Origin of the sequence: Bradyrhizobium sp. LTSP857 (genome assembly GCF_000938285.1) — a bacterium.
In the GTDB taxonomy this organism is placed as follows: domain Bacteria; phylum Pseudomonadota; class Alphaproteobacteria; order Rhizobiales; family Xanthobacteraceae; genus Bradyrhizobium.
The window spans coordinates 1-89,786 of sequence record NZ_JYMS01000008.1; the positions used below are offsets into that span (position 1 = coordinate 1).

General features: G+C 64.2%; 85 protein-coding genes and 1 tRNA gene. 37 read left to right on the forward strand and 49 right to left on the reverse strand.

The window, feature by feature from the left end; genetic code table 11:
• The first annotated feature begins 201 nt into the window (after positions 1 to 201).
• Positions 202 to 447 (forward strand): PilZ domain-containing protein, encoded by a 246-nt coding sequence (locus tag UP06_RS05315; protein WP_045001217.1) that lies wholly within the window; start codon positions 202 to 204, stop codon positions 445 to 447.
• A gap of 193 nt (positions 448 to 640) precedes the next feature.
• On the opposite strand, the gene UP06_RS05320 is transcribed toward UP06_RS05315, so the two are convergent.
• From UP06_RS05320 to cobS, 7 genes are all read right to left on the reverse strand, one after another.
• Positions 641 to 1,048 carry a hypothetical protein gene (locus UP06_RS05320; protein ID WP_045001218.1) on the reverse strand — a complete coding sequence of 136 codons (408 nt, stop codon included), beginning with the start codon at positions 1,046 to 1,048 and terminating at the stop codon, positions 641 to 643.
• Positions 1,049 to 1,330: 282 nt separating this feature from the next.
• Entirely contained in the window at positions 1,331 to 2,443 is a 1,113-nt protein-coding gene (locus UP06_RS05325; protein WP_045001219.1) for an NADH:flavin oxidoreductase/NADH oxidase, read from the reverse strand.
• Positions 2,444 to 2,740: 297 nt separating this feature from the next.
• Positions 2,741 to 3,436, reverse strand: a complete 696-nt coding sequence (locus UP06_RS05330) for a hypothetical protein (RefSeq protein WP_045001220.1) — start codon at positions 3,434 to 3,436, stop codon at positions 2,741 to 2,743.
• A 36-nt stretch (positions 3,437 to 3,472) separates the two neighbouring features.
• Positions 3,473 to 4,543 (reverse strand): esterase-like activity of phytase family protein, encoded by a 1,071-nt coding sequence (locus UP06_RS05335; RefSeq protein ID WP_045001221.1) that lies wholly within the window; start codon positions 4,541 to 4,543, stop codon positions 3,473 to 3,475.
• Entirely contained in the window at positions 4,540 to 6,444 is a 1,905-nt protein-coding gene (gene cobT / locus UP06_RS05340; RefSeq protein WP_045001222.1) for a cobaltochelatase subunit CobT, read from the reverse strand. The genes UP06_RS05335 and cobT overlap by 4 nt, the downstream gene beginning before the upstream one ends.
• Positions 6,441 to 6,851: a GNAT family N-acetyltransferase gene (locus UP06_RS05345; protein WP_045001223.1), complete on the reverse strand. Its 411-nt coding sequence runs from the start codon at positions 6,849 to 6,851 to the stop codon at positions 6,441 to 6,443. Before UP06_RS05345 ends, cobT begins: the two co-directional genes overlap by 4 nt.
• Before the next feature lie 4 nt (positions 6,852 to 6,855).
• The gene (cobS, locus tag UP06_RS05350) at positions 6,856 to 7,854 is read right to left on the reverse strand and encodes a cobaltochelatase subunit CobS (RefSeq protein WP_045001224.1); all 999 of its coding nucleotides are present in this window, start codon (positions 7,852 to 7,854) and stop codon (positions 6,856 to 6,858) included.
• Between the two features lie 298 nt (positions 7,855 to 8,152).
• On the opposite strand from cobS, the gene UP06_RS05355 reads away from it, so the two are divergent.
• Positions 8,153 to 8,812: a DedA family protein gene (locus UP06_RS05355; RefSeq protein ID WP_045001225.1), complete on the forward strand. Its 660-nt coding sequence runs from the start codon at positions 8,153 to 8,155 to the stop codon at positions 8,810 to 8,812.
• A 33-nt stretch (positions 8,813 to 8,845) separates the two neighbouring features.
• Here the strand turns inward: UP06_RS05355 and UP06_RS05360 are convergent, their stop codons facing one another.
• The 3 genes from UP06_RS05360 to UP06_RS05370 are packed head-to-tail and all read right to left on the reverse strand — an operon-like array spanning position 8,846 to position 13,973.
• The gene (locus UP06_RS05360; protein ID WP_050031556.1) at positions 8,846 to 9,247 is read right to left on the reverse strand and encodes a response regulator; all 402 of its coding nucleotides are present in this window, start codon (positions 9,245 to 9,247) and stop codon (positions 8,846 to 8,848) included.
• A gap of 28 nt (positions 9,248 to 9,275) precedes the next feature.
• Positions 9,276 to 12,680: an ATP-binding protein gene (locus UP06_RS05365; RefSeq protein WP_082081263.1), complete on the reverse strand. Its 3,405-nt coding sequence runs from the start codon at positions 12,678 to 12,680 to the stop codon at positions 9,276 to 9,278.
• 60 nt (positions 12,681 to 12,740) lie between these two features.
• Positions 12,741 to 13,973: a citrate synthase family protein gene (locus tag UP06_RS05370; protein WP_045001228.1), complete on the reverse strand. Its 1,233-nt coding sequence runs from the start codon at positions 13,971 to 13,973 to the stop codon at positions 12,741 to 12,743.
• A 75-nt stretch (positions 13,974 to 14,048) separates the two neighbouring features.
• Between UP06_RS05370 and UP06_RS05375 the strand changes: the two genes are divergently transcribed.
• The gene (locus tag UP06_RS05375) at positions 14,049 to 15,143 is read left to right on the forward strand and encodes a citrate synthase/methylcitrate synthase (protein ID WP_045001229.1); all 1,095 of its coding nucleotides are present in this window, start codon (positions 14,049 to 14,051) and stop codon (positions 15,141 to 15,143) included.
• A 106-nt stretch (positions 15,144 to 15,249) separates the two neighbouring features.
• On the opposite strand, the gene UP06_RS05380 is transcribed toward UP06_RS05375, so the two are convergent.
• Positions 15,250 to 15,888, reverse strand: a complete 639-nt coding sequence (locus UP06_RS05380; protein WP_045001230.1) for a J domain-containing protein — start codon at positions 15,886 to 15,888, stop codon at positions 15,250 to 15,252.
• 135 nt (positions 15,889 to 16,023) lie between these two features.
• Here UP06_RS05380 and UP06_RS39630 point away from each other — a divergent pair, with 135 nt between their 5' ends.
• Positions 16,024 to 16,293 (forward strand): BolA family protein, encoded by a 270-nt coding sequence (locus UP06_RS39630; protein WP_082081264.1) that lies wholly within the window; start codon positions 16,024 to 16,026, stop codon positions 16,291 to 16,293.
• A gap of 146 nt (positions 16,294 to 16,439) precedes the next feature.
• Here UP06_RS39630 and UP06_RS05390 read toward each other — a convergent pair whose 3' ends face one another.
• From UP06_RS05390 to UP06_RS05400, 3 genes are read right to left on the reverse strand one after another with little or no spacing between them, the layout of a single operon-like run.
• A complete protein-coding gene (locus UP06_RS05390) occupies positions 16,440 to 17,747 on the reverse strand; it encodes an HlyC/CorC family transporter (protein ID WP_045001232.1) in 1,308 nt (435 codons plus the stop codon).
• A gap of 54 nt (positions 17,748 to 17,801) precedes the next feature.
• Entirely contained in the window at positions 17,802 to 18,950 is a 1,149-nt protein-coding gene (gene aroB, locus UP06_RS05395) for a 3-dehydroquinate synthase (protein WP_045001233.1), read from the reverse strand.
• Positions 18,947 to 19,573, reverse strand: coding sequence for a shikimate kinase (locus tag UP06_RS05400; protein ID WP_045001234.1), 627 nt, complete (start codon positions 19,571 to 19,573; stop codon positions 18,947 to 18,949). Before UP06_RS05400 ends, aroB begins: the two co-directional genes overlap by 4 nt.
• Before the next feature lie 144 nt (positions 19,574 to 19,717).
• Here UP06_RS05400 and UP06_RS05405 point away from each other — a divergent pair, with 144 nt between their 5' ends.
• The 6 genes from UP06_RS05405 (at position 19,718) to UP06_RS05430 (ending at position 24,797) form a co-directional block, all read left to right on the forward strand.
• Complete coding sequence (locus UP06_RS05405; protein WP_008144572.1) at positions 19,718 to 19,864, forward strand: hypothetical protein; 147 nt, start codon at positions 19,718 to 19,720, stop codon at positions 19,862 to 19,864.
• A gap of 17 nt (positions 19,865 to 19,881) precedes the next feature.
• Complete coding sequence (gene xerD / locus UP06_RS05410) at positions 19,882 to 20,868, forward strand: site-specific tyrosine recombinase XerD (RefSeq protein WP_156162784.1); 987 nt, start codon at positions 19,882 to 19,884, stop codon at positions 20,866 to 20,868.
• A 181-nt stretch (positions 20,869 to 21,049) separates the two neighbouring features.
• The gene (locus tag UP06_RS05415) at positions 21,050 to 22,012 is read left to right on the forward strand and encodes an acetyl-CoA carboxylase carboxyltransferase subunit alpha (protein WP_045001235.1); all 963 of its coding nucleotides are present in this window, start codon (positions 21,050 to 21,052) and stop codon (positions 22,010 to 22,012) included.
• A 445-nt stretch (positions 22,013 to 22,457) separates the two neighbouring features.
• Positions 22,458 to 23,951 carry a L,D-transpeptidase family protein gene (locus UP06_RS05420; RefSeq protein WP_045001292.1) on the forward strand — a complete coding sequence of 498 codons (1,494 nt, stop codon included), beginning with the start codon at positions 22,458 to 22,460 and terminating at the stop codon, positions 23,949 to 23,951.
• 199 nt (positions 23,952 to 24,150) lie between these two features.
• A complete protein-coding gene (locus UP06_RS05425; RefSeq protein ID WP_045001293.1) occupies positions 24,151 to 24,387 on the forward strand; it encodes an AbrB/MazE/SpoVT family DNA-binding domain-containing protein in 237 nt (78 codons plus the stop codon).
• Positions 24,384 to 24,797, forward strand: coding sequence for a PIN domain-containing protein (locus UP06_RS05430; protein WP_045001236.1), 414 nt, complete (start codon positions 24,384 to 24,386; stop codon positions 24,795 to 24,797). The genes UP06_RS05425 and UP06_RS05430 overlap by 4 nt, the downstream gene beginning before the upstream one ends.
• 169 nt (positions 24,798 to 24,966) lie before the next feature.
• On the opposite strand, the gene UP06_RS05435 is transcribed toward UP06_RS05430, so the two are convergent.
• The 7 genes from UP06_RS05435 to UP06_RS05465 all read right to left on the reverse strand — a co-directional run bounded on the left by UP06_RS05435 (position 24,967) and on the right by UP06_RS05465 (position 32,486).
• A complete protein-coding gene (locus UP06_RS05435; RefSeq protein WP_045001237.1) occupies positions 24,967 to 25,662 on the reverse strand; it encodes a branched-chain amino acid ABC transporter ATP-binding protein in 696 nt (231 codons plus the stop codon).
• Positions 25,655 to 26,389 (reverse strand): ABC transporter ATP-binding protein, encoded by a 735-nt coding sequence (locus UP06_RS05440; protein ID WP_045001238.1) that lies wholly within the window; start codon positions 26,387 to 26,389, stop codon positions 25,655 to 25,657. Before UP06_RS05440 ends, UP06_RS05435 begins: the two co-directional genes overlap by 8 nt.
• Complete coding sequence (locus UP06_RS05445; protein ID WP_045001239.1) at positions 26,376 to 27,470, reverse strand: branched-chain amino acid ABC transporter permease; 1,095 nt, start codon at positions 27,468 to 27,470, stop codon at positions 26,376 to 26,378. Before UP06_RS05445 ends, UP06_RS05440 begins: the two co-directional genes overlap by 14 nt.
• Positions 27,471 to 27,502: 32 nt before the next feature.
• Positions 27,503 to 28,723 (reverse strand): substrate-binding protein, encoded by a 1,221-nt coding sequence (locus UP06_RS05450; protein WP_045001240.1) that lies wholly within the window; start codon positions 28,721 to 28,723, stop codon positions 27,503 to 27,505.
• Between the two features lie 4 nt (positions 28,724 to 28,727).
• Positions 28,728 to 29,585: a branched-chain amino acid ABC transporter permease gene (locus UP06_RS05455; RefSeq protein ID WP_045001241.1), complete on the reverse strand. Its 858-nt coding sequence runs from the start codon at positions 29,583 to 29,585 to the stop codon at positions 28,728 to 28,730.
• 36 nt (positions 29,586 to 29,621) lie between these two features.
• A complete protein-coding gene (locus UP06_RS05460) occupies positions 29,622 to 31,136 on the reverse strand; it encodes an amidase (protein ID WP_045001294.1) in 1,515 nt (504 codons plus the stop codon).
• 168 nt (positions 31,137 to 31,304) lie between these two features.
• The gene (locus UP06_RS05465) at positions 31,305 to 32,486 is read right to left on the reverse strand and encodes a substrate-binding domain-containing protein (RefSeq protein WP_045001242.1); all 1,182 of its coding nucleotides are present in this window, start codon (positions 32,484 to 32,486) and stop codon (positions 31,305 to 31,307) included.
• A 179-nt stretch (positions 32,487 to 32,665) separates the two neighbouring features.
• On the opposite strand from UP06_RS05465, the gene UP06_RS05470 reads away from it, so the two are divergent.
• Positions 32,666 to 33,100 (forward strand): MarR family winged helix-turn-helix transcriptional regulator, encoded by a 435-nt coding sequence (locus UP06_RS05470; protein WP_045001243.1) that lies wholly within the window; start codon positions 32,666 to 32,668, stop codon positions 33,098 to 33,100.
• Positions 33,101 to 33,304: 204 nt separating this feature from the next.
• Here the strand turns inward: UP06_RS05470 and secA are convergent, their stop codons facing one another.
• Positions 33,305 to 36,145: a preprotein translocase subunit SecA gene (gene secA / locus UP06_RS05475; protein WP_045001244.1), complete on the reverse strand. Its 2,841-nt coding sequence runs from the start codon at positions 36,143 to 36,145 to the stop codon at positions 33,305 to 33,307.
• 354 nt (positions 36,146 to 36,499) lie between these two features.
• Here secA and UP06_RS05480 point away from each other — a divergent pair, with 354 nt between their 5' ends.
• The 3 genes from UP06_RS05480 to UP06_RS05490 all read left to right on the forward strand — a co-directional run bounded on the left by UP06_RS05480 (position 36,500) and on the right by UP06_RS05490 (position 39,206).
• Positions 36,500 to 37,417 carry a peptidylprolyl isomerase gene (locus tag UP06_RS05480; RefSeq protein ID WP_045001245.1) on the forward strand — a complete coding sequence of 306 codons (918 nt, stop codon included), beginning with the start codon at positions 36,500 to 36,502 and terminating at the stop codon, positions 37,415 to 37,417.
• Positions 37,418 to 37,548: 131 nt separating this feature from the next.
• The gene (gene argJ, locus UP06_RS05485; protein WP_045001246.1) at positions 37,549 to 38,790 is read left to right on the forward strand and encodes a bifunctional glutamate N-acetyltransferase/amino-acid acetyltransferase ArgJ; all 1,242 of its coding nucleotides are present in this window, start codon (positions 37,549 to 37,551) and stop codon (positions 38,788 to 38,790) included.
• A gap of 5 nt (positions 38,791 to 38,795) precedes the next feature.
• Positions 38,796 to 39,206, forward strand: a complete 411-nt coding sequence (locus tag UP06_RS05490) for a (deoxy)nucleoside triphosphate pyrophosphohydrolase (protein WP_045001247.1) — start codon at positions 38,796 to 38,798, stop codon at positions 39,204 to 39,206.
• 21 nt (positions 39,207 to 39,227) lie between these two features.
• Here the strand turns inward: UP06_RS05490 and UP06_RS05495 are convergent, their stop codons facing one another.
• The gene (locus UP06_RS05495) at positions 39,228 to 40,073 is read right to left on the reverse strand and encodes a methyltransferase domain-containing protein (protein ID WP_045001248.1); all 846 of its coding nucleotides are present in this window, start codon (positions 40,071 to 40,073) and stop codon (positions 39,228 to 39,230) included.
• 105 nt (positions 40,074 to 40,178) lie between these two features.
• Here UP06_RS05495 and UP06_RS05500 point away from each other — a divergent pair, with 105 nt between their 5' ends.
• From UP06_RS05500 to UP06_RS05520, 5 genes are all read left to right on the forward strand, one after another.
• Entirely contained in the window at positions 40,179 to 40,493 is a 315-nt protein-coding gene (locus UP06_RS05500) for an NIPSNAP family protein (protein ID WP_045001295.1), read from the forward strand.
• 65 nt (positions 40,494 to 40,558) lie between these two features.
• The gene (locus tag UP06_RS05505; RefSeq protein WP_045001249.1) at positions 40,559 to 41,356 is read left to right on the forward strand and encodes a ComF family protein; all 798 of its coding nucleotides are present in this window, start codon (positions 40,559 to 40,561) and stop codon (positions 41,354 to 41,356) included.
• A gap of 47 nt (positions 41,357 to 41,403) precedes the next feature.
• Complete coding sequence (grxC, locus tag UP06_RS05510) at positions 41,404 to 41,679, forward strand: glutaredoxin 3 (protein ID WP_045001250.1); 276 nt, start codon at positions 41,404 to 41,406, stop codon at positions 41,677 to 41,679.
• A complete protein-coding gene (locus UP06_RS05515; protein ID WP_045001251.1) occupies positions 41,676 to 42,554 on the forward strand; it encodes a carbon-nitrogen hydrolase family protein in 879 nt (292 codons plus the stop codon). The genes grxC and UP06_RS05515 overlap by 4 nt, the downstream gene beginning before the upstream one ends.
• Positions 42,551 to 43,042: a DUF1178 family protein gene (locus UP06_RS05520; protein ID WP_045001252.1), complete on the forward strand. Its 492-nt coding sequence runs from the start codon at positions 42,551 to 42,553 to the stop codon at positions 43,040 to 43,042. The genes UP06_RS05515 and UP06_RS05520 overlap by 4 nt, the downstream gene beginning before the upstream one ends.
• Here the strand turns inward: UP06_RS05520 and UP06_RS05525 are convergent.
• The 3 genes from UP06_RS05525 to UP06_RS05535 all read right to left on the reverse strand — a co-directional run bounded on the left by UP06_RS05525 (position 43,039) and on the right by UP06_RS05535 (position 45,467).
• A complete protein-coding gene (locus UP06_RS05525) occupies positions 43,039 to 43,938 on the reverse strand; it encodes an EamA family transporter (protein WP_045001253.1) in 900 nt (299 codons plus the stop codon). The genes UP06_RS05520 and UP06_RS05525 overlap by 4 nt on opposite strands.
• A gap of 273 nt (positions 43,939 to 44,211) precedes the next feature.
• Positions 44,212 to 44,985 carry a bifunctional 2-polyprenyl-6-hydroxyphenol methylase/3-demethylubiquinol 3-O-methyltransferase UbiG gene (gene ubiG, locus UP06_RS05530; RefSeq protein WP_045001254.1) on the reverse strand — a complete coding sequence of 258 codons (774 nt, stop codon included), beginning with the start codon at positions 44,983 to 44,985 and terminating at the stop codon, positions 44,212 to 44,214.
• Positions 44,986 to 44,999: 14 nt separating this feature from the next.
• Positions 45,000 to 45,467, reverse strand: coding sequence for a PH domain-containing protein (locus UP06_RS05535; protein WP_045001255.1), 468 nt, complete (start codon positions 45,465 to 45,467; stop codon positions 45,000 to 45,002).
• Between the two features lie 171 nt (positions 45,468 to 45,638).
• On the opposite strand from UP06_RS05535, the gene UP06_RS05540 reads away from it, so the two are divergent.
• The 5 genes from UP06_RS05540 to UP06_RS05560 all read left to right on the forward strand — a co-directional run bounded on the left by UP06_RS05540 (position 45,639) and on the right by UP06_RS05560 (position 52,732).
• Positions 45,639 to 46,895, forward strand: a complete 1,257-nt coding sequence (locus tag UP06_RS05540) for an aspartate kinase (RefSeq protein ID WP_045001256.1) — start codon at positions 45,639 to 45,641, stop codon at positions 46,893 to 46,895.
• Positions 46,896 to 47,173: 278 nt separating this feature from the next.
• Positions 47,174 to 49,441 carry a phosphoenolpyruvate--protein phosphotransferase gene (gene ptsP, locus UP06_RS05545; protein WP_045001257.1) on the forward strand — a complete coding sequence of 756 codons (2,268 nt, stop codon included), beginning with the start codon at positions 47,174 to 47,176 and terminating at the stop codon, positions 49,439 to 49,441.
• A 58-nt stretch (positions 49,442 to 49,499) separates the two neighbouring features.
• Positions 49,500 to 50,585 carry a peptide chain release factor 1 gene (gene prfA / locus UP06_RS05550; RefSeq protein WP_045001258.1) on the forward strand — a complete coding sequence of 362 codons (1,086 nt, stop codon included), beginning with the start codon at positions 49,500 to 49,502 and terminating at the stop codon, positions 50,583 to 50,585.
• Between the two features lie 7 nt (positions 50,586 to 50,592).
• A complete protein-coding gene (gene prmC, locus UP06_RS05555; RefSeq protein WP_045001259.1) occupies positions 50,593 to 51,474 on the forward strand; it encodes a peptide chain release factor N(5)-glutamine methyltransferase in 882 nt (293 codons plus the stop codon).
• A gap of 463 nt (positions 51,475 to 51,937) precedes the next feature.
• Positions 51,938 to 52,732, forward strand: a complete 795-nt coding sequence (locus UP06_RS05560) for a DUF4167 domain-containing protein (protein WP_045001260.1) — start codon at positions 51,938 to 51,940, stop codon at positions 52,730 to 52,732.
• Between the two features lie 63 nt (positions 52,733 to 52,795).
• Here the strand turns inward: UP06_RS05560 and UP06_RS05565 are convergent, their stop codons facing one another.
• Positions 52,796 to 53,536, reverse strand: a complete 741-nt coding sequence (locus UP06_RS05565; protein WP_045001261.1) for a class I SAM-dependent methyltransferase — start codon at positions 53,534 to 53,536, stop codon at positions 52,796 to 52,798.
• Positions 53,537 to 53,644: 108 nt separating this feature from the next.
• On the opposite strand from UP06_RS05565, the gene gloB reads away from it, so the two are divergent.
• Positions 53,645 to 54,412: a hydroxyacylglutathione hydrolase gene (gene gloB, locus UP06_RS05570; RefSeq protein ID WP_045001262.1), complete on the forward strand. Its 768-nt coding sequence runs from the start codon at positions 53,645 to 53,647 to the stop codon at positions 54,410 to 54,412.
• A 23-nt stretch (positions 54,413 to 54,435) separates the two neighbouring features.
• Positions 54,436 to 54,858, forward strand: coding sequence for a cupin domain-containing protein (locus tag UP06_RS05575; protein ID WP_045001263.1), 423 nt, complete (start codon positions 54,436 to 54,438; stop codon positions 54,856 to 54,858).
• A 133-nt stretch (positions 54,859 to 54,991) separates the two neighbouring features.
• On the opposite strand, the gene yddG is transcribed toward UP06_RS05575, so the two are convergent.
• From yddG to UP06_RS05590, 3 genes are all read right to left on the reverse strand, one after another.
• Complete coding sequence (gene yddG / locus UP06_RS05580; RefSeq protein WP_045001264.1) at positions 54,992 to 55,861, reverse strand: aromatic amino acid exporter YddG; 870 nt, start codon at positions 55,859 to 55,861, stop codon at positions 54,992 to 54,994.
• A gap of 101 nt (positions 55,862 to 55,962) precedes the next feature.
• Entirely contained in the window at positions 55,963 to 56,688 is a 726-nt protein-coding gene (gene phbB / locus UP06_RS05585) for an acetoacetyl-CoA reductase (protein ID WP_045001265.1), read from the reverse strand.
• Positions 56,689 to 56,939: 251 nt separating this feature from the next.
• Positions 56,940 to 58,118 (reverse strand): acetyl-CoA C-acetyltransferase, encoded by a 1,179-nt coding sequence (locus tag UP06_RS05590; protein ID WP_045001266.1) that lies wholly within the window; start codon positions 58,116 to 58,118, stop codon positions 56,940 to 56,942.
• A 303-nt stretch (positions 58,119 to 58,421) separates the two neighbouring features.
• Here UP06_RS05590 and phaR point away from each other — a divergent pair, with 303 nt between their 5' ends.
• Positions 58,422 to 59,018 (forward strand): polyhydroxyalkanoate synthesis repressor PhaR, encoded by a 597-nt coding sequence (gene phaR, locus UP06_RS05595; RefSeq protein ID WP_045001267.1) that lies wholly within the window; start codon positions 58,422 to 58,424, stop codon positions 59,016 to 59,018.
• A 58-nt stretch (positions 59,019 to 59,076) separates the two neighbouring features.
• On the opposite strand, the gene UP06_RS05600 is transcribed toward phaR, so the two are convergent.
• Positions 59,077 to 59,964, reverse strand: coding sequence for a branched-chain amino acid aminotransferase (locus UP06_RS05600; protein ID WP_045001296.1), 888 nt, complete (start codon positions 59,962 to 59,964; stop codon positions 59,077 to 59,079).
• A 158-nt stretch (positions 59,965 to 60,122) separates the two neighbouring features.
• Between UP06_RS05600 and UP06_RS05605 the strand changes: the two genes are divergently transcribed.
• A complete protein-coding gene (locus UP06_RS05605) occupies positions 60,123 to 61,058 on the forward strand; it encodes an alpha/beta hydrolase (protein ID WP_045001268.1) in 936 nt (311 codons plus the stop codon).
• A 44-nt stretch (positions 61,059 to 61,102) separates the two neighbouring features.
• On the opposite strand, the gene UP06_RS05610 is transcribed toward UP06_RS05605, so the two are convergent.
• Positions 61,103 to 61,351 (reverse strand): hypothetical protein, encoded by a 249-nt coding sequence (locus UP06_RS05610; RefSeq protein ID WP_045001269.1) that lies wholly within the window; start codon positions 61,349 to 61,351, stop codon positions 61,103 to 61,105.
• Positions 61,352 to 61,720: 369 nt separating this feature from the next.
• Here UP06_RS05610 and UP06_RS05615 point away from each other — a divergent pair, with 369 nt between their 5' ends.
• Positions 61,721 to 63,304 carry a sensor domain-containing diguanylate cyclase gene (locus UP06_RS05615; protein WP_045001270.1) on the forward strand — a complete coding sequence of 528 codons (1,584 nt, stop codon included), beginning with the start codon at positions 61,721 to 61,723 and terminating at the stop codon, positions 63,302 to 63,304.
• 15 nt (positions 63,305 to 63,319) lie between these two features.
• On the opposite strand, the gene UP06_RS05620 is transcribed toward UP06_RS05615, so the two are convergent.
• The 4 genes from UP06_RS05620 to UP06_RS05635 all read right to left on the reverse strand — a co-directional run bounded on the left by UP06_RS05620 (position 63,320) and on the right by UP06_RS05635 (position 66,219).
• Positions 63,320 to 63,880, reverse strand: a complete 561-nt coding sequence (locus tag UP06_RS05620) for a carboxymuconolactone decarboxylase family protein (RefSeq protein WP_045001271.1) — start codon at positions 63,878 to 63,880, stop codon at positions 63,320 to 63,322.
• Positions 63,881 to 63,989: 109 nt separating this feature from the next.
• Positions 63,990 to 64,577: a peroxidase-related enzyme gene (locus UP06_RS05625; RefSeq protein WP_045001272.1), complete on the reverse strand. Its 588-nt coding sequence runs from the start codon at positions 64,575 to 64,577 to the stop codon at positions 63,990 to 63,992.
• Entirely contained in the window at positions 64,574 to 65,065 is a 492-nt protein-coding gene (locus tag UP06_RS05630) for a CMD domain-containing protein (protein ID WP_045001273.1), read from the reverse strand. Before UP06_RS05630 ends, UP06_RS05625 begins: the two co-directional genes overlap by 4 nt.
• A complete protein-coding gene (locus UP06_RS05635) occupies positions 65,062 to 66,219 on the reverse strand; it encodes a PLP-dependent cysteine synthase family protein (RefSeq protein WP_045001297.1) in 1,158 nt (385 codons plus the stop codon). The genes UP06_RS05630 and UP06_RS05635 overlap by 4 nt, the downstream gene beginning before the upstream one ends.
• Positions 66,220 to 66,305: 86 nt before the next feature.
• Here UP06_RS05635 and UP06_RS05640 point away from each other — a divergent pair, with 86 nt between their 5' ends.
• The 3 genes from UP06_RS05640 to UP06_RS05650 are packed head-to-tail and all read left to right on the forward strand — an operon-like array spanning position 66,306 to position 70,073.
• Positions 66,306 to 67,286, forward strand: a complete 981-nt coding sequence (locus tag UP06_RS05640; protein WP_045001298.1) for a LysR family transcriptional regulator — start codon at positions 66,306 to 66,308, stop codon at positions 67,284 to 67,286.
• The gene (locus UP06_RS05645; protein WP_045001274.1) at positions 67,283 to 68,743 is read left to right on the forward strand and encodes an NAD(P)-binding domain-containing protein; all 1,461 of its coding nucleotides are present in this window, start codon (positions 67,283 to 67,285) and stop codon (positions 68,741 to 68,743) included. The genes UP06_RS05640 and UP06_RS05645 overlap by 4 nt, the downstream gene beginning before the upstream one ends.
• A gap of 25 nt (positions 68,744 to 68,768) precedes the next feature.
• On the forward strand, positions 68,769 to 70,073 hold the full coding sequence (locus tag UP06_RS05650) for a citrate-proton symporter (protein WP_045001275.1): 1,305 nt from the start codon (positions 68,769 to 68,771) through the stop codon (positions 70,071 to 70,073).
• A 6-nt stretch (positions 70,074 to 70,079) separates the two neighbouring features.
• Here UP06_RS05650 and UP06_RS05655 read toward each other — a convergent pair whose 3' ends face one another.
• Positions 70,080 to 70,544: an Lrp/AsnC family transcriptional regulator gene (locus tag UP06_RS05655; protein WP_045001276.1), complete on the reverse strand. Its 465-nt coding sequence runs from the start codon at positions 70,542 to 70,544 to the stop codon at positions 70,080 to 70,082.
• A gap of 163 nt (positions 70,545 to 70,707) precedes the next feature.
• On the opposite strand from UP06_RS05655, the gene UP06_RS05660 reads away from it, so the two are divergent.
• Positions 70,708 to 71,721 carry a 1-aminocyclopropane-1-carboxylate deaminase gene (locus tag UP06_RS05660; protein WP_045001299.1) on the forward strand — a complete coding sequence of 338 codons (1,014 nt, stop codon included), beginning with the start codon at positions 70,708 to 70,710 and terminating at the stop codon, positions 71,719 to 71,721.
• A gap of 137 nt (positions 71,722 to 71,858) precedes the next feature.
• Here UP06_RS05660 and recQ read toward each other — a convergent pair whose 3' ends face one another.
• The 7 genes from recQ to UP06_RS05695 all read right to left on the reverse strand — a co-directional run bounded on the left by recQ (position 71,859) and on the right by UP06_RS05695 (position 81,205).
• On the reverse strand, positions 71,859 to 73,724 hold the full coding sequence (gene recQ / locus UP06_RS05665; RefSeq protein ID WP_045001277.1) for a DNA helicase RecQ: 1,866 nt from the start codon (positions 73,722 to 73,724) through the stop codon (positions 71,859 to 71,861).
• 124 nt (positions 73,725 to 73,848) lie between these two features.
• A complete protein-coding gene (locus tag UP06_RS05670; protein ID WP_045001278.1) occupies positions 73,849 to 74,592 on the reverse strand; it encodes a polysaccharide deacetylase family protein in 744 nt (247 codons plus the stop codon).
• Positions 74,593 to 74,695: 103 nt separating this feature from the next.
• On the reverse strand, positions 74,696 to 75,697 hold the full coding sequence (gene metA, locus UP06_RS05675; RefSeq protein WP_045001279.1) for a homoserine O-succinyltransferase MetA: 1,002 nt from the start codon (positions 75,695 to 75,697) through the stop codon (positions 74,696 to 74,698).
• Between the two features lie 12 nt (positions 75,698 to 75,709).
• Entirely contained in the window at positions 75,710 to 77,011 is a 1,302-nt protein-coding gene (locus tag UP06_RS05680) for an O-acetylhomoserine aminocarboxypropyltransferase/cysteine synthase family protein (RefSeq protein ID WP_045001280.1), read from the reverse strand.
• A 274-nt stretch (positions 77,012 to 77,285) separates the two neighbouring features.
• Positions 77,286 to 78,860 (reverse strand): amidase family protein, encoded by a 1,575-nt coding sequence (locus UP06_RS05685; protein WP_045001281.1) that lies wholly within the window; start codon positions 78,858 to 78,860, stop codon positions 77,286 to 77,288.
• A 116-nt stretch (positions 78,861 to 78,976) separates the two neighbouring features.
• Entirely contained in the window at positions 78,977 to 80,011 is a 1,035-nt protein-coding gene (locus tag UP06_RS05690; RefSeq protein WP_045001282.1) for an aldo/keto reductase, read from the reverse strand.
• 12 nt (positions 80,012 to 80,023) lie between these two features.
• Positions 80,024 to 81,205, reverse strand: a complete 1,182-nt coding sequence (locus UP06_RS05695) for an MFS transporter (RefSeq protein WP_045001300.1) — start codon at positions 81,203 to 81,205, stop codon at positions 80,024 to 80,026.
• A 98-nt stretch (positions 81,206 to 81,303) separates the two neighbouring features.
• Here UP06_RS05695 and UP06_RS05700 point away from each other — a divergent pair, with 98 nt between their 5' ends.
• Both UP06_RS05700 and UP06_RS05705 read left to right on the forward strand, forming a co-directional pair.
• The gene (locus UP06_RS05700; RefSeq protein WP_045001283.1) at positions 81,304 to 82,257 is read left to right on the forward strand and encodes a LysR family transcriptional regulator; all 954 of its coding nucleotides are present in this window, start codon (positions 81,304 to 81,306) and stop codon (positions 82,255 to 82,257) included.
• 132 nt (positions 82,258 to 82,389) lie between these two features.
• Positions 82,390 to 83,424 (forward strand): SMI1/KNR4 family protein, encoded by a 1,035-nt coding sequence (locus UP06_RS05705; protein ID WP_045001284.1) that lies wholly within the window; start codon positions 82,390 to 82,392, stop codon positions 83,422 to 83,424.
• Between the two features lie 119 nt (positions 83,425 to 83,543).
• Here the strand turns inward: UP06_RS05705 and UP06_RS05710 are convergent.
• A tRNA-Ser gene (locus UP06_RS05710) sits at positions 83,544 to 83,633 on the reverse strand.
• 195 nt (positions 83,634 to 83,828) lie between these two features.
• Between UP06_RS05710 and UP06_RS05715 the strand changes: the two genes are divergently transcribed.
• A complete protein-coding gene (locus UP06_RS05715; RefSeq protein WP_045001285.1) occupies positions 83,829 to 84,170 on the forward strand; it encodes a hypothetical protein in 342 nt (113 codons plus the stop codon).
• A gap of 49 nt (positions 84,171 to 84,219) precedes the next feature.
• Here UP06_RS05715 and UP06_RS05720 read toward each other — a convergent pair whose 3' ends face one another.
• The 3 genes from UP06_RS05720 to UP06_RS05730 all read right to left on the reverse strand — a co-directional run bounded on the left by UP06_RS05720 (position 84,220) and on the right by UP06_RS05730 (position 88,226).
• Positions 84,220 to 85,683 carry a trehalose-6-phosphate synthase gene (locus UP06_RS05720; protein ID WP_045001286.1) on the reverse strand — a complete coding sequence of 488 codons (1,464 nt, stop codon included), beginning with the start codon at positions 85,681 to 85,683 and terminating at the stop codon, positions 84,220 to 84,222.
• A gap of 239 nt (positions 85,684 to 85,922) precedes the next feature.
• Positions 85,923 to 86,735, reverse strand: a complete 813-nt coding sequence (gene otsB / locus UP06_RS05725) for a trehalose-phosphatase (protein ID WP_045001287.1) — start codon at positions 86,733 to 86,735, stop codon at positions 85,923 to 85,925.
• Between the two features lie 3 nt (positions 86,736 to 86,738).
• Positions 86,739 to 88,226: an MFS transporter gene (locus UP06_RS05730; protein ID WP_045001301.1), complete on the reverse strand. Its 1,488-nt coding sequence runs from the start codon at positions 88,224 to 88,226 to the stop codon at positions 86,739 to 86,741.
• A gap of 181 nt (positions 88,227 to 88,407) precedes the next feature.
• On the opposite strand from UP06_RS05730, the gene UP06_RS39635 reads away from it, so the two are divergent.
• A complete protein-coding gene (locus UP06_RS39635; protein WP_082078561.1) occupies positions 88,408 to 88,800 on the forward strand; it encodes a DUF3175 domain-containing protein in 393 nt (130 codons plus the stop codon).
• A gap of 17 nt (positions 88,801 to 88,817) precedes the next feature.
• Here the strand turns inward: UP06_RS39635 and UP06_RS05745 are convergent.
• Positions 88,818 to 89,786 (reverse strand): methyl-accepting chemotaxis protein (locus UP06_RS05745; protein ID WP_045001290.1); only part of this gene is annotated, 969 nt, incomplete at its 5' end.

Sequence of the window (89,786 nt, forward strand, 5' to 3'; positions counted from 1 at the left end):
CACCCGTCTCGCCACTTCGTGGCGATCCACCCTCTCCCACAAGGGGAGAGGGGAAGACCCCCACCCCGCTACCGCCACTTTCCGCACTCCCCGCTACTTTTCATTAAAATTCTCCCGCCGACCTTAGCCGTATCGCATCAACTCCTGCGCATCATTGTCGTCCGAACCCGCCGCGACCTGCGGAATTGGAGGAGAGTGCCAATGCATCCGCGCCGACATGCCCGCGTCAAACCTGCAGGCCTCGTATCCCGCCAGGCCAAGATCATCACCGACCCGCGCGCGCCGGTGATCCCGTGCACGCTGATCGACTATTCCGCCGGTGGCGCCTGTGTCGATCTCGGCGGCCAGGTGAAGATCCCCGACAGGTTCGAGCTGCTGCACGTCAACACCAAGAAGCGCTGCCGTGTTGCGTGGAAGCGGGGGACGAAGGTGGGCGTGGTGTTTTGAGCGATCGCCTGCAGCCGTTGTAGCCGAAGGGACTGCCACACATTCCGTCGTCGTCCCGGCGAAGGCCGGGACCCATAACCACAGGGAATGGTTTGACGAAGATTCGGAGTTCGGTACGCCTACCCTCCGCAATCGATAGATCACGCAGTATGGGTCCCGGCCTTCGCCGGGACGACACCGAGATTTTGAAGCCCTACCCCCGCATCCTGGCCTTCGCCCCCGCAACGATCTGCATGGCGACGCCCGCGATCCAGCCGATCAGCACCAGCCAGGGCAACACGCTGTCCGCCTCGAGCCGCAGCACGATGACGGCGACGGACGCGAGCGCGGCGAAGGTGGCGCAGAGGGTGCCGGCGGAGCTCAGCAATTCCGCGGCGTCGATGTGGCTGTGCGCCTCGTCGAACGGCAGCTGCGGCGTGTCGATGCCGAGATAGAAGCCGACGACGCCGAGCAGCATCGTCAGCATCAGAAACCCCTGCGTGGTCAGCGGCGGGATCGCCGAGCCGACATAGGCGCCGACGAACAGCCCGCACGCGGCGCCCGCCATCGCAAGGCCAACACGCTCCAGCACATGGGCAGCCTTCCGGACACGAAATCGCATGGCGGGCCTCGCGAGGCGTTGGGTGCCGAGAGGTTAGGCCTGTTTTGCGGCGGGTGGAAGCTAAGGGGGGTTACGGATGCGTGAGGTGGGGGGGTGAGACGTGAGGTGCGCGAGCGTGCGCCTCATCCTCCGCTGTCGTCCCGGCGAAGGCCGGGACCCATAACCACAGGAAGTGGTTTGAGGAAGATTCGGAGTTCGGTACGCTTACCGTCTTCAATCGATAGATCACGCGGTATGGGTCCCGGCCTTCGCCGGGACGACACCGGTTGTCGTCGCGTACCTCTACCGCGCCCCGAACGTCGTCTTGCCGAACAGCTCCTTCTGCGTCGAGGGCTGCGAGCGCCAGTATTGTGGCGGGGCTTCGACCTGGCCGCCGACTTCGACCGCGGCGTGCCAGCCCCAGCGGGGGTCGTAGAGCATGCCGCGGGCGAGCGCGACCATGTCGGCCTTGCCGCTCGCGACGATCTCCTCAGCCTGCTTGCCTTCCGTGATCAGGCCGACGGCGATGGTCGGCAATCCCGTTTCGCGCTTGATGGCATCCGCAAACTGCACCTGATAGCCGGGGCCGAGCGTGATCTTCTGGAGCGGCGAGACGCCGCCGGAGGAGGCATCGATCCAGTCGACGCCGCGCGCCTTCAGCGCCTTGGCAAATTCAATCGTCTGCGCCAGATCCCAGCCGCCCTCAACCCAATCGGTCGACGACACCCGCATGCCGACCGGCTTGTCGTGCGGGAACACAGCGCGCACCGCATCGTAAATCTCCAACGGGAAGCGCATGCGGTTCTCGAGCGAACCGCCATACTCGTCGGTGCGCTTGTTGGAGATCGGCGAGAGAAACTGGTGCATGAGATAGCCGTGCGCGCCGTGCAGCTCGATCGCGTCGATGCCGATGCGGTTCGCGCGCTTGGCGCAATCGACGAAGGCCTCGCGGATGCGCTTCAGGCCCGCTGCATCGAGCGCCAGCGGCGCGGCTTCGCCCTCCTTGTGCGGCAGCGCCGACGGCGCCACCGTCTGCCAGCCGCCTGCGCTCAGCGGAATCAGCTGGCCGCCGTCCCAGGGCCGCGCGCTGCTCGCCTTGCGGCCGGCATGCGCGAGCTGCATCGCGATCGCGGTGGTGGAATGTTTTCGCACGGACGAGAGGATCTGCTTCAGCGCGGCCTCGCAGGCATCGCTGTAGAGCCCGAGGCAGCCCGGCGTGATGCGGCCGATCGCCTCCACATGGGTCGCCTCGATGCAGAACATCGACGCGCCCGACAGCGCCAGATTGTTGATGTGGGTGAAATGCCAGTCCGTGGCGACGCCGTCGTCGGCCGAATACTGGCACATCGGCGACACCACGACACGGTTCTTCAAATTCAGGCCGCGCAGCTTGATCGGGGAAAACAGGGCGCTCATGCGGGGGAGTTCCGGGGGTGGGAGGGATGAAAGCAATTGCATGAAGTTTAGTCGGTCGACGGCGAATTGCCAGTTGCGCAGGCGGCATGGCCGCTGGCGGGGCCATGCATTGCGAGGGTCATATGATCACGGGATCGCGACACACATTCCGCCGTCGTCCCGGCGAAGGCCGGGACCCATAACCTCAGGAAGTAGTTTGGCGACGACTGGTCGTTCGGGATTAACTCCATCCACAATCGATAGATCACCCGGTATGGGTCCCGGCCTTCGCCGGGACGACGGCGAAGAGCGAGGGGCCTAATCCACATCCTCGAACTTGCCCGGCTGGGGCTTGCCCATGCGCACGCGGTTGCCGGCGAGAATCTCGCCATCGGCCTCGGCGGAAAACTGGATCGTATTGCCGCCGCCGTCCCGCTTCGACGCCTTGCCGAGTGCGCCCAGTCTGTCGGCGAGCGCGGTGTCGTCTTCGACGAACACGCGGTAGTCCGTGAGGTGGAAGCGGCTCGGTGCCTGCCATGTCAGCGCCGGCACGGATGTGCGCATGTCGCCGTCGTTGACACGATCGACGGTGCGGCCGGTCGCGTCGCGGAACAGGTCCGGCGGATCGATGAGCCGCGCGCGGCCGCCTTCGATGGCGTAGAGGTTCAGCGTGACGATATGGCGCTCACTGCGGAAGGTGACTGCGACGTAGTGCGAGTCCGCCGACCAGGCGGCGTGGAAGGCGTCCGGCGCGGAGTCGAGGATGTTGTCGTCGTTGACGTTGTCGAGCGTCATCAGCCGGCGGTGGCCGGGCTCGGCCATCAGTGAGAGGCGGAATTTGTCGGAGCCGGACTCGCCCTCGCCATGCGCGGCAATCGAGAGTTTTCCGTTCGGCGCACGTCCGTCCAGGATGATCGCGTATTCGGCCTTGCCGTATTTGTGCTCGGCCGTGGCAAAGGCCGGCGACAGCGCGAAGGTGAGGAGAAGGGCGAGGACGGCGCGGCGGTGGGGCATGAGTATCTGTCGGAGCAGGGGGAGCCGACGTTCAAACTACTCCACCAGCGTGAACTGCAACAGCAGGGTGCGCTGGAGCAGGGAAAAATTGTCGTCCGAGATCATCGTCAGCACGGTCTCGCCCTCCGCCGTAACATGGGCGTCGATGCCTTCCATGTTGTCGACCTCGTGGCCGAGATCGGCGTTGAACAGCGTGGGCCCGTCGACCAGCGCGCCCGGCGCGATCGATTTCAGCGGGATCGAACGGATGCGGATGTCGATGCCGGTGAACCAGGAGAATTTGCGCTCGAGAATGAGCAGCTCGCCGGAAGCCAGCAGCACCGCATCGCTGATGTCGAACTTTTCGGTGCGGCGCACGCTGAATTGGCCGGGCGACGGGCCACCGATCAGGAAGGCGACCAGATTTTCGTTGGCGTCCAGCCCGCGCTCGGAGAACGCGATCAGCGTGCCCGCAAGCGGCTGTCCCTTCGGCACGAACACCAGCGCCTCGAGCCCCTTGTTGTAGGGCAATTTGCGCACGGCAGGCGGCGTCGGCAACACCTCGCCGCGGGCGCGCGTGCCGCCTTTCGAGAAATCGAAGCGCATGATCTGGTTGACGCGCTCGAGGCCGACATAGACGAGATTGCCATCGCGCGCGAGCGACTCGGTATCGTACCAGAGACGCTTCTCCGTGATCGGCCGCCCCTCGGCATTGAGCATCGGCGCGGCCTCGACATCGTCGAGCCCGACCATGGCGCGGCCGGAATAGCGGATGCTGCCGGTGAACCAGGTGCCCTGGTCGGAGAGCGCGAGGAAACGCTCGCCCTTCGCATCCACGCGGATGCCGGACAGTCCGCCAAAACCGCGATGCGGTGAGGTCAGCACCAGGCCGCTGCGATATTGCAACGACCCGAAGCGCGTGCGCGACCGGTCGCGCGGCTCGAAGGTGGGGATTGGCCGCGCGTTGACCTCGATGGCAACGGGCGCGGTGACGGCGTGCTCGATCTGCGCCGGCCGTGGTGCCGGCTCGGTCGCGGGCTGCGCCTGCGCCAATCGAGGGAGTGCGAGAGTGGAAAATCCCGCCGCCGCGTGGCCGATAAAGCTGCGGCGGGTGTGAGGCGTGCTCACGAATGCAGTTTGCGTCGCGGACGGTTGGCCGGTTGCGTCGGCGCGGTGTTGGTCTCGCTGAAGAGCTCGGCGAGCTTTTCGGTGATGGCGCCGCCGAGTTCCTCGGCGTCCACGATCGTCACCGCGCGGCGATAATAGCGCGTGACGTCATGGCCGATGCCGATCGCGATCAGCTCCACCGGGGAGCGGGTCTCGATCTCCTCGATGATGTGGCGCAGGTGCCGCTCGAGATAGTTGCCGGGATTGACCGACAGCGTGGAATCGTCGACCGGCGCACCGTCCGAGATCATCATCAGGATCTTGCGCTGCTCGGGCCGGCCGAGCAGGCGCTTGTGCGCCCAGTCGAGCGCCTCGCCGTCGATGTTCTCTTTCAGCAGCCCCTCGCGCATCATCAGGCCAAGATTTTTCCGCGCACGGCGCCACGGGGCGTCGGCGGACTTGTAGATGATGTGGCGGAGATCGTTGAGACGGCCGGGATTGGCCGGCTTGCCGGCGGCAAGCCACGCTTCACGCGACTGACCGCCCTTCCAGGCGCGCGTGGTGAAGCCCAAAATCTCGACCTTGACGCCGCAACGCTCCAGCGTCCGCGCCAGGATGTCGGCGCAGGTCGCGGCCACCGTAATCGGGCGTCCCCGCATCGAGCCGGAATTGTCGAGCAGCAGCGTCACCACGGTGTCGCGGAATGTCGCCTCCTTCTCGTGCATGAAGGACAGCGGGTGATAGGGATCGGTCACCACGCGCGACAGGCGCGCGGGATCCAGAATGCCCTCTTCGAGGTCGAACTCCCAGGCGCGGTTCTGCTGCGCCATCAGCCGGCGCTGCAACCGGTTGGCAAGACGCGCGACGATGCCCTGGAGATGCGCGAGCTGCTTGTCGAGATAGGCGCGCAGCCGCTCCAGCTCATCATGGTCGCAGAGATCTTCGGCCGCGATGACTTCGTCGAATTTCGGCGCGAAAGCGTGATATTCCGGCCCGCGCGGCTCGTTCTTGCCGTGCGAATTCGGACGCGTGGCCTCGCCCGGCGTCTCGTCGTCGCCGAGCTCGCCGTCGTCGAACGTATCCGAGGTCGAGGCCTGCGCGCTTTCCATCGCGCTCTCGCTCATCTCCTCGCTCGATGCCTGCGCCTGATCGGCGCTCATCTCCTGGGCGGCGTCGGAATCGGGCGAACCCTCGGCGCCGGACTGGTCGTTGTCGCCGTCGCGGTTCTCGTCGTTCTCGTCATTGTCCTCGCTGTCGGCGTTGCGCTCGTCGCCGAGCTCGAGCGCCGACAAGAGATCATGCACGGCGTCGCCAAAACGGGTCTGGTCCTCGACCAGGGTATCGAGCCGGTCGAGCCGCTTGCCGATCTTGTCTTCGAGAATCGGCCGCCAGAGATCGACCACCTTCTTGGCCGCCGTCGGCGGCGCCATGCCGGTCAGCCGTTCGCGCACCAGCATCGCCAGCGCGTCGGCCAGCGGCGCGTCGGCCCGGTCGGTGATCTCGTCGAACTTGCCGCGATGGAAGTGATCGTCGAGCATCGCGGTGAGATTTTTCGCAACGCCGGCCATGCGGCGCGCGCCGATCGCCTCGACCCGGGCCTGCTCGACCGCCTCGAACACACCGCGCGCCTGCGGATTGCCCGGCATCAGCTTGCGATGCAGCTTGGCATCGTGACAGGCGATCTTGAGCGCGATGGAATCGGCGTGGCCGCGCACGATCGCGGCATCGCGTTTTGTCATTTTTCGCGCCGGCTCGGGCAGCCGCGCCTTGCCCGGCGCAAGGCCGGGACGTTCAGCGGCGAAGCTGACGTCGAGCTCGGGCGACTTGGCGATCGCCTTGAGGCAGGACGCCACCGAGCGCTTGAACGGCTCGGTCGGGGCTTCCTTGGTGTTGCGGAATTTTGAGTTGGATGATGTGCTCATAGCGACTTCGTAAACGAGTGGCGCGTCACCCCGCCGGGGTAGCCCTTGAGGGTGCCGAATTCCTCGTACCCGCAGGAACGATAGAAGCCCGGCGCCTGAAAACTCATCGTGTCGACATGGGCCTGGATCGCGCCCTGCCGTCTTGCCTCGTCCTCGATCGCCGCGATCAGCTTCGTCCCGAAACCCTTGCCGCGCTGCTTCTGGTCGATCCAGAAATACTGGATGAACAGAACCGTGGCCCAGAGATGCCCGACGATGCCGCCGACAATCTTGCCGCGGTCTTTCAGCGAGACCGCGACGCTCTTGAACTTCTGCTTCCCGAAGTGCTCGTCGTTATAGGCGCCGAGCCCGGCGAGCACAGCCTTCTTGGTCGTCCCAATGGTGCGCTCGACGGTGATGGTAGCCATGGCGTCAGCTGAGCGCCACGTTCACCGATGATTCCGGCAGCTCCGCATTGAAGCAGCGCTGATAGAACTCGGCGACCAGCGGACGCTCGAGCTCGTCGCACTTGTTGAGGAAGGTGACCCGGAAGGCGAACCCGATATCGCTGAAGATGTCGGCGTTCTCCGCCCAGGTGATCACCGTGCGCGGGCTCATCACCGTCGACAGATCGCCGTTGGCGAAGGCGTTACGGGTGAGATCGGCCAGGCGCACCATCTTGTTGACGATGTCGCGACCTTCCTGGGTGCGATAGTGCTTGGCCTTGGCCAGCACGATCTCCACTTCCTCGTCATGGCCGAGGTAGTTGAGCGTGGTGACGATCGACCAGCGGTCCATCTGACCCTGGTTGATCTGCTGGGTGCCGTGATAGAGGCCCGACGTGTCGCCGAGGCCGACCGTGTTGGCGGTCGAAAACATGCGGAAGGCCGGGTGCGGCTTGATCACCTTGTTCTGGTCGAGCAGCGTCAGGCGGCCGGAGACTTCCAGCACGCGCTGGATCACGAACATCACGTCCGGGCGGCCGGCGTCATATTCGTCGAACACCAGCGCGATGTTGTGCTGGAGCGCCCAGGGCAGGATGCCGTCGCGGAATTCGGTGACCTGCTTGCCGTCGCGGACCACGATCGAGTCCTTGCCGACGAGGTCGATACGGCTGATGTGGCTGTCGAGGTTGACGCGCACGCAGGGCCAGTTCAGGCGCGCCGCGACCTGCTCGATATGGGTGGATTTGCCGGTGCCGTGATAGCCGGTCACCATGACGCGGCGGTTCCTGGAGAAACCGGCGAGAATGGCAAGCGTGGTGGCACGGTCGAAGCGGTAGTCGGCGTCAACTTCAGGCACGTGAGGATCGACTTCGGAATAGGCCGGCACTTCGAGATCGGTGTCGATCCCAAAGACCTGGCGCACCGACACCTTCATGTCGGGCAAACCGGAAACTTCCTCAACTTTGGACATCGCGGCGGTCGTCATCAATCCTCCGAGGCCTCGGGCAGTCCCGAGACCAGTTATTTGCACGTTGGCTGCGGCTGGGTGCACCTGCGAACCTATCAGAGACAACGTGCGGGCAGAAGCCCGCCCCCCAATCAAAGTTCCGTTGTCTTTTCATTTAGATAGGCAAGGAACGCGATTTTTGGAAGGCTGCTCTGCGAATCACGCTGGAATTTCGTGCTAGATGCGCGGCCCTACCCACGCGAATGGCACTTTTACCACCTCTACTTACTTATGTAAGGCTGTGAACCCGCATGGCCCCGCCCAACACAGAGACCACGTGACGTCATTCCTTGATCCCCTCATATCCTTCGTTTCGGCCCATGCGTGGCTGGCTTACCTGACCCTGTTCCTGGCAGCGCTTCTCGAAGCCGTTCCGGTGGTGGGGTCGGTGATCCCGGGCTCGACCATCATCCTGGCGCTCAGCGCCCTGGTTCCGGGCGGCGAGCTCAAGCTGCAATGGGTGCTGCTGGCGGCTGCGGTCGGCGCCATGCTGGGGGACGGCTCGGCCTATTGGCTCGGGCACCGGCAGCAGCGTGAGATCCTCAATACCTGGCCGCTGACCAATTATCCGCGCGTGGTCGAGGAGAGCGAAAACTTCTTTCATCGCTTCGGCACCTGGGCCGTGTTCTTCGCCCGCTTCGTGCCGCCGGTCCGCGCCTTCGTCCCGGTTACCGCCGGCGCGCTGGGGATGCCGCCCGGTCGCTTCTACGCCATCAACATCCCCGCGATCCTGGTCTGGGCGCCCGCGCATGTGCTGCCGGGCGTGCTGGCGGTGTCAGCCCTCCATGAATATGCCGGCCTGCCGCACCATGAGCATATCGGCAAGCACATCTGGATCTTCAGCGTGATCGGCGTGGCGCTCATTGTGGGATTGGCGATCTGGACCATCCGCCGACGGCACGGCAGCGGCATCGCAGCGGCGAAGCCGCGCGCATAGGGGGATGAGCCATAGGCCGACGCGCTCTGGCTCCTAGTTGATCCCGTCGTCGCCGGCGGCCGCGTTCGAACCTGCCAAAGCTTGCGCGAGTGCCGTTTCGAGATCTTTTGTCTGAAAGGGCTTCTGCAGAACCGGCTGGGCTCCGTATTCCTTGCGCAGACCTGTGGACCCGTACCCGGTCGCAAAGATGAAAGGCACCTTCTTCCGTTGTAGCGCGTCGGCGATGGCATAGGTGTCCTGACCATCCAAATTCAGGTCGAGGACCGCTACCTCTATCTGCTCCTTGCCAATCAGATCGAGCGCGCGTGGGACGCTCGTGGCCGGCCCGACCAGCTCGCACCCGAATTCGTCGAGCATATCCTCGATCAGCATCGCAATCATCATCTCGTCCTCGACGATGAGGACTTTGCGATTCGATAGGTCCCGCTTGCTCAAATCCCTTACCTCCGCGCCTCTCCGGACATTACGCAAGAATGGCCGGCACGTTTCCCGTAATGGCACTCAAGGGCGCCAATATCCTGCATACGACACCGGTTTCACGATAATCGATCACCGCTTCACCACCCAGTTGACCCGCCAAGCCCCGCTCGATGAGCCGCGAGCCAAAGCCCTTGCTGCGGGGGGCTGCGACACGAGGACCGCCCGTTTCGGTCCAGACGATCTGCAGATGCGAGGCATCATGCTCGACCACCGCCCAATTCACCGATATGCGGCCGGAACCGTTTGACAGCGCGCCGTACTTGGCCGCGTTCGTCGCGAGCTCATGCACCGCCATGGCGACAGCAAGCGCCGACTTCGGAAGCAGCCTGATGTCGGGACCATCGACGTCGAATTCCCGCTTGGACGCCTTGAAGGGCGACAGCGCCTTCTCCACGATGTTACGCAGATCGGCGCCCTCCCAATTCTGCTGGGTCAGCACATCATGGGCACCCGCCATCGAAAGCAGACGGGATTCGAGCGCACCTTTGACGGCGGTCGGGACGGTCGATCCTTTCAGCGTCTGCGCCGCGACCGATTGAACCGTTGCAAGCGTGTTCTTGACTCGATGGTTGAGTTCATTGATCAGCAGCTCGCGCTGCTGACGCGCTCGGACCTGGGCGGAAATGTCCCTGAAATAGCAAACCACTCCGTAGCGGCCCTCAGGGAGCGGAATGCGGTTAATCCTCCACTCGTAATATTCCGTCACCTTCCGGTCTCGTCGTTCTTCGATGTGTTCGGGGGTGATGTAAGGCTCCCCGGTTTCGAGCGTATGCCGGAACAGGCGTATGACTTCGTCGGCATAGTCCTTAGGCCACAGGATCCGAATGACCTCGTCGAGATCACGACCGACGAGGTCGGGAATATCTCCGAACACCGGCAATGCCGTGGGATTGACGGCCAGAATCTTGAAGTCGGCATCGACCAGGTACACGCCGAGCGGGGCTTCATTCAACAGCGTCTCGAATTGGGTGGTCCGTCGCCGCAAGACTTCTTCGCTTGCGCGAAGATCCCACGCCGCTTCGCTTCTGACGCGCGCGAGCGTCAGGTTTGCGTTGACCTGCGCAACCAGTTCGCGGGCGGAAAACGGTTTGGTCAGATAGTAATCGGCGCCGGCGTCCAGACCCTCGATGCGAGCTTCCTCGCCGGCCCGCGCGGACAGCATGATGACGGGCAAATCGCGCAGATCGGGATTCTTCCGGATCGCCTCCAGCAGACCGAAGCCGTCGAGCTGCGGCATCATTGCGTCGGTGACGATCAGATCGGGACGTTTTCGCCGGATCGCCTCGATCGCCGCATTTCCATCTTCTACAGTCTCGATGTCCCAATGGGCGCCAAGCAATCTTCCGATGTAGGCGCGCATGTCCGCATTGTCGTCGGCCACCAGGATGTGGCCCTGCATCTTGATTCCGCCCACCTCGGGAGTGGCGACGTCGCGCTTCGAGACAGGAAATCCCGTCGTGGTCTCGCTGGGCAACCAGCTTAGCGCTTCTTCGATATAGGCGTCGGCCCGATGAGCCGTCGGCACCCCTGTCGATCTGAGATCAAGGCTGCCAGCCGGAAGCTGGTCCGAAGCGAACGGGATGCTGACCCTGAACGACGATCCCTTGCCGACTTCACTTTCGGCGACCAGCGAACCGTGGTGCAGTTTGACGAGCTCCTGGACCAGGGCGAGACCAATGCCGGACCCCTCGAATGACCGGCTCTTCTGGTTTTCGACACGATGAAAACGTTCGAAAAGCCTCGGCAATTCGCGGGACGGTATGCCGACGCCGGTATCCCGCACCACAAGCTCGGCGGACCTGCCGTTGTCCGCAGCATGCATTCGAACGGATATGCTTCCTTCGAAAGTGAATTTGAAGGCGTTCGAGAGAAGGTTGAAGACGATCTTTTCCCACATGTCGTGATCGACCGGCACGCGTTGCGGCAGCGGCTCGCACCCGATTTCCAGCTTCAGTCCAGCCTTCTCCGTGGCGGAGTGAAAATTGGACGCAAGCTCGGTTGTGAAAGCCGGCAAGTCAGTCGGCTGAAAATGGGCATTCGCGCGTCCGGCTTCGATACGGGAAAAATCAAGCAGCGTATTCACCAGCTTGAGCAACCGCCGTGAATTGCGTTGAGCGACGTCAAGGCGCGTGCGTTGCACGGGATCGAGCGCGGCAGCAGAGGAGTCGTTCAGGGCGTCCTCGAGCGGACCAAGCATCAACGTCAGCGGCGTGCGGAATTCATGACTGACGTTGGAGAAGAACAGCGTCTTCGCCCGGTCGATCTCCGCCAAGGCATCGGCGCGGCGGCGCTCTTGCTCGAAAGCGCGCGCCGCGGCAAGGCTGGCGGAAACCTGGCCGGCCAGGAGTTCGATGAAGCTGGCGTAGCCTTCATCGTATTTCCGATGGGGATTGAGCGCGGAAATAATGCAGCCGAGGGGCTTTTCCTGTCCTTTGATGCCGATCGGAATAACGACGGCCTGGGTGGGTGTCTTGTCCCAGAACCCGTTGGGCAAACCGGCGTCCACGACGGCGGACAGATCGTTCACGATCAGGCTTCCTGAACTCGGGATATCGTGGGGCCACGGACCGCCCGGGAGGATCACTGCCGGCGCAGCGGGGTGACCGGTTTCGATGCCGGAGGCGCGAGCGAGCCGCAAGCTGCCCTGGTCGTTGTAAAGGTAGAGGAGAGCGAAAGGCAGATCCTTGTCCGCCGCATCCACGCCCTCCTTGATCGCGTCCAGAACTTCCGATTCAGCCCTGGCCGACGCCAGGCGGCCAGCAAGCTGGCTCAGGGTCGCGAGGCGTCGCTCGCCGACGACACGTTCGGTCTCTTCCGTAACGACGCATAACATCCCGCTTATCCGGCCATCCTCGTCGGCCAGGGGACTGTAAGAAAAGGTGTGATAAGTCTCTTCGCGAAAGCCAAGGCGCTCGAGAAACAAGAGCAGCCCTTCGTCCCACGTCGCCTCGCCGGTCTTCAACACCCGCTCGATGCGAGGCCCAATATCCGGCCAAATCTCCTCCCAGACCTTGTCTGATCTTGATCCGAGGACCCAGTCCCGCTTTATCCCAACCGTGGGGAGATAGGCGTCGTTGCAGAAAAATCTCAGGTTCGGGCCCCAAGCCATCCACATCGCAAAGCGGGAGGTCAATACGATCCGGACGACGGTCTTCAGGCTTTGAGGCCATAATTTGGGCGGACCAAGGTCGGTCGCGGCCCAGTCAAAATCCCGCATCATTGACGACATTTCGCCCGATCCGGCCAGGAAATCGGGTGCGTCGTTAATCTCGGCCGTCGCCTGCGGAGTTTCGAACATCCAAAATGTCGGCCTTGAAAGATCCCAGGAAATAAACTTGCCAAGTTCCAAACGCGATTCGTAACCCGCCTTCGCGGCTTTTGTTCCCATTTCCTCATCATTATGGTCGGAATTCGGGAAACGAACATCCCGCAGACATGAGCATAAGCCCTAGGCTTTGGCTTCCGCAGCCACCACCATCCTCCGCCCCGGCGCCGGCCCCACGTACCGCGCCCGCGGCCTAATCAGCTTGCCGAACTGCAATTGCTCGCTGGCATGCGCGATCCAGCCGACACTGCGGGCCATGGCGAACAGCGCGAGCTCGCTACCGGGCGGACAGCGGAGTGCGTGCACGAGCACCGCGAGCGCATAGTCGATGTTGACGAGCTCGCCGGTCGCCTCGACGATCCGCTCCGGCACTTCACGTGTGAATTTGCGCGGCGCGCCGGCGCGGGCCAGCGCGTTCAGCAGCGATTGCGCGCGCGGGTCGCCGCGCTTGTAGACGCCGTGGCCGAAGCCGGCAAAGCGCTCACCAAGCGCGACGCGTTCGCGGACCATCGGGGCGACATCGCGGTCGATCAGCGTCTTCACGAGCTGCGAGGCGAGCACGCCGGCGCCGCCATGCTTCGGCCCCTTCAGCGCGGCGAGGCCGGCGATGACGGAGTCATAAAGATTGAGCCCGGTCGACGCCGCGCAACGCGCGGTGAAGGTCGAGGCGTTCAATTCATGGTCGGCGAGCAGCACCAGCGCGCGGCGGATGAGATCGCCTGCATGCTTGTTATCGGGCGCCCAGGCCTGCGCGATCTGCTGGTGCAGCGGCTCGGATGACGGCTCGGCATTGAGCATGGTGGCAACCAGCAGCCGGACGATGCGCGCGCCGACGAGCGCGCGGCCGTCCGGTGCGCGGGTGAAGGCGCGCGAATCCGCGCTGGTCGCGAGCGCCAGCACCGCGATGGCGCGCTCGATCGGCGCGGCGCGGCGCGCGGCCTCTCCGATCGCGCGCATCTCGTCGGAGACGACCGGACGATTGTCCGGCGCAAAGGGATCGACGCCGGAGACATCCCAGAGCAGCGTCGCGGTGTGCTCCAGCGTGTCGCTTTCGGCGAGATCGACACAGTTGACGCCGCGATAGATCGGGCCGTCCTCGGTGATGGTCGAGATTTCCGTGTCCATCACCGGCAAATCGGCATCGAAGCTGCGCAGGCCGCGCGGCTCCGGCGACGGGACGCGGCGCTCCTTCAGGGCGCGGACGTCCTCGGCGCGGTAGCGGTTTTTTCGCGAGTCCGGCGTCGGCTCGGAGCGGATCAGGCCGCGGCTGACATAGGCGTAGAGCGTGGCCGGCGAGATCGCGAGCTCGGCCGCGGCTTCCCGGGCGGAGAGGTAGAGCTCCTCGGAATTATTCATATTGATTTATGTAATCAAGATTGATCAATCTGTCGAGACGCCCGATTTTCCTCCCGTGAACAAGGAGATTGGGTCATGAACATCCACCTCACCAAAAGCCAGATCGGGCTGGACGGCGTTCCCGCAGCCGAAACCGTGCTGAGCCATGTCGACGGCGAGCGCGGCGAACTGATCATCGCCGGCGAGCATGTCGGCACCCTCGCGAGCCAATCGAGCTTCGAGGGCGTCACCGCCCGGCTCTGGAACGGCGCGACCGGAAGCACGCTGAGCGAAGCCAATGTCCGGGCAAGCCTGGGGGCTGCGCGCGAGCGCGCCTTCGCGCGGCTCTTCGAGCTGCTGCCGGCGACGCACGCCACGGGCATCGTCGACGGGTTTCGCGCGGCAGTCGCAGGCCTTCGCGCCGAGCACGGGCTGGAGCACGAAGCGACCATCGTCGGCGCGTTTCCGGTGATCGCGGGCGCGCTGGTGCGCCGCGCCAAGGGGCTCGATCCCGTCGCGCCCGATCCAAGCGTAAGCCACGCCGCTGATACGCTCCGCATGCTGCACGGGCGTGCGGCGGCCGCGCGCGAGATCACTGCGCTCGACGCCTATCTCGTCACCGCCAGCGACCACGGCATGAACGCCTCGACCTTCACGGCGCGCGTGGTGGCCTCGACGCAGGCCGATCTGTTCGCTGCCGTCACGGCCGGCTATTGCGCGCTCACGGGTCCGCTGCATGGCGGCGCGCCGGAGCCGGTGCTGGAAATGCTCGATGCGATCGGCTCGCGCGAGCGCATCCAGCCCTGGGTGGATGCCGCGCTCGCACGCGGCGAGCGGATGATGGGTTTTGGCCATCGCGTCTATCGCGTCCGCGATCCACGCGCCGATGTGCTCAAGACCGCGGTTGAGGCGCTGGCCTCCGATGGCGCCGACCTGCCGTTCGCCGGCGAGGTCGAAGCCTATATCCGCGCCGCCCTGCGCAAGAAGAATCCGGAGCGGCCGCTGGAGACCAATGTCGAGTTCTTCACCGCGATCCTGCTCGATGCACTGGCGATCCCGAGGCAGGCTTTTACGCCGATCTTCGCGGTGGCGCGCGCCGCCGGCTGGACCGCGCATGCGCGCGAGCAGCAGCGGACGGGAAGGTTGATCCGGCCGAGTTCGTCATATGTGGGGGCGATGCCGAAGGATTGAAGAAGTAGCCCGGATGGAGCGAAGCGCAATCCGGGAAAGTCGTCGTTGTGTGAGAAAGTCCCGGATTACGCTTGCGCTCCATCCGGGCTACGGCACGGGGGGAGGCTCAGGCCTCCCGCACCACCGTCTTCAGATAATTATACGCCTTGATGATCTCGATCAGGCGGTCTTCGGTGGAGCGGTCGCCGCCATTGGCGTCGGGGTGGTGCTGCTTCACCAGCGCCTTGTACTTGGACTTGACGTCGGCGAGCGTCGCACTGGGGCCGAGGCCCATGACCTGGAGCGCCTTGCGCTCGGCGTTCATCACCTTGCGGGTTTCGACCTTGGGCTGAGCGGACTCCGGACCCTTCCGCCAGCCGGTGCGGCCGTTGAGCTCCGCGAACATGCTGAACGGATCGAAGGCGCCGTCGATCTCGGCCTCGGCGCCTTTCTTGACGCCGCCATTGGCGCCCATCTTCCAGGTCGGACGGTGGCCGGTCAGCGCATCCTTCTGGTAGCGCGCCACGGCGTCGGCATTCATGCCGGAGAAGAAATTGTAGTTCTGGTTGTACTCGCGCACATGGTTCAGACAGAAGTGCCAGTACTCGCGCGAGTTCTCGCGGCCCTTGGGCGCGCGATGGGCGCCCTTGTTCTGGCACCCGGTCCATTCGCAATTGACCACGGTGTCGCGCGGCTTCGCTTCCGGCTTGCCCTTGTTCGGCTTGACGCGGATGGAGTCGAAGAACTTTGATGAATCGATCGGCATGACCAACTTTGACTACGCAATGCGAAAACCTTCAAGTCTTGACATTGCAATTAGGACAGAACCCGTTCTCAAGAACCGCCGCCAAAGCGGCCTATCGGCATTGACGGAGTGCGATCGCGCACCTTAATGGCAAACATGGCTACCAGAGACATTATCAGCAACAAGTTGCAGGAAGCTTTCACGCCGGAAAGCCTGCAAGTCGTCGACGAGTCACATTTGCATGAGGGCCATGCCGGCCATCGGCCGAGCGGCGAGACGCACTTTCGCGTTTATATCGTATCTCAGGCCTTCAAAGGGAAGAGCCGGGTCGAGCGCCACCGCATGATAAATGCGGCGCTGGCCGCGGAACTCTCCGGCAGCGTGCATGCGCTGGCGATCCACGTGCAGGCGCCCGGGGAAGGGTAACGCCCCAAATTCCGCCGTCATGCCCGCGCAGGCGGGCATCCAGTAAACACTTCTGTCGAGATTCAACCGATAGGCCACGGCGTACTGGATCGTCCGCCCCAGTGCGCAAGCGCGCACAAGGCGGACGATGACACTGATCGCGTGGCTCAAAACGACGTCCCTGCCCGCTTTGGCTTGGATTCCTCCAGCTCCGCGTCGCGCGGCACCGGTGAAATACGGAGTGCGGTGATGCGGTTGCGTTCGCGGCGCAGGACGCGGAAGCGGAAGCCGTGGAAGGTGAAGCTCTGGCCGCGGTCGGGTATCGATTGCGCCTCGTGAATGACGAGGCCCGCAACCGTCGTTGCCTCTTGGTCGGGCAGGCGCCAATCCATGGCGCGGTTGAGATCGCGGATCGGCACCGAGCCATCGACCACGACCGAGCCGTCCGGCTGGGCGCGCACGCCGGCGACCACGACGTCGTGCTCGTCGGAGATGTCACCGACAATCTCCTCCAGAATGTCTTCCAGCGTCACAAGACCTTCAACTTCGCCGTACTCGTCGACGACGAGCGCGAAATGGGTTTTCCGGCGCCGGAACGCCTTGAGCTGTTCGGAGACCGGGCGCATCTCCGGCACGAACCAGGGCGGCAGCGCGATGGTGGAGACGTCGATGCGCGAGGTGTCACCATCCGAGGCCCGGATCGCGCGCAACAGATCCTTGGCGTGAAGCACGCCGATGATGTTCTCCGGCTTCTCGCGCCACAGCGGAATGCGGGTGTATTCGGTCGCCAGCACCTCGCGCACCAGTTCCTCCGGCGGCAAATCGGCGTTGATCATCATCATCTCGGTGCGATGGATCATGACGTCGGAGACCTGGAGCTCGCGCAAATCCAACAGGCCACCGAGCATGTCGCGGTCCACCTTCTCGACCTTGCCCTCATGGTGCAGGAGATCGACCGCGCCGCGCAGGCGCTCGGTCGGCGACAGGATCGGCTGGTTCTCGCCGATGGCGACGCCGAACAGCCGCATCAGCATCCGTACGATGGTCTCGACCACCGCGAGCACCGGGCCCAGGACGAACACGGTGAGCCGCATCGGCCGCGCGACCGCCAGCGCTGTGCGGTCAGGCGCATTGATGGCGATGGTCTTGGGCAGCACTTCCGCGAAGATCACGACCAGCGCGGTCATCACGCCGGTCGCGTAGAGCACGCCGACCTCACCGAACCAGGCGGTGAAGATGCCGGTCGCGATCGCCGAGGCGCCGATATTAGCGATGTTGTTGCCGAGCAGCAGCGCACCGATCAGCCGCTCGCGATTGGCGATCAGCCGCGAGACGACGACGGCATCATGATTGCCCTGTTTCGACAGCCGCAGCATGCTGGCGCGCGAGGCGCCGGTCAGCGCCGTCTCGCTCGCGGCGAAGAACGCCGAGATGAAAAGGCAGAACACGACGATGGAGAGTCCGAGCCAGTCCATGCACCACTCAAGTTTATTGTTTTAACGCGTTTTCTTGCCGCGTTCAGCCGCGCCTCATGCCTTCTGCGCGAGCTTTTCCTGGAGGAAGTCCCGCACCGGAGCAGGTTCGACGTCCTTCGCGATGACGGCGCGCCCGACCGCCTCCAGCAGAATGAAGGTGAGCTTGCCGCGCTTGACCTTCTTGTCCTGCGCCATCAGGGCCATCAGCGCGTCGGCATCGGCAAGGCCTTCCTGCGCGAAGCCGGCGATGTCCTGCAAGCGGGTCGGCAAGCCGGCCTCGACGAGGTGGCGCTCGACGCGCGCCGCATCGGCCTCACCGATCATGCCGAGTTTCGCCGAGAACTGCGCCGCCAGCGTCATGCCGATCGCGACGCCTTCGCCGTGAAAGAGACGATCGGAGAAGCCGGTCGCGGCTTCCAGCGCGTGACCAAAGGTGTGGCCGAGATTGAGCAGCGCGCGTTCGCCGGTCTCGCGCTCGTCGCGCGAGACGACGCCGGCCTTGGCGCGGCAGGAGGTCGCGATCGCGTGCTCGCGCGCCGAGCCGCCCTTGACGATGTCGGCGTGGTTCTTTTCCAGCCAGGTGAAGAAGGCCTCGTCGCCGAGCACGCCGTATTTGGCGACCTCGGCATAGCCGGCGCGGAACTGCCGCGGCGACAGCGTGTCGAGCACGGCGGTGTCAGCGATGACCAGCACCGGCTGGTGGAAGGTGCCGAGCAAATTCTTGCCCTGCGGCGAATTGATGCCGGTCTTGCCGCCGACGCTGGAATCGACCTGCGCCAGCAGCGAGGTCGGGACCTGCACGAAATCGACGCCGCGGCGCAGGATCGCAGCCGCAAAGCCGGCGAGATCGCCGACCACGCCGCCGCCAAGCGCGATGACGAGATCGTTGCGCTCGATCTTTGCGGCGATCAGGGCCTCGCTGACCTTCGTCAGCCCAGCATAGGTTTTCGAGATCTCGCCTTCCTCGACGACGATTCGTGACGTCGGAATGCCGCTCGCTGCGAGCGATGCCTCGGCCCGCTCGAGCCAGTGCTTTGCGACGGTGCGGTCGGTGACGATGGCCGTGCGCACGCCGGGGCGCAAAGCCGCGACCCGTTCGCCTAGCGACGACAGCACGCCGCGGCCGATGATGATGTCGTAGGCGCGCTTCTCCAGCGCGACGTCGACGATGACGGAATCGGAATGTTTCAAAGGCGCAGTCATCTTAACGCACTCGCGACGTCGGCTGGTGGCTCGGATGCGGCGGCCTGGCCGCAGAGATGGCCGTGTAGCGTCTCGATGGTCTCCTCGACGATCTTGTCATGCGGCACGTCGCGCGAGGCGATGGTGAGGTCGGCATTGCTGTAGACCGGCTCGCGCTCGGTGAGGAGCCGCGTCACGGTTCCTTCGGGATCGGCGGTCTGGAGCAGCGGACGATCGGCGCGGCGGCGCACACGGCGCATGATGACGTCGTGATCCGCCTTGAGCCAGATCGAGATCGCCTTGGCGGCGATACGGGCGCGCGTCTCCTCGCGCATGAAAGCGCCGCCGCCGGTTGCCAGCACCACGGGTTCGCCGTCCAGCAGACGCGCGATCACCCGCGCCTCGCCGTCGCGGAAATGCCGTTCGCCATGGCGCTCGAAAATCTCCGGTATGGTCATGCCGGCTGCCGCCTCGATCTCGGTATCGGCATCGATAAAGGGCAGCTTGAGCCGCGCCGCCATGCGGCGGCCGATGGTTGACTTGCCGACGCCCATCATGCCGACCAGCACGATCGAACGCGTCCCGAGCGCCGACAGGATATCGGCCTCAGGGGAAGCAGGTGCTGGCAACGCGGCGTCGGACATGTCCCTCGCTCGATCTGCCGCCAAATGCGGCATCCGGCCACCTATACTACCCCCCAAGCTTCCCTCGCCAGAGGACTCTTGCCACGAAACGGCGAACATGTTGGATGATTTCATTGGTTAATTTGCTTGTCCGAGACCCTGCCAATGCCCAGCCTGTTCCGCTTCCTGACGGTCGTCGCCGTGCTCGCCGGCATCGTCTATGGCGTGGTCTTCGCGCTGGCGAATTTCGTCAATCCAAAACCGCGGGAAATGACCGTGACGATCCCGCCGGATAAATTTCTCAAGAAATAGCAGCTAGGCTCCGGGGCATGCGTGCCAAATCTGCTCCCAACAAGTCTTCTGCCAGCAAGCCCTCCGACGCCAAGCTCACCGGCCTGTTCCTCGACATGCTCGCGGCGGAACAGGGTGCCGGCCCCAACACGCTTGATGCCTACCGCCGCGACCTCACCGATTTCTCGGAATTTCTCGCCCGCACCGGCCATACATTTGCGGATGCGGAGACGCAAACGCTGCGCGACTACCTCGCCGATCTCGATACACGCGGCTTCAAATCCTCCAGCGTCGCGCGGCGGCTGTCGGCGATGCGGCACCTGTTCCGGTTTCTCCTGAACGAGCGCATCCGCACCGAGGATCCCGCGGCGATCCTGTCCGGTCCCAAGCGCGGCCGCGGCCTGCCGAAGGTGCTGTCGATCGCCGATGTCGACCGCATGTTGACACGCGCCAAGGAGATGAGCGACGCGGCGGAGGTATCACCCTCGCAACGGCTGCGGAATTTGCGGCTCTATTGCCTGCTCGAGGTGCTCTACGCGACGGGCCTGCGCGTCTCCGAGCTCGTGGCGCTGCCGCGCACGGCGGCCAAGCGCGATGCCCGCATGATCGTGGTGCGCGGCAAGGGCGACAAGGAGCGGCTGGTGCCGCTCAACGAGGCCTCGCGGCAGGCGATGGTGGATTATCTTGCGGCGACGGAAGCTGCAAAGGCGGACAAGAAGAGCAGCCTCGCTGCCTCGAAATGGCTGTTTCCCTCGTTCGGTGAAAGCGGACATCTGACGCGGCAGCATTTTGCCCGCGACCTCAAGGAGCTCGCGGTCGCCTCGGGTCTCCAGGCCCGGCTGGTCTCCCCGCACGTGCTGCGCCACGCCTTTGCCAGCCACCTGCTGCACAACGGCGCCGATCTGCGCATCGTGCAGACCCTGCTCGGCCACACCGACATTTCCACCACGCAGATCTACACCCATGTGCTCGAGGAGCGGCTGAAGAGCCTGGTGCGCGACCTGCACCCGCTGGCGGAGAAGTAGGCCGCGGCTCCGGCGAAACCGCCTTGACTTCGGCCACATCTCCGCAGAAAGAGCCGTGGCCTCACGCATGATTTGGCGCGCTGCCGAACAGCGCACAGGTCAACCCCTTGAAGAAGCTACACTTCTTTATGAGAAGCCAACCCCGTTTCGCTCTCTCACCCCGTCCCCCTATATTGAGTTGATGCCAGACCAGATGCGCAGCTATCTCGATTTCGAAAAGCCCGTCGCCGAGTTCGATTCCAAGCTCGACGAATTGCGCACGTTAGCTGCCTCCGGCAGCGACATCGCCGATGAGATCGGGCGGATCGAGGACAAGGCGGCGCAGGCGCTGGCCGACCTCTATACGAACCTGACGCCGTGGCAGAAGACGCTGGTCGCGCGGCACCCGCAGCGGCCGCATTTCTCCGATTTCATCAAGGGCCTGATCACCGAGTTCACCCCGCTGGCCGGCGACCGCAAGTTCGGCGAGGACGAGGCGCTGGTCGCAGGCTTCGGCCGTTTCCGCGGCGAGGCGATCTGCGTGATGGGCCAGGAAAAGGGCGATTCCACCGACAGCCGCATCAAGCACAATTTCGGCATGGCGCGGCCCGAAGGCTACCGCAAGGCGGTGCGGCTGATGGAGATGGCAGAGCGTTTCGGCCTGCCGGTGCTGTCGATCGTCGATTCCGCCGGCGCCTATCCCGGCATCGGCGCGGAAGAACGGGGCCAGGCCGAGGCGATTGCGCGCTCGACCGATGCCTGCATGGCGCTGCGCGTGCCGAACGTCGCGGTCATCACCGGCGAGGGCATGTCGGGCGGCGCCATCGCCATCACCACCACCAACAAGGTGCTGATGCTGGAGCACGCAATCTACAGCGTGATCTCGCCCGAGGCCGCCTCCTCCATCCTCTGGCGCGATGGCACCAAGGCCCAGGAAGCCGCCAACAACATGAAGATCACCGCCCAGGACATGCTGCGCTTCGGGGTGATCGACAGCATCCTGAAGGAGCCGGTCGGCGGCGCCCACCGCGACCCCGCCGCCATGATCGCCACCACCGGCGAGGCCATCGCCAAGGCGTTTGACGAGCTGCGGAACCTGGACGGGGATACCATCCGTAAGCTGCGCCGGCAGAAATTCCTCGATATCGGCCGGAAACTGGGCTGATTCGGGCGGTTTTGGGTGCCGTAGGGTGGGCAAAGCGAAGCGTGCCCACCGGCCCCGGCGCACGGTGGATGGATGGTGGGCACGGCGCTTTGCGCCTTTGCCCACCCTACCGACCTCTAGAAGCCCCCGCCAGTAACCCCGCATTAACCCTTTTTTTGCCCAAATCAGCGATCTCAGTGGCAGTTGGGCTGTAAGGCCCAAGTAAGGCCGCAAGTAAGGACGCAGTTTAGTCTCTGTTGACCATGCCACTGGGCCAACGGGCTCGTGATCCCCGGTCGGGTTGCGACCCCATCACCCAGAGGTTAGAATTTTAATCAATGGCTTCAGGGCATAAGGCTCGGAGCGTGGTCACCGAAACACCGTCGATGCCGATCTCGCATCGAAGGTTTGACCAGGCTCAGGATTGGGGTTTTCGAGCCTTGCCCGGAACGTTGTGGGGTTCGTCTTGACTGTTAGCTCGCTTGCGCGCGCGATTTTGGCTTCGGTTGCGCTTGCCGCCAGTGTTGTGCTGGCCGGCTGCGACACCGATCAGGTTTCGCTCGCGACCAACGCCAAGGCCAATCAGCCGGTCACGCCAAAGCTTCTCGCCGCGATGGTCGAGAAGGACATGGATCTGCAATCGCCGATCCTGGTACGCCTGTTCAAGCAGGAGGCCGAGCTCGAGATCTGGAAGCAGGCGCGCAACGGCCAGTTCGCACTGCTCAAGACCTATCCGATCTGCCGCTGGTCGGGCGATCTGGGTCCGAAGGTCCGCGAGGGCGATCGTCAGGCGCCGGAAGGATTCTACTCGATCAATCCGAGCCAGATGAATCCGCAGTCGGCTTACTATCTCTCGTTCAACACCGGCTTTCCCAACGCGTTCGACAAGGCGCTCGGCCGCACCGGCTCGCAGCTGATGGTCCATGGCGACTGTTCGTCGCGCGGCTGCTACGCGATGACGGACGAGCAGATCGCGGAGATCTATTCGCTCGGCCGCGAGTCCTTCTTCGGCGGCCAGAAGGCGTTCCAGTTCCAGGCCTATCCGTTCAAGATGACGCCGGTGAACATGGCCAAGCACCGCAACAATCCGAACATGGCCTTCTGGAAGATGATCAAGGAAGGCTATGATCATTTCGAGGTGACGCGGCAGGAGCCGAGGGTCGACTTCTGCGAGAAGAAATACGTGTTCGACGCGACCAAAACGCCCGACGCCAAGCGCGATCCCGTGTTCGACGCTTCCGCAAAGTGCCCGGCCTATGTGATCCCCGATGACATCGCCAGCGCCGTGCGCGAGAAGGAAGAGCGCGACCAGGCCGAGTACAACAAGCTCGTCTCCAAGGGCATCCCGGTGGCGCGCATGAACACCGGTATCGACGGCGGCATGAACAAGATTTTTGCGGCGAAGATTCCGGAAGGCTCGACCGGCCTGTCGGAAGGCGCCGAAGGCACCACGCTGCAGATGCTGGCGATGTCGAAGGCGCCCGGCACCATCCCCGGCACCGTCAATCCGCCGAAGCCGAATTTCGACGCAGTCGCAGCCGCGCCGCAGGAAGAGCCGGTCGTGGCCGTCGCCGCGCCCGCAGCCAACACCCGCGTCGCCACGGCCCAGCCGGCCGAGAAATCCGGCGGCTTCTTCTCCAATCTCGGCCGCAAGATGGGCCTGGGCACCGCTGACACGACGGCGACCGCCTCGGCTCCGCCGGCAGTTGCTGCACCGGCGGCGCCCGCCAAGCCGGCCGTCGCCGCAGCCAAACCCGCGCCGCAGCCCCAGGCGCCGAAGTCAGTCGTCGCCGTGAAGCCGGCCGAACCGGCCAAGCCCGACACGCGCCTTGCCGCGACGCGGCCGGCGCTGAAGCCGTCGGTGTCTGATGGAGCGGGCAGCAGCGACACGCAATTCGCGGGTGCTGCACCGGTGGTGCCGGCGAACTCGTTCGACAACCGGTTCTCGGCGGTGAAGTAGGCGATTTAGCCTCCCACTTAGAAGGGGTTCTGCCCGCATTTTCGGCGGCGCTGACATTAGGCCCCAATCACGCTGTCTTCGACCTTTTACGGTTACGGCGCAGGCCGTCTGGCCAATACCCACCTTCCCCCGGCTTTTTGACTGCAATGATATCCTTATTATGATATACATATAATCGTTGGATATCATGGAGGCTACGGTGCAGGTTTCCAAATGGGGTAACAGCCTCGCGGTCCGGCTGCCCAAGACGCTGGTGGAAGAGCTAGGCCTCAAAGAAGGTGACGAGCTCGATGTTGTCGCCGCGCGCAAAGGGACGATCGAGGTCGAGACCAAGGAGGAGCGTCGCCGGCGGGCGATCGAAAACATGCGCGCACGCAACTGGCCCTCCCTGCCTGCCGACTACAAGTTCGATCGCAACGAGGCAAACGAGCGGTGAGCGCGTTTTTCGATACCAACATTCTCGTTTACGCGCAGCAGACCGGTACCAAGGCGACAATCTCGCAAGACTTGATCGAGCAAGGCGGCACCATCAGCGTGCAGGTCCTGAATGAACTGGCAAACGTCTTGCGCAAGAAGCAGGGACGAAACTGGCGCGACATCGAGCTTCTGTTCGATGATATCGACGATACGCTCGATCCCGCACTTCCGCTGACGGTGAAGACCAGCCGTGCGGCCCTTGCGCTCGTGCGAGATGATGGATTCGCTTTCTACGATGCGCTGATCGTTGCCGCCGCGATCGAAGCCGGCTGCGATATCCTCTACAGTGAAGACATGCAGCACGGCCGCAGCATCGGCGGGCTCACCATCGTTAATCCGTTTCTCGGAAACGTCTCACCGTCACCCTGAGGTGGCCGCTTCTTCAGCGGCCCTCGAAGGGCGACCGCCCGGCTGACAGCTCGGCCGTGCATCCTTCGAGGCTCCCCATGCACCGCTTCGCGCCGCATGGCTCGCACCTCAGGATGACGGGGCTCGCAGGGGACGCGTTGCGAGGGATTTGAAGCTAACGGCTGCCCCTCTACGGCGCCAGATACCGCAGCAGCTCCGGATTTCCCCGCACATCACCCGCCGCGCCTTGTAGCGCGACCCGTCCGCGGTCCAACACGTAGGCGTAATCCGCAACGCGCAGCGCCAAATCGAGGTGCTGCTCGACGATGATGACGGCGATGTTTTTCGCGAGCTCAATCAGGCGCTCGGTGATCTCCTCGATCACGCCGATCCAGACGCCTTCAGTCGGCTCGTCCAGCAGCAGCAGTTTTGGATCGCCAAGCATGGCGCGGCCGATGGCGAGCATCTTGCGCTCGCCGCCGGAGAGCGTGCCGGCGGGTTGGTCGAGGCGCTGACCGAGCTTTGGGAAGATGGTCAGCACGTGGTCGACGGCGTCGGCCTTGCTGCTCGCGAGCGAGCCGACCGCGAGATTGTCGCGCACCGACAGGCGCGCGAATACCGAATGTTCCTGCGGCACATAGCCAATGCCGGCGCGCACGCGCTCCTGGGTCGCGCGGCGGCTGATGTCGCGGCCGTCGAAGGCGAGCTCGCCCTTCCACGCCGGCAGCTCGCCGACGATGGTCTTCATCAGTGTGGTCTTGCCGGCGCCGTTGCGGCCCAACACGGCAACGCCGCCCCGCCAGGGAATGCCGAGGTTGACGTCGAACAGGACCTGGCTGCGGCCATAGCCGGCGTCGAGATGCTTGATGTCCAAAAATTCAGGCACGGCGCAGATAAATCTCCTGGACGGCCTTGTTGGCCTGGATCTCGGACACGGTGCCGGACGCCAGCACCTTGCCCTGGTCGAGCACGGTGAGGCGATCACAGATGTCGCGGATGAAATCGAGATCGTGCTCGACGATCACGAGCGAGCAGTGCTGCTTGATCGGCTGGAGCAACTCACCGGTGACACGACGCTCTTCCAGGCTCATGCCGCCGGTCGGCTCGTCGAGCAGCAACAGTTTTGGCTTGCCAGCGAGTGCCATCGCGATCTCCAGCCATTGCTGCTGGCCGTGCGACAGTGCCGCGGCTGCGTCGAACGCACGGTCGACGAGGCGAAACTGCGTGAGCATGGTCATGACCTGATCGTGCAGCGCGCCTCTTGTGCGCGAGAACACGAGGTCGAACAGCGAAGACTGCGCCTGCAACGCGAGCAGAATGTTGTCGTACAGCGTCAGCGTCGGCAGCACGGAGGTGATCTGGAATTTCAGGCTCATGCCGGCGCGGGCGCGCTCGGTCGGCGTGAACGCGGTAATATCGGTGTTGATGAAGGAGACCTTGCCCTGTGTCGGCACTTCGGCCCCCGCAATGCACTTCATCAGCGTGCTCTTGCCGGAGCCGTTCGGTCCGATCAGGCCATGAAACTCGTTCTCGCCGACGGTCAGCGCCGCACCGTCGAGCGCGGTGAGCTTGCCGAACACCTTTCTGACACCGACAGCTTCAAGGAGCGGCATCGCGCTTCTCCTTACGGCTGGCACCAAAGCTGCCGACACGCTCGCGCTCGCCCAGCACAAAACTGATCAGGCCGAGCGGCCGGAACAGGATCACGAGCAGGAGCAGCACACCAAGGATGATCGGCCAGATGTCGCGGTAATTGTCCGAGAGCCAGAAGCTGACGCCTTCGACGATGATAGCGCCGATGACGGCGCCGATCAGCGTGCCGGAACCGCCGAACAAAACGTAAAGCACGACCTGGGTCGAGACGACGACGCCGACCATGTTGGGCCAGACGAAACCTTCGTGGAACGCATAAAGACTGCCGGCCAGACCCGCGACGGCGCCACCGATCGCGAAGATGATCGCCTTGAGATGCTGCGCCTTGTAGCCGAAGAAGGCGATGCGCTGCTCGTTCTCGCGCAGGCCTGCGAGCGCCAGGCCGAATTGCGAGCGCACCAGGAAACGGCAAAGCAGATAGACGACGACGAGAATGCCGAGCACGAGATAGTAGAAGGGCGGCCCTTCAGAGAATTCGTAGCCGCCGAGCGTCATCGGTGCGATCGAGGGGATACCGTTCTGGCCGCCGAGATAATACCAGCCGCGCGCAAGCCGATCGGCGGCGTATGATCCCGTCAACGTGCCAAGCGACACGAAGATCACGCTGGAGGGATGCCGTCCCAGCAGCAGGAAGCCGCCGAGCAGGAGCGCGAAGGCGAGACCGATGATCGTTCCCGCAGGGAGCACCAGGAAGATGTTGGTGATGTCCAAGTCGCGCGCGAGCAGCGCGACGCCATAGCCGGCCGAGCCGAAGAACAGGGCCTGACCAAAGCTCATGATGCCGGCATAGCCCCAGACCAGGTCAAACGACAGCGCGAACAGCGCGAGGATGATCACGCGTGTCGCAAACACCGTGAGATAGTCCTGCAGCACCAGCGGGGCGACCAGCGCCGCGACAAGCACAACGACCTCCACGATCGGCAGGACCTTTCGTCCTGCCGCGACCTGTCCCGCCGCTGCGCTTTCAGCCATCGCACCGTCCACTTCATCGCCGGCGTCGGCGACGATGGCCTGCTTTACCACACTCATGGACTTCGGCATTCCGCCTCAGCATTCCTCTCTAGCATGGCTCTCTAGCACTCCTTGGGATCGACGAGCCCGTCGCTGCGTCCGACGATCTCGTAGTTCCCGGCCTTGGCGACCGCGGTGTACATCTTCATCTTGCAGTGCCGTTTGCCCGGCACCATCTCGGCCGGTCCGCCCGGACCTTCGGCGATCTTGGCGTGATCGAGCGCGGCGGCGACGGATTCGCGGTCGACCTTGCCGGCTTCCTTGACGGCGGCTTCCCACAGCTTCAGGCCGCGATAGGTGCCGGTCGCCGCACTGCCGGCGGCGAACAGGAAGTTGCCGGGGAAATCCTTTTCATAGGCCGCCTGAATTTTCGCGTTGAACGCATCCTCCTTGGTCAGCACCTTGAAATAATCGAGACAGCTTGCGAGCCCCTCGATCTCGGCCGCCTGGTTGATGTTGAGGGTGTTCTCGTCATAGTAGACGCAGGCGAGCCGACCGCCGTTCTTGAGGAAGCCCGCTTCATAGAGCTGCTTGAAGAAGGGGCCGACGCCCGGCGGAATGACGGTGTTGAAGACGACGTCAACCTTGTTGGAGATGATGCGGTTGACGGTCGAGGAGAAGTCGACCTGGTCGAGCGGATAATATTCCTCGAACACGACCTCGCCGCCGTTGGCTTCGATCACCTTGCGGGCATAGACGTTGAGCGTGTGCGGCCAGACATAGTTGGCGCTCGGCAGAGCAAACTTCTTGCCACCGTTCTTGATCAGCCAGGGGATGAAATCGTCGCATTGCTGCGCCGGCGTCGGCCCGGTGCAGAACAAATAGGGCGTGCACTCCTTGCCTTCGTAGAGCTGCGGGTAGATGTAGAGCGTCTTGCCGCGCGCCACGATCGGATCCTTGATCGCGTTGCGCATCGATGAGGTGATGCCGCCCAGAACCATGTCGACCTTGTCGCGCTGGATCAGCTTGCGCACGTTGCCGACGGCAACGGATTCGTTCGACGCGGTGTCCTCGATGTAGAGCTCGAGCGGACGGCCGAGCAGGCCGCCGGCATCGTTCATCTGCTTGATCAGCATCTTGGCGACGTTGGCGTCCGCCGTACCGGCATAGGCGATCGGGCCGGTGAGGTCGGTCGCGATGCCGACCTTGATCGGAGCCTCTGCGGCGTTGGCCCAGGGAGCCGGGATGACCCAGCTACCGACGCCGGTCGCGACCGCGCCGGTGGCAAAGGCAAAGTTACCGAGAAAGCGGCGGCGGGTGAGATTGGTGCGATCTGCAAACATTGGACTAAACCCCTTTTCCAGCGATGAGGCCCTGTGGCCGGAATTTGATGAAGACAATGGCAAGGACGAAGACGAGGACGTCGGCGACGACGGGCGCCATCACCCATGGCAGCGCAGCGCTCAGCGTGCCGATGACACCGGCGCCCGCGACCGGCCCGATAAAGGAGCCGACGCCGCCGACCATGACGGCGACAAAGCCCTGGATCAGGAAGCGCAGGCCGAGGTCGGCGAACAGGCTGAACACCGGTACGATCAGTGCGCCAGCAAGGCCGGCGAGCGCCGCACCGAACGCGAAGGTCGCGCCGTAGATCAGCGGCGTGGAGATGCCCGACGCCCGCGCCAGCGACGGATTTTCCAGCGTAGCGCGCACGCGCAAGCCGAAGCTGGTTCGCGACAACAGGAGATAGCAGCCCGCCATCACCAAGAGCGTGATGATGATGATGGTGAAGCGCCAGGCCGAGATGTGCATGGCGCCGATGTCGATCGAGCCGCCGATCGGCTCGGGCACGGTCAGATAGAAGCCGCCGATCAGGCCGCGCACGGTCTCGCGGATGATCAGGCCGAGCGCATAGGTGCCAAGCATGGCGACGATCGGTGCAGCGTAGAAACGCCGGATGATCAGCGCCTCCAGCACGAAGCCGAGCGCGCCGACCGCGAAGGGCGCCGCAACCATGCCGGTCCAGATTGGCAATCCCTTGGCGTAGGCGAGATAGGTGATGTAAGCCCCGAGCAGGACGAACTCGCCCTGCGCGAAGTTGAAGATGCCCATCATGCTGGCGATGATCCCGAGCCCCAGCACGATCAGAACGATGATCGCGCCAAAACTCAGGATCTCGAACGCCGCGACGAACGCGTTAGCCATATGATGCTGTTCCGTCCGTCTGCATGAGTTCCACGCTCACATCTTCTTCCAGTCGCCGACCTGCTCGAACGCATGCGCGGCGCGATAGATGGTAGATTCCTCGAACATGCGACCGACCAGCATCAGGCCGACGGGCAGGCCATCGACCATGCCGCATGGCAGCGACATCGCGGGGTGATGAGTGATGTCGAACGGTGCGGTGTTGGAGATCATCTCCAGCGCGCGGGCAACATAGTCTTCGCGGCTGGCCGTGGGCTCCGGCAGCTTCGTCGCCTTCATCGGCGTCGTCGGCAGCAGCAGCAGATCGTAGTCTTTGAACGCCTTGTCATAGGCCGCGGTGAGGCGGCGCGAGATGTTGAGCGCCTTGCCGTAATAGCGCGGACCAAAATTGTTGTTGATGTAGGTGCCGAGCAGCAGGAACAGCTTTGTTGTCTCGGACAGCGAGTCCGCCTGCCGCCGCCAGCCGCGATGGAAATCCATCAGTGAGGTCGAATAGAGGTCGGAGCGGGAGAGGCCATAGCCGTCGCCATACATCATGGTCTGGGTCATGCCTTCGGTGCCGATCGGCGTCCAGATCGCGGGGCCCAGGAGGTGCATCGGGATCGAGACCGTCTCGACGGTGGCGCCGAGATCCTTGAAACGCTTGGCGGCCTCGCGCACGCTTTCATTGACAGCGGTTTCCGCGTTCGCCTGCTCAAAGCCTTCCTTGAGGATGCCGATCTTCATGCCCTTCACGCCCTGACCTAGCGCCTTGGTGTACTCCTCGACCTTCGGCGCCTTGATGCGGGGATCGTAGCCGTCGTCACCGGCGAGGACTTCCAGCAGCAGCGCGTTGTCGGCAACTGTCGCCGTCATCGGGCCGGTGTGGTCGACGAAGACCTCGATTGGCATGATGCCGGTATAGGGCACGAGGCCCCAGGTCGGCTTCATGCCGTAGGTGCCGCAGAACGAGGACGGCATGCGGATCGAGCCGCCCTGGTCGCCGCCGATCGCCATATCGACCTCGCCGAGGGCGACGACGACGCCTGAGCCCGAGGACGAGCCGCCGGCCGAATAGCCCATCTTGTGCGGATTATGCACCGCGCCCACCGCGCCGGTGTGGCTGCCGCCGGACATGCAGAAGGATTCGCAATGAACTTTCCCGGCGATCTCGGCGCCGGCGTCGAGCATGCGGGTGACGATGGTGGCGTCGAAATCGGGGACGTAGCCCTCCAGCGTCGCCGAGCCGTTCATCATGGGAACGCCGGCGAGCATGATGTTGTCCTTCAGCGCGACCGTCTTGCCCTTGAGCTTGCCGGAGCTAGCACCCTTCACGGTCGACTTGCGATACCAGGCATTGCGCGGGTTCTCCTCCGCTGACGGCCGATAGCCCGGCGTGCGCGGATATTTCACCTCCGGCACCTCGTCCGGCATCGCGCCGACGAGATTGTAGGCCTCGATCGAGCCCTGCATCAGGCCGCGGAACGAGGTAACGTCTTCATCGGTCAACGCGAGGCCGCACTGCTCGGCGACGCTGCGGAGCTGGGCTGGCGTGGGAAGGACAACTGTCACGGCGCTCTCCTTGAGGCTTCTTGATCCCTGGCTTTGGACGGACAGCCGCTCGGGCCGCGCCTGCACGGCGCGGGGCCAATCGGCGTCGCGTCGATATTACAGACGGAAATATTTTCCTTTTCAAGTATTATTTTGGATCGAGGTCGTGTGTAGATTGCCTCGCCGGCATCAGACCGGCTTGATCAGCTTGAAATCGAGGCCGTCGGCTTCGGCGAGATACATCTGCATCCGGGCATGGCCGTTGCGAACGGTGACAGGGCCGCGCGCGCCGCCATAAACGATGTTGCGCCCCGCTGCGAGCATCGGCCCCATCGCCAATGTTCCAGCCTTGTTCGCGACGGCTTCGAGGAAACGCAGCCCCTCATAGCTGGATTGACCGAGCGAGCCGATCGGCGCGGCGTTCGGCCCGAACATCAGATGATAGCGGCTTTGAAAATCATCGTTGGCCCGCGAGCCAATTCCGGGGAAATAGCCGGACGCGCAATACATGTTCTCGCTGTTGTCGGCGCCGATGCCGAGCAGCACGGTTTCGTCCATTGCACCGGCGAGCCGCAGGGTCGTCGCGGCAAGGCCGCATTCGCCGAACGCGCGATTGAAGGTGATGCTATCGGTGCCGATCAGGGAAATCAGCACGACGTCCGGCCGTGCGGCGCGGATGCGCTCCAGATGCGGCTCGTGGTTGTCTTCGCCGAGCGGAACGAATTCCTCGCCGACGACGTGTCCGCCGGTTTCCTTGATGTAGCGCTTCACCGCGCGGTGCGACTGCCAGGGCCAGACATAGTCGCTGCCGATCAGATACCAGCGCGCCGCCTTCTTGACGTCGGCGAGCCAATGGATCGAAGGCCGGCTCTGCCAGCGCGGCGTCTCGCCGATCGCCATCACGCCCGGCGTGCGCTCGCCACCCTCATAGACCGGCGTGTAGATGTAGGGAATGCGGTGGCGCGTGGTGACCTTGCGCAAGCCGACGCGGACCGCGCTGGTGTGCAATCCGACAATGAGATCGAGCTCATCGAACGCGATCGCCTGCTCGGCGCGGTTCAGGATCTCATCAAGCGGGCCGCCGGCGTCGTAGATCGAAAGCTCGATCTCGCGTCCGAGAATGCCGCCGCGCTTGTTGATCTCGGCGACCGCGAGCTGCGCAGAGTTGGTCGCGCACGGACCCCAGACTCCGGGCGAACCGCTACAGCAGATGAAGCCACCGATGCGCAGCTTGCTCGCGCCGCGCCGCTTGAGGAAGGCATGATCGGCCGGCGACAGCGCGCCATCGGCCGCCGACGACAGATTCCTGAACAGCAAAGACGGCGGCAACGCCGGACCGCCGTGAGCCGGGAAGTTTACCGTCGCGCGCACGCCAACTCCTGTCTGGTGCCAGACCTGAAAGCCTATTGAGCAGGCGGCCGCGGCTTCCGCCCTTTTGTTGTGCAATCATCCTATTTTGAAAATATTGAATATTCAAGAATTGAAGTGCATATAGATGCAGCATTGATTGCAAGACATTCACTCATTTGGGTCAAGACGAAGTCTTAGCCGTGGCAAAACCGAACGCTCCGATCACCGAACACCTCGCTTATCTGCTCGCGCAAGCCAACCGGGAGATCAACCGGCAGCTGGAACTGCGGTTGAGCAAGGAAGGCGTGCCCGTCGAGCAGTGGCGCATCCTCAAGGTTCTCTCCGATGGCAACGGCCATTCGATGGGCGAGCTTGCGGATGCCGTGCTGCTCAACCATCCGACGCTGACCAAGATGATCGACCGCATGGTCTCCGACACGCTGGTCTATCGCGTGCAGGATCCCAATGACCGCCGCAAGGTCCTGATGTTCATCTCCGACCGCGGCAAGGTGCTCAGCAAGAAGCTCAACACGCTCGCGGTGGACCAAGAGGAGCACATCCTGGAGAGCTACGGCAACAAGTCGACGAGCGAGTTGAAGCGGCTGTTGGAGAGTCTGATCGACAGCTCGAATTGAGGCTGTTCGTTTTAGGTAGGATCTCTCACTCGTCGTCCCGGCGAAGGCCGGGACCCATAACCACAGGATTAAGTTTGGCGAAGGCAGCTAGTTGCGCTGCTTCACGCGGTACAACGACCGCATGCTCTCGATAGATTCCGCGGTATGGGTCCCGGCCTTCGCCGGGACGACAGCGGAATATGCGACGACAGCAGAGCTTAGCGGCTAGCCGTACCGCCCGTGGCAGTGCTTGTACTTCTTGCCTGAGCCGCACGGGCAGTCCTCGTTGCGGCCGATCTTGCCCCACGATGCCGGGTTCTTCGGATCGCGCAGGGTGGCGTCGGTGGCCTGCGGGGCGAGTGAGACGTTGGCGACGGCCATCTCGTCCTCGCCGGTGTTCGGGTCGAACTTGTGCGCTTCCATCGGCGGCAGGATGGGCGCTTCCTGCTCCGGCGGGACGATCTCGACCCGCATCAACTGCGCGGTGACGGCCTCGCGTAAGTGAGCGCTCATCTCCTGGAAGAGGTTGAAGGCTTCGGTCTTGTACTCCTGCAACGGATCGCGCTGGCCGTAACCACGCAGACCGATGACCTGACGCAGATGGTCGAGCATGATCAGGTGCTCGCGCCAGAGGTGGTCGAGCGTCTGGAGCAAAATGGTCTTCTCGACGTAACGCATCACGTCGGGGCCCCATTGCGCGACCTTCGCGGCCATGTGCTCGTCGGCGCGGGTCTCGATGCGCGTCAGCAGCTCCTCGTCGGCGATGCCCTCTTCCTTGGCCCAGTCCTGGACCGGCAGGTCGAGATCGAGCACGCGCTTCAGCTCTTCCTTCAGGCCAGCGACGTCCCACTGCTCGGCATAGGCATGCTCGGGCACGTGCTTGGCGACGAGGTCGTCGATGAAGGCGTGGCGCATGTCGGTGACGGTCTCGACGACGCTCTCGTCCTTCATCAGGTCGACGCGCTGATCGAAGATCACCTTGCGCTGGTCGTTCTGGACGTTGTCGAACTTGAGCAAATTCTTGCGGATGTCGAAGTTGCGCGCCTCGACCTTCTGCTGCGCCTTCTCGAGCGCCTTGTTGATCCAGGGATGGATGATGGCCTCGCCCTCTTGCAGGCCGAGACGCTGGAGCATGCTGTCGAGGCGGTCCGAGCCGAAGATGCGCATCAGATCGTCTTCCAGCGACAGGAAGAACTTTGAGCGGCCGGGGTCGCCCTGCCGGCCGGAACGGCCGCGGAGCTGGTTGTCGATGCGGCGGGATTCGTGGCGCTCCGAACCCATGATGTAGAGGCCGCCGGGCTTTGTCACCGTCTTGGCGGGCTTCGAGCCCTTTGCCGGCTCGATCTCGACGGTCTCCTCGGCCTTCAACACGATCTCGCGGAAGCGCTCGACGTCGGCCTTGATCTGCTCGATCTTCTTGGCTTTCTCGACCTCGTCCTCGATGCCCGCAGTCTCTTTCGGGATGCGCATCTCGAGCGAGCCGCCGAGCTTGATGTCGGTGCCGCGGCCAGCCATGTTGGTCGCGATCGTGATCGCGCCGGGCACGCCGGCTTCGGCGACGATATAGGCTTCCTGCTCGTGGAAGCGCGCGTTCAGGACCGCAAACAGCTTGGCCTGCTTGCCGGCGCGCGCCGCGGCATAGAGCTTGTCGAGCGCGTTCTCCTTGCCGAAATCGATCTGCTTGTAGCCGTTCTGCTTCAAGAATTCGGCGAGCACTTCCGACTTCTCGATCGACGCGGTGCCGACCAGCACCGGCTGGAGCCGCGAATTGGCGCGCTCGATCTCGGCGAGGATGGCGACGTATTTTTCCTTCTGGGTGCGATAGACTTCGTCGTCCTCGTCGAGGCGGCCGACCGGCACGTTGGTCGGGATCTCCACGACCTCGAGCTTGTAGATGTCAAAGAGCTCGTCGGCTTCGGTCAACGCCGTGCCGGTCATGCCGGCGAGCTTTTCATACATCCGGAAATAGTTCTGGAAGGTGATCGAGGCCAGCGTCTGGTTTTCCGGCTGAACCTGCACATGCTCCTTGGCTTCCAGCGCCTGGTGCAGGCCTTCCGAATAGCGGCGGCCCTGCATCATGCGTCCGGTGAACTCGTCGATGATGATGACCTCGTCGTCACGGACGATGTAGTCCTTGTCACGCGTGAACAGCGTGTGGGCACGCAGCGCCTGGTTGATGTGGTGCACGACGGAGACGTTCTCGACGTCGTAGAGCGATTCGCCCTTGAGCTGGCCGGCGTCGCGCAGCAGCGTCTCGATCTTCTCCATGCCGGCTTCGGTCAGCGTCACCGTGCGCTGCTTCTCGTCGACCTCGTAGTCGGTCTTGTCGAGCTTGGGCAGGAAGCCGTCGATGGTGTTGTAGAAGTCGGAACGGTCGTCGAGCGGGCCGGAAATGATCAGCGGCGTGCGCGCCTCGTCGATCAGGATGGAGTCGACTTCGTCGACGATCGCGTAGAAGTGCGGCCGCTGGACCATGTCCTCGAGCCTGTACTTCATGTTGTCGCGCAGATAGTCGAAGCCGTATTCGTTGTTGGTGCCGTAGGTGATGTCGCAGGCATAGGCCGTCTTGCGCTCGGAATCGTCGAGGCCGTGGACGATGACGCCCGTGGTCATGCCGAGAAAGCCGTAGATCTGGCCCATCCAGGCGGAGTCGCGGCGGGCGAGGTAATCGTTGACGGTGACGACGTGGATGCCCTTGCCGGCGAGCGCGTTGAGATAGACCGCAAGCGTTGCCACCAGCGTCTTGCCTTCGCCGGTCTTCATCTCGGCGATGTCGCCCTCATGCAGCACCATACCGCCGAGCAGCTGGACGTCGAAATGGCGCTGGCCGAGCGTGCGCTTGGCGGCCTCGCGCACGGTCGCAAAGGCCGGCACCAGCAAATCGTCCAGCGTCTTGCCCTCGGCAAGCTGCTTCTTGAAGTCGGCGGTGCGGCCCTTGAGCTCCTCGTCGGAGAGCTTGATGAGCTCCGGCTCCAGCGCGTTGATCGCGCTGACGCGGGACTGATATCCCTTCACCCGCCGGTCGTTGGCGGAGCCGAAAAACTTGCGGGCGAGCGCGCCGATCATGCCTAGTTCCTGTGTTCGCGATTTAACCGCATTGCAGCCAAGAGGTTGTCACCCGCTTGCCTATCAACTCACCGTGACGCCCGATGACGCCTGAGCCCGAACTGCTGGGGGTCATCCGCCATATGGGTGGGAATTGAGCAAGCCTGGGTTCAACGGCCAAAAACGCAGCAAAATAAACGCCATCGCCATGGTCGCGACCGGGCAGAGATATGGCCCGGTCAGGGCCTTGTCAACGGCAGCCGCATTGCGGCTAATTCATCATTTTGACAGACTTTTCGCGTTGCCAAGCCCCCCTGAATTGGGCGAGTGTCCGCCCCGCTCGAGCAGCCCCCTGCTTCAACAAAAGGATTTTCCATGACCACCTCGTTCCCGGTAACCAAAACCGGCCTGCGCTTCGGCCTCGCCACCGCCCTCGCGGGCTGCCTTGCGCTGGCGCTGATCGCGGGTCCCGGCCGGGCTGCCGATGATCCGGTCCTGGCGAAGGTCAATGGCGCTGACATCAAGAAGAGCGACGTCGCCATGGCCGAAGAGGAACTCGGGCCGAGCCTCGCCCAGATGGACCCGGCGACCAAGGACGAGAACGTGCTGTCCTTCCTGATCGACATGAAGATCGTGGCCAAGGCCGCCGAGGACAAGAAGGTCGCCGACGGCGAGGAGTTCAAGAAGCGCATCGCATTCGCCCGCAACCGCCTGCTGATGGACAGCCTGCTCGCCCAGGAAGGCAAGGCGGCGACCAACGACGACGCCATGAAGAAGGTCTATGAGGAGGCCTCCAAGCAGATCACCGGCGAGCAGGAAGTGCGCGCCCGCCACATCCTGGTCGAGACCGAGGACGAGGCCAAGGCGGTGAAGGCCGAGCTCGACAAGGGCGCCGATTTCGCCGAGCTCGCCAAGAAGAAGTCGAAGGATCCGGGCTCCGCCGACGGCGGCGACCTCGGCTTCTTCACCAAGGAGCAGATGGTGCCGGAATTCTCCGCGGTCGCCTTCGCGCTCGAGCCGGGCAAGATCTCCGACCCCGTGAAGTCGCAGTTCGGCTGGCACATCATCAAGGTCGAGGAAAAGCGCAACCGCAAGGCGCCGGACTTCGAGCAGGTCAAGGCCCAGATCGAGCAGTACGTCACCCGCAAGGCCCAGGCCGACTATGTCGCCAAGCTGCGCGCCGAGGCCAAGATCGAGCGCACGGACCAGCCGGCGGATGCGGCCAAGGACGCCAAGCCCGCCGACGCGGCCAAGCCGTCCGACAGCAAGATGGCGCCGCCCGCCAAGAAGTAAAAATTTGCTGTCACTTCGGTGACGCCAAGAGTATCTAAGCATCGCAATGGCCGGGCAAAAAGTGCGAAGCACGTCTTCGCACTAGATGTCCCGGCCATCTGCATATCCAGACCCCACCAAGGCGCCCCGCGATGTCCTCTTCCGTCTCCCCGCTCGCTCCGAAAACTGTTCCCGACATGCCCGCGATCGCGGGCGTCCGTCTCGCGACGGCCGAGGCCGGCATCCGTTACAAGAATCGCACCGACGTGCTGCTGGCGGTGATGGACAAGGGCACCGCAGTCGCCGGCGTCTTCACCAAGTCGAAATGCCCGTCCGCACCGGTGGAATGGTGCCGCGCAAAACTGAAGGGCGGCAAGGCGCGCGCCCTCGTCGTCAATTCCGGCAACGCCAACGCCTTCACCGGCAAGACCGGCCGCGGCTCAACCGCGCTGACCGCGAAGATCGCCGCCAAGGCCGTCGGGTGCAGCGAGAGCGAGATTTTCCTGGCCTCGACCGGCGTGATCGGCGAGCCGCTGGACGCGACCAAGTTCGACGGCGTGCTCGAGCGCCTCGCCGAGAGTGCCGAGCCCGGCGATTATCTCACCGCGGCCAAGGCGATCATGACCACCGACACCTTCCCGAAGGTCGCGACCGCGACCGTGAAGCTCGGCAAGGCCAAGGTCACTATCAACGGCATGGCCAAGGGCGCCGGCATGATCGCCCCCGACATGGCGACAATGCTGTCGTTCATCTTTACCGACGCGCCGATCGCGCCGGCTGCGCTGCAAGCCCTGCTCAAGAGCGGCGTCGAGGACACGTTCAATGCGGTGACGATCGACGGTGATACCTCAACCTCCGACACGCTGCTGGCGTTCGCGACGGGCGCGGCCGCCGAACACGGTGCGCCCAAAATCAGCCGTGCGAGCGATCCGCGCCTGAAGGCGTTCGTCAAGGCGTTCCACCAGGTGCTCGCCAATCTCGCCGAGCAGGTGGCGCGTGACGGCGAAGGCGCGCGCAAGCTGGTCGAGATCACGGTGGAAGGCGCTGTTTCAAAGGCCTCCGCGCGCAAGATCGCGATGTCGATTGCCAATTCGCCGCTGGTGAAGACCGCGATCGCGGGCGAGGACGCCAATTGGGGCCGCGTGGTGATGGCGGTCGGCAAGGCCGGCGAGCCGGCCAATCGCGACAAGCTCTCGATCGCCTTCAACGGCATCCGCGTCGCCAAGAGCGGCGCGCGCGATCCGTCCTATGACGAGGCGCAGGTGTCGGAAGCGATGAAAGCCCCGGAGATCGCGATCAAGGTCTCGCTCGGTCTCGGCAAGGGCCGCGACCGCGTGCTGACCTGCGATCTCACCAAGGAATATATCGCGATCAACGGGGATTACAGGTCGTAATCCCCATGACCGATCTCAAGCTCACACTGGTGGTGGCTTGCGCGCTGGTCGACGCCGACAAGCGCGTCCTGATCGCGCAGCGCCCTGAAGGCAAGACGCTGGCCGGCCTCTGGGAATTTCCTGGCGGCAAGTGTGAGCCCGGCGAACGGCCGGAACAGAGCCTGATCCGCGAGCTCCATGAAGAGCTCGGCATCACCGTCGCCGAACCATGCCTCGCGCCGCTGACCTTTGCGAGCTACGCCTACGAAGCTTTCCATCTCTTGATGCCGCTCTACATCTGCCGGCGCTGGGAGGGCACGGTCACGCCGCGCGAAGGCCAGACCCTCGCCTGGGTCCGCGCCAACAAGTTGCGCGACTACCCGATGCCGCCGGCGGATATTCCGCTGATCCCGCATTTGATTGATTTGCTGATGTGACGCTGGACCTCATCCCAAGGATCAGGTCTCCCCCGCCTTCTTCACCGCCTCCGCCAGGCTCGCCTTGGCCGAGCCGGGCTTGAGCGGCTGCTGCTGGCCCGCATGCGGGGCCCAGCCGGAGAGCCAGATGATGTCGAAGGTCGCACGGATGCGACCGTCGGCATCGGCAAAACGCTCGGCGTAGATTTCGGCCATCCGCAGCAGCGTCGCGCGCCGGCTCGGTGTGCGGCGCCGCTCGATCATCACGTTGGCGGCGCCCATGCGGCGCAGATCCTGCATCAGCGCAAACGCGTTGGCATAACGCACCACGACGCGGTCGACGTCAGTGACCGGCAGTGCAAACCCCGCCCGCTGCAACAGCGCGCCGATGTCGCGTAAATCCGCGAACGGCGCAACGCGCGGCGACACGCCGCTCTCGCGTTCGGCTTCGGCGGCGGCAAAGGCCTGGCGCAGCTCGGTCAGGCTGTCGCCGCCGATCATCGCCGCCAGCAGCAAGCCATCCGGCCTCAGCGCGCGACGAATTTGCGCGAGGACGCCCGGCAGATCGTTGACGAATTGCAGCGCCAGCGCCGAGACGACAAGATCGAGGCTTTCGGGCTGCAGTGGAAGCGTTTCCGACCGATCGACATCGATACGGACGATCGATCTGAAGCGATCTGCCAGCGGTTTCCGCAGCAATTCACGCGGCGTCCAGACTTCCGCGACGTTGGAAAAATCCCGCATCACCGCCTGTAGGCGCTCTTCCATGTCTTCCGCGACGCGGTCGAACAGAAACGTGACGGGCTCGCCGCGCCGCGCGCGGTCCTGCCGCGCGCGCAGCAATGCGCGGTCGAACAGGATGGGCGCGGCGGCGGGGTTCGAAACCATGCCAGTTGGTACGACGGTCAGAGCTCCATCTCAATCCCTCTTCATGGGCGCTTGCGGCCAAGCTACAATGAGCGCCAGGTTCGCGGCGCACCGGAGCATCAGACGATGATCACTTGTTACCTGCGATACGAGGTCCATCTGGACAAGCTCGCCGAATTCGAAGCTTACGGCAGGATGTGGCTGGAACTGGTGCCAAGATTCGGCGGCGTCCACCACGGCTACTTCCTCCCATCGGAAGGGGCGAGCGACGTTGCGCTGGCGATGTTCAGCTTCCCGAGCCTCGCGGCCTACGAACAGTACCGGAAAGACAGCGCCGCGGATCCGGACGTTCAGAAAGCGATCGCCTTCGCAAAGCAAACGCGCTGCTTCACCCGCTATGAGCGCTCGTTCTTCCGCCCTGTGTTTCCGAAAGAACCGTAAGCCGGGCACAGACAAGAACCACCGATCGACTTGAGCGAGGCGCAGGACAGCGCTAGCCTTGCCCGATGGACGCCGAGGCATCACCACCACGTTCCATTTCGAGCCATCTGCGCGGCACGCTCCGCGCCTGCCGCGAGGCATTTGCACATCTTCCGCGACTCGCGCTCGACATTGCCCTGCCGACCTTGTGCGTATCCTGCCGCGAACCGGTCGATGGTGAAGGCGTTTGCGCGGCCTGCTGGGCAAAGCTGTCGTTCATCGCCCCGCCCTACTGCCCGCGGCTCGGCATTCCCTTCGTCTATGACCCCGGCCCCGACATGCTGTCGATGGAGGCGATCGCGAGCCCGCCGGCCTACCAGCGGGCGCGCGCGGCGGTGCGCTATGACGACGTCGCCCGCACGCTGGTGCACGCGTTGAAATACCAGGACCGCACTGATCTGGCGCCAGCCATGGGCCGCTGGATGGCGCGCGCGGGCGGCGAGTTGCTCGCAGGCGCCGACATGCTGGTGCCCGTTCCCCTGCATTGGCGCCGGGCCTGGCGACGCCGCTACAACCAGTCCGGAGCGCTGGCACGAATCATCGAGCGGCAGAGCGGCGTGAGGCTGCGGGGCGAGGTTCTGCGCCGGGTGCGGGCGACCGAGCAGCAGATCGGCCTGTCGCGGGCCCAGCGCGCCACCAATGTGCAGGGCGCATTCCAGGTATCCCCGGACCGTCAGGCCGAGGTTCAGGGCCGCCGTATCGTCCTGATCGATGATGTCCTGACCTCAAGCGCGACGCTGGATGCCTGCGCGCGGGCCCTGCTCCGCGCCAAGGCAGCCCAAGTGGACGTGCTGGTCTTCGCCCGGGTTGTGGAGACCCGGTGAAGTCCCATATAATTCAATGAATTCATGACATGAGAGCGCCAGACAACATGACCGCTGCTGTCGAGATCTACACCAGGCCCGGCTGCGGCTATTGTTCCGCCGCCCGATCGCTTTTGACCCGCAAGAAGGCGACCTTCACGGAATTCGACATCGCCAAGAACCCGTCATGGCGCGACGAAATGTACGACCGCGCTGGCGAGGGCTCGACCTTCCCGCAGATCTGGATCGGCGGCACCCATATCGGCGGCTGCGACGATCTCTACGCGCTCGATCGCGAAGGCATGCTCGACGCCATGCTCGAGAGCGTGAAGGCCATATCATGAGCGAAGATCGCACTTTCACCGCGGCCATGATCCAGATGCGCACCGGCCTGATGCCCGAGCCGAGCCTCGCGGAGGCCACGAAGCTGATCCGGCAAGCGGCTGCCAACGGCGCCGACTACGTGCAGACTCCCGAAGTCAGCAACATGATGCAGTTGAACCGCAAGGCGCTGTTCGAGCATCTCCAGAGCGAAGAGGACGACACCTCGCTGAAGGCCTATCGCGCGCTCGCAGCCGAGCTGAACATCCACATCCATGTTGGCTCGCTGGCGCTGCGCTTCTCAGAGGAAAAGGCGGTGAACCGCTCCTTCCTGATCGGGCCCGAGGGCAATGTGCTCGCGAGCTACGACAAGATCCACATGTTCGACATCGAGCTGCCGGACGGCGAGAGCTATCGTGAGTCCGCCAATTACCAGCCGGGCGAGACCGCCGTGATCTCCGACCTGCCCTGGGGCCGCGTCGGGCTGACGATCTGCTACGATGTGCGCTTTCCTGCGCTCTACCGTGCGCTGGCCGAAAGCGGTGCGTACTTCATCACCGTGCCCTCCGCCTTCACCCGCAAAACCGGCGAGGCGCATTGGCACATTTTGCTGCGTTCGCGCGCGATCGAGACCGGTTGCTTCATCTTTGCGGCCGCGCAGGCAGGCACCCACGAGAACAAGCGTGAGACGTTCGGCCACTCGCTGATCATCGATCCCTGGGGCGAGATCCTCGCCGAGGGCGATGTCGAGCCCGGCATCATCATGGCCAAGATCGATCCAGCCAAGGTCGAGACGGCGCGCCGGGCAATCCCGTCGCTCCAGCACGGCCGCCGCTTCGGCGTCGCCGACCCCAAGGCGGGGCCGGACCATTTGCATTTGGTGCGGGGATCGGCATGATCCGCTACGCGCTCCACTGCGACCACGACCACGCGTTCGAAAGCTGGTTCCAGAGCTCGTCCGCGTACGATTCGCAGGTGAAGCGCAAGCTTGTGACCTGCCCGATCTGCGGTTCGGCCAAGGTCGAGAAAGCGATCATGGCGCCGCGCATTGTCGGCAAGAAGGGCCGTGGACGTGCAACCGCGCCGCCTGAGCCCGCCGCTGAGACCACGACCACCACGGCGGAGGCTGCGCCGTCCGGATCGACCTCGCTGATGATGGCGCAGGAGCGCGAGCTGCGCACCAAGCTGAAAGAGCTGCGCGACCACATCGTCAAGAACGCCGACAATGTCGGCGAGCGCTTTGCGAACGAAGCCCGCGCGATGCATTACGGCGACAAGGAGCATCGCCCGATCTATGGCGAGGCCTCGCCCGACGAAGCAAAATCGCTGATCGACGAGGGCATTGAAGTCTCGCCACTGCCGACGCTGCCGGAAGACCGGAACTAGAACCCCACCAACACCGCTACGCCGACCACGATCAGCGCGATGCCACAAATCTCGCGCGGCGCGACCGGCTGCTTGAACGAGTAATACGCCACCGCTTGCGCGAACAGCACCTCGATCAGAGCGAGCGTGCGGACGTTGGCGGCGGCCGTCAGCGCGAAGGCGAGGAACCAGAACTGGGAGGCGAAGGCGCCCGTGAAGCCGGCGAGCATCGACGGCTTCCATAATCCCAAAATCGCCTGAAGTACCTTTGGCGCGCGCCAGAGCAGATAGATTGTCAGGATCAGCGTCTGCACGAACAGGCCGAGCACCAGCGTGAACGACGCTGCCGTCACGAAGGATACGCCCGGTACGCTGATAATCGCGCCGCGAAAGCCGACCGCTGAGAGCGCGAACGCTGCGGCTGCGACGAGGCCGGTGATGGTCGGCTTCAGCTCCGCAAAACTCTTCTCACCGCCGGGCCGCAGCGCGGTGATGACGACGCCGACGGTCGCGATCACAATCGCCAGCACCTTGAGCCAGGTCAGGTGATCGCCGAGGAAGACGAAGCCGAAGATCGCGGTCTGGATCGCCTCCGTCTTCAGGTACGCCGTCGTCACCACGAAGGAGCGGTCGTTCATCGCAAGCAGCATCAGGCCCGTCGCGACAATCTGGCTGAGTGCGCCGAGCAGCAGCCACGGCCAGAACACAGACGGAGGCATGCCGATGTGGTCGCCGGAGACGACGAGTACCACCGCGAGAAATAGCAGAGAGAACGGGAAGCCGAACAGGAAGCGGATATTGGTCGCGCCCCAGGTCCCCAGCGGCTTCGTCAGCGATCGCTGCATCGCATTGCGCGCGACCTGCCCGGACGCGGCAATGACAGTGAAGGGAATCCAGAGGCTGGTGACGGTGAACATGGGTGGGGGCGTTTGGGCAGGAGAGGATTTGCGGCCAACCTGCCGCTGGCATTGCAGCAGGTCAATCACGCCCACGTCATAGGAGCGATGCTCTCGCCACAAACTCAGTGTCGTCCCGGCGAAGGCCGGGACCCATAAGCACAGGAAGTGGTTTGGCGAAGACTCGTGGTTACCAGCTTCGCGCCACAACTTTTCCCTGGGGCTATGGGTCCCGGCCTTCGCCGGGACGACATCGAAGTTGTGGATACAGCGAGGCCTTTACGGACTGCCCCCTCACACCATCCGTTCCGCCACGACCATGTAGTTCACGTCCATGTCGGAGGAGAGGGTCCATTTGTCGGCGAAGGGGCTGTAGACGACGCCGGTCTGCTCGGTGATGACAAGGCGGTTGTCCAAAAGGTATTTTGTCAGCTCGTCGGGGGTGACGAACTTGTTCCATTCGTGGGTGCCGCGCGGCAGCCAGCGCAGGACGTATTCGGCACCGACGATGGCGAGGGCAAAGCTCTTCCAGTTCCGGTTCAGCGTCGAGACCACCATCAGGCCATTCGGCTTCAGCATCGACGCGCACCGCTTCAGGAAAACGCCGACATCAACGACGTGCTCGACGACCTCCATCGCCAGCACGATGTCGAAACGCTCGCGCGGGTCGATCTCTTCGACCGTGGTGCAGCGGTAGTCGATCGACAGATGCCCCTTGTCGGCATGGAGCTTGGCGGCCGCGATGTTGCTGACCGACGGATCCACGCCGATGACCTGCGCCCCCAGCCGCGACAGCGGTTCGCACAACAGCCCGGCGCCGCAACCGATGTCGAGCACGCGCAGGCCAGCGAGGCAGTTGAGGCTGCGCACATTGCGTTCGAACTTGCGGCAGGCGGCATCGCGGATGTAGCCGAGCCGCAGCGGATTGATCCGGTGCAGCGGCGCCATCTTGCCCTTTGGGTCCCACCACTCCGCCGAGAGTTTCGAGAATTTTGCGATCTCGGCGGCGTCGACGGTCGAGCCCGGCTGGGCGCTTTCGGCTGCGGAAGTATTTTGCTGCATGCTCATGGATATGCGCGGTCCTACCGCGTGGTGATCGAACTACGGAAGGCGAGCGGCGAGGCGATGGTCCGGATGGTTTCGCGACCTTCGCCGACGCCGTTGATGGTCACGTCGCCGTAGTTGAGAATGCGTCCAAGAATCGTCTGATTCACATCGACACTCTCGACCTTGTCCAGCGCCATCTCGAAGGTGCGTCGTTTGATGAACCCGGTCTTGTGCACAACCCGCAGATTGGTGACGTCGGTCTCGGTCGTGAAGCGATGGAACCAGCCTTTCACGGTCCAATACAGCGCGGCCAGCGCCACGAGGCCCGAGCCGAGCAGGCACAGCACCATCGCGCTGTAGATGTCGATCTGACGGGAGGCCGCGAACAGGCCTAAGGCCACGATCCAGGCCAGGATAGCCGGAAAATAGAAGATCCAGTGCGCATTGGTCGAATACAGCACCCGCTCGCCCGGTTGCAGGATCTCGTCGATATAACGCGCCATGATCTCGGTTAACCCATTACCCCCAAAGGCCTGCTGACCCCGCGCCCTGCCCCCGCAGGAACCCGCTTGCCCCCGGCCCCGCCGCTAGGTATACGCGCGGTCGGTAGCCGCAGGGCATCCGTCCAGCGCGGGTCACCATACTTATCCTTAAGAGGGAATGCACGCGTCGTCATGAGCCGCCTCGTGATGAAATTCGGCGGCACATCCGTCGCCAACATCGAACGTATCCGCAACGTCGCACGCCATGTGAAGCGTGAGGTCGACGCCGGCCACGAGGTGGCTGTGGTCGTCTCTGCGATGTCCGGCAAGACCAACGAGCTGGTGGCCTGGTGCACCGAGGCCTCGCCGATGCACGACGCGCGCGAATACGACGCCGTGGTCGCCTCGGGCGAACAGGTCACTTCCGGCCTGCTCGCCATCGCGCTCCAGGGCATGGGTATCCAGGCCCGCTCCTGGCAGGGCTGGCAGATCCCGATCAAGACCAGCGACGCCCATGCCTCGGCCCGGATCGAGGACATCGACGGCACCGAGATCATCAACCGCTTCAAGGAGCGGAAGGAAGTCGCCGTCATCGCCGGCTTCCAGGGCATCAATCCCCTGACGAATCGCATCACCACGCTCGGCCGCGGCGGCTCCGACACTTCGGCGGTGGCGATCGCCGCCGCCGTCAAGGCCGACCGCTGCGACATCTACACCGACGTCGATGGCGTCTACACCACCGACCCGCGAATCGTGCCGAAGGCCCGCCGGCTCGACAAGATCGCGTTCGAGGACATGCTGGAACTGGCCTCCCAGGGTGCGAAAGTGCTCCAGGTGCGCTCGGTGGAACTCGGCATGGTCCACAACATGCCGATCTTCGTCCGCTCGAGCTTCGACAAGCCCGAGGATATCGATCCGCATGCCAACAAGCCGCCCGGCACGCTGATTTGCAGCGAGGAGGAGATCATGGAAAACCACGTCGTCACCGGCATCGCCTTCTCGAAGGACGAGGCCCAGATCTCGGTCCGCCAGATCGAGGACAAGCCCGGCGTGGCGGCGTCGATCTTCGGCCCGCTCGCGGACGCCAATATCAACGTCGACATGATCGTTCAGAACGTTTCTGAAGACGGCAAGACCACCGACCTCACCTTCACGGTGCCGGCCGCCGACTACACCCGCGCCAGGGACACGATCACCGCCGCCAAGGCCACGATCGGCTATATCAGGCTCGACACCGCCACCGACGTCGCCAAGATTTCGGTGATCGGCAGCGGCATGCGCAGCCATGCCGGCGTCGCCGCCCAGGCGTTTTCGGCCCTCGCCGGACGGAATATCAACATCCGGGCCATCACAACTTCCGAGATCAAATTCTCGGTTCTGATCGACACCGCCTATACCGAGCTTGCGGTGCGCACCCTGCACACGCTCTACGGTCTCGATCAGGCTTAGACTAATTTTCTCTTAGCGGTCGCAGCAAACGCGAAGGTGTACACACCTTCGCGTCTGGCAGGCGTTTTGCTTGGCAAAACAAGCCCCAATTCGCTATACGGCGAACAGGGTGGGCTGCCACAAACTGTGCCCCAGTGGAGGCGGTGCTGATTCGGCTCAGGCGACGGTCCTAGCGATCGCTTGGGGCCGGCGCCGGATGAGCAAATTCGTTGTTTTTCTGGATTTTCGGGCGAGCCGCCGGAGCCCCTTTCGGGCCCGGCTGACGGAGGAGATTGACGGTGCGGAGCGCGTCGGGAGGTCCCCGCGTCTTGTTGAGACGGCTCCGCGAAACCATGGCGGAGCAGGTCTCGGCCCAGGAGCGGCTGGACAAGATCGTGGTGCTGATCGCCGCCAATATGGTGGCCGAGGTGTGCTCGGTCTATGTGCTGCGCATCGACAACACGCTCGAGCTCTACGCCACCGAAGGCCTCAACCGCGAGGCGGTGCACCACACCGTGCTGAGCGCCCATGAGGGCCTGGTCGGCCTCGTCGCCAGTGATGCGACGCCGCTCAATTTGAACGACGCGCAAAGCCACCCGGCCTTCTCGTTCCGCCCGGAGACCGGCGAAGAAATCTATCACTCCTTCCTCGGCGTGCCGATCCTGCGGGCCGGCAACACGCTCGGCGTGCTGGTGGTGCAGAACCGCGCCAAGCGCACCTATGTCGAGGAAGAGCTCGAGGCGCTGCAAACCACCGCCATGGTGTTGGCGGAGCTGATCGCCTCCGGTGAATTGTCCGCACTCGCCCAGCCGGGCGCTGAGCCGGCCGCGCGCCATTCGACGCAGAAGGCCGGCGCGATTCTCTCGGAAGGCATCGCGCTCGGCCATGTCGTGCTGCACGAGCCGCGCGTCGTCATCAAGGACTACATCGCCGAGGACCTGCCGAAGGAAATCAAACGGCTCGACACAGCGCTCACCAAGCTGCGCTCGGACCTCGACCGCATGCTTGAGCGCGGCGACGTCGCCGAAGGCGGCGAGCACCGCGACGTGCTCGAAGCCTACCGCATGTTCGCCAACGACCAGGGCTGGTCGCACAAGCTGCACGAGGCGGTCGCCACCGGCCTCACGGCGGAGGCCGCCGTCGAGCGCGTGCAGTCCGACACCCGCGCCCGCATGCTGCGCGTGACAGATCCCTATTTGCGCGACCGTCTGCACGATCTCGAGGATCTCGGCTACCGCCTGATGCGGCAGCTGGTCGGCCAGGACCACGCGCCATCGCGCGAGCAAATGCCCGACAACGCTATCGTCATCGCGCGCGCGATGGGACCGGCGGCGCTGCTCGACTATGACCGCAAGCGCCTGCGCGGCATCGTGCTGGAGGAAGGCACCGCCAATTCCCACGTCTCGATCGTGGCGCGTGCGCTCGGAATCCCTGCGGTCGGCGAGGTGCCGAACGCGACGGGCATCGCCGACCCCGGCGACGCCATCATCGTCGACGGCACCTCGGGTGCGATCTATGTGCGCCCGTCGCAGGAGATCGAGGCGGCCTATGCCGAGCGCGTGCGCTTTCGCGCTCGCCGCCAGGCGCAGTATCTGGCGCTGCGCGACCGGCCCTGCGTCACCAAGGACGGCCAGAAGGTCGAGCTGATGATCAATGCGGGTCTCGCCATCGACCTGCCCCATATCGAGGACACCGGCAGCGCCGGCATTGGCCTGTTCCGCACCGAGCTGCAGTTCATGGTCGGCCAGAGCCTGCCGCGCACCAGCGACCAGCTTGCGCTCTATCGCACCGTGCTGGATGCGGCAGGCCACAAGCCCGTCACCTTCCGTACGCTCGACATCGGCGGCGACAAGGCGCTGCCCTATATGGAGACCGTGATCGAGGAAAATCCCGCGCTCGGTTGGCGCGCGATCCGGCTCGGGCTCGACCGTCCCGGCCTGTTGCGCGGCCAGATCCGCGCACTGCTGCGCGCCGGCGGCGGCCGCGCGTTGCGCGTGATGTTCCCGATGATCTCGGAGGTCGCCGAGTTCGATGCGGCGAAGGCGCTGGTCGAGCGCGAGCTCACTTATCTGCGCCAGCATGGCCACACGCTGCCGGAGCGGATCGATATCGGCACCATGGTCGAAGTGCCGGCGCTGCTCTACCAGCTCGACGAGCTGCTGAAGAAGGTCGACTTCATCTCGGTCGGCTCCAACGATCTGTTCCAGTTCCTGTTCGCGGTCGACCGCGGCAATGCCAAGGTCTCCGAGCGCTTCGACACCATGTCGGCGCCGATCCTGCGCGTGCTGCGCGAGATCGCGTGCAAAGCCAACGCAGCGAAGAAGTCAGTGTCGCTCTGTGGCGAGATGGCCTCAAAGCCGATCGGCGCGCTGGCACTGATCGCGATGGGCTATCGCTCGCTGTCGCTTTCGGCGACAGCGCTCGGCCCGGTCAAGGCGATGGTGATCGATCTCGATTCGAAAAAGGCCGAAGCGATGCTCGGCCCGTTGCTGGATGCGCCGGCCGGCAGCGTCTCGATCCGGCAGAAGCTGACGGAATTTGCCGAGGCCGAGGGCTTGGCGTTGTAGCGGGCCCGTCCGCCCGCCTTCGCCGCCTCGCCTCCTTCCGCCATTTGAGACCATACCGATGTCGTCACTCCCCGAAGCCAAACTGGACGTCCTGCTCGCGCATCACGCCTCGCTCGAGGCCGAATCGCTCGGCCAGCTCTCCTCCGAGCGCTACGTGCAGGTCACGCGCGAGCTCGCCGAGATCGGCCCGCTGATCGAGGCGGTGAAGGCCTATCGTTCTGCCGTCAAAGAACTCGCCGACACCGAGGCGCTGATCGCCGATCCCACCACGGATGCCGAGATGCGCAGCATGGCGGAGTCCGAACGCGCAGAGCTCAACCCGAAGATCGAGGAGCTGGTCCAGAAGATCCGCGTCGCGCTGCTGCCCAAGGACGCCATGGACGACCGCAACGTGGTGCTGGAAATCCGCGCCGGCACCGGCGGCGACGAGGCATCATTGTTCGCCGGCGACTTGTTCCGGATGTACGAGCGCTTCGCGAGCCTTCAGGGCTGGAAGGTCGAGGTGATCTCGGCGAGCGAGGGCACCGTCGGCGGTTACAAGGAAATCATCGCGGAGGTGCAGGGTCGCGGCGCGTTCTCGAAACTGAAATTCGAGTCCGGCGTGCACCGGGTGCAGCGCGTGCCTGACACCGAGACGCAGGGACGCATTCACACATCCGCTGCTACCGTCGCCGTAATGCCGGAGGTCGAGGAGGTCGACATCGACATCAAGAACGACGATTTGCGGATCGAGACCATGCGCGCGGGAGGCGCCGGCGGCCAGCACGTCAACAAGACCGAATCGGCGATCCGCATCACCCATATCCCGACCGGCATCGTCGTGATGATGCAGGACAGCCGCTCGCAGCACAAGAATCGCGCGTCCGCCATGAACATCCTGCGCTCACGCATCTACGACGCCGAGCAACAGCGCGTCGACGCGGCACGCTCGGCCGAGCGCAAGGAGAAGGTCGGGTCCGGCGACCGCAGCGAGCGCATCCGCACCTATAATTTCCCGCAAGGACGCGTCACCGACCACCGCATCAATTTGACCCTCTACAAGCTGCCGCAGGTGATCGCGGGCGAAGCAATCGGCGAATTGATCGACGCGCTGACCACCGAGCACCAGGCAGCCCAGCTCGCTGCGCAAGGCGCGGCGGCGTGACCGGCGCGTGAGCAATCCCTTCACCGGACAGCCAATCGAGAGCGCGCGGCGCGGGCTCGCCGCGCAGCTGAGATCGGCGCAGCTCGACGAAGCCGAGCTCGACGCTCGCATCCTGCTCGGCGCCGCGCTTGGTCTCGATCTGACCGGCCTGATTGCGCAGGCCGCCCGCGCCCTCACCGAAGCCGAGGCGTCGCAGCTCGCACAATATGCGCAGCGTCGCATCGCCGGCGAGCCGGTGGCGCGCATTCTCGGCGTGTGCGAGTTCTGGGGTTTGCCGTTGCGACTGTCGGAAGCAACCCTGATCCCGCGTCCCGATACCGAGACGGTGGTTGAGCATGCGCTCGAACTTTTTCGCGAGCAGCCGACATCCCATCGCCCGCGCATCGCCGACATCGGCACCGGGTCCGGCGCGATCCTGCTCGCGCTGCTGCACGAGATTCCGGCTGCCTTCGGCGTCGGCACCGATCTCAGCCTCTCCGCGCTCGGCACTGCCAGGGGCAATGCCGCCGCGCTCGGCCTTGCCGACCGCGCGGCCTTCGTCGCCTGCTCCTATGCGGCGGCGCTCTCGGGCCCGTTCGATCTCATCGTGTCGAATCCACCCTATATTCCCTCAGCTGAAATCCCGAAATTGAGCGTCGAAGTCCGCGAGCACGATCCGCATCTGGCGCTCGATGGCGGCAACGACGGATATGATGCCTACCGCGCCTTGATCCCCCAGGCGGCTGAGCGGCTCGCCCCCGGCGGAGCGCTGATCGTCGAGGCCGGACAGGGTCAGGCGCGAAATATTGAAACCTTGATGACCGCCGCCGCGTTATCGGTGGACAGACCGCCCAAGGCTGACCTGGCGGGCATCCCGAGGGCCGTTTCGGCCCGAAAAATGCCTCCATAAAAGCCGGATTGGGCTCCAAAAAACCTCTTGGAATATCCGGTTGGAACGACTACGTTCTTCCCAACATATCGGTGTCGGCCCCGTGGACTTACGGGCGAAAGCCGGGCTCTCAAGCGAGAGCTTCACTGATTTAAGGTTCCATGCCGCAGGTTCTGTTAAGCGCGATGGCCCATTGAGGTACGCTGCTTTCCGACCGCAACGTGAACGAAAGCCTGATATTGCGCGCGAAGATTAACGCAAGAAACCAGGGCTTGTTTTGGCAGGCAAAATGAATGGGTTCGCTGGCGATGAATGCTGGCGGGTGGGGAACGCGTCCTTGTTGAACGCGACGGTCGACGAACATCGGCAGGGTCTAATCCGCTCTCGCGTGCGCTGCGCGCGAGACATGTGAACCGCTGTCATTGGGTCACTCACAGCAATCAGTAATGCGTGCAACCTTTAGGGCTGGAATTAAAGGCAGGACATGAGAAACGGTCAGAACAAGCAGCGGATGCGCAACCGCAACAACAACAACAGCAATAATAACAACAACAATCACAACCGGCGCGGCCAGAACCCGATGACCCGGGTCTACGAATCGAACGGGCCCGACATCAAGATCCGCGGCACCGCCTCGCACATCGCCGAGAAATATCTCCAGCTCGCGCGCGATGCGCGCTCCGCATCAGGCGACCCGGTTGCTGCCGAAAACTACTACCAGCACGCCGAGCACTATTTCCGCCTGATCGCGACGGCTCAGGAGCAATTCCGCCAGAACCAGCAGCCGCGCGGCGACGAGCCTGTCAACAACAGCAGCGACGACAGCGAGGACGACGGCGAGAATTTCTCGAACTTCGGCCAGGAGCCGGGCTTCGTTCCGCAGCCGCCCCAGCAGCAGCAGCCTTATGTGCGCGACGGCCAGCGCGAGCAGCAGCGTGATTTTCAGCAGCGGGACAACCAACCCTATCAGCGTGAGAACCAGCAGCCGCGCGAGCACCGCGAGCGCGACCACCGTCCGCAGCCGCAATATCAGCCCCAGCCGCAACCGCCGAACCAGCCGCAGCCTGTCGTCGTCGCTGAAGCCGGCAACGTCGATCGACTGCCCTCCTTCATCACCGGCCCGCAGCCGCAGCTGAACGGCGGCCAGGGCGCTGGCGTGGAAGGCGGTGGTGCCGGCGAGCGCTTCCCGCGACGACGCCGCCGGCCGCATGCCGGCCCTCGCCCCGAGCGCGAGGCGGCTCCGGCCACTTCCGGCGACGATCTCGCCCCCAGCGAGTAAGCCGCAGCGTTTCTTCTGATGTCCTGAACTGCATCGTCCCGGCCTCGCCGGGACGATTTGCTTTTAAGTGCGCGTCACTGTCGAGGACGGCACCAGAACCGGCTTCAACGAGGGAATCAACCGCGCCCGTTCGCGCTTGGCCGGGATCGCCCGATAGACCTGCTTGGTGGCCTCGACGATGTGGACGCCGGCAAAGGGCAGCGACAGCGCCGCACCAGCGCGCTCCCACATCTGCGCTGATTTGAGCACCCAGCCGCCGGCATAAGGCGGCATGAACAGCGCCTCGCCCCACGAGGTCGGCGTGAACCAGGTCTGGCGCAACAAATCCGTGATCTGCGAACGCGAATAGGGCCGGCCGTGTCCGAACGGCGTACTGTCGGTCCGGGTCCACACGCCGCGCCGGTTCGGGATCACCGCGATGACGCGGCCGGATGGCGACAGCACCCGCCACACCTCGCGCAGGAGCGCGGCCGGATCGTCCGACATCTCCAGTGCGTGGACCAGCAGGATGCGGTCCACCGCGGCGTCGGGAAGCGGCAGCGAGAATTCGTCGACCAGCGAGGCCAGCGCGGGGCGTCCCGTCGGCCATTTCAACACGCCCTGGGCCGCCGGCATGAAGGCGATGCAGCGCTCCGCGTCCTCGCGGAACAGCCCGAGATAGGGTGTGGGATAGCCGATCCCGAGCACGCGCTGACCTTCAGCGCTCGGCCAGCGCTCCCTGAGGCCGCGATTGATCATTTGCCGCGCCACGATCCCGAGGCGGCGGGAATAAAACTCGCGGAGGTCGACGACATCGATGGTCATGACGGCAATGTAACATGCACAAGGCGGCGGCCGCGCGCCGAATATTGCATTGCCTGCGCAACGTTAACGCCATATTTGTCTGACGGGGCTGAGCCCGATGGAGATGTCATGGCCGCCGAAATTCGTACTTTCACCTGTTTAAACGACAATTTCGGTTATCTGATCCACGATGTGGAAACCAAGGCAACGGCGTCGATCGACGCGCCGGAGGCCGGTCCCATCCTCAACGCGCTGGAGCGCGAGGGCTGGCAGCTCACCGACATCCTGATCACCCATCATCATGGCGATCATGTCGGCGGCGTCGCCGAACTCAAGCAAAAATACAATTGCCGCGTCGTCGCGCCGCATGACAAGACGACGAAGATTGCGAACGTCGACCTGCGCGTCGCCAATGCCGACGTGGTCAAGATCGGAAACCTGCTGGCGCGCGTGCTGGAAACACCCGGCCATACGCTCGACCACATCTCCTACGTGTTCGACACCGAGAAGACGCTGTTTGCCGCCGACACGCTGTTCTCGATCGGCTGCGGCCGCGTGTTCGAGGGCAACCATCCGATGATGTGGGACTCGCTTCTGAAGCTGCGTGCCCTGCCCGACGATTTCAAGCTCTATTGCGGCCACGAATACACCGCCTCCAACGTCAAGTTCGCGCTCACCGTCGAGCCCGACAACGCGGCGCTCCAGGCGCGTGCAGCGGAAGTGGCGAAGCTCCGGGCGGAGAACAAGCCGACCATTCCCTCACTGCTTGGTGATGAGAAGCGAGCAAATGTGTTCCTCCGCGCTGATGAACCCTCGGTCGCAGCCAAGCTACACATGAAGGGTGCGGATGCCGCCACGGTGTTCAGCGAGCTGCGCGAGCGCAAGAACAAATCCTGAAGACCAAATTCTGACGGGGATCGATGCCGACCGCAGCCGAGATCATCGCACGCCTCGAACTCCGCCCGCATCCCGAAGGCGGGCATTACCGCGAGACCTTTCGCGACCAGACCACGGACGCCAACGGCCGCTCGCGCTCGACCCTGATCTATTTTCTGCTCGCCCGCGGCGAGCGCTCGCACTGGCATCGCATCGATGCGGTCGAGATCTGGCATTACTATGCCGGAAGCCCTTTGGCGCTGCGCATCGCGCACGATGGCTGCTCCCAGCACGAGGTGCGCCTCGGCACGGATCTCTTGAGCGGCGAGCGGCCCCAGGCGATCGTTCCGGCCGATGCCTGGCAGATGGCGGAGACCACCGGCGAATGGACGCTGGTCGGCTGCACGGTGGCACCGGCCTTCGAGTTCGCAAAATTCGAGCTCGCGCCGAAAGGCTGGGAGCCTTAACCACGGCCATTCCGGGGCGCCGCATAGCGGCGAGCTATGATGCGCAATTGCGCATCTGAGAATCCATCTCACAACTACTGACGTGGATAAATGGATTCCGGGCTCGATGCTGCGCATCGCCCCGGAATGACGGTCACCGCTTCCGCAGCACCATGTCCTTCGCCGCGATCAGGCCGCCGCCGGCGATCAGGATCGCGGCGAGGGCGAGGTTGGCGCTGGCCTTGGCGAAGCCGGCGGCGATGAGGAAGCCGGTCGAGAGCAGCGGCGTCGCATAGGATGCGGCGCCGAGCACACGGATATCGCCGCGCTTCATGCCGATGTCCCAGGCGTAGAACGCGGCACCAACGGGACCGATACCGAGCGCGATCACGGAGAGCCATTGCAGGCTCGTCTCCGGCCACACGGTGGTTTCAAGCGCACCATGCATCAGCGCGGCGAGCAATGCTGTGGCCAGGCAGAATCCCGCGACCGCATCGGTCGGCACCGCCTTGAGCCGGCGCGACAGCACCGAATAGGTTGCCCACACGAACGCGGCGATGAAGGCCGCGATCAATCCTGGCAACTGGCCCGGCGCGAAGCCGGAGGTGTTGCCGGCGAGCAGCAACACGGTGCCGACGAGGCCGAGCACGGCGCCGATGATGTGATGCACGGCCAACCGCTCGCCCGGCAGCAACGACGAGAACAGCACGATCAGCAGCGGCCAGAGATAATTCAGCAAGCCTGCTTCGGCCGGCGGCGCGAAGCGCAGCGCGAGGAAATACAGCGCGTGATAGCCGAACAATCCGCCGACGCCGACGGCCCAAACGACCAACGGCTGACGCAAGCTCCTGGCCGCCTCGCTGCGGCCGATCCAGGTGAGAAGACCGACGAGACCGCCGATCGCAAAGGTCATCGCGGCAAGCTGGAACGCCGGGATCTTTCCGGTCGCCACCGTCATCACGGAGAGCAGCGACCACATCAGGATCGCGGTCAGTCCGATCAGGGTGGCAGTGCGCGGATTCATCGATCGAAAGGCTCTGAGAACACGGATGCCCGGCACGTGGCCGGGCATGGCGTCTTCATTATCGTCTTGTCGCGCCTGAAGCTACATGCTTGGCGGCTCTATCAGGCGTGATACTGGCCGCCATTGATGGTCAGCGTCGAGCCGGTGATGAAGCCGGCCTCGTCTGCCGCAAGGAACACCACGGCGCGCGCAATCTCCTCGGGCTCGCCAAGGCGGTTGACCGGGATCTGCGGGATCACGTTCTTCTCCAGCACCTCCTTCGGCACAGCCTGCACCATCTCGGTGTTGATGTAGCCCGGCGCGATGGCGTTGACGGTGATCCCAATCTTGGCATTCTCCAGCGCAAGCGCCTTGGTGAAGCCGATGTCGCCGGCCTTTGCCGCGGAGTAGTTGACCTGGCCGAACTGTCCCTTCTGGCCGTTGATCGATGAGATCGAGATGACGCGGCCGAACTTGCGGGCGCGCATGCCTTCAATCACCTGGCGTGTCATGTTGAACAGCGAGCCGAGATTGGTGTTGATGACGGCGTTCCACTGATCGAGCGTCATCTTGTGGAAGGGGGTGTCGCGGGTGATGCCGGCATTGTTGACGAGCACGTCGACGGGACCGAGATCGGCCTCGACCTGCTTGACCCCCGCCGCGCAGGCATCGAACGACGCGACGTCCCATTTGTAGACGGCAATCCCCGTCTCAGCCTTGAACTTCTCCGCTGCCGTATCATTACCGGCGTAGCTCGCCGCGACCTTGTAGCCGGCCGCCTTCAGCGCCTTGCTGATCGCAGCTCCGATGCCCCGCGTACCACCCGTCACCAATGCAACACGTGCCATATCGTATTCCTTCCCTTGGACTCTTCGGACGTTTCTGAGTGATGGTTTTTAACGGTGGATTATGGGGCAGGTTTGACGGACATCAAGAACAAAACGCCCGGCATCGAGCCGGGCGTTTCTCTTTAGTCGAGGCTTGCACGATTGCGAAGAATATTTGATTTGCAACCGCCGCCTTTTTAATCGCGTGCAACGCACTCACTCATGTGTGCGGCGCACGCGTAAATTACACGTAAGTTACGCGTAAGCTGTCTTCAGTCGCGCGCGATACACATCGCGATGCCCATGCCGCCGCCGATGCACAGCGTGGCGAGGCCCTTCTTCGAATCGCGCTTCTGCATCTCGTGCAGCAGCGTCACCAGCACGCGCGCGCCGGAGGCGCCGACCGGATGGCCGATTGCGATCGCGCCGCCATTGACGTTGACCCTGGAGGTGTCCCAGCCGAGGTCCTTGTTGACGGCGCAAGCCTGTGCCGCGAAAGCCTCGTTGGCCTCGATCAGGTCGAGGTCGCCGACGCTCCAGCCGGCTTTCTTCAGCGCGGCGCGCGAGGCCGGGATCGGGCCCGAACCCATGATCTTCGGATCGACGCCGGCCTGCGCCCAGGACACGATGCGCGCGAGTGGCTTCTTGCCTTCCTTGGCGGCCTGCTTAGCCGTCATCAGCACCACGACGGCGGCGCCGTCATTGATGCCTGAGGCCGAACCCGCGGTGACCGTGCCTTCCTTCTCGAAGGCTGGCTTGAGCTTCGCCATCCCGTCGAGCGTTGCGCCGTGACGCGGATATTCGTCGGCGCTGACGACGATGTCGCCCTTGCGGGTCTTGATGGTGACGGGGACGATCTCGTCGTTGAACTTGCCGGCCTTCTGCGCCGCCTCTGCCTTCTGCTGCGAGGCGACCGCGAATTCGTCCTGCTGGGCGCGAGTGATCTGCCACTGCCGCGCGACGTTCTCGGCGGTGTTGCCCATGTGGTAGCCGTTGAAGGCATCCCACAATCCGTCCTTGATCATGGTGTCGACGAACTCGACCGGGCCCATCTTGACACCGCCACGCAGGTACTGCGCGTGCGGGGCCATGCTCATGGATTCCTGGCCGCCGGCAACCACGATCTCGGAATCGCCGTTGAGCAGCGCCTGGTAACCGAGCGCGACCGTACGCAGGCCCGAACCGCAAAGCATGTTCACGCCCCAAGCCGGGCTCTCGACCGGAATGCCGGAAGCAATCGAGGCTTGGCGGGCCGGGTTCTGGCCCTGAGCGGCAGTCAGGATCTGGCCCATGATGACTTCGGAGACCCGACCGGGCTCGATGCCGCCGCGCTCGAGCGCAGCCTTGATGGCGATCGCGCCGAGATCGTGGGCTGGAAGGGTCGCGAACGCTCCGTTGAAGCTTCCGACCGGGGTGCGGGCGGCGCTGACGATGACGACATCGTCTGACATGGGCATCTCCTGGGGTTGAATGGGGGCAGACGGGGCTGGGAAAAGGCTCGCCAGTCTCGAATGGCATCCTGTTAACGTCGTTGAGGCATGTCAATCGGCTGGTGACCGAATTCATGCCGCAGCGCATTCAAAATAGCGTTCTTGGCGATTTCGCAAGCACGTTTTTGCTGTGCAATTAACCGTGCCGCACAAAACGGTAGCGTACCCCCTTTGAAAATGCTTATTTTGTTGCGTTGCGTACTCTTCCCGCCCTGCGGCATAGCCCGCCGGGTTCCCGTTCTCAGTGTTTGCAAGTGAGAGCCCATGGCGAAATCAGACCAACCCACCACCATCAAAAAATACGCGAACCGCCGGCTCTATAACACCGGAACGAGCACCTATGTGACGCTGGAAGACCTCGCCTCCATGGTCAAGGACGGTGAAGATTTCCTGGTCTACGACGCCAAGTCCGGTGACGACATCACCCGCTCCGTGCTCGCCCAGATCATCTTCGAGCAGGAGAACAAGGCCGGCCAGAACCTGCTGCCGACCACCTTCCTGCGCCAGCTGATCCGCTTCTACGGCGACAGCATGCAGATGGTGGTGCCGAAATATCTCGAGCAGGCCATCGCGTCGCTGACCCAGGAGCAGGAAAAGTTCCGCAAGCAGATCGCCACCTCGCTCTCCGGAACCCCGTTTGCCCCGCTGGAAGAACAGGTCCGCCGCAACATGGAGCTGTTCCAGCAGACCTTCTCGATGTTCAAGCCTTTTGTCCCCACCGCGGGCCGCCCTGCGGGCACGCCGGAGCCGGAACTTGACGCCAGCGCCGAGCCGGCCAAGGACACCAACATCGACGATCTGCGCCAGCAGATGAAGGACATGCAGGAACGCCTCGAGAAGATGTCGAAGAAGGACGAATAGTCTTTCGTTCACTTGGCGGCTTGGGTCCTGGCTTTCGCCAGGATGACGGTGGGGGAAGCTACGCCGCCAGCTTCACCGCATGCGCGAAATCCCAATAGAGCTGGCGCGCTTTCGTGTAGAGCGGCCCGGGCTTCAGCTCGCGCTGGTCAATACGAATCACAGGCGAGACCTTTGCAAAGTTGCCGGTGGAAAAGATTTCGTCGGCGGCGAGGAAGTCGGCATAGCGCAACGTCTTTTCGATCACAGTGACGCCGTCGGCACGGAGCAGGCCGATGACGCGCTGGCGCGTGATGCCGTTGAGGAACGTGCCGTTCGGCACCGGCGTGAAGACCACACCGTCCTTGGCCATGAACACGTTGGAATTGCCGAACTCCGCGACGTTGCCGAGCATGTCGAGCATCAGCGCGTTCTGGAAGCCGCGCGAGGCGGCTTCGGCTAGCGCCCGCGAATTGTTCGGATAAAGGCAGGCCGCCTTGGCCTCGACCGGCGCACATTCGGCGGTGGGCCTGCGGAACGGCGACAGCGTGATCGCGTTGCCGACCGGCTTCGGCAGCGGCGCCTCGTAGATGCACAGGCACCAATTGGTGGTCTCGGGGTCGAACAGCACGCCGCCGCCGGCGCCGTTCTGCGCCCAGTACATCGGGCGGACATAGAGCTCGGCATTCGCTGCGAAGCGCGCAATGCCTTCGTTTGCGAGCGTGAGCCAGGTGCCGGCATCGACCACCGGCTTAAGGCCAAAGTTGATCGCGGATTGATTGGCGCGGGCGACGTGGCGGTCGAGATCGGGCGCGACACCTTCGAACGCGCGTGCACCGTCGAACACCACCGAGCCGAGCCAGGCCGCATGCGTGCGCGGCCCCATGATCGGCACGTTGCCGTCATGCCATTGGCCCTCGAAGAAGGTCCAGCTCGGCGAATATTCGATGGGTTTCTTGATCTCGGCCATGACCGGCATCCCTTGGAAATATTGGGCACTATTCTCCCAACTTCTAAAGGATTTCCTGCGGGAATGGCACCCTCCCCTGGAGGGTCAGCGACAGTGCGGAGGCGGCATCAAATCGAGCACAAAGCGGCTATAATGCGGATTACGTTACGGAGTTTTCCATGCCGCTCGACCCGCTCGCCAAGCGCTTGTTGACCATGATGGCTGCGGCCGCACCGCAGACGCCGAGTCGGCCGAGCGTCGAGGCGCGGCGGCAGTCGCTGGCAAAGCTGATGCAATTCGCGCGCACTGATGCGCCGGATGTGACGACGTCCGACGGCACGCTTCCCGGTCCCGGCGGAAAACGTCCCTATCGGCTATACACACCCCCGAGCGCCGGTGAGCGCGCGCCGGGCTTCGTGTTCTTTCATGGCGGCGGTCTGGTCGCCGGCAGCGTTTTGACGCACGACCGTATCGCGGCGGCGCTCGCACATGCGACCGGCTGCCGTCTCGTCTCGGTCGACTACCGACTCGCACCCGAGCACAAATTTCCCGCCGCCGTGGACGATGCCATTGCGGCGACCGAATGGGTGGCGCGCGAAGCCTCGTCCCTCGGCATCGATGCCGAGCGGCTGGTGATCGGCGGCGATTCCGCAGGCGCCACGTTGGCTGCGATCGTGTGCCAGGAGGCGCAGCAAAGCGCCGGCCTGTCGATCGTCGCGCAATGCCTGATCTGTCCTGTGCTGGATTTCGAGGAGACCTCGCCCTCGCGCGAGGCGTTCGCCGAAGGTTATTTGATCGATCGCGCCACGATCGAGGCGGATCTCGCCGACTACCTGCCGGACGGCATCGATGCCGCCGATCCCCGCATCTCGCCGCTGCGCGCGACGCGGCTTGCGGGCCTGCCGACCGCTATCATCCACACCGCCGAATTCGACCCGATGCGCGACGAAGGCAATGCCTATGCCCGCAAGCTGCTCACAGCCGGCGTCGCCGTCGAGCACGTCTGCCACGACGGCATGGTTCACAATTTTCATGCCATGGGGGCGATCCTGCCACAGGCGCAGCTCGTGCTGTCGCAGATCGGTGAGCAGGTGCGCCGCGCAGTCGCGAGGTGAGGTGCGACGCCCCCTTAGCCCTTACGAGAGAAGGGAAGACGGCATCACGCCCGCGCGTTGAGCACAGCTCTTGCCGCCACGACGTATTCCGGCCAATGCGCGTCCGCGTAACGTTCGGCCTGGCGTTCGCAGGTGACGTCGGGCGCATGCGCTGCCGCGATCATCCGTGCAAAATGCTCTTCGGCCACCGTCGTATCGTCAGCCACGGGCGCCGGCGTCGCGGCGGCAAGTGCGGTCGGAGTGACCACGAGCCCCGCCAGTCCGGCAAGCAGGATGCGGCGTGACGTCTTCATGGCTATCGTCCTTCATAGTCCGGCCTGCACTCTGGCGGGCGAGTGTGTCAGTGCGATCACGGCAGGGTAACCGCGCACAACGGTGCCGTCCATCGCTTGACGCTGCGGACGCCGCTCTATGCCGTGCGCAACAGACCGCGGTCTTGGTGGATTTTCGGTAAAACGCCGCTTCCGCATTTTCACGGATGCCAACGCAAGGGCAACAACCGCCTGTCGTTGATGATGAAGGGCTTTTCGCGTTTCAGCGCGCACGTACATGGTGCCGACGCGTGAACCAATTGTTAGCCCTCCCGCGCGATTGCCCTCCGCCTTACCTCTCGGCAAATAAGCTTGCGACAGACTGGGCCGGCTTCGTCAGGGAGGTTGGGAATGCCCCGTTTGGTGTCGGAACGAACGTTTCTGGCCGGAAAGATCATCTTCAACTTCGGTCAATCGACCATCGATTGCGTCGTGCGCCGAATGTCAGAAGACGGCGCGACACTGGAGATGCAGAGCAGCCTCGGCGTGCCCGAACGATTCCACCTCAGGCTCGCAAGCCAGGAGATCATCTCCTGCCGCGTGCTCTGGCGGTCGGACCGCCAGGTCGGGGTCGCACTCGGAGCGGAAGATCATGTCGAACCCAAAACCGAGAATGAGCCCGGGCGGAGCGCCGACTCGCTGCTGCGCGGGCAGATGCTTGCGCTTCGCGCGGCACTTGATTTCGTCCCGCTCGGCATTGTGCTGCTCGATGCCAATCTCCGCGCGCAGTTGATCAACCGCGCGTTTCGGCGGATGTGGCTGTTGCCGGATGAAGTTGCCAACAGCAATCCGTCTTTTGCGACGCTGATGCACCATGGCCGCGATACGCTCGCCTATGAGGTTCCGCCGGCCGAGCTTGAAGCCTATGTCGCCGAGCGTGTCGGTCAAATACAGGCGGGTGATGCATCTCCACGCGACCTACGCCGCTCCGGCGGCGATGTCATTCGCATGCAATGCACGCCGCTGCCTGACGGCGGGCGGATGCTGACCTATACGCCCGTCACCGACATCGTGCGCTATTCCGACGAGCTGAAATTGCTGCGCGACGCACTCGAGAATGTCGAGGACGGCGTGCTGTTGCTCGACCGCGATCTCAACGCCAGCTTCATGAACCGGCGAATGCGGCGGTTCTGGGAGGTGAATGAGCAAGAGGCCGCCGACCGCCCGACTTACGCATCGCTGGTGAGCCGGGCGCAGCGCGCGAGCGCGCCGGATCTCCCGGCGAACGAATTGACGAGGTTTCCCACCAAGCGCGTCGCTGAAGTCAAGGCCGGCGATCATGTGCGCGACCTCCAGACGCCGGACGGGCGGCGAATCAGGGCCCATTGCACCACGATGTCGAATGGCGGTCGCATGTTGACCTATGTCGACATCACCGATCTCACTAACAAGGCCAATATGCTGGAGCGGCTCGCGACCACCGACCCGCTGACGGGCCTCTATAACCGCCGCCATTTTCTCGGCTCTCTCGATGCGGAATGGAGCCGCTTCCAGCGCTACTACCGCTCCGTCTCGGTCCTGATGCTCGACATCGACCATTTCAAATCGGTCAACGACCGCTATGGTCACGCGGTCGGCGACGAGGCGATCAAGGCGGTTGGGGCTGCGTGCATCGCTGGCAAACGCAAGTCCGATCTCGTCGGTCGCCTTGGCGGCGAGGAATTTGCGGTCCTCCTGCCCGAGACCAGCCTGTCCCGTGCAAGGATGGTGGCCGAGCGCATCCGCAAGGGCGTGATGAGCTCGCAGATCTTTGCCGACAAGATTCAATTCGGCCTTACCGTGAGCATCGGCATCGCCGAGGCCACCGTCAGCATGTCCGGCATCGACGCACTGATGGGTGCGGCCGATCATGCGCTCTATCAGGCCAAGGCCGAAGGCCGCAATCGCTGTATCTCCTGGGAGCCCCCGCTGCCTGCAAGCAAGGCGGCGGAGTGACCCTCGGAGCAGCTTCTACTCCGGCACCGGTACGTCAAACGTATTCAGCGTGACCGAGACCATGCAGTAGACGCCGACGAGATAAGAGAGTTCGGCCGCGCCGTGCTCGCCGAACTCCTTCACCGCGGCCCGATAGGTCAGCTCCGGCAGTACGCCGCCGCTGACCAGCGCGGACGCCATGTCGTAGGCGACCGCCTCTTGCTTGGTGAGATCGACCGGCCGCTGTCCGGCGACGATGGTCGCGAGTTTTTCGTCGGAGAGCCCGCGCTGCTCGGCGACCAGCACGTGAGCATAGAGCTCGTAGCCGGAGCGGAAATGCGAACCGGTGACGAGGATCGCGACCTCGCGCACCGGTGCCGGCAACAGCGGGTTCGACGCGATCGCCTTGACCAGCTCCCACACCGGCTTGCCGAAGCGCGGCTCGCGGATCCACGGATTCCACGGTCCGAGCAGCGCGCCGTCGTCGCGCATGTTCACGAAGCCCTTGAAGTGGTCCTTGATGCCGGCCTGCATGTCGTCATAGAGCGGCTTCTGTTCGGCACTCAGGTCTTTCGGATCGAGAATGGGAAGGCGCACGGCAGGATCTCCTCGTTGAGAGGATGCGAAGCTCGCGCGCGTGCACGCGCAAGGCAAGTGAAGTTGCCGTGACTTCCGGTCCGGGGCGGATGACCGCCCGACGCGTCGGCTACGGTGCCTCCGGGCGCGCCAGCGGCTCGCCCAGCGTATGCATCAGCCGGTTGGCCCAGCCGAAGATCGCGGCCGACAGCACCAGATCGAGCTGCTCGAGCTCGCTCAGCCCGGCCTCGCCCAGTGCACGCGCGTCATCGGCGCTCGCTTCGATCGGAGTCGTCGAGAGTTTTGTCGCGAAGTTGAACAGCGCCTGCTGGCGTGCCTCCAGCGTGGCGTCGCGCTCGTCAGCAAAGATCTCTTCAACGATGTCATTGCGCCCGCAGTAACTGATGAAGCGTGAGGCATGCACGGCGGCGCAATAGATGCAGCGGTTGACGACCGAGGCACTCAGCGCGCCGAGCTCGCGCTCGGCCGGGGACAGGCCGTCCTTGCCATACATGATGAGGTTGAACAGCGGCGAGCGCACCGCAAGCGACTCCGGGTCATGCGCCAGCGTCAGCACGTAAGGCGAGACGCCCTTGTTGGAGGGCGTGACCTTCATCGCTGCGAGCTGCTCTGAAGTCGCCGAGGCGAGCTCGACCGGCGTGACATAGGGCGACCAGATCGGGATCGCGACGGTGAAGCTGTGGACGATTTCGCTCATCGGGCTTCGACCTCTTTCAGGAGCTTGAGGCCGGCCAGGACCCGCAGCTGGTAGTTCACGAAGGCGGCGAGCTCGGACAGCCGCACGATATCGGCCTCGCTGGCACCGGCCGCCTTCAGCGCCGCGATGTCCTGTCGCGTCGCCTCGCGCGGCGACAGCGTCAGCAGGTCGGTGTGGCGGGCCATGGCATCGTGCAGGGGATCGCCACACACGCCGCCGGGCCGGGCGAGGGTGACCAGGTCGAGATCGCTCGCATGCGCCAGATAGGATTCGTAATGCGCGGTCAGCGCCTCGTCGCCGACATGCCGGCACATCCGCGCCGCGAGTGCCGCCCGCAAGCCGTGGCTCAGTCCGCCGGGCTCACGCGGCAGCAGCACCGCGTCATGGGCGGCTTCGCTCAGGCGCAAAATCTCGGCACGCGCAAGCAGAGCCTGGCCGAGCCGTGACGCCACGGGCACACCGGCAATGGTTTCGATCAGCGTGGTCAAGCAGCACTCCGCGGGCTCTGTGGATTGGGGACGTCCTCGACGGCGAGCGCCAGCGGCTGCGCCGTATCCAGAAATGACAACAAGGCAGCCTCGAACGGTGCCGGATCGAGGCCGCGGGCTTTCAGCCATTCGGGCTCATAATAGGTCTGCCGATAGCGCTCCCCGGAATCGCAGATCAGCGTGACCAGCGATCCGGTCTGGCCGGCGCTGCGCATCTCCGAGGCAATGCGGCACAGCGCCAGGAAATTGGTGCCGGTCGAACCGCCGACGGACCGGCGCAGCCTGCGCGACAGCACATTCATCGCCGCGATCGTCGCCACATCCGGGATCTTCATCATGCGGTCGACGACGCCCGGCACGAAGGAGGGTTCGCAGCGCGGACGGCCGACACCTTCGATCAGCGAGGGGCGCTCGCAAACATGGGAGCGGTCCTGCGAACGGAAGCAGTCGAAGAAGGCGGAATGCTCGACATCGGCGACGCACAGCCGCGTCGGATACTGGCGATAGCGCAAATAGCGTCCGATGGTGGCCGACGTGCCGCCGGTGCCGGCGCCCATCACGATCCAGTCCGGCAGCGGGCGCGGCTCGCCCTTTAATTGCGTGAAGATCGACTCGGCGATGTTGTTGTTGCCGCGCCAGTCGGTGGCACGCTCGGCGAAGGTGAACTGATCCATGTAGTGGCCGTTCAGGCGGGTGGCGAGCGCGGCAGCCTCCGCATAGAGCGTGCGGCCGTCGTCGATCAGATGGCAATTGCCGCCATAGTGGGTGATCGCGGCGATCTTCTCCGCCGACGTCGTGCGCGGCATCACGGCGTAGAAGGGCACGCCGATCATCTGCGCGAAATAGGCTTCCGACACCGCGGTCGATCCCGACGAGGCTTCGACGACAGGCGTGCCTTCGCGGATGTGGCCGTTACAGAGCGCGTAGAGGAACAGCGAGCGGGCCAGCCGGTGCTTCAGGCTACCGGTCGGATGCGTGGACTCGTCCTTCAGATAGATGTCGATGCCGGCGAGCGCCGGCACTATCAGACGGATCAGATGCGTGTCGGCGGTGCGGCACTGGTCGGCCTCGATCGCGGCCACGGCCTCGTCGACCCAGCCGCGCTGGTAGGCCGGTCCGGCCGGATTGTGCTGGCGAAAGGGGGGCGGCTCCATCGGCATGACCTGAACCTCTCATAATACTTCTTGCACATCAATAAATATTGTTCATTCTATATTCGCATAATGCAAGCGATATGGCCATGAACCAGGACGTTATCGACATCCGCCTCCTCGAGGCCTTCGCCGCCGTAATGTCGGCCGGCAGCATCACCGGCGCGGCGCGGCTGCTCGGCCGCTCACAGCCGGTCGTGACGCGTCAGATCCAGGATCTCGAGGCCGACGTCGGCTATCTCCTGTTCACCCGGAACGGTCCGCGCATCAGCCCGACGCCGAAGGGCGTGCTGTTTCATGCCGAGGTCGAGCGGCTGCTGATGGGCTTGAAGCACATCCGCCAGCGCGCCAATGCGATCGGCGCGGGCGCCCTTCCGGTTCTAAGTCTGGCGGCGATCCCAGCACTGGCAGCCGGCTTCGTCCCGGCCGCGCTCGCAGCGCTCGAACGCGAGTTGCTGCCAAGCCAGGTCCACGTGCAGGCGCTCTCGGCCGAGAACGTCGTGCAATCGGTGCTGTCGCAGTCGGTCGATTTCGGCCTTGCGAGCCTGCCGATCCAGCATCCCGGGCTCGACGTGCAGTGGGTCTGCGAGGTGCCGTGCGTCGCGTGCCTCGCGATGGATCATCCGCTGGCGAAGAAGAAGGTCATTCGCCTGAAGGATCTCGGCGGCGTCCGGTTGCTGACGATGGCCAACCCCTACCGGCTGCGCCGCCGCGTGGAGGAAGCGCTGGAGCGCGAGGGTGTCGTGCCCGCTGAGGTCATCGACACCAACGCTTCACTGACCGCGATCGCCATGGCGAAGCAGTCGCTCGGCATCGCTGTGGTCGAGCCGGTGCTGACCTCCAGCCTGCCGGTGGAGGGCGTCGTCACCCGCCCCCTGGACGTGTCGATTCCCTTCCTGTTCGCCGCGATTGCACCGATCGGGCGCGAGCTGACGCCGACGGTTGCCGCACTCAACGACGCATTGCGCGCCGCGGTCGCGCTGATGCCCGGCGCAAAGCTGCATAGCGGCGCCGCCGCGCTGGCCGAGGCCGGCGACGAAACCAGCGAATTCGAGAAAGCTCCCTCATGACGACGATGACATCTGACGCGGCGGGCCTCGCGGCTCTTGAAGAGCGCCTGAAGCAGGATCTGGCGTGGCTCGAACTGCCGGCCAAGTCATGGGTGCCGCGCCGTGTCGTCGATGGCGAGGGCGTCGTCGACGTCGTCATCGTCGGCGCCGGCATGGCCGGCCTCGTCGCCTCCGCGATGCTCAGGCGCCTCGGCGTCGACAACCAGCTCGTGCTCGACCGCGCGCGCGCCGGCGAGGAAGGTCCCTGGGTCACGTTCGCCCGGATGCGGACGCTGCGCTCGCCCAAGGAATTGACCGGACCCGCGATGGGCATGCCGGCACTGACCTTCCGCGCCTTCTACGAGGCACAATATGGCAAGCAAGCCTGGCAGGCGCTCGACCGCGCGCCGCGCACGATGTGGATGGATTACCTGATCTGGTACCGCAAGGTGCTGGGTCTGCCGGTCCGCAACGGGGTCTCGGTCGAGCGAATCGACGCGCGCCCCGATGGCCTGTTCGCACTCGACGTCAGCGAGGACGGTGCGTCGCGACAGATTCTCGCGCGCCATGTCGTGCTGGCGACGGGCCGCGACGGCCTCGGCGGCGCTTACGTGCCGCCGCTCGTCGATGGCATCGACCGGCGTTTCTGGGCACATTCCTCCGCCGCCATCGACTTCGAGAGATTTCGCGGCAGACGCGTTGCAGTCGTCGGCGCGGGCGCATCCGCGATGGACAACGCAGCGATGGCGCTGGAGGCGGGCGCCGCGCGCCTCGACCTCTTCATCCGGCGCGCGGACATTCCGCGCGTCAACAAGTTCACCGGCATCGGCAGCCAGGGCGTCGTGCACGGCTTTGCCGGCCTGACGGATGACTGGAAATGGCGTTTCCTCGATCACACGCTGAAGGCGCAGACGCCGCCGCCGCGCCAGAGCGTGCTGCGCGTCTCCGCCTATCCGCAGGCGCATTTTCATCTCGCGAGCCCGATCAATGATCTCGTCGTCGAGCGAGATCATCTCATGGTGACGACGCCGAAGGGCCGCTACGCGACCGATTTCATCGTCTTCGGCACGGGCTTCAAGGTCGACCTCGCGTTGCACGACGAGCTTGCCGCCTTCGCGCCGCATATCCGGTTCTGGCGCGACCGCTTCCCGACGCCTGACGGCATGGACAATGCCGAGCTGGAGAACTCGCCAGACCTCGGCGACAGCTTCCAGTTCCTGGAGAAGGAGCCCGGCGCCTGCCCGATGCTGGCGCGGCTGCACTGCTTCAACTATCCGGCGACGCTGAGTCACGGAAAGCTATCCGGCGATATCCCTGCGATCAGCGAGGGCGCCGACCGGCTCGCGCGCGGCATCGTCCGCCGCCTGTTCGTCGAGGATCGCGAGATCCATTTCGCCAACCTCAAGGCGTTCGCCGCGCCGGAGCTCGCCGGCGACGAATGGCGGGATGCCGACGCCACCCATCAACCCGCCGAATAGGCCGAACCGGACAGGCAAGCGAGAGATGCAGACGAACAGGAAAGCCATCGCGGCCGCGATCGCCGGCAATGCGATGGAGTGGTACGACTTCACGGTGTTCGCGCTGATGACACCGGTCATCAAGAACCTGTTCTTTCCGGTCGACCCGAAAGTTCCGGGCAGTGAGATCAACGCGCTGCTGCTGACCACCGCGCTGTTCGGCTCCGGCTTCTTCATGCGGCCGATCGGCGGCCTCGTGCTCGGCTATTTCGGCGATCGCAAGGGCCGGAAGGCGGCGATGACGCTCGGCATGGGCATCATGGCGCTATCGGTCGCGCTGTTGGCGCTGACGCCGACCTACGCTACGGCCGGCATTGTGGCGCCGCTGATCGTGCTGCTGGCGCGGCTGTTGCAGGGCTTTTCGGTCGGCGGCGAGTTCGGCACCTCGACCGCCTATCTGATCGAAGCGGCGCCTCCCGGCCGCACCGGCTTCTATGGCTCGTGGCAAATCGCCGGCCAACTCATGGCCAACGTGCTCGGCGCAGTGCTGGGCGTCGCCCTGACGCTGACGTTCACGCAGGAGCAGCTTGCCGCCGGCGCCTGGCGCATCCCCTTCTTCGTCGGCCTCGTGATCGTTCCGATCCTGCTCTATATGCGCGCCAGCGTCATCGAGCCCGAATCCTCCCGGCGCAGCATGGCGACGGTGCACAAGGAAAGTTTCATCTCCGCGCTGAAGAATCCCGGCCGCAATTTCCTGATTGGCATGGGCATGGTGGTCGCGAGCGCCGTGTCGTTCTATGTCACCTTCGGCTACACCGTGACCTACGCCAAGGAGGTGCTGAAGCTGCCGCTGATGCAGAGTTTCCTGGTGCAGATGATCGCGGCGATCGTGATGGTGATCGTGGTGCCCGCGGCGGGCGCCATCTCCGACCGCTATCCGCGCAAGCCGCTGCTGCTGGTCTCGCTCATCGGCTATTTCGTCTCGCTCTATCCGCTCTATGCCCGGGTGATCTCCGAACCGTCGATCACAAAGCTCCTGATCGCCCAAGTCGTGATCGGCTTCTTCGGCGCCTTCTTCCTCGGTGTCTACTGCACCACGCTGGTCGAGCTGTTCCCGATCCGCATCCGCTCGACCGCGCTCGCGATCGTCAACAATGTCGCGGTGCTGGTGTTCGGCGGCTTCGCCCAGTTCTTCGTGACCTGGCTGATCGCCCTCACCGGCTCCCCGCTGGCGCCGATCTTCTATGTGATGATCGGCGTCGGGCTCGGGCTGATCGCGGTGATCGCGATGCGGCCGGAGGATGCCGGGCAGGAGCAGGTCGCGGACGGCGTCGTCGAACCGGCGTCGTGAAGCCGCTCAAAACTCCAGCGGCGCGTTGTCGACGACTTCCTTCATCACGAAGAAGGTGCGGGTCTGCCGCACGCCGGGCAGCGCGATGAGCTGCTCGCCGTGGATGCGGTTGAAATCCTCCATGTCGCCGACGCGGATCTTGAGGAAATAGTCGAAGTCGCCGGCGACGAGGTGGCAGTCGAGCACGAATTTCAGCTTGGCGATCGCCTGCTCGAAGATGGCAAAACTCTCCGGCGTCGAGCGGTCGAGCACGACGCCGACCATCACCAGCGTGCCCTTCCCCACCTTCTTCGGCGCAACCATGGCGCGGAAGGTGGCGATGAAGCCGTCCTCGACCAGGCGCTGGGTGCGGCGGTGGCAGGTGGCGGGGCTGATCGCGACGGTTTCGGCCAGCTCGGCGTTGCTCAGCCGGCCGTTATTTTGCAGCAATCTCAGCATCTTAAGGTCAGTGCGGTCGAGACGATTCGACATGGAAGATACTTCCGTAATTAATGTTTATTACGGAAGAATTATTAGCTAGTGGCGATTTTTTCGCAAGATATCATACAATATGGGCGCAATATTCGAGAGCACATTTTTCCAAGCCGATGCTAGTCACATCCCGAACACCAACGCCAATCGGGATGACCTGACGATGCTCGAGAAATTTGCGCGCTACCCGCTGACCTTCGGCCCCACCCCCATCGAGAAGCTGGACCGGCTGTCAAAGCACCTCGGTGGCAATGTCGAAATCTACGCCAAGCGCGAGGACTGCAATTCCGGCCTCGCTTATGGCGGCAACAAGCTGCGCAAGCTCGAATACATCATTCCCGACGCGATCGCCTCCAATGCCGACACGCTGGTCTCGATCGGCGGCGTGCAGTCGAACCACACCCGCATGATCGCGGCGGTCGCCGCCAAGATCGGCATGAAGTGCCGCCTGGTGCAGGAAGCCTGGGTGCCGCACGAGGACGCGGTCTATGACCGTGTCGGCAACATCATGCTCTCGCGCATCATGGGCGCCGACGTCCGCCTGGTCGACGACGGCTTCGACATCGGCATCCGCAAGAGCTGGGAGCAGGCGATCGACGAGGTGAAGGCGGCGGGCGGCAAGCCCTACGCGATTCCGGCCGGCGCCTCCGTGCACAAATTTGGCGGGCTTGGCTATGTCGGCTTCGCCGAAGAGGTACGCAAGCAGGAAGCCGAGCTCGGCTTCAAGTTCGACTACATCGTGGTCTGCACCGTGACCGGCTCGACCCATGCCGGCATGCTGGTGGGCTTTGCTGCCGACGGCCGCGCGCGAAAGGTGATCGGCATCGATGCGTCGTTCACGCCGGCGCAGACCAAGGCGCAGGTGCTCTCGATCGCACAGAACACCGCAAAACTCGTCGAGCTCGGCAAGGACATCGTTGCAGACGACGTCGTGCTGATCGAGGACTACGCCTATCCCGCCTATGGCGTGCCGTCGGAGGAGACCAAGGAGGCGATCCGCCTCTCCGCACGGCTCGAAGCCATGATCACCGACCCCGTCTACGAGGGCAAGTCGATGCAGGGCCTGATCGACCTGACCCAGAAGGGCCATTTCGAGAAGGGCGCGAAGATTCTCTACGCTCATCTCGGCGGCGCGCCTGCACTGAACGGCTATGGATATGCGTTCCGGAATGGCTGAGGCATAAGGGAGGCGGGACGACTCTCGCCTCCTCATCTTGTAGCCCGGATGGAGCGAAGCGTAATCCGGGACTCGCACAATACGGAAAGACTGCCCCGGATTTCGCTTCGCTCCATCCGGGCTACGATCGGGATGCTCTACCGCGTCTTCACGATCTGGAGCAGCTCTTCCCCGTAATGCTCGAGCTTCTTGTCGCCGATGCCGGGGACGTTGCGCAATTCATCGAGCGTGGTCGGCCAGGCCCGGACGATGCCGTCGATGGTGGCGTCGTGCAGCACGACATAGGCCGGCACGCCGCGCTCGCGCGCGAGGTCCGAGCGCCAGGCGCGCAGCCGCGCGCGCAATTCGGGATCGACGTCGCCCTGCGGCGCGTTCATGGCCGGCGCGAGGTCGCCGCGGCGGGATTTTGCGCGGCTTGACCGAATGCGGGCGCCGGGCGCCTCCTCGCGCAGCCACACCTCGGTCTCGCCACGCAACACGCCGCGCGCGGAGTCCATCAGCTTCAGCGCGCCAAAGGCCTCGCTGTCACTCTGCAAATGCCCCATCGCCACCAGCTGCCGTAGCACCGTGCGCCACTGCTTCTCGTTGAGCTCGCGTCCGATGCCGAACACGGAGAGCTTGTCGTGGCCGAACTGCGTCACTTTCTCGGTCAGGCGTCCGATCAGCACATCGATCAGGTGCATCGCGCCGAAACGCTGCCCGGTGCGATAGGCGCAGGAGAGCAGCTTTTGCGCCAGCACCTTGCCATCGCGCATTTGCGGCGGCGTCAGGCAATTGTCGCAATTGCCGCAACTCTCGCCGTGCAAGGTCTCGCCGAAATAGCCGAGCAGCCGCTTGCGCCGGCACTGTGCGGTCTCGGCGAGGCCCACCAGCGCATCGAGCTTGCCGATCGAGACCCGCTTGAAATCGTCTGACGCCGTGGATTCATCGATCATGCGGCGCTGCTGCACGATGTCCGAGAGGCCATAGGCCATCCAGGCCGCCGACGGCTTGCCGTCGCGGCCGGCGCGGCCGGTCTCCTGGTAGTAGGACTCGATGCTCTTGGGCAGATCGAGATGGGCGACGAAGCGCACGTCCGGCTTGTCGATGCCCATGCCGAAAGCGACGGTCGCGACGATGACGATGCCGTCTTCGTTGAGGAAGCGATCCTGGTTGCGCGAGCGCACGCCGCTGTCGAGCCCGGCGTGATAGGGCAACGCCGCAATGCCGGCATCCGCGAGCGCACCCGCGACCTCCTCGACCCGATTGCGGGAGAGGCAATAGACCACGCCGGCGTCGCCTGCATGGCGCTCTCGGATAAAGTCCTTGAGCTGCGACACTGCGCTGCGCTTGTCGACGATCTCGTAGCGGATGTTAGGCCGGTCGAAGCTGGAGACGAATTGCGGGGAACCCGTCAACTGGAGCCGCTCGACAATTTCCTTGCGCGTCAAATCATCGGCGGTCGCAGTCAGCGCGATACGAGGCACGTCGGGAAAACGCTCGGCGATGATGGAGAGGCCGACATATTCAGGCCTGAAATCATGGCCCCATTGCGAAACGCAATGCGCCTCGTCGATCGCGAACAAGGCCACTTTCGCCCGCGCCAGCATCGACAGGCAGCGCGGCGTCACCAATCGTTCCGGCGCGACATAGAGCAGGTCGAGATCGCCTGCGATCAGGCGCCGCTCGATCTCGGAGGCTTCTTGCAGCGTCAGCGACGAATTCAGCGCCGCAGCATTGACTCCGGCCTCGATCATGCCCGCGACCTGGTCGCGCATCAGCGCGATCAGCGGCGACACCACGATGCCGCAGCCTTCGCGCAACAGAGCCGGTAATTGGTAGCACAACGACTTGCCGCCGCCGGTCGGCATCAGCACCAGGCAATTGCCCCCATCGGTGACATGCCGGATGATCTCGCCCTGCGCGCCGCGAAAGCCCGGCAAGCCGAACACCGAATGCAGCACCGACAGGGCGTCGGGGCGATCGACTGAGGCAGGCAGCGAAGCGGTGGAGGGAGCGGACATGGGCGGAACAGGACCGGGCCGTGGGATTCGTCACAAGGCCAGTCGCATGACGGCGCGGGCGAGGCAAGACTGTTTGGGCGGCAAGGGCGATGTCTTCCCCTCTCCCGTGCAGGAGAAGAGCGAACTACGCCCCGATTCGCCGCAACGCCTCTGCGACTGTCACGATCGGCATGTTGCGCGTCTCGGCCGCCTTCAGCGCGTGGCGAAGCAACGCCGGCGAGCAGCCATAGGGGCTCGGCTGGTCGACGACGTCGTGGCCGTAAAAGATCAGCCAGCCGCCGCTTGCGGTCGCCTCGTCGAAGTAACGATCCACGCCTGTGGTGTCGATCTCGCGATCGACAAGAGGCGAGGCGCGGAGGAACTGGAGATCGATGACATCGCGATTGACGCCGGGAAGGATGCCGCGCGCCGAGCGGAAGGTCTTGGCGAGCTGCGGCTTGCGCCAGACCGACGCAAGGCCATACGGATAGGCGAAATTTTCGAGCGAGATCGAGGAGTCGATGGCACGGAAGTGGCTGCGGTTCCGTTCAATCTCCCGCGCCATGGCGGTCTCATCGAGATCAACTGCGCGGAGGTGCGAGAAGGTGTGGCAGGCGATCTCGTGGCCACCACGATGCAACCGCACGATCGCGTCGTTCGACAGGCCTTGCCAATGATCTCCCGGCTGATCGATCAGGCTGCCGGCGAGATAAAACGTGCCGCGGCCGCCATGTCTCTCCAGCAGTGATGCACCCTCGCCCGCGGCGCTGTCGGGGGCATCATCGAAGGTGAAGCTCACCATCGGCGCGTGCGCCTGCAAGCGGTGCGGCGCGGCACGGAAATGCCGGGCCAGCCGATTGCTCACGCGTCCGTGGAGTGCCGACCACACGATTGCATTCCCTGTAATTCCCGACCGCGCTACTGAAACATCTGCGCGTCGCCTGAGGCAAGCTTTACGCCTTGTTAATCATAACGGAACCCATGCCCTCGTACTAACGCGCAAGCAACGGCGCCTTGGTATCCGCGGCAAGATCGCGCAGCCAGTTGCGGAAGAGCGCCGCGGCGGCGCTGCCGGCGGCGATATCGCCGCGCAAATTCAGTGCGGGCAGCTCGTTGGTGAGCGCCGGATGGCGCTGGTGCCTCGCGCGCTTCTCGAATCGCGCAAGCCTCTCTTCGGTCGGTGCGTCGAAATAGCTCACGGGCACGGCCGGGTAGATCTCACGCTCGCGCGCGAGATAGCGGCCGATATCGCGCAGATATTCGCGCTGGAGCGACAGCGCGTCATATTCGGGATGGCCCTGGAAGAACACGAAGCGGCTGGCATATTGCCGGACGAAGATGTCGACGCCGGCCCGGACCGAACGGGTCAGCACCTGATAGCCGGCCTGCGTGAGATCGCGCTCTGTGACTTCGTTCAGGCGCGAGTGCGAGATCTTGAACGGCGCCGGCGCCTCGCGCGTCAGCGAATCGCCCGTCACGGCATCGCAGTCGAAGATGCCGTGGCATTTGGCCGGCAACCGCTGCCGTTCGATCCGATCGAGATGCAGCACCGCCGCATGCGCGGCGAGGCATGACCAGATCGTCGAGCGCGTGTTGGTCTTGGCCCAATCGACGAGATCGGTGAGGTCGCGCCAATACGGTTCCTGGTCGAGCTCGGGCGCCACCGGCTCGGCGCCGGTCACGATCAGCCCGTCGAACTTTTGGCGCTTAAGATCGGAGAGATCGGAATATTCGCTCTCGACGTGCCACTTCGCTTCCGGCGAGCGCATCACCGACGGCAGCGAGAAGCAGTGGAAACGGATGCGGCGCGGCCCCGCGGCAGCCTGAAGCAGCTTCATGAACTGCCGCTCGGTCGCCTTCAGCGCCGGGTCCGGCATGTTGTTGATCAACCCGATGGAGAGCTCGGCGCCGCCGTGATGGCGTGCGAGATCCGCTTCGGCCGGCACCAGGGCTGGGCTCGAGATACCTTGATCCCTGTCGATCAAGATGCTCATCGGGGCGATCGCCTACTCCGCGGCCTGAAGACGCGCGGTCGGGCAGGCCTTTTCCAGCGCCTGATCGATGTCCTCGATGATATCGGCGGCATGCTCGATGCCGATCGAGAGGCGGATCGTCTCCGGCAGCACGCCGGCTGTGCGCTGCTGCTCCGCCGACATCTGGCGGTGCGTGGTCGAGGCCGGATGGCAGGCCAGCGACTTGGCGTCGCCGATATTGACGAGCCGCGTGATCAGCTTCAGCGCATCGTAGAAGCTCTTACCCGCTTCCATGCCGCCCTTGATACCGAAGGTGAACAGCGAGGAGGCGTTGCCGTCGAGATATTTTTGGACCAGCGAATAATAGGGGCTGTCCGGGAAACCCGTGTAGTTCACCCAGGCAACGCGCGGATCGGCGCGCAGGAATTCGGCGACCTTGCGGGCGTTCTCGCAGTGGCGCTCCATGCGCAACGCCACGGTCTCGATGCCCTGGAGCAGCAGGAAGGCGTTAAAGGGGGATAGCACCGAGCCCATGGTGCGCTGATAGATGCTCCGCGCACGCTCGATATAGGCGGTCTTGCCGAAACGCTCGGCATAGACGAGGCCATGATAGGAAGCGTCCGGCTTGTTGTAGCCCGGAAAGCGATCGGCGTGCTTGGCCCAGGGGAAATTTCCGGAATCGACGATGGCGCCGCCGAGCGTGGTGCCATGGCCGCCCAGAAACTTGGTCAGCGAATGCACGGCGATGTCGGCGCCGTAGTCGAACGGCTTGAGCAGGATCGGGGTTGCGACGGTGTTGTCAACGATCAGCGGCACGCCATGGGCGTGCGCGATTTTGGCCAGCGCCTCGATGTCGCAGACATTGCCGGCGGGATTGCCGATGGTCTCGGCGAACACGGCACGGGTGTTCTCGTCGATCAGTCTTTCGATCGCCTCGGGCTTGTCGCTCTCGGCGAAGCGACCGGTGATGCCCTGGCGCGGCAGAATGTGGGAGAGCAGCGTATGCGTGGTGCCGTAGAGCTGCGGCACGGACACGATGTTGCCGCCGTGGTCGGCGACGTTGACGAACGCAAAATGCAGCGCCGCCTGGCCGCTCGCAACCGCAAGCGCGCCGACACCGCCTTCGAGCTCGCTGATGCGCTTCTCCAGCACCGCGCTGGTCGGATTGGCGATGCGGCTGTAACGATAACCTTCGGCCTCGAGATTGAAGAGCGCCGCGCCATGATCGGCGCTGTCGAAGGCATAGGCGGCGGTCTGGTAGATCGGCACGGCGACCGCGTGCGTGGTGGCTTCGGGTTCGTAGCCGGCGTGAATAGCGATCGTCTCGTTGCGCATCGTACCACCTCCGCGTGGAGCGGGCCGCACTTATTGGCCTGTATGAGGCATGTGCGTTGTCCGCCGTCCCCGTGTTAGAGGCGGGTGGTAAAGCGGGCAATAATTCGTCTACAGATCGATGAAGTAACCCTAACGGTTATTGGTGAATTGGCTAAAATTTGAGTCAAATTCGATTAATGAATTCGTACGGTGCCGTCTCGCCGCTGTGCGGCGATCCTCCCTCTCCACAAGGGGCGAGGGTGGCACTGTCAACGCCGCGACAGTTCGCGAAGGATCAGGCCATCGTTTCCCAGAGCCGATGGGTGAGCACACCCGCGCGCTTCTCGATCGCAGCCGCCGCATCCAGCGCGAGATCCTCGCGGTAACGGCCGGCGATGAGCTGGACGCCGATCGGCTTGCCGTCGTGCAAAGCCACCGGCACCACGGCACCGGGCAGGCCCAGCACGTTGATCGCGGAGATGAAGCGGATTTCGCCCCAGAAGATCTCGCGCACGCGCTCGGCGCTGACGGTGTCGTCGCGCGGGCCCGGCGTCGGCTTCACCGTGGTCGGCGCCAGCACCACCGGATAGTCCTCGAAGAACAATTGCCAAGCGCGGATATGGCCGCTGCGCGCGGCGGTGGCGCGCATCCAGGCCGGCAGGTCGAGCACGCTGGCCTTGGTCTTCATGCCGTTCCACGCCTTGTGGAAATCCTCGGACGTGACCTTCAGCATGCCGGCCTCCTGCATCACCACCGTTTCATTGGTGATGATGTCGCACCAGGTCTGCCAGACGCCATTGATGTCGGGCACCTCGACCTCGCTGACGCGATAGCCCGCACGCTCCAGATGATCGGCGGCCTGGCGCAGCGCCGCGGTGACCGACGGATCGACGTCCATGTCCCCGGGGATTTTTGCCAGCGCGACCTTGATCGGCCCCTTCGGCTTCGGCCCGACCAGCGGCGCTGGCACCCACCAGGGATCGCGCGGATCGCGCTGGCTCATCGCCTCCAACGCAAGACGAACGTCGGCGACGTGACGGGCGAGCGGCCCCTGCGCCGACATCAGATGCGCCAGCATCGGCCGCTCGGCCACAGCGCTCTGGTTGAAGGCCGGGATGCGCCCCTGCGTCGGCTTGATGGTGGCAACGCCGTTGCAATGCGCCGGCCAGCGCAGCGAGCCGCCGATGTCGTTGCCATGCGCAATGGTGCCGATGCCGGCGGCAACCGCCGAACCCGCGCCGCCCGAAGAGCCGCCGCAGGTGATATTCGGATCCCAGGGATTGAGCGTCAGCCCATGCAGCGGATTGTCGGTGAAGCCGCGGAACGAGAATTCCGGCGTGTTGGTGAGGCCGAGCACGATCGCACCGGCCTTCTTCAGGTTGCGTACGACCGGCGAATCCGACGGCGCGATGAGGTCCTTGTTAGCGGGTACACCGTTGAAATTGGGCCGGCCTTCGAAGTCGACATTCTCCTTGATCGTGATCGGGACGCCATGCAGGAGGCCAAGCTCGCCACCCTTGGCGCGCTGCTTGTCGGCCGCATGCGCGGCCTTCAACGCTTCCTCGCTGAGGTCGACGACGACGGCATTGAGCCTGGGATTGACGGCGCGCATCCGCTCGAGATGCGCCTCGACGGTCTCGACCGCCGAGATTGCGCCAGAGCGGATTGCAGTTGCAGTGTCGACCGCCGACCATTGCCAGGCCGGGCCCTTCGGGCGGCGCGCTGTGGCGAAATTGCGGGGCGTGGTCTTCTTGACTGCCTTCTTGGCCGGCTTCGCCACGGCCCCCCTGCGGGCAGTGGTCTTCTTGCTCGAGGTCTTCGCTGCTTTCTTTGAAGCGCTTTTCTTCTTGGTCGCCGTCTTCTTCGCCACGTCGCATCTCCTAAAATTGCGGCGCGGAGGTTATGGAGGGCGACGCGGCATGTACAGCGGCGTTTCTGCATGGCGCGTTGCCGCGGCGCAGTGATGCGACGGATTGTCGTCGGCCCTTACACCGGCGGCGGGTTCAGCCGCGCAAACCCGTCCTGGATGCGGTAGGGATAATAGGGATAGGGCGGCATCACCGCGCTGACCTCATCAAGGCGCTTGAGCTGATCCGCGCTCAGCGACCAACCGACCGCGCCGAGATTGTCACGCAGCTGCGCCTCGTCGCGGGCGCCGATGATCACGGACGATACCGTCGGCCGCGACAGCAGCCAAGCGATCGCGACCTGCGGCACGGTGCGACCGGTCTCTGCCGCGATCGTGTCCAGTATGTCGACAATAGCGTAAAGCCGTTCTTCGTCCACAGGCGGGCCGAACTGCGCGGTTGCATGCAGGCGGCTGCTTTGCGGCAGCGGCTGGCCGCGCCGGATCTTTCCAGTGAGCCGGCCCCAGCCGAGCGGGCTCCAGACCAGCGCCCCGACGCCCTGGTCGCGCGCGAGCGGCATCAGCTCCCACTCATAGTCGCGGCCGAGCAGCGAATAATAGACTTGGTGAGCGACATAGCGCGGCCAACCGTAACGATCGGCGACCGCGAGCGACTTCATCAGCTGCCAGCCGGAGAAATTGGAGACGCCGACGTAGCGCAGCTTGCCCGCGCGCACGAGCGTATCCAGGGTCGACAGCACCTCCTCGATCGGCGTGAAGGTATCGAACGCGTGGAGCTGAAGCAGGTCGATATGGTCGGTGCCGAGCCGTCGTAATGCTGACTCGACCGAGGCAAGCAGCCGATGCCGTGACGAGCCTGCGTCAAGCGGGCCGTCGCCCATCGGCAGGCTCATCTTGGTGGAGACCAGCACCTTATCGCGGCGGCCCTTGATCGCGGCGCCAAGGATCTCCTCGGACGCGCCGTTCGAATAGACGTCGGCGCTGTCGAACAGATTGACCCCGGCCTCGAGACAGATGTCGACCAGCCTGCGCGCTTCATCAGCGCCGCTGCGGCCCCAGGCCGAAAACAGCGGACCCTGACCACCGAACGTATCGGTGCCGAAGCTGAGGACAGGGACTTTGAGCCCGGAGGCGCCGAGATTGCGATATTCCATGATCGTGTTCCCCTATTCTGCCGGGCACGCCGCGGCTGCGGTCTGCCTGCGGTCGAGCTGAAGACTCCATAGTGCGAGCACTAGACCGACTGCGGTGATGCCGGCCGCAACGAGCGGCAGTGCGGAGAGCCCGAGCCCGCGATCGATGGTGACGCCGCCGGCCCAGGCGCCGAGCGCGTTGCCGAGATTGAACGCGGCGATGTTGAGGCTAGAGGCGAGCGTGCGGCCACTGGAGCCGGCGGCTTCCAGCACGCGAAGCTGGAGCGGCGCGACCGTTGCAAAAGCTGCGATGCCGAGCAGCAGGATCAGCGCGATAGCAAGGATCTTGACCGACAGCACGACGGCGAGACCAAGCAGCACGATGGCGAGCGCTCCGAGCGTGCCGATCAGCGCGCGTGCGAGACCGCGATCGGCGAGCTTGCCGCCGGCGACGTTGCCGATCGCAAGACCCGCGCCGAACACCAGCAGGATCGGCGAGACCGCGGCTTCCGAAAAGCCGGTAAAGCGCGTCAGGATCGGCTGGATATAGGTGAAGACGACGAACAGGCCGGCGAAACCGAACACGGTCATGGCGAGGCCGAGCAATACCTGCGGACGACCAAGCACGGCCACTTCCTCGGCAAGTGAGATCGGCTTGTCGCCATTGCCGACATGGCCGGGCACCAGCGCCGCTACCACCGCAAAGGCGATCACGCCGATCACAGTCACCGCCCAGAATGCCGCGCGCCAGCCAAGCATCAGGCCGAACCAGGCGCCGAAGGGCACGCCGAGCAGGGTTGCGACCGTGAGGCCGATGAACATGGTTGAGATCGCGGAGGCGCGCTTGTCCTCGGCGACCAAGCTGGTCGCCACCACCGAGCCGACGCCGAAGAAGGTGCCGTGGGCGAGTGAGGTCAGCACGCGGGCCGCCATCAAGAACTCATAGTTGGGCGCCAGCGCGCAGGCCGCATTGCCGAGAGTGAAGATCGCCATCAGCGCCAACAGCACGGTCTTGCGCGGCAGCTGCCGTGTCGCCAGCGTCAGCACCGGTGCGCCGACAAACACGCCGAGGGCGTAGCCCGAGATCAAGAGGCCCGCGACCGGCACGGACACATGCATCTCGGCTGCGACCTGGAGCAACAGGCCCATGATGATGAATTCGGTGGTGCCGATGCCGAAGGCACCGGCGGTGAGCGCGAAGACGGCGGGAGGCATGCGTAGCTCCAATGCGAGGGACGAGCCATGCAGATAGCCGCGCGTGCGCAAAACCATTAGAATGTCCACAATCCATTCATTTATGACGTGAATTCAACATGGCCCGTTTCGACACCAATCGCTCCGCCGAGATGGAGGTCTTTGTCCGCGTCGTCGATCTCGGTGGATTCACCCAGGCCGCGCGAAACTTGCGCCTGACGCCCTCAGGCGTAAGCAAGCTGATCTCGCGACTGGAAGCACGGCTCGGCTCGCGGCTGATCAACCGCACCACGCGCAAGCTCACCCTGACCGAGGAAGGTCAGGCCTTCTACCAGCGCGCCGTGCGCATCCTCGCCGAGATGGAGGAGGCTGAGCGCGAGGCGGCTTCCGGCGCGGCGCCACGCGGCCGGCTCGCGGTCAACAGCAACATCCCCTTCGGCATGCTGCATGTGATGCCGCTGATCCCACGTTTCCTCGAACAACATCCCGACGTCACGCTCGATCTCGTACTGACCGATACGCTGATCGACCTCATGCAGGAACGCGCCGACGTCGCCATCCGCGTCGGGCCGTTACGAGCCTCACGTCTTGTCGCGCGAAAACTCGGCACCAGCCGCATGGTCGTCGTCGGCGCACCAAATTATCTGGCGCGCTTCGGCACGCCGAAGAGTCCGGCCGATCTCACTGAGCACCGCGGCATCGGCTGGACCTTTCCGCGCTCGATCCGCGGCTGGCCGTTCAAGCGCGGCGACCGCACCGAGGAAGCCGTACCGCCGCCGGCCGCGCGCGCCAGCGACGGCGAAGCCGCCCGTCGCCTCGCGCTCGGTAGCGTCGGCCTCGCCCGCCTCGCTCTCTTCCATATCGGCCCCGACATCGAAGCCGGACAGCTTGTTCCGATTCTACAAAACTACAATCCCGGCGACCGCGAAGACATCCACGCCGTCTATGTCGGCCACACCGCGCCCCTCCCCGCACGCGTGCGTGCGTTCATCGATTTTCTGGCCGAGCATGTGCGGGTGACCGATCCCGCGCTGAAGCGAACTGGGGATGGGAGGTGGAAATTGGTGGGATGAGATCGGCTGGCGGAGAGAGTGTCAGTCAATCCTGATTGACGTATAAGCTGTTTTTCATTCCGAAAGGTGGCAACCAACGGTCCTGGCTACTGGGCGCTTGGACACGCCTCGTAACATGATGGGGTAATGAGGATGACGACGAAACGGCCCTTTGACGGCTTCGATTTCGAAGGCTTCTGGAACGACTGTCCGTATTCCCTGGAGAACTATGTCGAGCCTCCGCCGAGCGACGAGCTGATCGCGTCCATTGAACAGGAAATGGGCGGGTATCGGCTGCCGGCGGCCTATGTCGACCTCGCACGGCGCCACAATGGCGGACTGGTCAAGCGGAACTGCCACCCGATGACGGAGCGTACAGGCTGGGCGGAGGACCACGTGGCTATCACCGGTCTCTACGCCATCGGCCGCACGTCCAAATATTCGCTCGCCGGGCAACTGGGCGCCAAGTTCATGATCGAGGAATGGGACTACCCGCCGATCGGAGTCGGCATTGCCGACACGCCGACCGCGGGCCACGAACTGATTATGCTGGACTACCGGGCCTGTGGAAAACGAGGCGAGCCGCAGGTCGTGTACGTCGACCAGGAGGATGACTACAGCATCACCGTCGTTGCGTCGGACTTCGAGACCTTCATTCGAGGCTTGGTCGAGGAATCCGAGTACGACACCGCTGAGGAGGATCGGGCTGCTGCGATCGCAGCCGTCGAGCGGGGAACGTTATCGCCCATCGTGGTGCGGGCCTTGGCCGCGGTCGGCAATTGTCTGCTGGACGGCGAGCGAATATTGCGAGCCTTGGCCCGGCAGATCGTGGACGAGAAGGGCTTCTTCGCCTTGCACGACGACGAGCGCTCGCACCTGATGTATGGATTGATGTTCTGGCTCTATTCGAGCCTTCGTACCGCCAGGTCCTTCGAAGCTTTCGTAATCCGTCCCAAGACGGGCACCTCCTACGACGACTCGCCGTGTTTCGAGCTGATGATCATTTTCGACCTTGTCGCCGACCCTTATGAATTCAACACGCGCGGGTACGCCGAGGGGTTTGTGAGGGACTGGTGGGACGCGTGCGTCGCAGGCGGCGACATCGCCGAGATGGCGGAAGGCTACCGTCTGACTCCCAAGGCCGAGGCGACCCTGCTCGGGCGGTTGGCGACGATTGCTGGCCCCTAAGTCAATAAGCCAGCGCGATGATTCGAGGTTTGTGCGATCCAGTCTCAGAGATTGCTTTGCTCGCGTGGGGGGCGCACATATTTAGCGGACCAATCAGGCCAGACGATCAAATCGCCCAGTGGCGGAGAGAGTGGGATTCGAACCCACGGTACGGTTTCCCGCACACACGCTTTCCAAGCGTGCGCCTTAAGCCACTCGGCCATCTCTCCGGAGCGCCCTCTCTTGAAGGGACGCCGGTGATTTTGCAAGAGATCGCGGGGAAATCGGGTGAATTTTCCGCAAGATATTGTATTTTATGGAGAATATCGAACGCCGCGCGCGTCCGGAATCTCCCTGCGGGCTGAACCGAAGGCCGGCCTGCTGCGACGATTCACTGGAGGCCAGCAAACACACCCGGGGACGCCATGACCATCCGCAAGACCATCGCCGCGCTCAGCCTGATTTCGGCCCTTGGCGCCGCCTTCGCTGGGCCTGCCGCCGCCCAAGTCTGCACACGCCAAGGGGTCGATGTGAGCTGCGACGACGGACGGCGCGGGGTGCTGTCGGGCGATGCCATCCTCTGGCCGGACGGGACGCGCTCCAGCACCACGCCGCATCAGAGCGTGATCATCGGCAACAAGAGTTCAGTGCATGTCGGGCCGGGCGTGTTCGTCGGTCAGGGCAACGGCATGGTGCCGCTGGATGATCCCAACGCGCCGAACAAGCGGCGCTGCGCAATCCTGGATGGTGTGTCGTATTGCTATTGAGGCGCGCGCCCTCACCTCGCCCCGTGACGACGAGGCGAGGTGAGGAAAGCTAAATCAACCGCACGCCCGAAATCGCCGACTTCAGCCAGCGCAGCGCTTGCGGCGGCTGGGCAGCGAGCGGCGCGACCGCGGCCTTTTCGGTGCGGCACTTCTCGAGCTCGGCGACGAAATCAGCGGCCCATTGCTGGATGGTGTGGCCGCGCAATGTCTTCATCATCGCTTCCCAGCGCATCTTGCGCTCAATGAGCGGCATCGCGGCTGCGATCGCGATTGCGCGGGCCATGCCGTCGATGTCGTGCGGATTGACGAGCAGCGCGGTGTCGAGCTCGTTGGCGGCGCCTGCGAATTTCGACAGCACCAGCACGCCGGGATCGGCCGGGTTTTGGGCAGCGACATATTCCTTAGCGACGAGGTTCATGCCGTCATGGAGCGGCGTCACCACGCCGACCTGCGCGGTGCGGTAGAGGCCTGCGAGCACGGCCTGGCTAAAACCCTTGTTGAGATAGCGGATCGGCGTCCAGTCAACCTCGCCGTGACGGCCGTTGACGTCGCTGACGAGCCGGGCGACGTCGTTCTGGAGATTGCCATAGGCCTCGATGCCGCCGCGCGAAGGGTTCGCGATCTGCAACAGCGAGATGCTGCGCAAGAACTGCGGCTGCGTGCTCCAGAGCCGGTCGAACGCGCTGATGCGATTGACGAGGCCCTTGGAGTAGTCGAGCCGGTCGACACCGATCGCGAGCCGCTCGCCGTTGAGGCTACGGCGCAGCCGCGATACGTCGGGATGCGAGACCGACTTCGCGGCATAGGCGGCGAACTTCTCCGCATCGATACCGATCGGAAACACTTCGCAGCGCGTGCTGCCGTGCTGGGAGACGACGACCCCATCCTCGATCGTGAGGCCGAGCTCGCCGCAGGCATAGCCGAGGAAATTCTGGCAATCCTCGTCGGTCTGGAAACCGAGCAGATCGTAGGCCAACATCGCCGTGATCAGCTCGCGATGGTTGGGCACGCCCTGCATCACCGCAGCCACGGGCCAGGGCGTATGCAGGAAGAAGCCGATCGGATCATCGACACCGAGGTCGCGCAGCTCCGCACCGAGAGCAAGGAAATGATAGTCCTGCACCCAGAACGCGGTCTTGTCTTTTCGGAAGCGCATCAAGGCGCGCGCCATGAAGGCGTTGACTTCGCGATAACTGACATAGTCGTCTTGAGAGACGCGGATGAGGTCGCTACGCGAATGCAGCGCCGGCCACAGTGCCGAATTGGCAAAGCCTTCGTAATAGCCGCCGTAATGCGCGGCCGGCAGATCCAGCGTCGCAATCGCCCCCGAGCCGAGCGCTTCGATCTCGGCAAACGGCTCCTTCTGGTGGCCGTCCCGCACACGGCCGGACGACCCCACCCAAATAGCACCCGAGTTTTCTACCACGGGAAGCAGCGCCGCAGCCAAGCCGCCCGTCATGGGCTCGTTGGGTTTGCCGCGCGCGACGCGATTTGAAACGACGACTAAGTTCACAGGTCGTCCCCTCCTGTTCATTCCACCCTGTTTAACTGATGTTCATCAATATGGTTCCTGATCATCGTTTCAACGAATTGAAACCAAAATCGGGCGCGTGCGTTGGAACCGGTTGCGCTGACGGAACCCGGAAATTTCGTTGCAAAGACAGTTTTTGCGGCTTCATTGCGCAGCATCAATTGCACGCGCGATGGAACTGCGCGAGCGACATTACGCTGACGTGTGGCGCTGCCTTGCTTTTACCGCGGATCGAGCAGACGTGCGAGGAACGCACGCACGTCGCTTGGGGCATCGAAGTGGCCATTGACGCCCATGGCGCGGCGGCCGACCGAGAAAGAGAGGCCGTTCATGTCGGGCATGATCGCGAACACGGTTTCGTCGGTGACGTCGTCGCCGATAAAGATCGGGCGGCGCCCCCTGAACGGCTCGTGCTTCATCAATTCGCGCACGCCGGTCGCCTTGGTGAAGCCGGAATGCTTGATTTCGCAGACGAACTTGCCGGGCAACACCTCGATCGGTGCAGTGGGAAGATCGGCGCGGATCAGCGAGACGGCTTCGTAAATCGCCTTCTCCGCGTGTGGCGCGAGGCGATAATGCAGCGCCAGCGAATAGCCCTTGTCTTCGAGCAGAATGCCTGGGCTGAGCTTCGCGATCGCGGCCAGCCGCCGCTTCAGCTCCTTGTCCATCGGCGGCGCATGCACGTCGTCAGCTTCATTGCCGACCGAAAGGCGCATCTCCGCGCCGTGACCGGCGACAGCGCGAAACACGTCAGGCGCAAAGATCAAATCGATGTCGTTGAGCGAACGGCCGCTGACCATGGCCAGCGCGCCCGACGTAAGCTGCGCCAGGCGGTTGAGCGTATCTGACAGGCCCGGCGGCACCCAGACCTCGCGTGGCGTCGGCATCAATTCGAGTAGCGTGCCGTCGATATCGAGCAGGATCGCAGTCTCGTTCAGATGCGGCACGAGCGCATGCGGCACCGGCACCGAGTCGGGCGCTTCATCGTCGGGCATGGCGCGCTTCTGATCCAATTCAGCGAGTTCCGATTTCATAGTCTACTCCATAAAGGCAAGCGGCCGCGCGATTTGTTCGAGCGATTTGCGTTCCGCAGAGATTGCGTAGCGCCACGCCACGATCGCGGCCACGATCATCAGCAAAGCCCCCAACAAATAGCCAGCGAACACGCTGCTGCGTGATCCCGTGTCGATCAGCGCGCCGAACAGCGCCGGCCCGGCAACGCCGCCGATGCCGGTGCCGACCGCGTAGAACACCGCGATCGCCAGCGCGCGGATCTCCAGCGGAAAGGTCTCGCTGACGGTGAGATAAGCCGCGCTCGCGGCGGGCGAGGCAAAGAAGAAGATCACCATCCAGGCGATGGTCTGCCCTTGCGCGCTGAGCGCGCCGATCGAGAACAGATAGCCGGACACCGCGAGCAATACGCCCGATACGCCATAGGTGAACACGATCATGATGCGGCGGCCAAGCGTGTCGAACAGACGGCCGAGCAGCAGGGGGCCGAGGAAATTTCCTGCGGCAAACGGCAGGAGGTACCAACCGACATGATCGGCGCTGATCCCGTAGAAATCGGTCAGCACCAGCGCGAAGGTGAAGAAGATCGCGTTGTAGAAGAAGGCCTGCGCGACCATCAGCACCAAGCCGACCACCGCGCGCTGGCGATAAGTGAAGAACAACGTATGCACGACTTCGCGGATCGGGGTGTGATCGCGCATCTTCAGGCGTATTGTCGCGAAGCGTCCATCGCTTGCATCCTGGTCGTGTCCGATCACCGAGCGCTCGATGTCGTCGACGATGGCGTGAGCCTGATCGGGCTGGCCGTGGATCATCAGCCAGCGCGGACTCTCGGGGATCCACATCCGCATCAACAGCACGACGAGGCCGATGCTCGCACCGATGAGATAGGCGAGACGCCAGCCGAGATCGGGGCCGATCACCGCGGGGTCGAGCAGAACGATAGCGGCGACCGCACCCATCGCAGCGCCGATCCAGAAACTGCCGTTGACGACGAGATCGGTCCAGCCGCGATAGCGCGCCGGCACCAATTCCTGGATGGTCGAATTGATCGCGGTGTATTCGCCGCCGATCCCGGCGCCGGTGAGGAATCGAAACAGTGCATAGCTTGTGACATTCCAGGACAGCGCGGTTGCGGCGGTCGCAGTGAGGTAAAGCGCGAGCGTGATGAAGAACAGTTTTTTGCGGCCGATGCGGTCGGTCAGCCAGCCGAAGCCGAGCGCGCCGAGCACCGCTCCCGCGAGGTAGGCGGAGTTGGCGATGCCGAGATCGAGATTGGAGAAGCGCAGCGTCGGGCTCTGCTTCAGCGCACCGGAGAGCGCGCCGGCGAGCGTCACCTCGAGACCGTCGAGGATCCAGGTGACGCCGAGCGCCAGCACGACGCGGGTGTGGAAGCCGCTCCACGGCAACGCGTCGAGCCGCGCAGGAATGCTGGTCTCGATGATTCGATCGGTCGCGGCTGCCACCGAGACCGAGGATCCATAGTTCAGCGCTGAGCTGTGCTGCAATTCCATCGCGTCGTTGTGTCTGACCAATACGATCATCCCGGATTCGCAGGATGGACTGGGGTCGATCCGATCATGGGGGTGCGGCATTCCGCCTGCCACCTGCGACAACGCCTGCGGCAAGGGCAGGTTCCAATAGGAACTGCCCTTCGCGCCGTCCGTTTCCGCTGGAGCCGCAAGGAGTTGATGCATGGCTCAAGTCAGAAAGACGACACCTTCGCGAAAAGTAACAACTCGCAAGACAAGCAAGACAACAGCCAGGAAGACCAGCGCCAAGCGTAACGCCGCGCGCAAGGGCTCGAAACGCGCGGCGCCGAAGCGCTGGTCTCAGCGGGTGACGAAGGAGAGCGACGCGCTCGACCTCAAGCGCGGCGTGTTCAAACTAACGAGCCCGAAGAAGATCGCGGCCTCGCTGAAGAGCTCCGCCGAGCATAGCGCGCGCCGCAAGGCCGGCGCGTATCGCTCGGCGCTGTCGATGCTGACGTTCTACATCAACCGCGCCGGCAAGACGCTGCCGAAGACGCAGCGGGAGCGGCTTGAGCGAGCAAAGGAGGAGCTGAAGCGAGCGTTCGGGAGAGAGTGAGATTCGCGCGATGAACGCTACGCCGCCCTGATATTCGCCATGAACCGGTCGAGCTCGGCGCGGAGGCGGGTGCTTTCGGACGACAGTGTTTTCGCCGAGTTCAGCACCTCTTCCGAGGCCGAGCCGGTCTCGGCGGCGCCGCGGTTGACCTGGCCGATGTCGGTGGCGGCGGTCTGGGTGCCTTGCGCGACGGTCTGAACGCTGCGTGCAATCTCCTGGGTCGCGGCGCCCTGCTGCTCCACGGCGCTCGCGATCGACGTCGAGATCGAAGATATCTGGCCGATGGTCGCGCCAATCTCCTTGATCGCGGCAACCGACTCCGCAGTCGCACCCTGCATGCCCGTGATGTGCGACGAAATCTCATCAGTCGCCTTCGCGGTCTGGCTCGCCAGCGACTTCACTTCGCTCGCAACCACCGCAAAGCCGCGGCCGGCTTCACCGGCGCGCGCCGCTTCGATGGTCGCGTTCAGCGCGAGAAGGTTGGTCTGCTCGGCGATCGCCGTGATCAGTTTGACGACTTCGCCGATCTGCTGCGCGGCATGCGAGAGTTTCCCGATCCGGCCATCGGTTTCCTTCGCCTGCACAACGGCGGCTTCCGCAATGCGGCTGGAGTCGCGGACCTGACGGCCGATCTCCTCGACGGAAGCCGAGAGCTCCTCGGTGGCGGTCGCGACCGACTGCATGTTGCTCGAGGCCTGTTCGGAGACGCCGGCGACCTGGCTCGACAGGGTCTGCGTGGTCTCGGCGGTACGGGTCAGCGTTGAGGCTGACGATTCGAGCTGCACGGCGGAGGCCGAAACGTTGGACACGATGGCGCCGACCGCGCTCTCGAAATCATCGGCAAAACGGATCAGCTCGGAGCGACGCGCCGTGGCCAGTTCCTTGTTTTGGGCTTCGCTGGCCGCGGCATCGCGCTCGGCCTTGGCCACTGCCTGCACCTTGAACTCTTCGACCGCGCCGGCCATCTCGCCGATCTCGTCCTTGCG

Bases quoted from the DNA above. Each gene is read 5' to 3' on its own strand.
- UP06_RS05700 (WP_045001283.1), top strand. From the start codon at position 81,304: ATGGCCCGTTTCGACACCAATCGCTCCGCCGAGATGGAGGTCTTTGTC.
- UP06_RS05705 (WP_045001284.1), top strand. From the start codon at position 82,390: ATGACGACGAAACGGCCCTTTGACGGCTTCGATTTCGAAGGCTTCTGG.
- yddG (WP_045001264.1), bottom strand. From the start codon at position 55,861: ATGAATCCGCGCACTGCCACCCTGATCGGACTGACCGCGATCCTGATG.
- argJ (WP_045001246.1), top strand. From the start codon at position 37,549: ATGTCCTCTTCCGTCTCCCCGCTCGCTCCGAAAACTGTTCCCGACATG.
- UP06_RS05520 (WP_045001252.1), top strand. From the start codon at position 42,551: ATGATCCGCTACGCGCTCCACTGCGACCACGACCACGCGTTCGAAAGC.
- UP06_RS05345 (WP_045001223.1), bottom strand. From the start codon at position 6,851: ATGGCTACCATCACCGTCGAGCGCACCATTGGGACGACCAAGAAGGCT.
- UP06_RS05400 (WP_045001234.1), bottom strand. From the start codon at position 19,573: ATGTCCGACGCCGCGTTGCCAGCACCTGCTTCCCCTGAGGCCGATATC.
- UP06_RS05495 (WP_045001248.1), bottom strand. From the start codon at position 40,073: ATGGTTTCGAACCCCGCCGCCGCGCCCATCCTGTTCGACCGCGCATTG.
- UP06_RS05455 (WP_045001241.1), bottom strand. From the start codon at position 29,585: ATGGCTAACGCGTTCGTCGCGGCGTTCGAGATCCTGAGTTTTGGCGCG.
- UP06_RS05315 (WP_045001217.1), top strand. From the start codon at position 202: ATGCATCCGCGCCGACATGCCCGCGTCAAACCTGCAGGCCTCGTATCC.
- UP06_RS05680 (WP_045001280.1), bottom strand. From the start codon at position 77,011: ATGCGCAACGAGACGATCGCTATTCACGCCGGCTACGAACCCGAAGCC.
- gloB (WP_045001262.1), top strand. From the start codon at position 53,645: ATGGCCGCCGAAATTCGTACTTTCACCTGTTTAAACGACAATTTCGGT.
- UP06_RS05635 (WP_045001297.1), bottom strand. From the start codon at position 66,219: ATGGAGCCGCCCCCCTTTCGCCAGCACAATCCGGCCGGACCGGCCTAC.
- UP06_RS05640 (WP_045001298.1), top strand. From the start codon at position 66,306: ATGAACCAGGACGTTATCGACATCCGCCTCCTCGAGGCCTTCGCCGCC.
- UP06_RS05365 (WP_082081263.1), bottom strand. From the start codon at position 12,680: ATGGGAACAAAAGCCGCGAAGGCGGGTTACGAATCGCGTTTGGAACTT.
- UP06_RS05590 (WP_045001266.1), bottom strand. From the start codon at position 58,118: ATGTCAGACGATGTCGTCATCGTCAGCGCCGCCCGCACCCCGGTCGGA.
- UP06_RS05690 (WP_045001282.1), bottom strand. From the start codon at position 80,011: ATGGAATATCGCAATCTCGGCGCCTCCGGGCTCAAAGTCCCTGTCCTC.
- UP06_RS05330 (WP_045001220.1), bottom strand. From the start codon at position 3,436: ATGCCCCACCGCCGCGCCGTCCTCGCCCTTCTCCTCACCTTCGCGCTG.
- xerD (WP_156162784.1), top strand. From the start codon at position 19,882: ATGCGTGCCAAATCTGCTCCCAACAAGTCTTCTGCCAGCAAGCCCTCC.
- phbB (WP_045001265.1), bottom strand. From the start codon at position 56,688: ATGGCACGTGTTGCATTGGTGACGGGTGGTACGCGGGGCATCGGAGCT.
- UP06_RS05610 (WP_045001269.1), bottom strand. From the start codon at position 61,351: ATGAAGACGTCACGCCGCATCCTGCTTGCCGGACTGGCGGGGCTCGTG.
- UP06_RS05320 (WP_045001218.1), bottom strand. From the start codon at position 1,048: ATGCGATTTCGTGTCCGGAAGGCTGCCCATGTGCTGGAGCGTGTTGGC.
- UP06_RS05645 (WP_045001274.1), top strand. From the start codon at position 67,283: ATGACGACGATGACATCTGACGCGGCGGGCCTCGCGGCTCTTGAAGAG.
- otsB (WP_045001287.1), bottom strand. From the start codon at position 86,735: ATGAAATCGGAACTCGCTGAATTGGATCAGAAGCGCGCCATGCCCGAC.
- UP06_RS05655 (WP_045001276.1), bottom strand. From the start codon at position 70,544: ATGTCGAATCGTCTCGACCGCACTGACCTTAAGATGCTGAGATTGCTG.
- UP06_RS05560 (WP_045001260.1), top strand. From the start codon at position 51,938: ATGAGAAACGGTCAGAACAAGCAGCGGATGCGCAACCGCAACAACAAC.
- UP06_RS05565 (WP_045001261.1), bottom strand. From the start codon at position 53,536: ATGACCATCGATGTCGTCGACCTCCGCGAGTTTTATTCCCGCCGCCTC.
- UP06_RS05660 (WP_045001299.1), top strand. From the start codon at position 70,708: ATGCTCGAGAAATTTGCGCGCTACCCGCTGACCTTCGGCCCCACCCCC.
- UP06_RS05650 (WP_045001275.1), top strand. From the start codon at position 68,769: ATGCAGACGAACAGGAAAGCCATCGCGGCCGCGATCGCCGGCAATGCG.
- UP06_RS05480 (WP_045001245.1), top strand. From the start codon at position 36,500: ATGACCACCTCGTTCCCGGTAACCAAAACCGGCCTGCGCTTCGGCCTC.
- cobT (WP_045001222.1), bottom strand. From the start codon at position 6,444: ATGAGCACATCATCCAACTCAAAATTCCGCAACACCAAGGAAGCCCCG.
- recQ (WP_045001277.1), bottom strand. From the start codon at position 73,724: ATGTCCGCTCCCTCCACCGCTTCGCTGCCTGCCTCAGTCGATCGCCCC.
- UP06_RS05450 (WP_045001240.1), bottom strand. From the start codon at position 28,723: ATGTTTGCAGATCGCACCAATCTCACCCGCCGCCGCTTTCTCGGTAAC.
- UP06_RS05440 (WP_045001238.1), bottom strand. From the start codon at position 26,389: ATGCCGCTCCTTGAAGCTGTCGGTGTCAGAAAGGTGTTCGGCAAGCTC.
- UP06_RS05415 (WP_045001235.1), top strand. From the start codon at position 21,050: ATGCCAGACCAGATGCGCAGCTATCTCGATTTCGAAAAGCCCGTCGCC.
- UP06_RS05540 (WP_045001256.1), top strand. From the start codon at position 45,639: ATGAGCCGCCTCGTGATGAAATTCGGCGGCACATCCGTCGCCAACATC.
- ubiG (WP_045001254.1), bottom strand. From the start codon at position 44,985: ATGAGCATGCAGCAAAATACTTCCGCAGCCGAAAGCGCCCAGCCGGGC.
- UP06_RS05695 (WP_045001300.1), bottom strand. From the start codon at position 81,205: ATGCCTCCCGCCGTCTTCGCGCTCACCGCCGGTGCCTTCGGCATCGGC.
- UP06_RS39630 (WP_082081264.1), top strand. From the start codon at position 16,024: ATGGCTACCAGAGACATTATCAGCAACAAGTTGCAGGAAGCTTTCACG.
- UP06_RS39635 (WP_082078561.1), top strand. From the start codon at position 88,408: ATGGCTCAAGTCAGAAAGACGACACCTTCGCGAAAAGTAACAACTCGC.
- UP06_RS05615 (WP_045001270.1), top strand. From the start codon at position 61,721: ATGCCCCGTTTGGTGTCGGAACGAACGTTTCTGGCCGGAAAGATCATC.
- cobS (WP_045001224.1), bottom strand. From the start codon at position 7,854: ATGACGACCGCCGCGATGTCCAAAGTTGAGGAAGTTTCCGGTTTGCCC.
- UP06_RS05625 (WP_045001272.1), bottom strand. From the start codon at position 64,577: ATGAGCGAAATCGTCCACAGCTTCACCGTCGCGATCCCGATCTGGTCG.
- UP06_RS05730 (WP_045001301.1), bottom strand. From the start codon at position 88,226: ATGGAATTGCAGCACAGCTCAGCGCTGAACTATGGATCCTCGGTCTCG.
- UP06_RS05325 (WP_045001219.1), bottom strand. From the start codon at position 2,443: ATGAGCGCCCTGTTTTCCCCGATCAAGCTGCGCGGCCTGAATTTGAAG.
- secA (WP_045001244.1), bottom strand. From the start codon at position 36,145: ATGATCGGCGCGCTCGCCCGCAAGTTTTTCGGCTCCGCCAACGACCGG.
- UP06_RS05500 (WP_045001295.1), top strand. From the start codon at position 40,179: ATGATCACTTGTTACCTGCGATACGAGGTCCATCTGGACAAGCTCGCC.
- metA (WP_045001279.1), bottom strand. From the start codon at position 75,697: ATGAGCATCTTGATCGACAGGGATCAAGGTATCTCGAGCCCAGCCCTG.
- aroB (WP_045001233.1), bottom strand. From the start codon at position 18,950: ATGACTGCGCCTTTGAAACATTCCGATTCCGTCATCGTCGACGTCGCG.
- UP06_RS05445 (WP_045001239.1), bottom strand. From the start codon at position 27,470: ATGCCGAAGTCCATGAGTGTGGTAAAGCAGGCCATCGTCGCCGACGCC.
- grxC (WP_045001250.1), top strand. From the start codon at position 41,404: ATGACCGCTGCTGTCGAGATCTACACCAGGCCCGGCTGCGGCTATTGT.
- UP06_RS05390 (WP_045001232.1), bottom strand. From the start codon at position 17,747: ATGGACTGGCTCGGACTCTCCATCGTCGTGTTCTGCCTTTTCATCTCG.
- UP06_RS05575 (WP_045001263.1), top strand. From the start codon at position 54,436: ATGCCGACCGCAGCCGAGATCATCGCACGCCTCGAACTCCGCCCGCAT.
- UP06_RS05505 (WP_045001249.1), top strand. From the start codon at position 40,559: ATGGACGCCGAGGCATCACCACCACGTTCCATTTCGAGCCATCTGCGC.
- UP06_RS05600 (WP_045001296.1), bottom strand. From the start codon at position 59,964: ATGGCCGAGATCAAGAAACCCATCGAATATTCGCCGAGCTGGACCTTC.
- UP06_RS05370 (WP_045001228.1), bottom strand. From the start codon at position 13,973: ATGAATAATTCCGAGGAGCTCTACCTCTCCGCCCGGGAAGCCGCGGCC.
- UP06_RS05515 (WP_045001251.1), top strand. From the start codon at position 41,676: ATGAGCGAAGATCGCACTTTCACCGCGGCCATGATCCAGATGCGCACC.
- UP06_RS05715 (WP_045001285.1), top strand. From the start codon at position 83,829: ATGACCATCCGCAAGACCATCGCCGCGCTCAGCCTGATTTCGGCCCTT.
- UP06_RS05375 (WP_045001229.1), top strand. From the start codon at position 14,049: ATGAACATCCACCTCACCAAAAGCCAGATCGGGCTGGACGGCGTTCCC.
- UP06_RS05535 (WP_045001255.1), bottom strand. From the start codon at position 45,467: ATGGCGCGTTATATCGACGAGATCCTGCAACCGGGCGAGCGGGTGCTG.
- prfA (WP_045001258.1), top strand. From the start codon at position 49,500: ATGTCGTCACTCCCCGAAGCCAAACTGGACGTCCTGCTCGCGCATCAC.
- UP06_RS05525 (WP_045001253.1), bottom strand. From the start codon at position 43,938: ATGTTCACCGTCACCAGCCTCTGGATTCCCTTCACTGTCATTGCCGCG.
- UP06_RS05490 (WP_045001247.1), top strand. From the start codon at position 38,796: ATGACCGATCTCAAGCTCACACTGGTGGTGGCTTGCGCGCTGGTCGAC.
- UP06_RS05605 (WP_045001268.1), top strand. From the start codon at position 60,123: ATGCCGCTCGACCCGCTCGCCAAGCGCTTGTTGACCATGATGGCTGCG.
- UP06_RS05405 (WP_008144572.1), top strand. From the start codon at position 19,718: ATGCCCAGCCTGTTCCGCTTCCTGACGGTCGTCGCCGTGCTCGCCGGC.
- phaR (WP_045001267.1), top strand. From the start codon at position 58,422: ATGGCGAAATCAGACCAACCCACCACCATCAAAAAATACGCGAACCGC.
- UP06_RS05380 (WP_045001230.1), bottom strand. From the start codon at position 15,888: ATGCCGATCGATTCATCAAAGTTCTTCGACTCCATCCGCGTCAAGCCG.